Annotated in this window: 101 protein-coding genes, 1 tRNA gene and 1 pseudogene (1 of these 103 running past the window's edge); 46 read left to right on the top strand and 57 right to left on the bottom strand. The window is 73.1% G+C overall.

The genetic code is table 11. The features are described from left to right. From icmA to IE326_RS05375, 4 genes are all read right to left on the bottom strand, one after another. Positions 1-742, bottom strand: partial view of a coenzyme B12-dependent isobutyryl-CoA mutase large subunit gene (gene icmA, locus IE326_RS05360; RefSeq protein WP_150231787.1) — the beginning only. Its footprint begins 959 nt before the window's first position; 742 of the gene's 1701 nt are visible here — the first part of the coding sequence; it begins with the start codon at positions 740-742; its stop codon lies off the left edge, out of view. Between the two features lie 71 nt (positions 743-813). Further along, entirely contained in the window at positions 814-1146 is a 333-nt protein-coding gene (locus tag IE326_RS05365) for a DUF3817 domain-containing protein (RefSeq protein WP_150231785.1), read from the bottom strand. A gap of 44 nt (positions 1147-1190) precedes the next feature. Then, positions 1191-1700, bottom strand: a complete 510-nt coding sequence (locus tag IE326_RS05370; RefSeq protein WP_150231783.1) for a MarR family winged helix-turn-helix transcriptional regulator — start codon at positions 1698-1700, stop codon at positions 1191-1193. A gap of 9 nt (positions 1701-1709) precedes the next feature. After that, the gene (locus IE326_RS05375) at positions 1710-3176 is read right to left on the bottom strand and encodes an MFS transporter (RefSeq protein WP_190040952.1); all 1467 of its coding nucleotides are present in this window, start codon (positions 3174-3176) and stop codon (positions 1710-1712) included. A 79-nt stretch (positions 3177-3255) separates the two neighbouring features. Here IE326_RS05375 and IE326_RS05380 point away from each other — a divergent pair, with 79 nt between their 5' ends. After that, on the top strand, positions 3256-4251 hold the full coding sequence (locus IE326_RS05380) for an ArsR/SmtB family transcription factor (protein WP_150231780.1): 996 nt from the start codon (positions 3256-3258) through the stop codon (positions 4249-4251). 87 nt (positions 4252-4338) lie between these two features. Next, positions 4339-5451 (top strand): glycoside hydrolase family 6 protein, encoded by a 1113-nt coding sequence (locus tag IE326_RS05385; RefSeq protein ID WP_190040953.1) that lies wholly within the window; start codon positions 4339-4341, stop codon positions 5449-5451. Between the two features lie 7 nt (positions 5452-5458). Here the strand turns inward: IE326_RS05385 and glxA are convergent, their stop codons facing one another. From glxA to IE326_RS05410, 5 genes are all read right to left on the bottom strand, one after another. Beyond that, on the bottom strand, positions 5459-7426 hold the full coding sequence (gene glxA / locus IE326_RS05390; protein ID WP_190040954.1) for a radical copper oxidase GlxA: 1968 nt from the start codon (positions 7424-7426) through the stop codon (positions 5459-5461). A gap of 3 nt (positions 7427-7429) precedes the next feature. Then, positions 7430-9268, bottom strand: coding sequence for a glycosyltransferase family 2 protein (locus tag IE326_RS05395; RefSeq protein ID WP_150231776.1), 1839 nt, complete (start codon positions 9266-9268; stop codon positions 7430-7432). Between the two features lie 91 nt (positions 9269-9359). Further along, positions 9360-10037, bottom strand: a complete 678-nt coding sequence (locus IE326_RS05400) for a TetR/AcrR family transcriptional regulator (RefSeq protein WP_150231774.1) — start codon at positions 10035-10037, stop codon at positions 9360-9362. Positions 10038-10268: 231 nt separating this feature from the next. Next, a complete protein-coding gene (locus IE326_RS05405; protein WP_043219759.1) occupies positions 10269-10562 on the bottom strand; it encodes an MTH1187 family thiamine-binding protein in 294 nt (97 codons plus the stop codon). Next, positions 10559-10903 carry a DUF3817 domain-containing protein gene (locus IE326_RS05410; RefSeq protein ID WP_150231772.1) on the bottom strand — a complete coding sequence of 115 codons (345 nt, stop codon included), beginning with the start codon at positions 10901-10903 and terminating at the stop codon, positions 10559-10561. The genes IE326_RS05405 and IE326_RS05410 overlap by 4 nt, the downstream gene beginning before the upstream one ends. Before the next feature lie 135 nt (positions 10904-11038). Between IE326_RS05410 and IE326_RS05415 the strand changes: the two genes are divergently transcribed. The 4 genes from IE326_RS05415 (at position 11039) to IE326_RS05430 (ending at position 13706) form a co-directional block, all read left to right on the top strand. After that, positions 11039-11677 carry an AIM24 family protein gene (locus tag IE326_RS05415; RefSeq protein WP_190040955.1) on the top strand — a complete coding sequence of 213 codons (639 nt, stop codon included), beginning with the start codon at positions 11039-11041 and terminating at the stop codon, positions 11675-11677. Next, positions 11677-12327 (top strand): AIM24 family protein, encoded by a 651-nt coding sequence (locus tag IE326_RS05420; protein ID WP_150231768.1) that lies wholly within the window; start codon positions 11677-11679, stop codon positions 12325-12327. The genes IE326_RS05415 and IE326_RS05420 overlap by 1 nt, the downstream gene beginning before the upstream one ends. Beyond that, the gene (locus tag IE326_RS05425) at positions 12324-13106 is read left to right on the top strand and encodes an AIM24 family protein (protein WP_190040956.1); all 783 of its coding nucleotides are present in this window, start codon (positions 12324-12326) and stop codon (positions 13104-13106) included. The genes IE326_RS05420 and IE326_RS05425 overlap by 4 nt, the downstream gene beginning before the upstream one ends. Positions 13107-13229: 123 nt before the next feature. Further along, the gene (locus tag IE326_RS05430; RefSeq protein WP_150231764.1) at positions 13230-13706 is read left to right on the top strand and encodes a MarR family winged helix-turn-helix transcriptional regulator; all 477 of its coding nucleotides are present in this window, start codon (positions 13230-13232) and stop codon (positions 13704-13706) included. Positions 13707-13771: 65 nt separating this feature from the next. Here IE326_RS05430 and meaB read toward each other — a convergent pair whose 3' ends face one another. Both meaB and IE326_RS05440 read right to left on the bottom strand, forming a co-directional pair. Beyond that, positions 13772-14728, bottom strand: a complete 957-nt coding sequence (meaB, locus tag IE326_RS05435) for a methylmalonyl Co-A mutase-associated GTPase MeaB (protein ID WP_150231761.1) — start codon at positions 14726-14728, stop codon at positions 13772-13774. A 26-nt stretch (positions 14729-14754) separates the two neighbouring features. Further along, positions 14755-15957 (bottom strand): acetyl-CoA C-acetyltransferase, encoded by a 1203-nt coding sequence (locus IE326_RS05440; protein WP_150231759.1) that lies wholly within the window; start codon positions 15955-15957, stop codon positions 14755-14757. A 137-nt stretch (positions 15958-16094) separates the two neighbouring features. Between IE326_RS05440 and mce the strand changes: the two genes are divergently transcribed. From mce to IE326_RS05475, 7 genes are all read left to right on the top strand, one after another. Then, positions 16095-16547, top strand: coding sequence for a methylmalonyl-CoA epimerase (mce, locus tag IE326_RS05445; RefSeq protein WP_150231757.1), 453 nt, complete (start codon positions 16095-16097; stop codon positions 16545-16547). A gap of 213 nt (positions 16548-16760) precedes the next feature. Beyond that, on the top strand, positions 16761-21194 hold the full coding sequence (gene scy / locus IE326_RS05450; protein WP_373310220.1) for a polarized growth protein Scy: 4434 nt from the start codon (positions 16761-16763) through the stop codon (positions 21192-21194). A gap of 114 nt (positions 21195-21308) precedes the next feature. After that, positions 21309-22244, top strand: coding sequence for a coiled-coil domain-containing protein (locus IE326_RS05455; RefSeq protein WP_030759809.1), 936 nt, complete (start codon positions 21309-21311; stop codon positions 22242-22244). Positions 22245-22328: 84 nt separating this feature from the next. Then, positions 22329-23333 (top strand): ABC transporter ATP-binding protein, encoded by a 1005-nt coding sequence (locus IE326_RS05460; protein WP_150231755.1) that lies wholly within the window; start codon positions 22329-22331, stop codon positions 23331-23333. 3 nt (positions 23334-23336) lie between these two features. Then, a complete protein-coding gene (locus tag IE326_RS05465; RefSeq protein ID WP_150231753.1) occupies positions 23337-24116 on the top strand; it encodes an ABC transporter permease in 780 nt (259 codons plus the stop codon). Between the two features lie 202 nt (positions 24117-24318). Beyond that, positions 24319-25482 (top strand): ABC transporter ATP-binding protein, encoded by a 1164-nt coding sequence (locus IE326_RS05470; RefSeq protein WP_190040958.1) that lies wholly within the window; start codon positions 24319-24321, stop codon positions 25480-25482. After that, on the top strand, positions 25479-26315 hold the full coding sequence (locus IE326_RS05475) for an ABC transporter permease (RefSeq protein ID WP_150231750.1): 837 nt from the start codon (positions 25479-25481) through the stop codon (positions 26313-26315). Before IE326_RS05470 ends, IE326_RS05475 begins: the two co-directional genes overlap by 4 nt. Before the next feature lie 12 nt (positions 26316-26327). Here IE326_RS05475 and IE326_RS05480 read toward each other — a convergent pair whose 3' ends face one another. After that, on the bottom strand, positions 26328-26654 hold the full coding sequence (locus IE326_RS05480; protein ID WP_150231748.1) for an Rv1322 family protein: 327 nt from the start codon (positions 26652-26654) through the stop codon (positions 26328-26330). A gap of 199 nt (positions 26655-26853) precedes the next feature. Between IE326_RS05480 and IE326_RS05485 the strand changes: the two genes are divergently transcribed. Next, on the top strand, positions 26854-27888 hold the full coding sequence (locus IE326_RS05485) for an LLM class flavin-dependent oxidoreductase (RefSeq protein ID WP_150231746.1): 1035 nt from the start codon (positions 26854-26856) through the stop codon (positions 27886-27888). A 134-nt stretch (positions 27889-28022) separates the two neighbouring features. On the opposite strand, the gene IE326_RS05490 is transcribed toward IE326_RS05485, so the two are convergent. Continuing rightward, positions 28023-28415, bottom strand: coding sequence for an SCO5389 family protein (locus IE326_RS05490; RefSeq protein ID WP_031006219.1), 393 nt, complete (start codon positions 28413-28415; stop codon positions 28023-28025). A 227-nt stretch (positions 28416-28642) separates the two neighbouring features. Here IE326_RS05490 and nucS point away from each other — a divergent pair, with 227 nt between their 5' ends. Continuing rightward, complete coding sequence (nucS, locus tag IE326_RS05495) at positions 28643-29314, top strand: endonuclease NucS (protein WP_190040959.1); 672 nt, start codon at positions 28643-28645, stop codon at positions 29312-29314. Between the two features lie 77 nt (positions 29315-29391). Here nucS and IE326_RS05500 read toward each other — a convergent pair whose 3' ends face one another. The 3 genes from IE326_RS05500 to IE326_RS05510 form a co-directional block, all read right to left on the bottom strand. Beyond that, on the bottom strand, positions 29392-32049 hold the full coding sequence (locus IE326_RS05500) for an ATP-binding protein (protein ID WP_190040960.1): 2658 nt from the start codon (positions 32047-32049) through the stop codon (positions 29392-29394). 227 nt (positions 32050-32276) lie between these two features. After that, entirely contained in the window at positions 32277-32600 is a 324-nt protein-coding gene (locus tag IE326_RS05505; RefSeq protein WP_150231740.1) for an STAS domain-containing protein, read from the bottom strand. 127 nt (positions 32601-32727) lie between these two features. After that, complete coding sequence (locus tag IE326_RS05510; protein ID WP_150233127.1) at positions 32728-33576, bottom strand: 3-hydroxyacyl-CoA dehydrogenase family protein; 849 nt, start codon at positions 33574-33576, stop codon at positions 32728-32730. A gap of 160 nt (positions 33577-33736) precedes the next feature. Here IE326_RS05510 and IE326_RS05515 point away from each other — a divergent pair, with 160 nt between their 5' ends. Continuing rightward, entirely contained in the window at positions 33737-34309 is a 573-nt protein-coding gene (locus tag IE326_RS05515; RefSeq protein WP_150231739.1) for a cob(I)yrinic acid a,c-diamide adenosyltransferase, read from the top strand. Positions 34310-34351: 42 nt separating this feature from the next. Here IE326_RS05515 and IE326_RS05520 read toward each other — a convergent pair whose 3' ends face one another. Beyond that, a complete protein-coding gene (locus IE326_RS05520; protein ID WP_229915209.1) occupies positions 34352-35032 on the bottom strand; it encodes a hypothetical protein in 681 nt (226 codons plus the stop codon). Between the two features lie 173 nt (positions 35033-35205). Here IE326_RS05520 and IE326_RS05525 point away from each other — a divergent pair, with 173 nt between their 5' ends. The 5 genes from IE326_RS05525 (at position 35206) to IE326_RS05540 (ending at position 40440) form a co-directional block, all read left to right on the top strand. Further along, positions 35206-36447, top strand: coding sequence for a sensor histidine kinase (locus IE326_RS05525; protein ID WP_190040961.1), 1242 nt, complete (start codon positions 35206-35208; stop codon positions 36445-36447). Beyond that, positions 36444-37088, top strand: coding sequence for a response regulator (locus IE326_RS05530; protein WP_150231735.1), 645 nt, complete (start codon positions 36444-36446; stop codon positions 37086-37088). The genes IE326_RS05525 and IE326_RS05530 overlap by 4 nt, the downstream gene beginning before the upstream one ends. A gap of 119 nt (positions 37089-37207) precedes the next feature. Continuing rightward, positions 37208-39055: a glycoside hydrolase family 18 chitinase gene (locus IE326_RS05535; RefSeq protein ID WP_373310161.1), complete on the top strand. Its 1848-nt coding sequence runs from the start codon at positions 37208-37210 to the stop codon at positions 39053-39055. A gap of 183 nt (positions 39056-39238) precedes the next feature. Beyond that, positions 39239-39319, top strand: a complete 81-nt coding sequence (locus IE326_RS41815; RefSeq protein WP_350971518.1) for a tryptorubin family RiPP precursor — start codon at positions 39239-39241, stop codon at positions 39317-39319. Positions 39320-39390: 71 nt separating this feature from the next. Then, on the top strand, positions 39391-40440 hold the full coding sequence (locus IE326_RS05540) for a cytochrome P450 (RefSeq protein ID WP_190040962.1): 1050 nt from the start codon (positions 39391-39393) through the stop codon (positions 40438-40440). Here the strand turns inward: IE326_RS05540 and IE326_RS05545 are convergent. The 25 genes from IE326_RS05545 to IE326_RS05665 form a co-directional block, all read right to left on the bottom strand. Beyond that, positions 40419-40865: a DUF2550 domain-containing protein gene (locus tag IE326_RS05545; RefSeq protein ID WP_150233122.1), complete on the bottom strand. Its 447-nt coding sequence runs from the start codon at positions 40863-40865 to the stop codon at positions 40419-40421. The two genes, IE326_RS05540 and IE326_RS05545, sit on opposite strands and share 22 nt — an antisense overlap. A gap of 147 nt (positions 40866-41012) precedes the next feature. Next, positions 41013-41387: a F0F1 ATP synthase subunit epsilon gene (locus IE326_RS05550; protein WP_030762228.1), complete on the bottom strand. Its 375-nt coding sequence runs from the start codon at positions 41385-41387 to the stop codon at positions 41013-41015. A 115-nt stretch (positions 41388-41502) separates the two neighbouring features. Beyond that, positions 41503-42945, bottom strand: a complete 1443-nt coding sequence (gene atpD / locus IE326_RS05555; RefSeq protein ID WP_030762231.1) for a F0F1 ATP synthase subunit beta — start codon at positions 42943-42945, stop codon at positions 41503-41505. Next, entirely contained in the window at positions 42945-43862 is a 918-nt protein-coding gene (locus IE326_RS05560; RefSeq protein ID WP_150231731.1) for a F0F1 ATP synthase subunit gamma, read from the bottom strand. The genes atpD and IE326_RS05560 overlap by 1 nt, the downstream gene beginning before the upstream one ends. A gap of 20 nt (positions 43863-43882) precedes the next feature. Continuing rightward, positions 43883-45481, bottom strand: coding sequence for a F0F1 ATP synthase subunit alpha (atpA, locus tag IE326_RS05565; RefSeq protein WP_150231729.1), 1599 nt, complete (start codon positions 45479-45481; stop codon positions 43883-43885). Positions 45482-45618: 137 nt separating this feature from the next. Continuing rightward, positions 45619-46434: a F0F1 ATP synthase subunit delta gene (locus tag IE326_RS05570; protein WP_150231727.1), complete on the bottom strand. Its 816-nt coding sequence runs from the start codon at positions 46432-46434 to the stop codon at positions 45619-45621. Beyond that, positions 46431-46976, bottom strand: a complete 546-nt coding sequence (locus IE326_RS05575; protein ID WP_150231725.1) for a F0F1 ATP synthase subunit B — start codon at positions 46974-46976, stop codon at positions 46431-46433. Before IE326_RS05575 ends, IE326_RS05570 begins: the two co-directional genes overlap by 4 nt. Before the next feature lie 44 nt (positions 46977-47020). Continuing rightward, positions 47021-47251 (bottom strand): ATP synthase F0 subunit C, encoded by a 231-nt coding sequence (atpE, locus tag IE326_RS05580; protein ID WP_006346597.1) that lies wholly within the window; start codon positions 47249-47251, stop codon positions 47021-47023. Between the two features lie 90 nt (positions 47252-47341). Continuing rightward, positions 47342-48151: a F0F1 ATP synthase subunit A gene (gene atpB / locus IE326_RS05585; RefSeq protein WP_150231723.1), complete on the bottom strand. Its 810-nt coding sequence runs from the start codon at positions 48149-48151 to the stop codon at positions 47342-47344. A 225-nt stretch (positions 48152-48376) separates the two neighbouring features. Then, positions 48377-48790 (bottom strand): Cg1360 family ATP-synthase-associated protein, encoded by a 414-nt coding sequence (locus IE326_RS05590; protein WP_030762251.1) that lies wholly within the window; start codon positions 48788-48790, stop codon positions 48377-48379. A gap of 262 nt (positions 48791-49052) precedes the next feature. Next, positions 49053-50366: an MraY family glycosyltransferase gene (locus IE326_RS05595; protein ID WP_150231721.1), complete on the bottom strand. Its 1314-nt coding sequence runs from the start codon at positions 50364-50366 to the stop codon at positions 49053-49055. A 119-nt stretch (positions 50367-50485) separates the two neighbouring features. Next, positions 50486-51733 carry a serine hydroxymethyltransferase gene (gene glyA / locus IE326_RS05600; RefSeq protein WP_190040963.1) on the bottom strand — a complete coding sequence of 416 codons (1248 nt, stop codon included), beginning with the start codon at positions 51731-51733 and terminating at the stop codon, positions 50486-50488. A 114-nt stretch (positions 51734-51847) separates the two neighbouring features. Continuing rightward, positions 51848-52492: an arsenate reductase/protein-tyrosine-phosphatase family protein gene (locus tag IE326_RS05605; protein ID WP_190040964.1), complete on the bottom strand. Its 645-nt coding sequence runs from the start codon at positions 52490-52492 to the stop codon at positions 51848-51850. Next, complete coding sequence (locus IE326_RS05610; RefSeq protein WP_190040965.1) at positions 52489-53136, bottom strand: L-threonylcarbamoyladenylate synthase; 648 nt, start codon at positions 53134-53136, stop codon at positions 52489-52491. The genes IE326_RS05605 and IE326_RS05610 overlap by 4 nt, the downstream gene beginning before the upstream one ends. Positions 53137-53176: 40 nt before the next feature. After that, entirely contained in the window at positions 53177-54022 is an 846-nt protein-coding gene (gene prmC, locus IE326_RS05615) for a peptide chain release factor N(5)-glutamine methyltransferase (RefSeq protein WP_030761590.1), read from the bottom strand. 50 nt (positions 54023-54072) lie between these two features. Next, positions 54073-55149: a peptide chain release factor 1 gene (prfA, locus tag IE326_RS05620; protein WP_030761594.1), complete on the bottom strand. Its 1077-nt coding sequence runs from the start codon at positions 55147-55149 to the stop codon at positions 54073-54075. 96 nt (positions 55150-55245) lie between these two features. After that, positions 55246-55470: a 50S ribosomal protein L31 gene (gene rpmE / locus IE326_RS05625; protein ID WP_150231713.1), complete on the bottom strand. Its 225-nt coding sequence runs from the start codon at positions 55468-55470 to the stop codon at positions 55246-55248. A gap of 146 nt (positions 55471-55616) precedes the next feature. Then, positions 55617-56714 (bottom strand): LCP family protein, encoded by a 1098-nt coding sequence (locus IE326_RS05630; protein ID WP_190040966.1) that lies wholly within the window; start codon positions 56712-56714, stop codon positions 55617-55619. A gap of 220 nt (positions 56715-56934) precedes the next feature. Further along, on the bottom strand, positions 56935-58947 hold the full coding sequence (gene rho, locus IE326_RS05635) for a transcription termination factor Rho (RefSeq protein WP_190040967.1): 2013 nt from the start codon (positions 58945-58947) through the stop codon (positions 56935-56937). 428 nt (positions 58948-59375) lie between these two features. Next, entirely contained in the window at positions 59376-60293 is a 918-nt protein-coding gene (gene thrB / locus IE326_RS05640) for a homoserine kinase (RefSeq protein ID WP_150231706.1), read from the bottom strand. Between the two features lie 321 nt (positions 60294-60614). Further along, positions 60615-61685, bottom strand: a complete 1071-nt coding sequence (gene thrC, locus IE326_RS05645; RefSeq protein ID WP_150231704.1) for a threonine synthase — start codon at positions 61683-61685, stop codon at positions 60615-60617. Positions 61686-61691: 6 nt separating this feature from the next. Beyond that, on the bottom strand, positions 61692-62981 hold the full coding sequence (locus tag IE326_RS05650) for a homoserine dehydrogenase (protein ID WP_030761608.1): 1290 nt from the start codon (positions 62979-62981) through the stop codon (positions 61692-61694). 138 nt (positions 62982-63119) lie between these two features. Beyond that, the gene (lysA, locus tag IE326_RS05655; protein WP_150231702.1) at positions 63120-64511 is read right to left on the bottom strand and encodes a diaminopimelate decarboxylase; all 1392 of its coding nucleotides are present in this window, start codon (positions 64509-64511) and stop codon (positions 63120-63122) included. 16 nt (positions 64512-64527) lie between these two features. Further along, positions 64528-65490: an ArgS-related anticodon-binding protein NrtL gene (gene nrtL / locus IE326_RS05660; protein ID WP_190040968.1), complete on the bottom strand. Its 963-nt coding sequence runs from the start codon at positions 65488-65490 to the stop codon at positions 64528-64530. Between the two features lie 207 nt (positions 65491-65697). After that, on the bottom strand, positions 65698-66174 hold the full coding sequence (locus IE326_RS05665; protein ID WP_150231698.1) for a response regulator: 477 nt from the start codon (positions 66172-66174) through the stop codon (positions 65698-65700). 160 nt (positions 66175-66334) lie between these two features. Here IE326_RS05665 and IE326_RS05670 point away from each other — a divergent pair. Both IE326_RS05670 and IE326_RS05675 read left to right on the top strand, forming a co-directional pair. Beyond that, a tRNA-Arg gene (locus IE326_RS05670) sits at positions 66335-66406 on the top strand. A gap of 740 nt (positions 66407-67146) precedes the next feature. Then, the gene (locus IE326_RS05675) at positions 67147-67326 is read left to right on the top strand and encodes a hypothetical protein (RefSeq protein ID WP_190040969.1); all 180 of its coding nucleotides are present in this window, start codon (positions 67147-67149) and stop codon (positions 67324-67326) included. Positions 67327-67383: 57 nt separating this feature from the next. Here IE326_RS05675 and IE326_RS05680 read toward each other — a convergent pair whose 3' ends face one another. Then, positions 67384-68778 carry a Mucin-2 gene (locus tag IE326_RS05680; RefSeq protein WP_190040970.1) on the bottom strand — a complete coding sequence of 465 codons (1395 nt, stop codon included), beginning with the start codon at positions 68776-68778 and terminating at the stop codon, positions 67384-67386. A gap of 249 nt (positions 68779-69027) precedes the next feature. Next, entirely contained in the window at positions 69028-70593 is a 1566-nt protein-coding gene (locus IE326_RS05685; protein WP_373310221.1) for a M4 family metallopeptidase, read from the bottom strand. 502 nt (positions 70594-71095) lie between these two features. Here IE326_RS05685 and IE326_RS05690 point away from each other — a divergent pair. The 5 genes and pseudogenes from IE326_RS05690 to IE326_RS05710 form a co-directional block, all read left to right on the top strand. Further along, positions 71096-73336 (top strand): HEAT repeat domain-containing protein, encoded by a 2241-nt coding sequence (locus IE326_RS05690; protein ID WP_190040972.1) that lies wholly within the window; start codon positions 71096-71098, stop codon positions 73334-73336. A gap of 212 nt (positions 73337-73548) precedes the next feature. Beyond that, positions 73549-74289 (top strand): hypothetical protein, encoded by a 741-nt coding sequence (locus IE326_RS05695; RefSeq protein ID WP_150231671.1) that lies wholly within the window; start codon positions 73549-73551, stop codon positions 74287-74289. Next, on the top strand, positions 74286-75590 hold the full coding sequence (locus IE326_RS05700) for an ATP-binding protein (protein WP_190040973.1): 1305 nt from the start codon (positions 74286-74288) through the stop codon (positions 75588-75590). Before IE326_RS05695 ends, IE326_RS05700 begins: the two co-directional genes overlap by 4 nt. A gap of 160 nt (positions 75591-75750) precedes the next feature. Then, positions 75751-77142, top strand: a complete 1392-nt coding sequence (locus tag IE326_RS05705; protein WP_150231668.1) for an FtsW/RodA/SpoVE family cell cycle protein — start codon at positions 75751-75753, stop codon at positions 77140-77142. Then, positions 77139-78590: pseudogene (locus IE326_RS05710) on the top strand (penicillin-binding transpeptidase domain-containing protein); the annotation flags it as partial. The gene IE326_RS05705 and the pseudogene IE326_RS05710, both read left to right, overlap by 4 nt. Positions 78591-78879: 289 nt before the next feature. Here the strand turns inward: IE326_RS05710 and IE326_RS05715 are convergent. Further along, entirely contained in the window at positions 78880-79998 is a 1119-nt protein-coding gene (locus IE326_RS05715) for a ferritin-like domain-containing protein (RefSeq protein ID WP_190040974.1), read from the bottom strand. Positions 79999-80156: 158 nt separating this feature from the next. Here IE326_RS05715 and IE326_RS05720 point away from each other — a divergent pair, with 158 nt between their 5' ends. The 4 genes from IE326_RS05720 (at position 80157) to IE326_RS05735 (ending at position 83733) form a co-directional block, all read left to right on the top strand. Continuing rightward, a complete protein-coding gene (locus IE326_RS05720) occupies positions 80157-81092 on the top strand; it encodes an AurF N-oxygenase family protein (RefSeq protein WP_150231665.1) in 936 nt (311 codons plus the stop codon). 53 nt (positions 81093-81145) lie between these two features. Continuing rightward, positions 81146-81868 carry a TetR/AcrR family transcriptional regulator gene (locus IE326_RS05725; protein WP_150231663.1) on the top strand — a complete coding sequence of 241 codons (723 nt, stop codon included), beginning with the start codon at positions 81146-81148 and terminating at the stop codon, positions 81866-81868. 36 nt (positions 81869-81904) lie between these two features. Then, complete coding sequence (locus tag IE326_RS05730) at positions 81905-82174, top strand: DUF8847 domain-containing protein (protein ID WP_150231661.1); 270 nt, start codon at positions 81905-81907, stop codon at positions 82172-82174. 89 nt (positions 82175-82263) lie between these two features. Continuing rightward, on the top strand, positions 82264-83733 hold the full coding sequence (locus IE326_RS05735; protein WP_190040975.1) for a C40 family peptidase: 1470 nt from the start codon (positions 82264-82266) through the stop codon (positions 83731-83733). On the opposite strand, the gene IE326_RS05740 is transcribed toward IE326_RS05735, so the two are convergent. From IE326_RS05740 to IE326_RS05760, 5 genes are read right to left on the bottom strand one after another with little or no spacing between them, the layout of a single operon-like run. Further along, positions 83703-84941 carry a styrene monooxygenase/indole monooxygenase family protein gene (locus tag IE326_RS05740; RefSeq protein ID WP_150231657.1) on the bottom strand — a complete coding sequence of 413 codons (1239 nt, stop codon included), beginning with the start codon at positions 84939-84941 and terminating at the stop codon, positions 83703-83705. The genes IE326_RS05735 and IE326_RS05740 overlap by 31 nt on opposite strands. A gap of 45 nt (positions 84942-84986) precedes the next feature. After that, positions 84987-85706, bottom strand: a complete 720-nt coding sequence (locus tag IE326_RS05745; RefSeq protein ID WP_190040976.1) for a GTP-binding protein — start codon at positions 85704-85706, stop codon at positions 84987-84989. Then, the gene (locus tag IE326_RS05750; protein ID WP_030756954.1) at positions 85687-86100 is read right to left on the bottom strand and encodes a DUF742 domain-containing protein; all 414 of its coding nucleotides are present in this window, start codon (positions 86098-86100) and stop codon (positions 85687-85689) included. Before IE326_RS05750 ends, IE326_RS05745 begins: the two co-directional genes overlap by 20 nt. Beyond that, entirely contained in the window at positions 86097-86573 is a 477-nt protein-coding gene (locus IE326_RS05755) for a roadblock/LC7 domain-containing protein (RefSeq protein ID WP_030756957.1), read from the bottom strand. The genes IE326_RS05750 and IE326_RS05755 overlap by 4 nt, the downstream gene beginning before the upstream one ends. A gap of 56 nt (positions 86574-86629) precedes the next feature. Then, a complete protein-coding gene (locus tag IE326_RS05760) occupies positions 86630-89692 on the bottom strand; it encodes a sensor histidine kinase (RefSeq protein ID WP_190040977.1) in 3063 nt (1020 codons plus the stop codon). 360 nt (positions 89693-90052) lie between these two features. Between IE326_RS05760 and IE326_RS05765 the strand changes: the two genes are divergently transcribed. Next, complete coding sequence (locus IE326_RS05765; protein WP_190040978.1) at positions 90053-90838, top strand: hypothetical protein; 786 nt, start codon at positions 90053-90055, stop codon at positions 90836-90838. Between the two features lie 260 nt (positions 90839-91098). On the opposite strand, the gene IE326_RS05770 is transcribed toward IE326_RS05765, so the two are convergent. Beyond that, positions 91099-91584 carry a MarR family winged helix-turn-helix transcriptional regulator gene (locus IE326_RS05770; RefSeq protein WP_150231652.1) on the bottom strand — a complete coding sequence of 162 codons (486 nt, stop codon included), beginning with the start codon at positions 91582-91584 and terminating at the stop codon, positions 91099-91101. 204 nt (positions 91585-91788) lie between these two features. On the opposite strand from IE326_RS05770, the gene IE326_RS05775 reads away from it, so the two are divergent. The 3 genes from IE326_RS05775 (at position 91789) to IE326_RS05785 (ending at position 95112) form a co-directional block, all read left to right on the top strand. Then, positions 91789-92631, top strand: coding sequence for a lysozyme (locus tag IE326_RS05775; RefSeq protein WP_150231649.1), 843 nt, complete (start codon positions 91789-91791; stop codon positions 92629-92631). Positions 92632-92838: 207 nt separating this feature from the next. Further along, positions 92839-93723, top strand: coding sequence for a lytic polysaccharide monooxygenase auxiliary activity family 9 protein (locus IE326_RS05780; RefSeq protein WP_190040979.1), 885 nt, complete (start codon positions 92839-92841; stop codon positions 93721-93723). A gap of 237 nt (positions 93724-93960) precedes the next feature. Further along, positions 93961-95112, top strand: coding sequence for a carboxylate-amine ligase (locus IE326_RS05785; protein ID WP_190040980.1), 1152 nt, complete (start codon positions 93961-93963; stop codon positions 95110-95112). A 178-nt stretch (positions 95113-95290) separates the two neighbouring features. On the opposite strand, the gene lon is transcribed toward IE326_RS05785, so the two are convergent. Continuing rightward, a complete protein-coding gene (lon, locus tag IE326_RS05790; protein WP_150231643.1) occupies positions 95291-97702 on the bottom strand; it encodes an endopeptidase La in 2412 nt (803 codons plus the stop codon). A 550-nt stretch (positions 97703-98252) separates the two neighbouring features. Between lon and IE326_RS05795 the strand changes: the two genes are divergently transcribed. Then, the gene (locus IE326_RS05795) at positions 98253-98570 is read left to right on the top strand and encodes a hypothetical protein (RefSeq protein WP_190040981.1); all 318 of its coding nucleotides are present in this window, start codon (positions 98253-98255) and stop codon (positions 98568-98570) included. Between the two features lie 19 nt (positions 98571-98589). Here the strand turns inward: IE326_RS05795 and IE326_RS05800 are convergent, their stop codons facing one another. Beyond that, positions 98590-99231: a TetR/AcrR family transcriptional regulator gene (locus tag IE326_RS05800; RefSeq protein WP_190040982.1), complete on the bottom strand. Its 642-nt coding sequence runs from the start codon at positions 99229-99231 to the stop codon at positions 98590-98592. A gap of 169 nt (positions 99232-99400) precedes the next feature. On the opposite strand from IE326_RS05800, the gene IE326_RS05805 reads away from it, so the two are divergent. The 7 genes from IE326_RS05805 to IE326_RS05835 all read left to right on the top strand — a co-directional run bounded on the left by IE326_RS05805 (position 99401) and on the right by IE326_RS05835 (position 107915). After that, positions 99401-99541: a hypothetical protein gene (locus IE326_RS05805; RefSeq protein ID WP_190042293.1), complete on the top strand. Its 141-nt coding sequence runs from the start codon at positions 99401-99403 to the stop codon at positions 99539-99541. Between the two features lie 276 nt (positions 99542-99817). After that, positions 99818-100912 carry a 5'/3'-nucleotidase SurE gene (gene surE / locus IE326_RS05810; protein ID WP_229915212.1) on the top strand — a complete coding sequence of 365 codons (1095 nt, stop codon included), beginning with the start codon at positions 99818-99820 and terminating at the stop codon, positions 100910-100912. Between the two features lie 121 nt (positions 100913-101033). Beyond that, positions 101034-101705 carry a spermidine synthase family protein gene (locus IE326_RS05815; protein WP_150231637.1) on the top strand — a complete coding sequence of 224 codons (672 nt, stop codon included), beginning with the start codon at positions 101034-101036 and terminating at the stop codon, positions 101703-101705. A gap of 60 nt (positions 101706-101765) precedes the next feature. Then, a complete protein-coding gene (locus IE326_RS05820) occupies positions 101766-102500 on the top strand; it encodes a response regulator transcription factor (RefSeq protein WP_030756986.1) in 735 nt (244 codons plus the stop codon). Then, the gene (locus IE326_RS05825) at positions 102497-103591 is read left to right on the top strand and encodes a HAMP domain-containing sensor histidine kinase (RefSeq protein WP_190040984.1); all 1095 of its coding nucleotides are present in this window, start codon (positions 102497-102499) and stop codon (positions 103589-103591) included. Before IE326_RS05820 ends, IE326_RS05825 begins: the two co-directional genes overlap by 4 nt. A gap of 269 nt (positions 103592-103860) precedes the next feature. Next, positions 103861-107646 (top strand): multifunctional oxoglutarate decarboxylase/oxoglutarate dehydrogenase thiamine pyrophosphate-binding subunit/dihydrolipoyllysine-residue succinyltransferase subunit, encoded by a 3786-nt coding sequence (locus IE326_RS05830; protein WP_150231635.1) that lies wholly within the window; start codon positions 103861-103863, stop codon positions 107644-107646. A gap of 83 nt (positions 107647-107729) precedes the next feature. Then, positions 107730-107915, top strand: coding sequence for a DUF6104 family protein (locus IE326_RS05835; protein ID WP_007266501.1), 186 nt, complete (start codon positions 107730-107732; stop codon positions 107913-107915). 81 nt (positions 107916-107996) lie between these two features. On the opposite strand, the gene IE326_RS05840 is transcribed toward IE326_RS05835, so the two are convergent. Next, positions 107997-108812 (bottom strand): hypothetical protein, encoded by an 816-nt coding sequence (locus IE326_RS05840; RefSeq protein ID WP_150231633.1) that lies wholly within the window; start codon positions 108810-108812, stop codon positions 107997-107999. Between the two features lie 193 nt (positions 108813-109005). Between IE326_RS05840 and IE326_RS05845 the strand changes: the two genes are divergently transcribed. Together IE326_RS05845 and IE326_RS05850 are read left to right on the top strand one after the other, a co-directional pair. Further along, positions 109006-109965, top strand: coding sequence for a DUF4097 family beta strand repeat-containing protein (locus tag IE326_RS05845; protein ID WP_190040985.1), 960 nt, complete (start codon positions 109006-109008; stop codon positions 109963-109965). Position 109966: 1 nt separating this feature from the next. Continuing rightward, positions 109967-110881 (top strand): PadR family transcriptional regulator, encoded by a 915-nt coding sequence (locus IE326_RS05850; RefSeq protein ID WP_190040986.1) that lies wholly within the window; start codon positions 109967-109969, stop codon positions 110879-110881. Between the two features lie 58 nt (positions 110882-110939). Here IE326_RS05850 and IE326_RS05855 read toward each other — a convergent pair whose 3' ends face one another. From IE326_RS05855 to IE326_RS05865, 3 genes are all read right to left on the bottom strand, one after another. Further along, complete coding sequence (locus IE326_RS05855; RefSeq protein ID WP_373310222.1) at positions 110940-112379, bottom strand: cellulase family glycosylhydrolase; 1440 nt, start codon at positions 112377-112379, stop codon at positions 110940-110942. Between the two features lie 86 nt (positions 112380-112465). Then, positions 112466-113431: a zinc-binding dehydrogenase gene (locus IE326_RS05860; protein WP_150231627.1), complete on the bottom strand. Its 966-nt coding sequence runs from the start codon at positions 113429-113431 to the stop codon at positions 112466-112468. A 365-nt stretch (positions 113432-113796) separates the two neighbouring features. After that, positions 113797-115005, bottom strand: a complete 1209-nt coding sequence (locus IE326_RS05865; RefSeq protein WP_150231624.1) for an NAD(P)-dependent malic enzyme — start codon at positions 115003-115005, stop codon at positions 113797-113799. Positions 115006-115343 lie beyond the last annotated feature (338 nt).

Below are 115343 nucleotides of genomic sequence, written 5' to 3' on the forward strand. Positions count from 1 at the left end.
CCAGCTCCTGCGCGGCCGTCGCCCCGGCCTCGCGGATGTGGTAGCCGGAGACGGAGAGCGGCTTGTAGGCGGGGATGCCGGCGGCGCAGTGCTCCATCAGGTCGCCGATGAGGCGCAGGTGCGGCTCGGGCGGGAAGAGCCACTCCTTCTGCGCGATGTACTCCTTGAAGATGTCGGTCTGGAGCGTGCCGTTGAGGACGGCGGGGTCGACGCCCTGGCGCTCGGCGGCGACGAGGTACATGCAGAAGACCGGGACGGCGGGCCCGGAGATCGTCATGGAGGTGGTGACGTCGCCGAGCGGGATGTCCTTGAAGAGGACCTCCATGTCGGCGGCGGAGTCGATGGCGACGCCGCAGTGGCCGACCTCGCCGAGCGAGCGGGGGTCGTCGGAGTCGCGGCCCATGAGGGTGGGCATGTCGAAGGCGACCGAGAGCCCGCCGCCGCCGGCGGCGAGGATCATCTTGTACCGCTCGTTGGTCTGCTCGGCGTTGCCGAAGCCGGCGAACTGGCGGATGGTCCAGGTGCGGCCGCGGTAGCCGGTGGGGTGGAGTCCCCGGGTGAAGGGGTACTCGCCGGGCCAGCCGATGCGCTCGAACCCCTCGTACGCGTCCCCGGGCCGGGGCCCGTAGACCGGCTCGACCGGGTCCCCGGAGAGCGTGGTGAAGTCCGCGTCCCGCTTGCGGGCCTTGTCGTAACGGGCCTGCCAGCGACGGCGGCCTTCCTCGATGGCGTCAGCGTCCATGCTTCGAATTTACTAGGACGTCCTAGTAAATGTCGATGAGAAACCCCCGCACAGTTGTGCGGGGGTGGGTCTCAGGCGTTGACCGGAACCGACTGCGCGCCGCTGACCAGCGGCTTCACCTCGGCGACGACCTTGCGCTCGACGAAGAAGGCGGCGAAGGGGATCGTGCCGGAGAGCAGCAGCCACACGATCTTGCCGAACGGCCAGCGGGCCTTGGAGCCCAGGTCGAAGGCGAAGACCAGGTAGACGATGTACAGGACGCCGTGGGCCTGGGAGACCGCGAAGGTCAGGTCCTCGCCGGTGTCGAAGCCGTACTTGGCGACCATGCAGCCGCAGAGGATCAGGAGCATGACGGCGGTCACGTACGCCATGACGCGGTAGCGGGTCAGCACGCTGGATTTCATGCCGTCGAGCGTAACCGCCCGTTCCGGGGCGATCTTCGCGGGGGTCAGCCCTCGTCGAAGTCGTGCGCGGCGACCCGCAGCGGGCGGAGCATCGCGAAGATCTCGGCGCACTCCTCGGCGTCGTACGCCCCGAGTCCGAACTCCATCTCCATCAGGTCCCGGGTGGCCGCCTCGACGACCTCGCGGCCCTTCTCCGTGATGGAGGCGAGCGTGCCGCGGCCGTCGTTGGGGTTGGGCCGCTTGTCGACGAGGCCGGACCGCACGAGCCGGTCCACCGTGTTCGTCACCGAGGTCGGGTGGACCTGGAGCCGCTCGCCGATCTTCGACATGGGGAGCTCGCCCGCCTTGGAGAAGGTCAGCAGCACCAGCGCCTCGTACCGGGCGAAGGTCAGCCCGTACGGCTTGACCACGGCGTCCACCTCGGCCAGGAGGATCTGGTGGGCGCGCATGATCGAGGTGATCGCGGCCATCGAGGGGACCGGGCCCCAGCGCTTCTGCCAGAGCTCGTCGGCTCGGGCGATGGGGTCGAAGGGGAGACTGAGCGGCTTCGGCACGCGACGACCTTACCGACTGGTCACATGCCGGTCAGCCCCGTCTCGCCTTTCGGTCGCCAGCAGGACGGCCACGAGGACGGCGACGGCGGCGGTCGCCACGACGCCGGTCCCGGTCACGACGAGGTGCACGGGGGCGAACTCCGCCACCAGGCCCGCACCGGCCATGCCGAGGCCCTGGACGGTCATCATGCCCGCCGTCATCAGGGTCATGGCCCTCCCCCGCCGCTCTTCGGGGACGGCCTCGACGAAGCGGGCGTCGAGCCCGAGGGTGTACGCGCCGGCGGCGCCGGCCAGCGCGAGGGCGAGGGCCGCGAGGGCGGGGCCGGGGCGGAGCGCGTAGAGGAGGAAGGGCGGGAAGGAGACGAGGAGCAGCGGGACGAGGAGCCGGGCGCGGGCGGCGGGACCGAGGAGCGCGCCGGCGAGGAGCTCGCCCGCGATGGTGCCGACGGGCATCGCGCACATGAGGAGGCCGAGGGCGGCGCGGGAGACGCCGAGCTGGTCCACGTAGGGGGCGGTGAGCGCCTCGGGGACGACGATGAAGAACGGCGGCACCCAGAACAGCAGCATCAGGGTGCGGATCCGGCGGTCGCGCAGCAGGGACCAGGTGGCGCCGAGCCCCTCGCGCCGCTCGGCGGCGCGGGCGGGGCGGCGGGCGGTGCCGAGGCGCAGGAGCAGGGCGGAGAGCAGGAAGGTCCCGGCGGTGAGGGCGATGGCGCCGCGGGCGGGGATGACGGTGAGCAGGACGCCGCCGACGCCGAAGCCGGCGAGGAGGGCGGTCTGGGAGACGATCCGGAGCAGGGAGCGGCCGAGGACGAAGAGGTCGCCCTCGCCGAGGATGTCGGCGAGGGTCGCCATCCGGGTGCCCTGGAAGACCGGGGCGACGAGGGCGACGGCGCAGCGCAGCGCGAGCAGCCCGGCGACGGGGGTGGCGGGCAGCACCATGAGCGCCACGGCGCCGGCGCAGACCAGGTCGCAGGCGACGAGCACCCGGCGCGGCGGGAAGCGGTCGGCGAGTCCGGCGAGGAGGGTGCCGCCGACGAGGTAGGGGGCGAGGCCGATGGCGAAGGTGAGGGAGGAGAGGAGCGGGGAGCCGGTGAGGTCGTAGACGAGGACGGTGAGGGCGATCTCGCTGACCATGAGCCCGAGCAGCGAGAGCAGGTGGGCCGTGAACACCCACCGGAACTCCCGCACCCGGAAGACGGCGCCGTAGCCGGGGGTCCCGGCGGCCTCGGGGGCGGCCCCGTCCCCCGAAGTGCGGGGTCCCCCGGGGACGGGGGTGCCGGCCGCCCCGGAGGAGAGGGGGCCGGGTCCCCGGGGGACGGGCGGGTGGGGCTCCCCGGGAGCGGGGGCGCCGGGGGCGGAGGGGACAGGGGTGGCGGGGACAGGGATGGCGGGCTCCCCGAGGGCGGTGGCGGGCGTCCCCGGGACGGGGACGGGGCCGGGGGCGTGCGGGGCAGGGGTGTCGGTCGGGGGCATGGACGCAGCCTGCGGGCGGGGAGGGGGCCGGTCCTAGACTTTCGGCTCCAGCCGAATGTTCCGCGTCCGAGGGGGCCGTGTGCCGTACCACCTGGTCTTCGGCGAGACCGATCCGCTGCGGATCCGCTTCGCCGTGTCGCCGCTGTGGGAGGCCCAGTCGGCCGTACGGGTCCTGGCGCGGCCCCGGCAGCAGGGCTACCACCTGCCGTGGCTGCGGCGGATCGCCGGGGCCGCGCGGGAGCTGGACCTGGCGCCGCTCCACCTGCTGATGCCGGAGCGGGGGCATTCGCCGGACTTCCTGTATCCGCCGCCGCTGGGGCCCGCCGCCTCCTTCGAGGAGGAGCTGGCGGCGGTGCGGGCGGTGGATCCCGCGCTGGCGGGGCCGGACCTGGCGCGGGCGCTGGCGGGCACACCGGGGGCGGCCGAGAGCGCGGAGGGGCGGGCGATGGTGGCGGATCCGGCGCGGGCGGTGGCGCGCCTGGCGGATCTGCTGGAGGCCGCCTGGGAGGCGCTGGTCGCGCCGGAGTGGCCCCGGCTGCGGGCGCTCCTGGAGGCGGACGTGGCGTACCACTCGCGGCGGCTCGCGGAGGGGGGTCTGGAGCGGCTGCTCGGCGAGCTGCACCCGTCCTTCTCCTGGGACCCGGCGACGGCGGTCCTGGCGGTGGGTGCCTACCGGGGACGGCACGTGCGGGCGCTGGGCGGGCGGGGGCTCGTGCTGATGCCCTCGGTGTTCATCTGGCCGGAGGTGGTGAGCGGTTTCGAGGAGCCGTGGCAGCCGACGGTGGTGTATCCGGCGCGGGGGATCGGCGGGCTGTGGTCGGGTCCCCGGGAGCGGACGCCGGAGGCGCTGGCGCGGCTGCTCGGTCCGGTGCGGGCGGACGTGTTGTGCGCGCTGGACGAGCCGATGGGGACGACGGCGCTGGCGCACCGGCTCGGGCGGGCGCCGTCGTCGGTCTCGGCGCACCTGGCGGTGCTGCGGGACGCGGGGCTGCTGACCTCGCGGCGTTACGGCCACCAGGTGCTGTACGAGCGGACGCCGCTGGGGATCGCGGTGTCGCAGCCGGACGCCGGGTGACCGTCATGTCACGATGAGCCCCGTTCGTCCCGATCTCGTGGACGGATCCACGCCCGTCCTCCCCGTGTGCCGACCCTGGGGGCCCGGATGTCCCGCCGTACCGCCCTGTCCCTCCGTTCCGCCGCCCGCCTCCGCACCGCCCCGTCCCCCCGCGCCGCCGTACCCCTCCGCTCCCCTGCCCCCGTTCCCCGCCGCGCCGCCGTCGCCGCCCTCGCGGCCGTCCTGCTGCTGGCCGGCAGCGGGTGCTCCTCCGACGGGCCCGCACCCTCCCCCGTGGGGCCGCCGGCCGCGACGGGCGGGGAGGCTCCCGCGCCGACCGGCGGCTCGCCGTTCTGGGTGGACCCGGAGAGCGACGCGGCGAAGCAGGTGCGGCGGTACGAGGCGGAGGGCCGCGCGGACGACGCGCGGGTCCTGAAGCGGATCGCGGAGCAGCCGGTCGCCGAGTGGCCGGCCGGGGACGACCCGGCGCCGGAGATCCGGCGGGCGGTGCGCGGGGCGACGGCCGAGGACCGGACGGCGGTCTTCGTGGCGTACAACATCCCGCACCGGGACTGCGGCATGTACTCGGCGGGCGGGGCGCACGACGGGCAGGCGTACCGCGCGTGGGTGGACTCCTTCGCCTCGGCGATCGGGGACGCCTCGGCGGTGGTGGTGCTCGAACCGGACGCGGTGCCGCACATGGTGGACGGCTGCACGCCGGCCGAGTACCACGAGGAGCGGTCCGCGCTGCTGGCGGAGGCGATCGAGCGGCTGAAGCGGCAGCCGCGGACCCGGGTCTACCTGGACGCGGGGAACCCGGAGTGGATCGACGACCCGGGAAAGCTGGTGGAGCCGCTGCGGCGGGCCGGCGTCGGCCGCGCGGACGGCTTCTCGCTGAACGTGTCGAACTTCCAGACGAACGCGACGGTGCGGGACTTCGGGGCGACCCTGTCGGGGCTGCTCGGCGGGATGCACTTCACGATCGACACGAGCCGGAACGGCGCGGGCCCCCTCCCGGGGAACCGGGCGGAGGCCTGGTGCAATCCCCCGGGCCGGTCGCTCGGCGTGCCGCCGACGGACCGGACCGGGGACGCGCTGGTGGACGCCTATTTGTGGATCAAGCGTCCCGGGGACTCGGACGGGCAGTGCCGGGGCGGCCCGGCCGCCGGGACCTGGTGGCCGGAGTACGCGCTGGGGCTCGCCCGCCGCGCGGACTCCTGACGCTTCCTCACTCGCCCTTCACCTGGACCCACTTCGCCTCGGACGGGATGCCTGCCTCGTCGGTGACGAAGAGCATGTACCAGCCGGGCGGGACGAGGGTGGGGTCCTCGGGGGCGTCCACGGTGACGGTGCGGCCGTCCTTGCCCTTCGTCAGGCCCAGTTCCACCGAGCGCTGCTCGACGTCGGTGGTGTGGGTGACGGCGCTGGGCCGCATCAGCCGGGCCTTGGCGATGCGCCCGGCGTCCTCGGTCTCGAAGGTGGCGCGGCCGTCGGCGTCGAGCTCCCGCGGGCCCTCGCCCAGGGCCGGGCGGTCGGCGCCGGCCTTGTGGAGGTAGGGCGGGGTGAAGACCTCGATGCGCTGCTCGAAGGTGCCGAGCTTGGTGTTGTCCTTGTCGTCGAAGAGCGGGTCGGAACCGAAGGTGGCGACCCGTCCGTCGGGCAGCAGCAGCGCCTCGGAGTGGTAGTTGCGGCCGACCATGGGGTCGGCGGCCGCGGCGAAGGCGTTGGTGGCGGGGTCGTAGAACTGCGCCTTGAGGATGTCGCTGCCGCCGCGGCCGCGGTAGTCGCGGGAGCCGCCGGTGGTGAAGACGGTGTCGTCGGGGAGGAGGACGCTGCTGAGGTAGCGGGTGCCCTGCGGGAGCGGGGGCCCGTCCCGGAAGGCGGGGTTCTCGCCGCCCACGTCGACGATGGAGGTGCGGGCGGTGGACTTGGCGGACTCGCCGACCCCGCCGCCGCCGAGGACCATGACCTTCTGGGCCTGCGCGGGGGGCAGGATCAGGGAGGAGGAGGTCTCCAGCTGGTCGGGGTCGGTGAGGCCGGGCAGCTTGGTGAACGTGTTGGTCTCCAGGTCCCACAGGCCGGGCGCGCGGCCCTTGTCCGCGGGGCCGTAGCCGGCGTTGGAGCCGGTGTAGAGGAGCTTGCCGCCCTTGGTGAGGAAGAGCGAGGGGTAGGTGGGGAAGTAGCGGAAGGGGCCCTTGGTCCACTTCTTGGTCTTCGGGTCGTAGATCTCGTTGTCGCCGGGGACGACGTCGCCGACGTCGTTGAGCCCGGAGACGGCGAGGACCCTGCCGTCCTGGAGGCCGACCAGGGTGGGGTACCAGCGGGCGTCCTTCATGGGGGCGACCGGGACGTACTTCTCCGCCACGGGGTCGAACTCGTAGGCGGCCTTGATGCCCTGGAAGTCCTGCTTCTCGGTGGTGAGCTTCTGGGCGAGGCCGTAGACGTTGTCGGCGTCCTCACCCTTGAGCCCGACGACCTCGTACTGGGCGGCCTCGGTGGTGAGGGCCCGGGGGCCCTCCTCCACGGCCTCGACGAAGACGCGGGACTCGGCCGCGGTGACCTTGGTCTTCCACGGCCGCATCTGGCCGCTCTTGAAGTAGGAGATCTCGAACTCGCGCTTCGCCTTGGGCACGGTGACGTCGGTGGTGGTGACGTACTCGACGCCGGACGGGGAGCGGAAGCGGGTGCCCTTCTTCAGGGTGACGGCCTTGTCGGGGCTCTCGTTCTTGACCCGCATGCCGCCGCCGGCCTTCTTCACCCCGCCGTCGAGGACCTCGTAGCGGGCGGTGCCGCCGGCCACCAGGAGCCGCCCGTCGGGGAGTTGGCTGTGTCCGGCGCAGAAGAAGTCCTCGGGGGTGGGGATCTTCTTGAAGGTGTTCTTCACCGGGTCCCACAGGACGGTGTCGAAGGTGCCGGCGTCGAAGTTCTTCTGGTTGTTGCCGGAGCCGGCGATCAGCAGCACCTTGCCGGTGTGCAGGAGGGCGGCGTGGATGGCGTTGATCCGGGCGCCGTCGGGGACGGAGACCCCGCCCCAGGAGCCGTACTTCTTCTTGTAGTCGGGCTGGGCGATCCGGTAGGCGTGGTACTTCTCCGAGGCGAAGGAGACGGCGGCGGGCGCGTTGAGCGCCGCGAGGACGAGGACGGCGCCGCTGCCGAGCAGGGTCTTCTTGAACTTCTTCGACGGCCGGTAGGCCATGGCTCAGTTCCCTCCGGTCGTCGTGGGGGCGGTGGTCGCGGGCGGGTGCGGGGGCAGCGGCGGGAAGGCCGGGAGCGGCGGTACGGTCCGCAGCTCGATGCCCTCCCGGGCGCGGGCCACGCGGCGGCCCCTGATCCGGTCGCGGGCGTGGGCGCGGGCCGTGCGGGCCCGCCGGTCGCGCAGGGTGGTGAAGGCCCAGACGCCGACCGGGGCCAGCGAGATGACGAGGGCGAGCACCGCCCAGGTCCGCATGGCGGCGTGGGTGTGGTCGAAGTGGACCGAGGCCGCCAGGGAGGCGACGAGGACGACCGCCCAGTAGAGGTGGATGCGGAAGGTGAGGACGCGGTCGGGGCTGGCGGCGCCGCCCTTGGGGGTGACGACGAAGCGGCCTCGGGTGCGCAGCAGCGCGGAGCCCAGGGACTTGAGGTAGATGGGCGCGGAGAGCGCGGACATCACCATGCCGGCGAGGCCGCCGGAGCCCTCGGGTTCGTGCGGGGAGACGTTGTGGCGGCGGTTCCAGAGGTAGAGGCCGATCTGGAGGGCGACGGCGTCGCTGTAGATCATGAGCCAGACCTGGGAGGAGACCTGGGTGCCGGAGGCGCCCAGCCACAGGTAGAGGACGCAACTGAGGATGCCGAGCAGCCAGTTGACGGCCGTCATGGGGTAGTAGACGAGCATCAGCGTGTAGTTGAGGAGGCGGCCGGGCGGCATGCTGAACGGCGCCTTCCAGTACTGCTTGATGATCGTCTCGTAGGTGCCCCGGGACCAGCGGAGCTGCTGGGTGAAGAAGTCGGTCCAGGACTCGGGGCCCTCGCCGACGGCGAGCACGTCGGGGGTGTAGACGGAGCGCCAGCGGCGGCCGGTGACCGGGTTCTTGCGGCGGTGCAGCTCGAAGCCGGTGGCCATGTCCTCGGTGATGGAGTCGTACAGGCCGCCGATCTGCTTGAGGGCGGCGATCCGGACGACGTTGTTGGTGCCGACGAACATGGGGGCCCGGTAGCGGTTGCCCGCGCGCTGGATGAGGGCGTGGAAGAGGAACTGCTGGGACTCCGCGGCCTTGGTGACGGCGCCGGTGTAGTTGCCGTAGACCTGCGGGCCGACGACGAAGGCGGTGTCGGGGTCGCGGAAGTAACCGAGCATCCGCTCCAGGAAGTTGGGGAGCGGGACGTGGTCGGTGTCGACCGAGGCGAAGAAGTCGTAGGCGTCGCCGTGCATGGCGAGCCAGGCGTTGTAGTTGCCGTGCTTGGTCCGCGCCTTGTGCGGGCCCTTCTTCCGGTTCCACTCGGGCACGCCGGACCGGGTGAAGTGGTGGACGCCGAGCTCGGCGCAGAGGGCCTTGGCCTCGTCGCTGTCGCCCTCGTCGAGGAGCCAGACGTGGAGGGTGCCGTCGTGCCGCAGGCGGACGGCGGCCTCCAGGGTGCCCCGCACCATGGCGAGGGGTTCCTTGCCGGGCACGTAGGTGGTGAGGAAGGCGACCCGGGTGCCCTTCTCGGGGTACACCGGGACGGGGTCGCGGGCGACCATGGTCGCGTGGGCGATCGAGGAGACGTTCACCAGCATGAAGAGGCAGATGAGGCCGATCGACACGAGCATCACCGTGTCGTACGGCACCCGCCAGGTGTCGTCTCCCTCACGGACGGTCCAGTGGCTGGGCCAGACCAGGTAGGCCAGCAGCACCGCGGAGAGCAGCGGCGCGAGGGCCATGAGGAGGACGGCTCGTATTCGGTGCGGTTCCTTCGAGAGCAGACTCGTGTACTGCACCTGATAGGCCGTCGGGTCCGGTTCCGTGAGGGGACCGGCGAGTCGGCTGTAGGTGTCGTAGTCGTAGCCTCCCGGCCGCACGGTGCCTCCAGCTGGTGTCGATCGGGTCGATATCCCCACAAAAAGGGAGATCGACCGGTGTGTCGACTGGAGTGCTCCGAGTGAGGGCGTTCTACCGTCCGCGTCCACCCGATCGACGCAGTGTGTACGCGACGGCCCGCCGCGCCACCGGGTTCAGCTCCTCCACGGCGGCGAGCAGCGCGCCGAGCTGCTCCAGGGCGGCGAGGGCCGTCTCGGCTCCCTCGGGATCGACGCCCTCGTAGAGTTCGAGCCCGACGAAGGAGGCGGCGACGGCGCGGGCGAGTCCGGCGGGGTCGGTGACGCCGTCGAGCGGGGTGCCGGCGAGGACCCGGCGCAGCACCCGCTCGATCTCCTCGATCCACAGGTCGAGCCCGGCGGCGGTGGCGGGGGCGAGCCGGGGGTGGGTCTGGGCGCCGGCGAGGAGCTGGGCGAGGACGGCGACGTGCCCGGCGTCCCGCTCCTCGTCGTGCATGGCGCGGCCGAAGGCGAGCAGCTCGGAGAGGCTGGTGACGGCGCGGAGCCGGTCGCGGTGGCGGGCCACCCGCTGTTCGGCGCCGCGCCGGCAGGCGGCGGCGAGGAGTTCGTCGACGGAGCCGAAGTGGTAGAAGACGAGGGCCTGGTTGACCCCGGCGGCGGCGGCGACGGACCGGGCGGAGGCGCCGGCGATGCCGTGCTCCACGAGGGTCCGCAGGGCGCCGTCGAGCAGTTTCTCCCGGGTCTCGCGCCCCTTGGCGTCCCGTGCCCCCGAGGGCTTGGCCTCCCCGCTCACACCCGCCCCCTTCGCCCGCGCGGCGCGCCGCGGGCCCGGTGGCGCTCCCCCGCGGAGACACCGGGCCGGCGGCGGCCGGGACGGGAACACGCCGTGGCTTCCCACGGCCACTCCCCCGTTTTGAGCGATCGCTCAAGGAGGACGTTAACCGATGTTGAGCACTCGCTCAAAGCCCTCCGGCCAGCGAAAAGCCCCCGGCGGCGGACCGGGGGCTTCGGGGGGCGCGGGGGCTCAGGCGCCCAGGTGGCGCTCGACCGTCTCGACCTTGGCGGTGAGGCCGTCGGTGACGCCGGGCCGGATGTCGGCCTTGAGGACGACGGAGACCCGCGGGGCGCGGGCCTCGACGGCGGCGACCGCCCGCTTCACGACGTCCATGACCTCGTCCCACTCCCCCTCGATGGACGTGAACATGGCGTCGGTGCGGTTCGGCAGCCCGGACTCCCGGACGACGCGGACGGCGTCGGCGACGTACTCGCCGACCTCCTCGCCGACGCCGAGCGGGGTGACGGAGAAGGCGACGATCACGCGTTCACCGTGCCCTCGCGGCGGGCGCGGGAGGCGATGACGGCGGCCTCGGCCTCGCGACGCAGCTTGCGGTCGGCGTAGAAGCCGCCGAAGGGCACGACCGAGAGGAGGAAGTAGACGGCGGCGGTGCCGAAGCCCCACTTGGTGCGGTTCCAGGCGTCCAGCCAGAAGAGCACGTAGAGGACGAAAAGAAGGCCGTGGACGGCGCCCATCACCGGGACCGCGTTGAAGTCCGTGGTCCGCTTGAGCACCGAGCAGACCAGCAGGAGCAGGAACGACACGGCCTCGGGCGCGGAGACGAGCCGGAGGCGGTGGAGCGAGGAAGCGGTCTTGAGGTCCACGGAGGGGTCACCTTCGTTCGAGCCGATGGGCGAGCCGCCCAGCGCGATCTTGTGAACGGATGCACAAGGGGGGCGGATCCATTGTGCACACCGACTTTGCTGTCTCTTTATCCGGGTCCCCGCTACCTTCGGGCCGTGGCTACGTTCCGACTCCAGGGCAGCAAGGTGCTCGCCGTGACGATGACCGGCGACGCCGTCAAGGCGAAGAACGGCTCGATGGTCGCCTACGACGGGCAGATGGCGTTCAAGAAGATGAGCGGCGGCGGGGAGGGCCTGCGCGGCATGGTCACCCGGCGGCTGACGGGTGAGCAGATGGAGGTGATGGAGGTCAGGGGGCAGGGGACCTGCTGGTTCGCCGACCGGGCCTCCGAGATCAACCTCGTGCGGCTGCACGGCGAGAAGCTGTGGGTGGAGGCGAGCAATCTGCTCTGCACCGACGCGGGGCTGCGCACCGGCACGACCTTCACGGGACTGCGCGGCGGCGCGACCGGCAACGGCCTCTTCACCACCACGGTGGAGGGCACCGGGCAGGCGGCGATCATGTCGGACGGCCCGGCGACGGTGCTCCGGGTGACCCCGCAGTACCCGCTGTCGGTCGACCCGGGGGCGTACGTCGCCCACCAGGGGAACCTCCAGCAGCACTTCCAGTCGGGTGTGACCTTCCGCACCCTGCTCGGCGAGGGCGGCGGCGAGGCGTTCCAGATCCGTTTCGAAGGTGACGGACTCGTCTACGTCCAGCCCAGCGAGCGGAACACGATCGGAGGCGACGTCTGATGCCCTTCCGCGAGGTGAACTCGAAGATGGTCGAGGCGACCGTCGTCCCGGGGCAGCGGCTCTTCAGCCAGCGCGGCGCGATGCTCGCGTACCGGGGGGACGTCACGTTCACGCCGAACATGGCGGGCGGCCAGGGCGGCCTGGCGTCGATGATCGGCCGCCGGGTGGCCGGCGAGGCGACGCCGCTGATGACGGTGGAGGGCAGCGGCACGGTGATGTTCGGGCACGGCGGCCACCACATCCAGGTGATCGCGCTGACCGGGGACACCCTCTACGTGGAGGCGGACCGGCTGCTCGCCTTCGACGGGACCCTGGAGCAGGGCACGATGTTCATGGGCTCGCAGGGCGGCGTGATGGGCCTGGTGCGCGGGCAGGTGACCGGCCAGGGCCTCTTCACGACGACCCTGAAGGGGCACGGTTCGGTGGCGGTGATGGCGCACGGCGGGGTGATCGAGCTGCCGATCGCGCCGGGCCGTCCGGTGCACGTCGACCCGCAGGCGTACGTGGCCCACCACGGCGACGTGCGCAACAAGCTCTCGACGGCGCTGGGCTGGCGGGACATGGTGGGCCGCGGTTCGGGCGAGGCGTTCCAGCTGGAGCTGAGCGGCAGCGGCGCGGTGTACGTCCAGGCGTCGGAGGAGAAGCTGTGAGCACCCCTGTCATCCACGATCCGCACACCCTGCCCTCGGACGACAACGTCAACGCGTACACCTTCTGCGTCGAGCTGAAGGGCGCCCCCTGGTTCCTCCAGAAGGGGAAGATGATCGCCTACTACGGGCGGATCGAGTTCAACGGGATCGGGCACGGCCGGCTGGACCGGCTGGTGCGGACCGCCTTCCACTCGCCGCTGCACGCGAGCGACTGGGTGGTGGCGGAGGGCTCGGGCAAGATGCTGCTCGCGGACCGGGCCTTCGACGTGAACTCGTACGACCTGGACGAGGGCAATCTGACGATCCGGTCGGGGAACCTGCTGGCCTACCAGCCGACGCTGGCGCTGAAGCAGTCGATCGTGCCGGGGTTCGTGACGCTGATCGGCACGGGCAAGTTCGTGGCGGCGTCGAACGGTCCGGTGGTGTTCATGGAGCCGCCGCTGCGGGTGGACCCGCAGGCGCTGGTGGGCTGGGCGGACTGCCCCTCGCCCTGTCACCATTACGACCACGCGTACCTGACGGGCGTGATGGGCGGGGTGCGGGCCCTGACGGGCATCGGGGGCTCCTCGGGCGAGGAGCACCAGTTCGAGTTCGTGGGGGCGGGTACGGTACTGCTCCAGTCGACGGAGCTGCTGATGGCCGAGCGGAACATCGGCGGGCCGCCGGCCCAGGCCGGGGTGCCGGGCGGGCAGCCGCACGGTTCCGGCCAGGCGGTGCAGGGTGCGGTGCCGCGCCTTCCCGGCCAGCTCGGTGACCTCCAGAGGCGCTTCGGTCTGTGAGCGGTAGTCTGCGGAGCGTGACGCTTCGAACGGCCGCGCGGGGACCGCGGCCGGTCCGGCGGGTGCCGCGCGTCACCTTCCAGATTTCGTCAAGTATTCAACTTCTTAGGTAGAATCCACATCATGGAGACCGAGACGGCCACCCCCTGGCTCACCGACGCCGAGCAGTGCGCCTGGCGCACCTTCCTCGACGTCCAGAGAATGCTGACGCACCAGCTGGAGCGCGACCTCCAGCCCTTCGGCCTGACGATGAACGACTACGAGATCCTGGTCAACCTCTCGGAGTCCGCCGAGCGCAGGCTGCGCATGAGCGACCTCGCGGCCGCCACCCTCCAGTCCAAGAGCCGCCTGTCGCACCAGATCACCCGGATGGAGAACGCGGGCCTGGTCGAGCGGATGAACTGCGAGTCCGACCGGCGCGGCCTCTACGCCGTCCTCACCGACCGCGGCATGGAGACCATGCGCAAGGTCGCCCCGCACCACGTGGAGTCGGTCCGCGACCACTTCATCGACCGGCTCACCCCGGAGGCGCTGGGCGACCTCCACGAGTCGCTGAAGCCGGTCGCCGAGCAGCTGCGCGGCAAGCGCGGCAAGCCGTGACCTGACGGATGTGACGAGAGGGGCCTCCCCGCCCGGCGGGGAGGCCCCTCTCGTCACGTACCGGGTCAGTTGCCGGTCAGGCTCGCCAGGAGCTCGTCGGAGGCCGCGTACGGGTCGAGGGCGCCGCCCGCGATCCGCTCGGCCAGCGCGTCGAGCCGCCGGTCCCCGTGCAGGTCGCCGATCCGCTCGCGCAGCGCCGTGATGGTGATGGTCTCCACCTCGCGGGCCGCCCGGGCCTTCCGGCGCTCCGCCAGGACCCCGTGCTCCTCCATCCAGGCCCGGTGCTTCTCCAGGGCCTCCACGACCTCGTCCACGCCCTCGCCGCGCGCCGCGACCGTCTTCACGATCGGCGGCCGCCAGTCGCCCGGACCGCGGGCCTCGCCGAGGCCCAACATGTGGTTGAGCTCACGGGCGGTGGCGTCGGCGCCGTCCCGGTCGGCCTTGTTGACCACGTACACGTCGCCGATCTCCAGGATGCCCGCCTTCGCGGCCTGGATCCCGTCGCCCATGCCCGGGGCGAGCAGCACCACCGAGGTGTCGGCCTGCCCGGCGATCTCCACCTCGGACTGGCCGACGCCGACGGTCTCCACCAGGACCACGTCGCAGCCGGCCGCGTCGAGGACCCGGATGGCCTGCGGGGCGGACCAGGCGAGGCCGCCCAGGTGGCCGCGGGTGGCCATCGAGCGGATGTAGACGCCGGGGTCGGAGGCGTGCTCCGACATGCGCACCCGGTCGCCGAGGAGCGCGCCGCCGCTGAACGGCGAGGACGGGTCGACGGCGAGCACGCCGACCCGCTTGCCGGCCCTGCGGTACGCGGTCACCAGCGCCGAGGTCGACGTGGACTTGCCGACGCCGGGCGAGCCGGTCAGGCCCACCACGTAGGCGTTGCCGGTCAACGGGGCCAGCGCCGCCATCACCTCGCGCAGCTGCGGGGACGCCCCCTCCACGAGCGAGATCAGCCGGGCCACGGCCCGCGGCCTGCCCTCCCGTGCCTGGGCGACCAGTGCGGGGACGTCCACCATGCTGCGTTCTCCTGTCAGAGGTGCTCTTACTTGCCGGTGACCTTGATGATCAGGGCGTCGCCCTGACCGCCGCCGCCGCACAGCGCGGCCGCGCCGACGCCGCCGCCGCGCCGCTTCAGCTCCAGCGCGAGGTGGAGCACCACGCGGGCGCCGGACATGCCGATCGGGTGGCCGAGCGCGATGGCGCCGCCGTTGACGTTCACCTTTTCCGGGGACACGCCGAGGTCCTTCATGGACTGTACGGCGACCGCCGCGAAGGCCTCGTTGATCTCGATCAGGTCGAGGTCGCCGACGGTCAGGCCCTCCTTCTCCAGGGCGTGGCGGATGGCGTTCGACGGCTGCGACTGGAGGGAGTTGTCCGGGCCGGCCACGTTGCCGTGGGCGCCGATCTCGGCGATCCACTCCAGGCCCAGCTCCTGGGCCTTGGCCTTGCTCATCACGACCACGGCGGCGGCGCCGTCGGAGATCTGCGAGGAGGTGCCGGCGGTGATCGTGCCGTCCTTGGCGAAGGCCGGGCGGAGCTTGCCGAGGGACTCGACGGTGGTCTCGGCGCGGACGCCCTCGTCCTTGGCGAAGATCACCGGGTCGCCCTTGCGCTGCGGGATCTCGACCGGGGTGATCTCGGCCTCGAAGACGCCGTTCTTCTGGGCGGCGGCGGCGCGCTGGTGCGACAGGGCGGCGATCTCGTCCTGGGAGGCGCGGTCGATGCCCAGGCGGGTGTTGTGCTTCTCGGTGGACTCGCCCATCGCGATGTTCTCGAAGGCGTCGGTCAGGCCGTCGTGCGCCATCGCGTCGAGCATCTCGATCGCGCCGTACTTGTAGCCCTCGCGGGACTTCGGCAGCAGGTGCGGGGCGTTGGTCATCGACTCCTGGCCGCCGGCGACGACGACGTCGAACTCGCCGGCGCGGATCAGCTGGTCGGCGAGCGCGATGGCGTCCAGGCCCGACAGGCACACCTTGTTGATGGTGAGGGCGGGGACGTTCATCGGGATGCCGGCCTTGACGGCGGCCTGGCGGGCGGGGATCTGCCCGGCGCCCGCCTGGAGCACCTGGCCCATGATCACGTACTGCACCTGGTCGCCGCCGATGCCGGCCCGGTCCAGGGCGGCCTTGATGGCGAAGCCGCCGAGGTCCGCGCCGGAGAAGGACTTGAGCGAGCCGAGCAGGCGACCCATGGGCGTGCGGGCGCCCGCGACGATCACTGAGGTGGTACCGGTCGTTCCAGACATGAGGCACGGCCCCTTGGGATGAGGAGTGAACGAGGGTTTACCGCCAATGTACTGAGGGGTGCGGCGCGAGGTCACCGGCCCGCCGGTGTGACGGCGCGCACGTTGCGTAACCATCCCGGCGGGGGTGCACTGGAGCCATGCTGACGCGTATCGACCACATCGGGATCGCCTGCTTCGACCTGGACAGGACCGTCGAGTTCTACCGTGCCACGTACGGCTTCGAGGTCTACCACTCCGAGGTCAACGAGGAGCAGGGCGTCCGCGAGGCCATGCTGAGGATCAACGCCACGGACGACGGCGGCGCCTCCTACCTCCAGCTCCTGGAGCCCACCCGCGAGGACTCCGCGGTCGGCAAGTGGCTGGCCAAGAACGGCGAGGGCGTCCACCACATCGCCTTCGGCACCGCCGACGTCGACGGGGACGCCGAGGCCATCCGCGGCAAGGGCGTCCGGGTGCTCTACGACGAGCCCAGGACCGGCTCCATGGGCTCCCGGATCACCTTCCTCCACCCCAAGGACTGCCACGGCGTGCTGACCGAACTCGTCACCTCGGCACCGCCTTCCGCCGACCGCTCCTCAGTGGAGCACTGACCTCCGTATTCCCGGCCCGGTAGAGTGGGCGGCTCCGGGCCGGGGCCGGTCGGGGCCGCTTCGCGCGGCGTCGTAGTCGGGTTGTCGGGGTCGTCCGATCTGCCACGATTCCCGGGGGGCCGTTCTGTCCGGTGAACGGTGCTCGTCGGAACGTGTGCGACCAGGGTTGGGGTCTCTCCTGCTCGCAGAGCTCGGGGAAGGATGGACCGCGCAGTGCGGGGCTACGAACGCCAGGAGAGCCACCGAGCTGAGGACGACCATCTCTCGCGGTTCGAGGCCGAGATGGACCGGCTGAAGAAGGAACGCGAGAAGGCCGTCCAGCACGCCGAGGACCTGGGCTACCAGGTCGAGGTCTTGCGTGCCAAGCTCCACGAGGCGCGTCGCACCATCGCGTCCCGGCCCGCCTACGACAGTGCGGACATCGGCTACCAGGCCGAGCAGTTGCTGCGCAACGCGCAGGCGCAGGCCGAGCAGCTCCGCCAGGACGCCGAGCGGGAGCTCCGGGAGGCGCGGGCGCAGACCCAGCGGATCCTCCAGGAGCACGCCGAGCACCAGGCGCGGCTCCAGGCCGAGCTGCACACCGAGGCCGTGCAGCGCCGCCAGCAGCTCGACCAGGAGCTGAACGAGCGCCGGCAGACCGTCGAGGCGCACGTCAACGAGAACGTGGCCTGGGCCGAGCAGCTGCGCGCCCGCACCGAGTCCCAGGCCCGCCGCCTGATGGACGAGGCCCGCGCCGAGGCCGAGCAGTCGCTCGCCGCCGCCCGCGCCGAGGCCACCCGGCTCACCGAGGAGACCGGCCGCCGGGTCGGTGCCGAGGCCGAGGCCGCCCGCGCCGAGGCCGAAGCGATTCTGCTGCGCGCCCGCAAGGACGCCGAGCGGCTGATGACCACCGCCTCCACCCAGGCCCAGGAGGCCACCGGGCACGCCGAGCAGCTGCGGACCGCCGCCGTCGCCGAGACCGACCAGGCCCGCCGGCAGGCCACCGAGCTGTCCCGCGCCGCCGAGGAGCGGCTCCAGGAGGCCGACGAGCGGCTGCGGCAGGCCCGTGCGGAGGCCGACAAGGCCCTCACGGAGGCCAAGGAGTCCGCCGCGAAGACGCTGGCCTCCGCCGACTCCGTCAACGAGCAGCGGACCCGCACCGCCAAGTCCGAGATCGCCCGGCTGGTCGGCGAGGCCACCGAGAAGGCCGAGGCCCTCAAGGCCGAGGCGGAGGAGAAGCTGCGCGAGGCGACCGCGCACGCCGAGAAGCTGGTCGCCGAGGCCACCGAGAAGGCCCGCACCGCCGCGGCCGAGGACTCGGCGGCGGCGCTCGCCAAGGCCGCCCGCAGCGCCGAGGAGATCCTCAGCAAGGCGTCCGAGGACGCCGCCGAGACCACCCGCAAGGCCGCCGAGGAGGTCGAGCGGATCCGCCGCGAGGCCGAGACCGAGGCCGACCGGCTGCGCGCCCGCGCCGAGGAGCAGGCCGACGAGCTGCTCGGCTCGGCGAAGGACGACACCAAGGAGTACCGGGCCAAGACCGTCGAGCTCCAGGAGGAGGCCCGGCGGCTGCGCGGCGAGGCCGAGCAGCTGCGCGCCGAGGCCGTCGCCGAGGGCGAGCGGATCCGCGGCGAGGCCCGCCGCGAGGCCGTGCAGCAGATCGAGGAGGCGGCGAAGACCGCCGAGGAGCTGCTGGCCAAGGCGAAGGCCGACGCCGACGAGCTGCGGACCAACGCGGGCGCGGAGAGCGAGAAGGTCCGGTCAGAGGCCATGGAGCGCGCCCGGACGCTCCGGACCCAGGCCGAGGAGACCCTGGAGCGGACCCGCGCCGAGGCCGAGCGGCTGCGCGCCGAGTCCGAGGAGCAGGCCGAGGCCGTACGGGAGTCCGCCGAGAAGGCCGCGGCCGAGCTGCGGGCCGACGCCGAGCGGGCCGCCGAGGCCCGCCGGGCCGAGGCCGCCGAGGAGCTGGCCCGGCTGCACGCCGAAGCCGGGGCGAAGGTGGCCGCGGCGGGGCAGGAGCTGACCGACGCCCGGGCCGAGGGCGAGCGGATCCGGCGCGAGGCCGCCGAGGAGACCGAGCGGCTGCGGGCCGAGGGCGCCGAGCGGATCCGGGTGCTGCGGGAGCAGGCCGAGACCGAGGCCGAGCGGCTGCGGGCCGAGGCCGCGGCGGACGCGCAGACCGCGCGTACCGAGGCGGAGGCGACCGCGCAGCGGCTCACCGGCGAGGCCGAGACCGAGGCCGAGCGGCTGCGGTCGGAGGCGCAGGAGACCGCCGACCGGGTGCGGGCCGAGGCCGCCGCCGCGGCGGAGCGGGTGGCCGCCGAGGCCGCCGAGGCGCTGTCCGCCGCCCGTGAGGAGGCGAACCGGCGCCGCCGGGAGGCCGAGGAGACGCTGGAGTCGGCCCGTTCCGAGGCCGGCCGGGAGCGCGAGCTCGCCCGCGAGCAGTCCGAGGAGCTGCTGGCCGCCGCCCGCAAGCGGGTGGAGGAGGCGCAGGCCGAGGCGCAGCGCCTGGTCGAGGAGGCGGACGCGCGGGCGACCGAGATGGTCTCCGCGGCCGAGCAGACGGCGCAGGAGGTCCGGGACTCGGTCGCGGGGCTGCGCGAGCAGGCCGAGGAGGAGATCGCCGGGCTGCGCTCGGCCGCGGAGCACGCGGCGGAGCGGACCCGTACCGAGGCGCAGGAGGAGGCGGACCGGGTCCGCGCCGACGCGCACGGGGAGCGGGAGCGGGCGGCCGAGGACGCGGCCCGCACGCGGGCGCGCGCCCAGGAGGAGTCCGAGGCGGCGAAGGCGCTGGCCGAGCGGACCGTCGGGGACGCGATCGCGGAGGCGGAGAAGCTCCGCGCGGACACCGCCGAGTACGCGCAGCGGGTGCGGACCGAGGTGACGGACGCGCTGGCGTCGGCCGAGCAGGACGCGGCCCGCACCCGGGCGGACGCCCGGGACGACGCCAACCGGATCCGTTCGGAGGCGGCCGAGAAGGCCGAGGGCGTGGTCGGCGAGGCGACCGCCGAGGCGGAGCGCATCGCCGCCGAGGCCGAGCAGGTCCTCGACGAGGCCCGCCAGGCCGCCGACAAGCGCCGCCAGGACGCGGCCGAGCAGGCCGACAGCCTGGTCGGCGAGGCGACCGCCGAGGCGGAGCGCATCGCCGCCGAGGCCGAGCAGGTCCTCGACGAGGCCCGCCAGGCCGCTGACAAGCGCCGCCAGGACGCGGCCGAGCAGGCCGACAGCCTGGTCGGCGAGGCGACGGCGGAGGCCGAGCGGATCGCGGCGGAGGCCGGGCAGGTCCTGGACGAGGCCCGGAAGGACGCGGACAAGCGCCGGCAGGACGCGGCCGAGCAGGCCGACGCCCTGGTCGGCGGGGCGACGGCGGAGGCCGAGCGGATCGCGGCGGAGTCCGCCGAGCTGCGGGAGACCACCGAGCGGGACGCGGCCCGGCTGCGGACCGAGGCCGAGCAGGTCAAGACGGACGGCGAGGCGCACGCGCAGGCGCTGCGGACGGCGGCCCTGGCCGACGCCGAGCAGATCCTGGACGAGGCCCGCCAGGCCGCCGACAAGCGCCGCCAGGACGCCGCCGAGCAGGCCGACGCCCTGGTCGGCGAGGCGACGGCGGAGGCCGGCCGGATCACGGACGAGGCGGTCGAGCTGGCCGACTCGGTGACCGCCGACGCCCGGACCGAGGCCGAGCGGACCCTCGCGGACGCGGCCGGCGAGGCGGAGCGGCTGCGGGCCGAGGGCGCCGAGGCGCTGGAGTCGGCCCGTCAGGACGCCGAGCGGATCCGTACGGAGTCGGCGCGGGTCGAGGAGGACGCCGAGGTGGCGGCCGAGCAGATGCGCTCCGAGGCGCGCGCGGAGGCCGACCGGATCCTGGACGAGGCCCGCGAGGCGGGTGCGAGGAAGCGCGCGGACGCGGCCGAGCAGGCCGACCAGCTCATCGCCAAGGCCCGGGAGGAGGCGCTGCGCGCCACCGCCGAGGCGGAGACGCAGGCCGACACGATGGTCGGCGCGGCCCGCAAGGAGGCCGACCGGATCGTCGCCGAGGCGACCGTGGAGGGCAACGCGCTGGTGGAGAAGGCGCGGACCGACGCGGACGAGCTGCTCGTCGGGGCGCGGAAGGACGCGACCGCGATAAGGGAGCGGGCCGAGGAGCTGCGGGGCCGGGTCGAGGGCGAGATCGAGGAGCTGCACGAGCGGGCGCGGCGCGAGTCGGCCGAGCAGATGCGGACGGCCGGCGAGCGGGTCGACAAGCTGGTGAAGGCCGCGGAGGAGCAGCGGGCCGAGGCCGCCGAGAAGGCCAAGGAGATGGTCTCGGAGGCGAGTTCGGAGGCGAGCAAGGTCCGGATCGCGGCCGTGCGGAAGGCGGACACCCTCCTGAAGGAGGCGGAGCAGAAGAAGAGTTCGCTGGTGGCCGAGGGCGAGAAGATCAAGGCGGAGGCGGAGCGGATCAGGGCGGAGGCCGAGGCGGAGGCGGAGCGGCTGGTCGAGGAGGGCCGGCGCGAGCTGGAGGTCCTGACCCGTCGGCGTACCGACATCAATGCCGAGATCTCCCGTGTCCAGGACGTGCTGGAGGCGTTGGAGTCTTTCGAGACTCCGTCGGCGGGGGCGAAGGACGGACTCAAGGCGGGCGCTTCCTCGGGTTCCACTCGTTCGAGTGGCAAGTCGCAGGACGGGTAGCCACTCAAAAGGCTGGACATTCTCCAGATCAAACGGGCATACGCTCGATGACACGCCGCTCCGGCCCCTAGGATTCCCTCTAACACCTCACCGGTCTCATTCGACAGGAACCCCATGAGCGACACTTCCTCCCCCTTCGGCTTCGAGCTCGTGCGGCGTGGTTACGACCGCGGTCAGGTGGACGACCGCATTACCAAGCTCGTCGCCGACCGTGACAGCGCACTGGGCCGCATCACCTCCCTGGAGAAGCGCATCGAGGAACTCCACCTCGAAACGCAGAACGCCCAGGCGCAGGTGAGCGACGCGGAGCCGTCGTACGCCGGTCTCGGCGCGCGCGTCGAGAAGATCCTCCGTCTCGCCGAGGAGGAGGCGAAGGACCTGCGCGAGGAGGCCCGTCGCGCCGCCGAGCAGCACCGCGAGCTGGCCGAGTCGGCCGCCCAGCAGGTGCGCAACGACGCGGAGTCCTTCGCGGCCGAGCGCAAGGCGAAGGCCGAGGACGAGGGCGTCCGGATCGTCGAGAAGGCGCAGGGCGAGGCGAACTCGCTGCGCGCCGAGGCGCAGAAGGACGCGCAGTCGAAGCGGGAGGAGGCGGACGCCCTCTTCGAGGAGACCCGCGCCAAGGCCGCCCAGGCCGCCGCGGACTTCGAGACCAACCTGGCCAAGCGCCGCGAGCAGTCCGAGCGCGACCTGGCCTCCCGTCAGGCCAAGGCCGAGAAGCGCCTCGCCGAGATCGAGCACCGCGCCGAGCAGCTCCGCCTGGAGGCCGAGAAGCTCCGCACGGATGCCGAGCGCCGGGCCCGCCAGACGGTGGAGACCGCGCAGCGCCAGGCCGAGGACATCGTGGCCGACGCGAACGCCAAGGCCGACCGGATCCGTTCGGAATCGGAGCGCGAGCTGGCGGCGCTGACGAACCGCCGCGACTCGATCAACGCGCAGCTGACCAACGTCCGCGAGATGCTGGCGACGCTGACCGGTGCCGCGGTGGCCGCGGCCGGCTCCCCGCTGGACGAGGACCGCTCCGCCGGTGTCCCGGCCCAGCAGACCCGGTAAGGCCCCGGCCTTCCGGAGCGACCCCGTGGAAGCCCCCCGTCACTCCGGTGGCGGGGGGTTTCGCGCGCCCTTAGCTTGGTGTGCATGATCGAGCTTGACGGGCTGACGAAGCGGTACGGGACGAAGACGGCGGTCGATCATCTCTCCTTCCGGGTGCGGCCGGGCATGATCACCGGCTTCCTGGGCCCCAACGGGGCCGGGAAGTCGACCACGATGCGGATGATGCTCGATCTGGACAACCCGACGAGCGGGACCGTGCGGATCGACGGCCGGCACTACCGCGAGCTGGACGAGCCGCTGAAGTACATCGGGGCGCTGCTCGACGCGAAGGCGATGCACGGGGGCCGGTCGGCGTACAACAACCTGCTGTGTCTGGCGCAGTCGAACCGGATCCCCCGGCAGCGGGTGGACGAGGTGCTGGACCTGGTGGGTCTGACGGCGGTGGCGCGGAAGAAGTCGAAGGGTTTCTCGCTGGGCATGGGGCAGCGGCTCGGCATCGCGTCGGCGCTGCTGGGGGACCCCGAGATCCTGATGTTCGACGAACCCGTCAATGGTCTGGACCCCGAGGGAATTCACTGGATCCGCAATCTGATGAAGTCGCTGGCGGCGGAAGGCCGGACGATCTTCGTCTCCAGTCATCTGATGAGTGAAATGGCGCTGACGGCAGATCATCTGATCGTCATCGGGCAGGGAAAGCTGCTGGCCGACACGTCGATGGCCGATTTCATCCAGCAGAATTCCCGGAGTTTCGTCCGGCTGCGTTCTCCGCAGCAGGAACGGCTGCGGGACGTGCTGCACGGCGCCGGGTTCGTGGTGGTCGAGGCGGGCAACGGGACGCTGGAGGTCGACGGGGCCACGACCGAGCGGCTGGGCGAGCTGGCGGCGGAGCACCAGCTGACGCTGCACGAGCTGAGCGCCCAGCGCGCCTCCCTGGAGGAGGCGTTCATGCAGATGACGGCGGGTGCGGTGGAGTACCACGCGCACGGCACCGATGTGCACGGCGGCGGCCCCGCCGCCCCGTCCGGGCCCGTGTGGGGCGCGGACTCCGGCTGGGGCCCGCGGGCCGGCTCGACGACCGAGGGGGTCTGATCCATGGCAGCGGTACCGGCGGTGCTCCAGTCCGAGTGGACGAAGATCCGGACGGTCTCCTCGACGGTCTGGACGCTGGCGGCCGCGCTGATCGTCACGGTGGCGATGGGCGCGGCGCTCTCGGCCGTCCTGAAGTCGAGCTTCGACGACCTCTCCGAGGTGGAGCGGGCGACCTTCGACCCGACCTTCGTCAGCTTCTCCGGGATGGTCCTCGGGCAGCTGGCGATGGTGGTCTTCGGCGTGCTGGTGGTGGGGACCGAGTACTCCTCGGGCATGATCCGCACCTCGCTGGCGGCCGTCCCCCAGCGGGCCACCTTCCTCTTCTCCAAGGTCGCGGTGGCCGGGGCGCTCGCCCTGGTCGTCGGGCTGGTGACGAGCTTCCTGTCGTTCTTCCTCGGGCAGGCGCTGCTGGGCGAGCACCGGACGACGCTCGGCGCGGACAACGTGCTGCGGGCGGTGGTCGGCGGCGGGCTCTACATGGGGCTGATCGCGCTCTTCTCGATGGGCGTGGCGACGATGCTGCGCTCCTCGATGCTGTCGCTCGGCATCCTGGTGCCGTTCTTCTTCCTGATCTCGCAGATCCTGTCGGCGGTGCCGAAGGCGAAGGAGGTCGCGAAGTACTTCCCCGACCAGGCGGGTTCCAAGATCATGCAGGTGGTGCCGGACGCCCTGGGCTCGGAGAAGGCGCCGTACGGGCCGTGGGGCGGGCTCGGGATCATGCTGCTCTGGGTGGCGGCCTCGCTGCTCGGCGGCTATCTGGTGCTGAAGCGGCGGGACGCCTGAGGCTCCCCCGGTCCAGGCGCCCCGGACCCCGGCACGGGATCCGGGGCGTCCCGGATTTTCCCCGGAGGTTTCGCTTCGGTCTCGCTTCCCCGGCGCGGGAACCGTCAACGGCTGGATAAGCTCCTGACTCGTACGGGGGCCTTCCGGCCGCGCGCCGTCATGCCCCGATCGCACACCACCGACCTGTCGATGGGGCTGGAGAATGATCGAGGCAGTCGGCCTGACCAAGCGCTACGGCGCGAAGACGGCCGTGTACAACCTTTCCTTCCAGGTGAGGCCGGGCGTCGTCACCGGCTTCCTGGGCCCGAACGGCTCCGGCAAGTCGACCACCATGCGCATGATCCTCGGCCTGGACCGGCCGACGGCCGGGCACGTGACGATCGGCGGCCACCCCTTCCGGCAGCTGCCGAACGCGCCCCGGCAGGTCGGCGCCCTGCTCGACGCCAAGGCCGTGCACGGCGGCCGCAGCGCCCGCAGCCACCTCCTGTCGCTGGCCCAGCTGGCCGGCATCCCGGCCCGCCGGGTGGACGAGGTGCTGGGCGTGGTCGGCCTCCAGGACGTGGCGCGGCGGCGGTCCAAGGGCTTCTCCCTCGGCATGGGCCAGCGGCTCGGCATCGCGGCGGCGCTGCTCGGCGACCCGCAGGTGCTGCTCTTCGACGAGCCGGTCAACGGCCTGGACCCGGAGGGCATCCTCTGGGTGCGGAACCTGATGAAGAAGCTGGCCTCCGAGGGCCGCACCGTCTTCGTCTCCAGCCACCTGATGAGCGAGATGGCGCTGACGGCGGACCACCTGATCGTGATCGGCCGGGGCCAGCTGCTCTCCGACATGCCGGTGAAGCAGTTCATCTCGGCGAACTCGGCGGACTTCGCCCGGGTCCGCACCCCGGAGGGCGATCCCGCGCAGCGGGAGAAGCTGTCGGCCGCGCTCGCCGGCGCTGGCGGGCAGGTGCTCTCCGAGCCGGACGGCGCGCTGCGGGTCACCGGCCTGCCGCTGCCGAGGATCAGCGACCTGGCGCACGGGGCGGACGTACGGCTCTGGGAGCTGTCCCCGCACCAGGCGTCGCTGGAGGAGGCGTACATGCGGCTGACGCAGGGCGCGGTGGACTACCGCTCGACCGACGACCGGCTGGCCCACCTCCAGGCCCCGCCGCAGCCCGGGCAGCCGGGGTACGGGGCGCCGCAGCCGCAGGCCCCCTCGGACGTGCCGCAGCAGGGCTGGTACGCCCCGCCGCCGCCCGGACAGAATCCGTACGCCACCGCCCCGCAGGCCCCCGCGCCCGGCGCCCCGCAGCCTCCCGCGGCCGCGCCGGACGCCGCGCGGCCGAGCTTCCAGAAGCAGAGCGACACCACCGAGGACGCCCGATGACCGCCCCGACGCCGACCCCGACCCCTCCCCCGCCGTACGGCTACGTCTCCCCCATCCCGGTCCGCCGGGCGCACCTCGGGGACGCGCTCGCCTCGGAGTGGACGAAGATCCGCTCGGTGCGGTCGACGGTGTGGACGCTGGGCACCATGGTCCTGCTGATGCTGGCGATCGGTCTGGGCGTGGCCGCGATCGCCTCCGGCGAGGGCGGGAACATGGGCGAGGAGTCGGCGCTGCCGCTGGGCTTCTTCGGGATGCTGCCGGCGTCGATCTGCGTGATCACGCTGGGCGTCCTGACCATCTCGTCCGAGTACGGCACGGGGATGATCCGGACGACGCTGACCGCGTGCCCGAGCCGGGCCCGGGTGCTGACGGCGAAGGCGATCGTCTTCTTCCTGCTGGTCTTCACGGTGACCCTGGTGGTCGCGTTCGTGGTGGCGACCGCGCAGGTGGCGATGGTGGAGGCGGCGGAGCCGACGGGCGCGGAGTGGGCGCGGGCCACGGTCGGCGCGGCCGGGTTCCTGGCGCTGCTGGGCCTGCTGTCGATGGCGGTGGGCGCGCTGGTGCGGCACTCGGCCGGGGCGATCACGGTGATGATCGGCGTGCTGCTGCTGCCGCTGGTGGCGGGCATGTTCATGTTCGCGTCGGCGCTGAGCGGGCTCCGGGAGGCGCTGTTCACCTACGCGGTGCCCTCGCAGATGATCGCGCTGTACAGCGCGGAGCCGCCGTTCTCGGACAGCGGTCCGGCGGGCTGGGAGGCGCTGTTCATCCTGATGGGGATCACGGCGGTGGCACTGGGCGGCGCGTACGCGCTGCTGAACAGCCGGGACGTCTGACCCCGCCGGGCCCTAGTGCTTCGGCGCGTTGCGGGACCGCTGCACCCCGGGGGTGCGGCGGTCCTTCGCGTTCCAGCAGGCCTTGTGCCAGTGGCGGCGGTCGTCGACGCCGCCGTACTCGGGCCAGGCGACGACGTGCGGGGCGCCGGGCGGGATCTCCTGGTCGCAGCCGGGGCAGCGGTAGCGCTTCCCGGGGGAGCTGGCGCCGGCGACGAGGCGGACGTACCACTCCTCGCCCTGCCAGGTCTCGGTGCGCTGCGAGCCGCCGTACCGGTCGTCGCGGTCCTCCTGCGCCGCCGGCCTGGCGCCGCGGCGGGAACGGTGGTGACGCGGGGACACAGCACACCTCACGGAGTCGGGGAACACGGACCGTTCCCTCCAGCGTACGGGCCGCGACCTGGTGCCCGGGGCCCTCGTCCGGGCACCCGGACCGAAAATCGCAAGAACTTCATGAAAGGCCGTTGCCTTTGGCACGTGTCAGGCGTTGTTGCCGGTACGGGGGGAAGTCGACGCGCCGGCCGCGAGGAGGCAGAAGGCGATGCGCGTAGGAACGTTCGTGCTGGCGGCCCAGTTCCCGGGCCAGGGGCAGGGAGAGGCGCTGCACCGGGCGGTGCGGACCGCCGAGGTCGCCGAGGAGGCGGGCCTGGACGCGGTCTGGCTGGCCGAGCACCACTTCGTGCCGTACGGCGTGTGCCCGTCGGCGGTGACGCTGGCCGCCCTGCTCCTCGGCCGCACCCGGCGGCTGCGGGTGGGGACGGCGGTGAGCGTGCTGCCGACCGTCCACCCGGTCGCCCTGGGCGAGCAGGCGGCACTGCTGCACGTCGTCTCGGGCGGCAGATTCACCCTCGGGGTGGGGCGCGGCGGGCCGTGGGTGGACCTGGAGGTGTTCGGCGCGGGCCTGGAGGCGTACGAGCACGGCTTCCCCGAGGCCCTCGACCTGCTGCTGCGGTGGCTCACGGAACCCCGCGTGGGCGCCTCGGGTGAACGGTTCTCCTTCCGGGAGGTGCCGGTGGTGCCCCGGCCCGGCGAGCTGATCGGCGGCGCCGCCTCGCCGGAGGTGGTCGTGGCCTGCACCTCGCAGAAGAGCGTGCGCCTGGCGGCCGAGCGCGGCCTTCCGATGCTGCTCGGCATGCACTGCGGCGACGAGGACAAGGCGGAGATGGTCGCGGCCTGGGCCCGCTGGGCGCGGGAGGCGGGCCGGGATCCGGACGAGGTGGCGCGGATCGGCGCCGAGCACGTCTCGGCGGGCGTGGTGCAGCTCGCGGACGGGCCCCGGGAGGCCGCGGAGACCCTGGTGAAGGCGATGCCGGGCTGGCTGAAGCAGGGGCTGGACGCGCACGTGACGGTGGACGGCCGGCACCGCGCGATGCGGGACCCGGTGGCGTACACCGAACTGCTCTGCTCCCTGCACCCGGTGGGCACCCCCGCCCTGGCGGCGGACCGGCTGGCGGCGACCGCCGAGCGCACCGGCATCACCCGCTTCGCGCTGCTCGCCGAGGGTTCGGGCGACCTCGCCGGTACGGAGGAGAACCTGCGGCGCCTCGGCACCGAGGTGCTCCCCCGACTGGCCTGAGACGGGCCGGTCCGGGGGCGGGGCGTGCCGCCGCTCCGGCGTTCCCGCGGGGCGGTGCGCGTCGACACGCACCGATCGCGGTGCCGGAGCGGCGGCACCAGGTCCCGAGAGCACCCGGTGACGACGGCCGGGCCTCAGCAGTCGCGGAGTTCCGGCGACTGGTTGAGCAGCTGGCCCCGTATCGACGTGAAGCGGGCGAGCCGCTCGTCCACCGCCGGGTCCAGCGGGAAGACCGCCACACGGTGGCAGTTCTGGAAGGCCAGACGCACTCCGAAGTGACGCTGGAGCGCACCGCGGATCGCGTCGCTCGCCAGCGCGCGCAGCAGCTGACCACGTGCCTGCTCGTTCGGCGGCGGCGTCTGGTTGTCGGCGAACTCTCCGCCTTCGACCTCCAGCTGTGCCACCAGAGAACTGATCATCTCCCACGCGAAGGGCAGGGAGGTCCGGACGCAGTCGACGAAGGCGGCTTCGTCGACCTCGCCTCGCTCGGCCTGTTCCAACAGTGCCGGTGAGACGTCGAGCGACATGGGTTCTCCTCTCGCGACCCCGCGGACGGGGTCTGTGCGGGCAGGGCCGAAGACCGCCGGGCGCCACGCAGCGTGCACGGACGACGACCTCCAGCATCCACGGTAAGCGCGCGGTCCTGCGGGCACCAGGCGATTGGGCACACAACAGGCCGATAACCGACGGGTGTTCGGCTCAGGAAGGTGCCCGAATCGCGTAGAAGGGCGCTCCTCTTGTAGCGTTGCCGACCATGCGTCTCGTCATTGCCCGTTGCTCCGTGGACTACGCGGGCCGGCTCACGGCCCACCTGCCCTCCGCACCCCGTCTGATCCTGATCAAGGCAGACGGCAGCGTCTCGATCCACGCGGACGACCGGGCGTACAAACCGCTCAACTGGATGTCCCCGCCGTGCACCCTGAAGGAGGGTGCCGACGGTGAGGCGGGCATCTGGACGGTGATCAACAAAGCGGGCGAGAAACTGATCATCACGATGGAGGAGATCCTCCACGACTCGTCCCACGAACTGGGCGTGGACCCGGGCCTCATCAAGGACGGCGTGGAGGCCCACCTCCAGGAGCTGCTCGCCGACCGCATCGAGACCCTGGGCGAGGGCTGGACGCTGGTGCGCCGCGAGTACCCGACCGCCATCGGCCCGGTCGACATCCTCTGCCGGACCGCGGACGGCGCCACGGTCGCGGTCGAGATCAAGCGGCGCGGCGAGATCGACGGCGTCGAGCAGCTGACCCGCTACCTGGAGCTGCTCAACCGCGACCCGCACCTCGCCCCGGTGAAGGGCATCTTCGCGGCGCAGGAGATCAAGCCGCAGGCGCGGGTCCTCGCGACGGACCGCGGGATCGACTGCGTGGTGCTCGACTACGACGCCCTGCGCGGCATCGAGGACGACAAGCTGCGGCTGTTCTGAGCCGGGCGGTACGGAGAAGGGGACGGCCCCGGACGCGCGAAGCGTCCGGGGCCGTCCCCTTTCCCGGTGTCCGGCCCTCAGCCCGCGGTGGGGGGCTCGGGGGCGATGTCGGAGGTGGAGGAGCCCTCGGCGACGGGGGACTCGCTGGTGGCGGTGTCGGACGGGGTCGGGGACTCGGGCGTCGGGGTCGCCGAGCTCGTGCTCGGTTCGGGGTCGGGGCTGTTCGACGTCGGCGTCGAGGTGGGCGACGACGAGGTGGGGTCCGGTCCAGGGTCCGACGTCGTCGTGGTCCGGGTGGGCGTCGGGCGGCCCGGTGTCGTCGGCTCGTCCGTCGCCCCCGGCGCGCTCGTCGTGGACGGGTCGGTCCCGTCCGGCGCGGTGGTCGACGGGGAGCCGGTCGCCGTGGGGTCCGTGGCGGTCGGTGACGCGGTCGTGCCGTCGGAGGGGGTGGTGGTGGGGCCGGGCGTGCCGGAGGAGGACGAGGGGGGCGTGCCGGTGCCCGCGGGGGTGTCGGTGCCGTCCTCGGCGGGGGTCCCGTCGCCGGTGCCGGGGAGGTCGTCGCCGCCCTGGCCGGCGGTGCTGTCGGTGGTGACGGTGCCGGAGGTGGGCGCGTCGTCGTCGCCGGAGCCGCCGCCGAGGGCGACGACGGTGCCGAGCACGGCGACGAGGAGGAGGCCCGCGCCGACCGCGGCGAGGTTGCGCCGGGCGCCGGTGAGGATCCCCGCCGCGAGGCTCCGCCGCCCGCCGTCCGCCGGGGCGGGACCGGCCGGGGCGAGGAGCGCGGGGCCCTGGCCCGCGGGCTCGGGGAAGTCGGGGAAGTCCGGGAAGGCGGGCGGCGCGGCGGCGACCGGCGGCAGGAGTTCGGTGGGCGGTTCGGCGGGGGCCGCGGCGGCGCGGACGGCGGGCAGGCCGCGGGGCGGGGAGTCGGCGCGGGGCGGCACGGCGGCGGCCGGGGCGGGTTCCCCCCGGCGGGTGAGGTCGGTGACGAGGGCGAGGGCCCGGCGGCCCGCGACGGTGCCGCGCTTGTCGGCGAGGACGCCGCGCAGCCCGATGGACGCCTCCAGTTCGGCGCGGGCGCGGGCGAGGTTCCCGGCGCAGAGGGCGAGGACGCCGAGCTCGTGGTGGAAGTACGCCTCCTCGGCGACGTCCCCGGTGAGCCGGGCGGCCTCCTGGCCGGAGCGCAGGGCCCGTTCCCAGGCGCCCCAGTGGAGTCCGGCGGCGAAGGCGGGGGCGGCGGCCCGGGCGAGGACGACGGCGGTGGCGCGGTGCTCGGCGGCGGTCTCGGGCCCGGCACCGGTCTCGCCGCCGACGAGGGCGCCGAGGGCGGCGAGGAGGGCGTCGGCCTCGGCGGCGGCCCGCTCGGGGCCGACCGAGGGGTGTCCGGCCCACCAGGCGTAGTGCTGGGCGGCGGTGTGGACGCGGTCGGCGGCGTCGTGGCCGTAGCCGTGGGCGAGGAGCTGGGTGAGGACGCCGCCGGCGAGCCGGTGGCGGGGGCCGACGGGGGTGATCAGGCCGCAGGCGCGGAGTTCGCCGAGGGCGGCGTCGGCGTGGGTGTCGCCGACGAGCGCCGGGAGGTGGGCGTGGTGGGGCAGCTCGCCGCCGAGGGCGACGGCGAAGCGGAGGGTGGCCTGGGCGGAGCGGCTGAGCCGGGAGGCGAGGAGCGCGGCGGGGGCGGCGCCCTCGCCGAGGCTGGGCAGCGGCACCTCGTGGAGCTCGACGTCGGGGTCCTCGTACGGGTCGGGGACGGGCCCGGCGGCGGAGCCGGTCCCGCCGGTGCCCGCGCCGGGGCCGAACGCCTCCTCCAGGGCTCCGAAGGCGTCGAACTCGGCGGGGGTGACGCGCAGCCGGTCGCGCTGCCGGAGCAGGGCGCCGGCCTGGACGAAGCGGAGCGGCAGGCCCTCGGACTCGAACCAGAGGTCGCCCGCCCAGTTGGCCTCCTCGTCGGTGAGGCGGCGGCCCACGGCGGCCTCCAGGAGGGCCAGGGAGGCGGCGCGGCCGAGGCCGGGGAGGGCGACCTCCTCGATCCGGGCCTCGGCGGAGGGCGCGGGGGCGCCGGGGGCGGCGGCGAGGAGGAAGGCGCACTCGGGGGCGGCGGCGAGGAGTTCGTCGAGGGCGGCGCCGCCGAACTCCAGGTCGTCCACGACGACGACGGCGCCGACGGAGCCGAGGGCGGCGCTCAGGCCGTCGCGGTCGGGCCGGTGGAGGGGGGCGTGCAGGACGGCGGCGCGGAGTTCCTGGAGGAGTTCGTGCGCGGTGCGGTGGTGGCCGGAGAGGCGGACGACGCCGTCCGGGGCGAGACCGGCGCAGTCGGCGGCGACGGCGTCGAGGAGGGCGGTGCGGCCGGAGCCGTCCGGGCCGGTGAGGCGGGCGCTGCGGCCGCGGGTCAGGGTCTCGGCGAGCCGGGCCCGCTGCTCGTCGCGTTCCAGGAGGGGGAGTTCGGGGGCGGTGGGGCCGGGCGGCGCGGGGACGGTGGTGGCGCGGGCGGCCTCGGCGCGTTCCTCGGGGGTGCGGCGGCGGGCGGGCGGGGGCTCCTCGCCGGGCGGGCAGGGCTCGATCTCGCTGCCGTCGACGGGGTTGACGGTGAGCAGCAGCCCGCCGGAGACGATCCGGGTGACGCGGGCGCGGGCGGGCGCCTGGGCGGCGCGCTCGGGCAGGGCGGCGGGCTGGGCGGGGCGGGCGTCCTCGGCCGCGGTGTCGTGACCGGACTCGTCCGGCCCCCGGTGTATCGGGTCCATGGTCAAAGCCCCCAAGAGCGGTGGTGCGGAGCCCGCCGGGTGGGTCCGTCGTCGGGTGCGGGCGACCGAACCCTAGACGGTCGCCGGGCGCCCGGGAACAGGCGGGGGGCCACCGAGCCCAAGACGTCACGGTCTTGTGAGGATTGAGCGGGACGCCTGGTTCGCACAGGGGCTTCACAGACGGCGGGCCCGGCGTTCACCCCGGGGGCCGTCCGCGCACCGTGCGTTCAGACCCGGGGCAGGGACTCCAGGGCCAGGCCGCCCTCGATGGCGAGGATGCGGTGGAGGCGGGTGGCCACGAGGAGCCGCTGCATCTGCGGCGGCACCCCCCGCAGGACGAGCCGGCGGCCGCAGCGGCCGGCCCGCCGGTGCGCGCCCATGATGACGCCGAGGCCCGTCGCGTCCCAGGAGTCGAGTCCGGTCAGGTCGAGCACCAGGTCGCCGGCGCCGCGGTCGACGGCCGAGTGCAGGACCGTACGGGCGTCCGCCGCGCTGCGGACGTCGAGGCGGCCCCCGACGACCAGCTGGGCATGGTCGCCCCTGATGTGCATATTCGCTCCCCGGGAAATGCTCCGTCTTCGCAACAACTGACTGCTGCCTCGGCAGATACGTTGCGCCTTGTCGTCGAACCGATACCTGAATTCACTCCATGGAGTGAGAAGGCGTGGCGGGCCGGGCTCAGTACGTGTAGAAACCCTGCCCGCTCTTGCGGCCGAGGTCACCCGCGTCCACCATCCGGCGCATCAGCTCCGGCGGGGCGAACTTCTCGTCCTGGGTCTCGGCGTAGATGTTGCTCGTGGCGTTGACGAGGATGTCGACGCCGGTGAGGTCGGCGGTGGCGAGGGGGCCCATGGCGTGGCCGAAGCCCAGCTTGCAGGCGAGGTCGATGTCCTCGGCGGTGGCGACGCCCGACTCGTGGAGCTTGGCGGCCTCGACGACGAGGGCGGAGATCAGGCGGGTGGTGACGAAGCCGGCGACGTCGCGGTTGACGACGATGCAGGTCTTGCCGACGGACTCGGCGAAGGAACGGGCGGCGGCGAGGGTCCCGTCGCCGGTCTTGTGGCCGCGGACCAGCTCGACGAGCTGCATCATCGGGACCGGCGAGAAGAAGTGGACGCCGACGACGGCCTCGGGGCGCTCCGTGACCGCGGCGATCTTGGTGATCGGGAGGGCGGAGGTGTTGGAGGCGAGGACCGCGCCGTCCTTGACGATCTTGTCGAGGGAGCGGAAGATCTCGTGCTTGATCTCGATCTTCTCGAAGACGGCCTCGACGACGATGTCGGCGTCGGCGACGGCGTCGAGGTCGGTGGTGGTGGTGATGCGGCCGAGGGCGGCCTCCGCGTCGGCGGCCTCCATCCGGCCCTTCGCGACGAACTTCTCGTACGAGGCCCGGATGCCGTCGGTGCCGCGGGTCAGGGCCGCGTCCGTGACGTCCCGCAGGACGACGTCCCAGCCGGCCTGAGCGGAGACCTGAGCGATGCCGGACCCCATGAGTCCGGCCCCGATGACGGCGAGCTTCCCAGCCACGAATTCCACCCCTCAACACCTGTTCACTTCTGGCTCTCCGGCGGAGATTAGCGGCCCGGGGGCGCCATGTGACCGTGAAGTAATGCGCGTCACGCTCTCTTTGACGGACGTCACACTCGCGACAGGCGCGGGGGGCGGCGGCGTCACTAGTCTGGGGTCCATGGTCAATCTGACGCGCATCTACACCCGCACCGGCGACCAGGGCACGACGGCCCTGGGGGACATGAGCCGCACCGCCAAGACCGACCTCCGGATCGCGGCCTACGCGGACGCCAACGAGGCCAACGCCGTCATCGGCACCGCGCTCGCGCTCGGCCGGCTGGAGGAGGAGGTCGTCACGGTCCTGACCCGTGTCCAGAACGACCTCTTCGACGTGGGCGCCGACCTCGCCACCCCGGTGGTCGAGAACCCGGAGTACCCGCCGCTGCGGGTGGAGCAGTACTACGTGGACAAGCTGGAGGCGGACTGCGACCGCTTCCTGGAGGACCTGGAGAAGCTGCGCTCCTTCATCCTGCCCGGCGGCACGCCCGGCGCGGCGCTGCTGCACCAGGCGTGCACGGTGGTCCGCCGGGCCGAGCGCTCGACCTGGGCGGCCCTGGAGGTCCACGGCGAGACGATGAACCCGCTCACCGCGACCTACCTCAACCGCCTCTCGGATCTCCTCTTCATCCTTGCGCGGGTCGCCAACAAGGCGGTCGGGGACGTGCTCTGGGTTCCGGGCGGGGAGCGCTAGACCTCCGGTCGGGGACGTGCCCCGGACCCCTGCCGGATGGCGCTAGGAGGACCGGCCCGCGGACCCCTGCCGGGGGTCCGGGCGTTCTCCCCCGGGAGCCGTGGCGTCCTCGCGCGGGTGGCCGGCCAGGGGGCCGGGGACGCGCTCCGGGTTCCGGGCGGGGGGCGCCGGGGTCTTCTCCGGCTCGCCCTCCGGGGCCTTCTTCGGCCAGACCGAGTAGCTGAGGGCGATCAGACCGTGGATGCCGACGGCGCGCCAGACGCCGGCGATCGCGGCCTCCAGCTTCGACGTGTCGCCGGCGTCGCCGACGTACCAGACCGCGGCGAGGAGCAGCGCGGAGGCGACGGAGCCGGCGACCAGCGAGCCGAGCCAGATCGCGCCCTCGTGGCGGGCGCGGGCCATGCCGTAGCGGGGCGGCTTCGCGGGCGGCGGGGCGCCGCCGAAGCGGTGGGCGGCGTGGCCGTCGAGCCACTTCACGGTGCGGTGCCCGTGCCCGACGGTGTAGCCGATGTAGATCGCGGCGAGGCCGTGCCGCCAGCTGGGCTCGGCGCCGTTCTTCAGGTCGATCGCGGAGACGACCAGGAGCAGGACCTCCAGGAGCGGCTCGCACAGCAGCAGTCCCGCGCCCAGCCTCGGCATGCGCAGCAGGTAGCGGGCGCCGAGCCCGGCGGCCAGCAGGACCCAGAACCCCACCTCGCAGACGACGATCATCGTGACGATCACGGGCTTTCCCCTTTCGTTCCCCCGTCGGGTCCTTCCCAGCGTCCCGTCCGGGAGGGCCCGGTTCGTCGTCGCCGGTGAGGAAACGCGCCTACATCCTTCGACGGAGGCGGGCACGGCGGCGGATCGGCCCGGCAGCCGAGGTCCGGGGGCCGCGGGGCGTGTTGGATGGGTACGTGACCCACCCCCGCCCGTCCCTCCCCCGTCCTCCCCTCTCCCGCCGGCCCCTCCCCCGCCCGCACCGCCACGACGTGCTGATCGCCTGCGCCGGGTTCTCCGTCGGCGTCCTGCTCTGGTCCTACGGGCTGTACACCACCGGCGACCGCGTCTTCGACCAGCGCTGGGCGGCGCTCGTCCCGCTGGCGGTGATGTCCGGCGCGGAGGCGCTGCGCCGGGCCGCCCCGCGGACCGCGCTGGTGCTGGGCACGCTGGCCGTCGTGGCCGACCAGTTCACCGACGGGAACCTGGCCACCGTGCTGATGTTCACGGACGTGGTCTACGCGGCGGTCGTCTACGGCACCCCGGCGCAGGCCCGCCGGATCCCGTACACCACCGCGCTGGTCACGGTCGCCGCCACGGTGGGGTTCCTGATCTGGTGGCAGAACGCGATCGCCCTGCTCGTCGGCGTCATCACCGGCATGGTCTCCTTCCTGCCCGCCGTCACCGGCTCGATCGTGCGCAACCACCGGGAGGCGGCGGAGGCGGCCCGGCTGCGCGCCGAGCAGATCGCGCTGCTCTCCGAGATGGACCGGGCGCAGGCGGTGGCGGCGGAGCGGGCCAGGATGGCGCGGGAGCTGCACGACGTGGTGGCCAACCACCTCTCGGCGATCGCGATCCACTCGACGGCGGCGCTCTCCCTCGACGATCCCGGCACCACCCGGCAGGCGCTCACGGTGATCCGGGAGAACAGCGTGGCGGGCCTGGCGGAGATGCGACGGCTGATCGGGCTGCTGCGGGACAGCGGCGCGGAGACCGCGCCGGCCGCGACGGCCTCGCTGGCGGGGCTGGACGCCCTGGTGGCGCAGGCGGGGACCAACGGGGCGGCGAGCGGGCTGCGCTTCACCCTGGACGACGCCCGGCAGGACGGTCCCGGTCTGCCGGCGCCGGTGGAGCTGGCCGCGTACCGGATCGTCCAGGAGGCGCTGACGAACGCGCTGAAGCACGCGGCGCCCGGCGAGGTGCGGGTGGCGCTGGCGCGGGCGGACGGGGCGCTGCGGGTGACGGTGACGAGCCCGTACGGGGAGCGGCCGGGGCCGCGCGCGCCGGGGTCGGGGGCGGGCCTGGTGGGCATGCGGGAGCGGGTGGCGCTGCTCGGCGGGGAGCTGGCGGCCGGTCCGGTTTCGGCGGACGGGGGCGGCAGGGTGTGGCGGGTGCGGGCGGAGCTGCCCGTGGACGCGAGCGAGGAGGAGCGGGCATGACGGTGCGGGTGGTGGTGGCCGAGGACCAGAGCGCGGTACGGGCCGGGCTGGTGCTGATCCTGGGCAGTGCGCCGGACGTCGAGGTGGTCGGGGAGGCGGAGGACGGCGAGCGGGCGGTGGAGCTGGCCCGGGAGCTGCGGCCGGACCTGGTGCTGATGGACGTGCAGATGCCCCGGATGGACGGGGTGACGGCGACCCGGATCGTGGTGGCGGAGGGGCTCGCGGACGTGCTGGTGCTGACCACCTTCGATCTGGACGAGTACGTCTTCGGGGCGCTGCGCGCGGGGGCGGCGGGCTTCCTGCTGAAGAACGCGGACGCGCGGGAGCTGATCGAGGCGGTGCGGACGGTGGCGCGGGGCGAGGGGATGATCGCGCCGGCGGTGACCCGGCGGCTGATCGCGGAGTTCGCCTCCCCGGCCCCGCCGGTGCGGCGGGATCCGGCGGTCGTGGCGGGGCTGACGCCCCGGGAGCGGGAGGTGCTCTCGGCGTTGGGGGCGGGGCTGTCGAACGCGGAGATCGCGGTGCGTCTGGAGATGGCGGAGGCGACGGTGAAGACGCACGTCAGCAAGGTGCTGGGGAAGCTGGGACTGCGCAGCAGGGTCCAAGCGGCGGTGCTCGCGCAGGAGTTGGGGATCCGGTGAAACGGAACCGACGTTGGTCTGGACCTCTTGACGATTGGTCCAGACCTTCCTACGCTCGCGGGGCGCGCAACTCCCACGGACCACCCCCACCCCGAACGTCCGCAACTTGAGGAGCACCGTTGAGCACTCAAGCACCGACGCGCCGAAGAGGACTCAAGGCGAAGGCCGCCGCCGGCCTCACCGCCCTGACCCTCCCGCTCGCCGCCCTGGTCGGTCTCGCCTCCCCCGCGGAGGCCGCCACCTCGGTCACCGCGACCTACACCAAGACCCAGGACTGGGGCTCCGGCTTCGGCGCCAACTGGACCATCAAGAACACCGGCACCACCTCCATCTCCTCCTGGAACCTGGAGTGGGACTACCCCTCCGGCACCCGGGTCACCTCCGCGTGGGACGCCACCGTCACCAACAGCGGCGACCACTGGACCGCCAAGAGCGTCTCCTGGAACGGCACCCTGGCCCCCGGCGCCTCGGTCTCCTTCGGCTACAACGGCTCCGGATCCGGCGCCCCCAGCGGCTGTAAGATCAACGGCGCCTCCTGCGACGGCACCCAGCAGCCCGGCGACAACCCGCCCTCCGCCCCCGGCACCCCGGCGGCCTCCGACGTCACCGACACCTCGGTGAAGCTGAGCTGGGGCGCCGCCACCGACGACAAGGGCGTCAAGAACTACGACGTGCTGCGCGACGGCACCAAGGTCACCACGACCACCGCCCTGAACTACACCGACCAGGGCCTCACCGCCGGCACCGACTACAGCTACACCGTCGTGGCCCGCGACACCATCGACCAGACCGGCCCCGCCGCCGGCCCGGTCTCGGTGCGCACCACGGGAGGCGGCACCACCCCGCCGCCGCCGAAGGCCGTCAAGCTGGGCTACTTCACCAACTGGGGCGTCTACGGGCGCAACTACCACGTGAAGAACATCGTGACCTCGGGCTCCGCGTCCAAGATCACGCACATCAACTACGCCTTCGGCAACGTCCAGGGCGGCAAGTGCACCATCGGCGACGCCTACGCCGACTACGACAAGGCGTACACCGCCGACCAGTCCGTCGACGGCGTCGCCGACACCTGGGACCAGCCGCTGCGCGGCAACTTCAACCAGCTGCGCAAGCTGAAGAAGGCGTACCCGAACATCAAGGTCCTCTGGTCCTTCGGCGGCTGGACCTGGTCCGGCGGCTTCGGCCAGGCCGTCCAGAACCCGGCCGCGTTCGCGCAGTCCTGCTACGACCTGGTCGAGGACCCGCGCTGGGCCGACGTCTTCGACGGCATCGACCTGGACTGGGAGTACCCGAACGCCTGCGGTCTCACCTGTGACACCAGCGGCGCCGCGTCCTTCAAGAACATGATGCAGGCCATGCGCGCCAAGTTCGGCGCCAACAACCTGGTCACCGCGGCCGTCACGGCCGACGCCTCCGCCGGCGGCAAGATCGACGCCGCCGACTACGGCGGCGCCGCCCCGTACTACGACTGGCTGAACGTCATGACGTACGACTTCTTCGGCGCCTGGGCGGCCAAGGGCCCGACCGCCCCGCACTCCCCGCTGACCTCGTACGCCGGCATCCCGCAGGCGGGCTTCAACTCTGCCGAGGCGATCGCCAAGTTCAAGGCCAAGGGCGTCCCGGCCAACAAGCTGCTGCTCGGCATCGGCTTCTACGGCCGCGGCTGGACCGGCGTCACCCAGTCCGCCCCCGGCGGCACGGCGACCGGCCCGGCGCAGGGCACCTACGAGCAGGGCATCGAGGACTACAAGGTCCTCAAGACGTCCTGCCCGTCCAACGGAACCGTCGCCGGCACCGCCTACGCCCACTGCGGCACCAACTGGTGGAGCTACGACACCCCCGCCACCGTCAACTCCAAGATGAGCTGGGCCAAGAACCAGGGCCTCGGCGGAGCCTTCTTCTGGGAGTTCAGCGGTGACACCACCAACGGCGAGCTCGTGACCGCGATCAACTCCGGTCTGAACTAGCCGGCTTGCGCTCCACGGAGCCCCGCACCGCTCCCCCGCGAGGGGGGCGGTGCGGGGCTCCTCGCGTCCCCCGTCGGCAAGGAGATCGCAAAGAACCTCAACTCACGGCCCCGCGGCGGGCGTTCATCCTATATTCCTCTCTAGGACCGAACCTTTCCCGCCGCCCTGAAAGGGGGTGCAGTGATGAAGCTCCTCTTCGCCATCCGCAACAAGGTGTCCGCCCAGAAGAGCCTGAAGGCCAGCTCCTGGTACATCTGGTACTGAGCCGCACGGCCGTCCCCGCCGCACGGCGGGGACGGCCCCGCCCTCCGACGCCCGCCCTCCCGGAGACCCCCATGCGCGCCACGGTGTTCCACCCCCGACTCGCCGCCCTGTTCCGGGACCACCTCGGACAGGACGTCTTCCGGCTCGAACCCGACACCGTCGGCGTCGCCGGACACGAGGCCGCCGACCGGATCCTCGCCGCCCGCCGCGCCACCGAGGACGAGCGCCCCACCTTCAAACCGCTCCAGGGCCGCTCGATCCCCAGGGCCGAGGGCGCCGCCGTGATGCGGACCGTCGGCGCCGACGTCCGCGCGGCCCTCAAGGGGGAACGGATCCGGCCCGGGGACGTCGACCTGACCGGGGTGTGGCCGCACCGGGGCCACGTCTTCCTCCGGGACCTGGTCCTCGGCAAGGACCCCTACCGGCTGCGGATCCTCATGAGCCGCAACCTCGAACTGACCCCCAAGCTCACCTGGGCCGTCATCGCCGCGGGCGCCGCCCTCCCCGGCCGGCCCGGCCGCCGCGGCGAACCCCTCACCGGCCTCGCCCGGCTCACCGCCGACGCCACCGGCTACCAGGACCGCCGCTACGCCATGGGGCTGTACCGGCGCGCGGCCGCCCCCGTCTGCTTCACCGTCTCCGCCCTCGTCGCCAACGCGCTCTGGCTCGGCTCGCCCTTCGACCCCGCGACGCCGAACCGGCACCTGCTGTACGAGGCCATGCGGCTGCTGCCGCCCTCCTGGAACATCCTGCGCAACGCCTCCCCCGAGTACCCCGGCGTCGACCCGCGCATCGGCCCCGCCGACGACGTCCTCCTGCTGCCCCTGCTCACCCACCGGGACCCGGAGCTCTGGAAGGACCCCGACGCCTTCCGCCCGGAGCGCTGGGAAGACCTCGACCCCGACGACACCCCCGGCTACCTGCCCTTCGGCCACGTCTCCGAGCGCTGCTGGGGCCGCCACATGGTGATGCCCCTCGCCGAACTGCTCCTGGACCTCGTCCGCGGCGCGGGCCTGGAGGTGGACCCCGGACAGACGAAAGCCGAGGTGCCCCTCGCGGGACTCCTCGGCGTGTCGGAGATACGGATCCGGCGCGGCCCTCAGGCCACATTGACCCGTTGACCCGGCGGCGCCGCCTCCAGCCAGGCCATGAACCCGGTCCGGGCGTCCTCGCTCATCGCGAGCTCCAGCCGGACCCCGTTGTACATGCAGGGCTGGATCACCGAGTCCGACAGGAGCGCCAGCTCCTCCTCGCCCTCCGGCATCCGGCGCTCCAGGGCCACGATGGCCGAGCGCTCCAGGAAGCGGCGCGGGCGGGGCGCGTACGAGAAGACCCGGAACCAGGCGATCTCGTCACCGCTGTACCGGGCGACCCCGTACACCCAGCCCTTGCCGCTGAGGTCCGGCTCCTCCGGCACGTCCCAGCGCAGGGAACAGTCGAAGGTGCCGCCGGCCCGCTGGATCAGCCTGCGGCGCAAGCCGAAGACGAAGAGCCCGATCACCACCAGTGCGACGACCAGGCCGCACACGAGCAGCGCGAGGAACATCTTCACCGACCTCCTCGCTGCGTCCCGTGACCGGCGCCGCCGGCCGAACCGAATACAACCTGCATCTGCATCGCCTCAGCCGCGGCACGGTCCGGAACGTTCCGGACCGTGCCGCGGCTGAGGGCACTACTCTTCGGTGCGGGTCCGCTAGCGGACCGCTACCGCACGCAGCCGGACCTCGGCGCGCCGCTCGGCGGCGGCGTCCTCGTCCGACTTGGCGCGCTCCAGCGCGCGCTCGGCGCGCCGGGCGTCGATCTCGTCCGCCAGCTCGGCGATCTCCGCGAGCAGAGACAGCTTGTCGTCGGCGAAGGAGATGAACCCGCCGTGGACGGCGGCGACGACCGTGCCGCCCTCGCTCGTGCGGATGGTCACCGGGCCCGACTCCAGCACACCGAGCAGCGGCTGGTGACCGGGCATGACGCCGATGTCGCCGGAGGTGGTACGCGCGATGACCAGGGTGGCCTCGCCGGACCAGACACTCCGGTCCGCGGCGACCAGCTCGACGTGCAGCTCAGCAGCCAAGGGTGGGCTCCTCGGTTCACCACCCGGCGGTGCTGCCGGGTGTTGGGATCAATTCTAAGGGGCGTGGAGAGGGGGACGGGAACGGCTCCCGCCCCCTCTCGGGCGAGCACGGGGCTCAGGAGACGCCGAGCTCCTTGGCGTTGTTCTTGAGGTCCTCAAGACCACCGCACATGAAGAACGCCTGCTCCGGGAAGTGGTCGAACTCGCCGTCGCAGATCGCGTTGAACGCGGCGATCGACTCGTCCAGCGGAACGTCCGAACCGTCCACACCGGTGAACTGCTTGGCGGCGTGGGTGTTCTGCGACAGGAAGCGCTCGACACGACGCGCACGGTGCACGACGAGCTTGTCCTCCTCGCTGAGCTCGTCGATACCGAGGATCGCGATGATGTCCTGGAGGTCCTTGTACTTCTGCAGGATGCCCTTGACGCGCATGGCGGCGTCGTAGTGGTCCTGCGCGATGTAGCGCGGGTCCAGGATCCGGGACGTGGAGTCCAGCGGGTCCACGGCCGGGTAGATGCCCTTCTCGGAGATCGGACGGGAGAGAACCGTCGTCGCGTCGAGGTGGGCGAAGGTGGTGGCCGGGGCCGGGTCGGTCAGGTCGTCCGCGGGGACGTAGATCGCCTGCATCGAGGTGATCGAGTGACCACGGGTCGAGGTGATGCGCTCCTGGAGGAGACCCATCTCGTCGGCCAGGTTCGGCTGGTAACCCACCGCGGAGGGCATGCGGCCGAGCAGGGTCGAGACCTCGGAACCGGCCTGCGTGAAGCGGAAGATGTTGTCGATGAAGAACAGCACGTCCTGCTTCTGCACATCGCGGAAGTACTCCGCCATGGTCAGACCGGCGAGGGCGACGCGGAGACGGGTGCCCGGGGGCTCGTCCATCTGGCCGAAGACCAGGGCGGTCTTGTCCAGAACGCCGGACTCTTCCATTTCCGCGATGAGGTCGTTGCCCTCACGGGTGCGCTCGCCGACGCCGGCGAAGACGGAAACGCCCTCGTGCAGCTTGGCCACACGCATGATCATTTCCTGGATCAGAACGGTCTTGCCGACACCGGCACCACCGAACAGACCGATCTTTCCACCCTTGACGTACGGGGTGAGGAGGTCGACGACCTTGAGGCCGGTCTCGAACATCTCGGTCTTCGACTCGAGGTCCGCGAACGCCGGGGCCTTGCGGTGGATGGACCAGCGCTCGCCGACCTCCGACTCCGCCTCGGGCTCGTTCAGGATCTGGCCCAGCGTGTTGAACACGCGGCCCTTGGTGACGTCGCCGACGGGCACGGTGATGCCGTCGCCGGTGTCGACCACGGGGGCCTGGCGGACCAGGCCGTCGGTGGGCTGCATCGAGATGGTGCGGACGACGCCGTCACCCAGGTGCTGCGCGACCTCGAGGGTCAGCGTCTTGAGCGCGCCCTCCTCGGCCGGGTCGGCGACCTGGACGTGCAGGGCGTTGTAGATCTCCGGCATCGCGTCGACGGGGAACTCCACGTCGACGACCGGGCCGATGACCCGGGCGACGCGGCCCGTGGCGGCGGCCGTCTCAACAGTGGTCGTCATTACTTGTCACTCCCCGCGGTCGCGTCGGCCAGGGCTGCGGTGCCACCGACGATCTCGCTGATTTCCTGGGTGATTTCGGCCTGGCGGGCCGCGTTGGCAAGTCGGGAGAGGTTGTTGATCAGCTCTCCCGCGTTGTCGGTCGCCGACTTCATCGCGCGCCGCGTCGCGGCGTGCTTCGACGCCGACGACTGGAGCAGCGCGTTGTAGATCCGGCTCTCGACGTAGCGCGGCAGAAGGGCGTCCAGGACGTCCTCCGCCGACGGCTCGAAGTCGTACAGCGGACGGAGCGTGTCCGACTCGCCGGCCTCCTTCGCGACCTCGTCGAGGCTGAGGGGCAGCAGCCGGGCCTCGACCGCCGTCTGCGTCATCATCGAGACGAACTCGGTGTAGACGATGTGGAGCTCGTCCACGCCGCCCTCCGCCGTCGCCTTCTCGATCGCCTCGATCAGCGGCTCGCCGATCTTCTTGGCGTCCGCGTAGGTCGGCTCGTCCGTGAAGCCGGCCCACGAGCCGGCCAGCTTGCGCTCACGGAAGTTGAAGTGCGCGATGCCGCGGCGGCCGACGGCGTAGACGTCGACCTCCCTGCCCGCGCCCTCCAGGCGCTTGATGAGCTGCTCCGCCGCCTTGATGGCGTTGGAGTTGAAGGCGCCGGCCAGGCCGCGGTCGCTCGCGAGGAGCAGCACCGCGGCGCGGGTCGGGTTCTCGGCCTCGGTGGTCAGCGGGTGCTTGTCGTTGGCCCCCGTGGCCACCGCGGTCACCGCGCGGGTGAGCTCGGTGGCGTACGGGGTGGACGACTGCACCTTGCGCTGCGCCTTGACGACGCGCGAGGCGGCGATCATCTCCATCGCCTTGGTGATCTTCTTCGTCGCGGTGACGGATTTGATGCGACGCTTGTAGACCCGGAGCTGCGCTCCCATGAGTCAGGTCCCTTCCGTCGTCACTTCGAGACGTTGACGGCGGCAGGGGCGTCTTCGCCGAGCAGCTTGCCGTCAGAGGTCTCGAACTGCTTCTTGAACTCCGCGATGGCGTCGGCGACGGCCGTCAGGGTGTCGTCCGACATCTTCTTGCCCTCACGGATGGAGGTCATGAGACCGGAGTGGTTCTGGCGGAGGTACGCCAGGAGCTCGGCCTCGAAGCGACGGATGTCGGCGACCGGGACGTCGTCCATCTTGCCGGTGGTGCCGGCCCAGACGGAGACGACCTGGTTCTCGGTCGGCATCGGCTGGTACTGAGCCTGCTTGAGCAGCTCGACCATCCGCTGACCGCGCTCCAGCTGCGCCTTCGAGGCCGCGTCCAGGTCGGAACCGAAGGCCGCGAAGGCCTCCAGCTCACGGAACTGGGCGAGGTCCACGCGGAGGCGACCGGCGATCTGCTTCATGGCCGGGTGCTGGGCGGAGCCACCGACACGGGAGACCGAGATACCGACGTTCAGGGCCGGGCGCTGGCCGGCGTTGAACAGGTCGGACTCCAGGAAGCACTGGCCGTCGGTGATGGAGATGACGTTGGTCGGGATGAACGCCGAGACGTCGTTCGCCTTGGTCTCGACGATCGGCAGACCGGTCATCGAACCGGCACCCAGCTCGTCCGAGAGCTTGGCGCAACGCTCCAGGAGACGCGAGTGCAGGTAGAAGACGTCACCCGGGTAGGCCTCGCGGCCCGGCGGGCGGCGCAGCAGCAGCGACACGGCGCGGTAGGCGTCGGCCTGCTTCGACAGGTCGTCGAAGATGATCAGGACGTGCTTGCCGTCGTACATCCAGTGCTGGCCGATGGCCGAGCCGGTGTACGGGGCGAGGTACTTGAAGCCGGCCGGGTCGGACGCCGGGGCGGCGACGATCGTCGTGTACTCGAGCGCACCGGCCTCCTCCAGCGCGCCGCGCACGGACGCGATGGTGGAGCCCTTCTGGCCGATGGCGACGTAGATGCAGCGGACCTGCTTGTTCACGTCGCCCGAGCGCCAGTTGTCGCGCTGGTTGATGATCGTGTCGACGGCCAGGGCGGTCTTGCCCGTCTGGCGGTCGCCGATGATCAGCTGACGCTGGCCGCGGCCGACCGGCGTCATGGCGTCGACGGCCTTGTAGCCGGTCTCCATCGGCTCGTGCACCGACTTACGGGCCATGACGCCCGGGGCCTGCAGCTCGAGGGCGCGGCGGCCCTCGGTCGCGATCTCGCCGAGACCGTCGATCGGGTTGCCGAGCGGGTCGACGACGCGACCCAGGTATCCCTCGCCGACGCCGACGGAGAGGACCTCGCCGGTGCGCTGCACCGACTGGCCCTCCTCGATGCCGCTGAACTCGCCGAGGACGATCGCGCCGATCTCGCGCTCTTCGAGGTTCAGCGCGAGACCGAGGGTGCCGTCCTCGAACTTCAGCAGCTCGTTCGCCATGGCCGAGGGAAGACCCTCGACCTTCGCGATGCCGTCACCGGCCAGGCTGACCGTGCCGACCTCCTCGCGCGAGGCCGCGTCCGGCTGGTACGACTGGACGAAGGTCTCCAGCGCGTCCCGGATCTCCTCCGGCCGGATCGTGAGCTCCGCCATCTGGGTTCCCTGCTCTCCTTGTTGGGCCCGAAGTTTCTTAAGGGGTCTGGGGGCCGACCCCCAGGAATCTTCTGCAATCTCTGCACGGCCCAACCGGGCCGCTGTGATGCGTGTTGTGTTGCCGGCGGCCGGAGCCGTCAGCCGGCCAGCCGCCGCTTCGCCTCGCCGAGGCGCTCGGAGACCGTGCCGTCGATGACCTCGTCACCGACCCGCACCGAGATCCCGCCGAGGACCGAGGGGTCCACGTCCAGGTTCAGGTGCATCTCGCGGCCGTACAGCTTCGCCAGTACGGCTCCGAGCCGCTGCTTCTGCTGGTCGGTGAGCGGCACCGCCGAGGTGACGACCGCGACCATCCGGTCCCGGCGCGCCGCGGCGAGCTTGGACAGGGACTCGAGTCCCGCTTCCAGGCTACGTCCCCGGGGCTGGGTCACCAGACGGACGACCAGGCGCTCGGTGGTGCGGTTGGCCCTGCCGCCGAGCAGGCTGCGGAGCAGCTCGCCCTTGGCCGTGGCCGTGGCGGTCTTGTCCGTGAGCGCCGAGCGCAGCTCGGTGCTGGAGGACACGATCCGGCCGAAGCGGAACAGCTCGTCCTCGACGTCGTCGAGGGCGCCCGCCTTCTGGGCCGCGGTGAGGTCGGCGGTGTTCGCCAGTTCCTCGGTCGCGTCGACCAGGTCGCGCGAGCGCGACCAGCGGGACCGGACCATTCCGGAGACCAGATCGACGGTCTCCCCGCCCACCTGGCCGCTCAGGAGTCGCTGCGCGAGTGCGGCCTTGGCCTCACCCGCCTGCGCGGGGTCGGTCAGGACCCGGCGCAGCGACACCTCGCGGTCGAGCAGGACGGTGACTGCGGCCAGCTCGTCCGCCAGCTTCGCCGCGTCGACCGGGGTGTTGTCGGTCAGCGCGTCGAGGGACTCGCGGGCGGTGGCCAGTGCCTCACGGCTCGCTCCGTTCATCGGACGGCCTCCGCCTTCTCTTCGAGCTCGTCGAGGAAGCGGTCGATCGTGCGGCTCTGGCGCGCGGCGTCCGTGAGGGACTCCCCGACCAGCTTGCCGGCCAGGTCCGTGGCGAGCTTGCCGACGTCCTGGCGCAGCGAGGCGGCCGCGGACTTGCGGTCGGCCTCGATCTGCGAGTGACCGGCGGCGATGATCTCCTCGCGCTGGCGCTGGCCCTCCGCCTTCATCTCCTGGATGATCGCGGTGCCCTGCTCCGTCGCCTCCTGGCGGAGACGCGCGGCCTCGTGGCGGGCCTCGGCAAGCTGTGCCTTGTACTGCTCCAGCACACTCTGAGCCTCGATCTGGGCCGACTCGGCCTTCTCGATGCCACCCTCGATGGCCTCGCGGCGCTCGACCAGAACCTTGTTGATGTTCGGGAGGAGCTTCTTGGCGAGGAAGCCGAAGACGATGACGAAGGCGATCAGGCCGATGACGAGCTCGTCAAGATGCGGGAGGAGGGGGGGCTGGGGCTCCCCCTCGGCCGCAAGAAGCAGAGCGTTCACATCAGTGCCTTCCGTGAAAATGGGGCTGTCGTCGAGGGGCAGGCTTAGTAGACGAAGCCCATGACGATGCCGATGAGGGCGAGCGCCTCACAGAAGGCGAAACCCATGATCTGGTTGGTGCGGATCAGGCCGGCCGCCTCGGGCTGGCGGGCGAGGGCCTGGGTGCCGTTACCGAAGATGATGCCGACGCCGACGCCGGGGCCGATCGCGGCGAGGCCGTAACCGATGGCGGCGACGTTGCCTTCGACAGCAGCAAGGGTCTGGAGAGCGGACATGCCGGTTCTTCCTTCTCTTTCAAGGACCCGGTGGGGGTTGGCCACCGGAGACTGCGGGGTGGGTGGTGGAGCTGGTCCGTGGCAGGGGGCTCAGTGGTGCTCGGAGAGCGCGCCCTGGACGTAGCTGCAGGCCAGGAGGACGAAGACGTACGCCTGGACGGCCTGGATGAAGAGCTCGAAGGCGGTCATCACGAGGACCATCACGAAGGACGTGCCGGCGTAGACGATGCCGATGCCGTTGAGCAGGTACCAGGAGGCCAGCGAGAACATCACGATCAGCAGGTGACCGGCGAACATGTTCGCGAACAGTCGGACCGCGTGCGTGAAGGGGCGGATGATCAGGTTCGAGAAGAACTCGAGGACGACCACCAGCGGGAGGATCGGGCCGAGGGACTTGTCCCAGCCGACGATGTTCTTCCAGCCGCCGACGAAGCCGTGCTTCTTGAAGGTCAGCGAGACCCAGACGACGTACACGATCAGCGCGAGGGCCGCCGGGAAGGCGATCAGCGAGGTGACCGGGAACTGGGCCAGCGGGATGATCGACCAGAGGTTCATCATCCAGACGAGGAAGAACATCGAGACCATGAAGGGGACGTACTTCTCGCCGTCCTTCTTGCCGATGATCTCGTAGACGATGCCGCGGCGCACGAAGTCGTAGCCGGCCTCGCCCACCATCTGCAGCTTGCCGGGGACCAGCTTCGGCTTGCGGAAGGCCGCCCAGAAGAAACCGACCACCACGACGGAGCTCAGGACCGCGAGCAGCATGGGCTTGGTCAGCTCGAAGCTGCCCCATGTGGCGATCGGCTCGTAGATGAACGTGTGCAGGCCCGGAGCCGGGAAGCCGCATCCGGTGAAGATGTGGCAATCCGGGTCGAAGGCAAGCGTCTGGTCAGCACTCACCGCGGGCTCCTTCAGCGTGGCGCATAGGTACGGCAACCTCGTTGTGTCGGCGCGGCACGCAGCCGCGGGTCGGCACTGGACTGGTCTTACGGATAGGGGGGCGGCGGGTCGGCTTCGAGCCTCGCGCTGGGACAGGCGCCGCTTCGGATGCCCGCGCCCGCAATGCCGCAGTTGGCACCGGACGATAGCAGGAAGCCGAATGCGTCTTTATCCCGGCCCTACCCTTCACGACTTTGAACCCGTTTTCTCGGGCTCGACGTACGCGATCTTGGCCTTCATGTAGGCACGGGCCTGGGCCGCGACCCACACCACGGTCGCCGCGAGCAGCGTGAAGGCGAAGGCCTTGAAGTCGAACACCGTGGTGCCCTTCAGCAAGGCCAGGAACACGAAGAGAACCAGCAGCTGGGTCGTGTAGAGCAAGAGCCCCATCGCCTGGAACAGCTGCGGAAGTTTCTTTGCCGTCCGCTGGAGCACCAGCATCCCGATGCCCATGAAGAGGAGCACGACCAGGGTGCCGAGCACGGCGCCGATAGCCCCCTTCCCGCCGGCGACGATGCCGCTGATCACCGTGGCGATGGCGCCGACGGCGGCAGTGGGTACGACGGCCGAGAGAAGAAGGCGTGCGTCGGTGGAAGGCATGGCGGTGTCTCCGCTTGCTGGAGGGGGCGATGGTGTCGTCAGGGACGAGCGTAAGCCCGGTCCGAGGTGGGTCTCGGGGCCAACAGACCGTCGCACTACGGTCTTTCGGCACTGGCGCCGGGTCTCGTGAACGATATCACAAACTATTTGAATAGGTCTTTACCCGGGTGGTGTGCCAACTGTCACACATGAGGGTGACGATGCGCGATTGCGCGAGACAGCGAGGGGTCTTGTCTGGTATTGCCCCTCGCTGCGGCTTTCGTCAACTCGGCGTTCCGGCCTTCCTCCGGTCGGAGAAGCGCGAACGGTGACCGATGGCCGTGGAGCCGTTCAGTCCGGCCGGCACCGGCGGCCGCTCCTCGGCGGACGCCTCCCGCGCGGGTCCGGGCTCGGGCTCCGGAGCCGGCTTGCGGCGCCGGTAGCGCGGCGGGACGACGGCCTCCGCCCAGCGCGGGGCCCGCGGCGAGAAGCGCGGCAGCAGGAGCAGCACCAGGCCGAGGGCGCTCAGCACGGTGATGGCCAGGACGATCCACATCGAGGTCGAGTGGACCGAGTACGCGAGCGTGCCGAAGGCGATCAGCGCGGACCAGAAGTACATGATCAGCACCGCGCGGCTGTGCGAGTGACCGATCTCCAGGAGCCGGTGGTGCAGGTGGCCGCGGTCGGCGGCGAAGGGCGACTGGCCCTTCCAGGTGCGCCGCACGATCGCCAGGACCAGGTCGGTCATCGGGATCGCGATGATGGTCAGCGGCAGGATCAGCGGGATGAAGACGGGCAGGGCGGCGTGGGTCGCCTGCCGGGTCGAACCCTCGAAGATCTTCAGGGTGTCCGGGTCCACCTGGCCGGTGATCGAGATGGCGGACGCGGCCAGGATCAGGCCGATCAGCATCGAGCCCGAGTCGCCCATGAAGATCCGCGCCGGGTGCATGTTGTGCGGCAGGAAGCCCAGGCACATGCCCATGAGGATGGCGGCGAAGAGGGTCGCGGGGGCCGCCGCCTCGATCGTGTAGCCGTACCAGAGCCGGTACGCGTACAGGAAGAAGGCGCCGGTGGCGATGCAGACCATGCCGGCGGCGAGGCCGTCGAGACCGTCGACGAAGTTGACCGCGTTGATCGTCAGGACGACCAGGGCGACCGTGAGCAGCGTGCCCTGACCCTGGGTCAGGGCGACCGTGCCGACGCCGGGGATCGGCAGCCACAGGATCGTCAGGCCCTGCGCCACCATCACGCCGGCCGAGATCATCTGGGCGCCCAGCTTGATCAGCGCGTCCAGCTCGAACTTGTCGTCCAGGACGCCGATCAGCCAGATCAGCGCGGCGCCGGAGAGCAGCGCGCGCGGTTCGTTCGACTGGTCGAAGACGCTGTTGAGGTTCTGGAGGTGGTCGGCGACGAGCAGTCCCGCGCACAGCCCGAAGAACATGGCGATGCCACCGAGCCGCGGAGTCGGTTCTCGGTGCACGTCGCGCGCGCGGATCTCCGGCATCGCGCCGGTCGCGATGGCGAACTTCCGCACCGGACCGGTCAGCAGATAGGTCACCGCGGCCGTGACACAGAGCGTCAGCAGGTAATCACGCACGGGCTGTCCCCACAGGAATCGCTGGCCATCTCAGCCCCACACCCTAGCCGTGCCGTCCATGTGGTTGGAGACAACCGGGGTCCCGGAACGGTTGCAGTGCGCCCCGGCCCGTCCCCCGCTCACCGTCCATACGGGGGAAAACTCCTGGTCAGCTCCCGTACCTCGGCCCGTACCCGAGCCGTCTCCTCCGGTTCGCCGCGCAACGCGGAGGTGAACAGCGCGGCGATCCTGGCCATCTCCGGGGCGCCCATCCCCTGCGTGGTGACCGCGGCGGTGCCCAGGCGGATCCCCCGCCCGTCCCCGTGGGGCAGCGCGCAGGTGTCGAGGACCATCCCGGCCGCGGAGAGCCGGGCCCGCGCGGTACGGCCGTCGACGCCCAGCGGCGCGGGGTCGGCGGTGATCAGGTGGGTGTCGGTGCCGCCGGTGGTCAGCGCGAAGCCCTCCGCGGCGAGCGCCGCCGCGAGCACGCGCGCGTGTTCCACCACCCGATGGGCGTACGCGGTGAAGGCCGGGGTGGACGCCTCCCCCAGCGCCACCGCCTTCGCCGCGATGGTGTGCATCTGGGCGCCGCCCTGGGTGAACGGGAAGACCGCGCGGTCGATCCGTTCCGCCAGCTCCGCCGTGCACAGCACCATCCCGCCGCGCGGTCCGCGCAGCACCTTGTGGGTGGTGGCGCAGACGACGTCGGCGTACGGGACGGGGTTCGGCGCCGCGCCCCCGGCGACGAGCCCGATGGGGTGGGCGGCATCGGCGACGAGGTACGCCCCGACCTCGTCGGCGACGGCCCGGAAGAGCGCGTAGTCGGGGTGGCGGGGGTAGGAGATCGAGCCGCAGACGATCGCCGTGGGGCGGTGGTGGCGGGCGAGCGCGGCGACCTGCTCGTAGTCGACGAGACCGGTCTCGGGGTCCACCCCGTACGGGACGAAGTCGAACCAGCGGCCGGAGAAGTTCGCCGGCGAACCGTGCGTGAGGTGGCCGCCGTGCTCCAGGCCCATCGCGAGGACCGTGTCACCGGGCCTGAGAAGGGCCGCGTACGCCGCCAGGACGGCCGAGGAGCCCGAGTGGGGCTGGAGGTTCGCGTGATCCGCTCCGAAGAGCGCGGTGGCCCGTTCCACGGCGATCCGCTCGGCGGCGTCGGCGTACTCGCAGCCGCCGTGGTACCGGGCGCCCGGATACCCCTCGGCGTACTTGTTCGCGAGCGGCGAGCCCAGCGCGGCGAGCACCGCCGGCGAGGTGAAGTTCTCCGCCGCGATCAGCTGGAGCGTCTCCGCCTGCCGCCGCGCCTCCCCGGACAGCACGTCGGCGACCTCCGGATCCTGCCGCCGCAGGACGTCGAGGACCTCTTCGGGGGGCGCGCTGACCGACATGGCTGACTCCGGGCCTGGGGGACGTAGCACCAATGTAGGCGCGCCCTCCCCCGCCCGCCCCCCGAAGCCGGGCCGCACGCCCGCACGTCCGCCGGCGCCGCGCCGGGACGCCCGTCAGTCCCGCGTCGGGAAGCCCGTCAGGGCCGTGACCACCGGGTCCAGGGCCTCCTGGATCTCGTCGCCGATGGAGCGGAAGACGGTGATGGGGGCGCCGTAGGGGTCGTTGACCTCGTCGGCTTCGGCGGAGGGGGCCAGGAGCCACCCGCGTAGAGCGGCGGCGGCGCGGACCAGGGCGCGGGCGCGTTCGACCACGCCGTCGCGGGGGTCCGGGAGGGTGGTGGGGTCGATGGCGCGGACCAGCCGGGTGAACTCCTTCAGGGTGAAGGTGCGCAGGCCGGCCGAGTGGCCCATCGAGATGACCTGCGCGCGGTGGTCGCGGGTCGCGGTGAGGACGAGGTCGGCGCGGATGACGTGCTCGTCGAGGAGCTCGCGGCCGACGAAGCCGCTGTGGTCGGCGCCGAAGTCGGCGAGGACCAGCTCCGCGTTGGTCTCCATGGGGGCGCCCTCGTGGCCCCAGGTGCCGGCGCTCTCCACGATGAGGCCCCGGCCGAGCCCGTCGCCGAGCCGCTGGCCCAGGGCGTGGCGGGTCAGCCGCTCGGTGATGGGCGAGCGGCAGACGTTGCCGGTGCTGACGTGGAGGATGCGGAAGGTGGTGTCGTGCTCGTACCCCGCTATGCCACGCCCCTCAGGGGCGGTCAACTGGCCACCTCGAGGTCGGGTACGACCTTGCGGAGCTCCTCCGGTGACAGCGCGCCCTCGCGCAGCAGCACCGGGACCCTGCCCGTGACGTCGACGATGGAGGAGGGGACGATGCCGGGCGTCGGGCCGCCGTCGAGGTAGACGGAGACGGCGTCGCCGAGCATCCGCTGGGCCGCGTCGCAGTCCTCCGGCGCCGGGTGCCCGAGGACGTTCGCCGAGGTGACGGCCATCGGGCCGACCTCGGTGAGGAGCTCGATGGCGACCGGGTGCAGCGGCATCCGGATGGCGACGGTGCCGCGGGTGTCGCCGAGGTCCCACTGGAGGGACGGCTGGTGCCGGGCGACGAGGGTGAGGGCACCGGGCCAGAAGGCGTCGACGAGCTCCCAGGCGTGCTCGGAGAAGTCGGTGACGAGGCCGTGCAGGGTGTTCGGGGAGCCGATGAGCACGGGCACGGGCACGCCGCGCCCGCTGCCCCGGGCGGCGAGCAGGTCCGCGACGGCCTCGCTGCCGAAGGCGTCCGCGCCGATGCCGTACACGGTGTCGGTGGGGAGCACGACGAGTTCGCCGCGGCGGACGGCCGACGCGGCTTCGCGCAGGCCGGTCGCGCGGTCGGTCGCCTCGTTGCAGTCGTATCGGCGTGCCATCAGTCGCGCTCCTCCTTCAGGGTGGTGGTGCGGTGCCGGCTCACGGCATCGCCTTGCGGGCGGTCGCGAAGCGCGGCCGGTTGTTCAGGTCGGGGTGGTCGGCGGCGTCCGCCCAGCCGGCCTCCTCGTTGAAGATCCACGGGACCTGGCCGCCCTGCGTGTCGGCGTGCTCGATGACGACGAGGCCGCCGGGGCGCAGCAGGCGGTGGGCGGTGCGCTCGATGCCGCGGATGGTGTCGAGGCCGTCCTCGCCGGAGAAGAGCGCCATCTCGGGGTCGTGGTCGCGGGCCTCGGGCGCCACGTACTCCCACTCGGTGAGGGGGATGTACGGCGGGTTGGAGATGACCAGGTCGACCTGGCCGTCGAGCTCCGGGAGCGCGGTGAGCGCGTCGCCCTGGTGGACGGTGACGCGGGAGCCCTCGGCGTTCTTCCGGGTCCACACGAGGGCGTCGTCGGAGAGTTCGACGGCGTGCACGCGCGAGCGCGGCACCTCCTGGGCCATGGCGAGGGCGATGGCGCCGGAGCCGGTGCACAGGTCGACGATGAGCGGTTCGACGACGTCCATGGCGCGCACGGCGTCTATGGCCCAGCCGACCACGGACTCGGTCTCCGGCCGGGGCACGAAGACGCCGGGGCCGACCTGGAGCTCCAGGTAGCGGAAGAACGCCCGGCCGGTGATGTGCTGGAGGGGTTCGCGCGCCTCGCGGCGGGCGATGGCCTCCCAGTAGCGGGCGTCGAAGTCGGCGTCCTTGACGTTGTGCAGCTCCCCCCGCTTGACGCCGTGCACGAACGCGGCGAGCTCCTCGGCGTCGAAACGCGGTGAGGGAACGCCGGCGTCGGCCAGCCGCTGGGTGGCCTGGGCCACCTCGGCAAGCAGCAGGTTCACGCTGGTCCTCCGTGGTGCGGGGTGGGGCGGGGAGAGGTGCCTCGGACGTCTCAGGTGGCGGCGAGCTTGGCCGCGGAGTCGGCGTCGACGCAGGCCTGGATGACGGCGTCGAGCTCGCCGTCGAGGACCTGGTCGAGGTTGTACGCCTTGAAGCCGACGCGGTGGTCGGAGAGGCGGTTCTCCGGGAAGTTGTACGTGCGGATCTTCTCGGAGCGGTCGACCGTGCGGACCTGGCTGCGGCGGGCGTCGGCGGCCTCGGCCTCGGCCTTCTCCTGGGCGGCGGCGAGGAGCCGGGAGCGCAGGATGCGCATCGCCTGCTCCTTGTTCTGGAGCTGGCTCTTCTCGTTCTGGCAGGAGGCGACGATGCCGGTCGGCAGGTGGGTGATGCGGACCGCGGAGTCGGTGGTGTTGACCGACTGGCCGCCGGGGCCGGACGAGCGGTAGACGTCGATGCGCAGGTCGTTGGCGTGGATCTCGACGTCGACCTCCTCGGCCTCGGGCGTGACGAGCACGCCGGCGGCGGAGGTGTGGATGCGGCCGGCGGACTCGGTGGCGGGCACGCGCTGGACGCGGTGGACGCCGCCCTCGTACTTGAGCCGGGCCCAGACGCCCTGGCCGGGCTCGGTGGCGCCCTGGCCGCCCTTGGTCTTCACGGCGACCTGGACGTCCTTGTAGCCGCCGAGCTCGGACTCGGTGGCGTCGATGATCTCGGTCTTCCAGCCGACGCGCTCGGCGTAGCGGAGGTACATCCGGAGCAGGTCGCCGGCGAAGAGGGCGGACTCGTCGCCGCCGGCGCCGGCCTTGATCTCCAGGATGACGTCCTTGTCGTCGCTGGGGTCGCGCGGGACCAGCAGGAGGCGGAGCTTCTCGGTGAGCTCCTCGCGCTGCTTCTCCAGCTCCTTGACCTCGGCGGCGAAGTCGGGATCGTCGTGCGCGAACTCGCGCGCGGTCTCGATGTCGTCCCCGGTCTGCTTCCAGGAGCGGTACGTGCCGACGATCGGGGTCAGCTCGGCGTAGCGCTTGTTCAGCTTGCGCGCGTTGGCCTGGTCGGCGTGGACCGACGGGTCCGCGAGCTTCTTCTCGAGGTCGGCGTGTTCGCCGACCAGTTCCTCGACGGCCTCGAACATCTCGGGCTCCTGGTTTCGTCAGTTGCTACGGGGACGCCAAAGCGCCGGTCCCGGCCGCCCCGCTCGGGGGCGGCCGGTGACCGGCGCGGGGGCTCGCTACTTCTGGGCGGAGCCGGCGGCCTTGCCGAAGCGGGCCTCGAAGCGGGCGACGCGGCCGCCGGTGTCGAGGATCTTCTGCTTGCCCGTGTAGAACGGGTGGCACTCGGAGCAGACCTCGGCACGGATGGTGCCCTCGGTGAGGGTGCTGCGGGTGGTGAACGACGCGCCACAGGTGCAGCTGACCTGGGTCTCGACGTACTCGGGGTGGATCTCGCGCTTCAAGGTGTCTCCTAGTTCCGGGAGGGCTCCGGGTCGTCGCCGCGGGTTGCGGCGGACGTGAACCGGGGCCGACGTACCAGTCTGCCAGGACCGGCCGCATCTCCCCAAACCGGGGTGGGGCCGGTCCTATTCCCCGGCGGCCCCCGGGGCTACTTCACGACGCCCTCGGCCTGGCCGGTGGCGTTGCCCTCGGTGGCCGCGGCGGGGATCGGGCGGTCGGCCTTGAGGGCCTTCCAGACCTGCTCCGCCTTGGCCTCGACGGGGACGACCCGGTTGGGGTTCAGGGGGTCGTACCGGACGGGGAGGGTCACCATGCGGACGTTCTGGGCGGAGAGGCCCGTGAGTCCCTGGGCGAAGCCCATGAGCTCCTGGACGGAGTCGAGCTCGGAGTCCGGGGTGATGGCCTTGGTGGCGGCGTCGGCGAGGTCGAGGAGCTTCTTGGGGTTGGTGCCGGCGCCGACGCCCTTGAGCTGGTCGATGAAGGCCTTCATGAAGGCCTGCTGGAGCTGGATGCGGCCGAGGTCGCTGCCGTCGCCGACGCCCTTGCGGGTGCGGACGAGGCCGAGGGACTGCTCGCCGTCGAGGGTGTGGGTGCCGGGTTCGAGGTCCAGGTGGCTCTTGGGGTCCTCGATGGCCCGGGTGGTGGTGATCTCGACGCCGCCGAGGGTGTCGATGAGCTTCTTGAAGCCGGTGAAGTCGACCTCGATGTAGTGGTCCATGCGGATGCCGGACATGGCCTCGACGGTCTTGACGGCGCAGGCGGGGCCGCCGACCTCGTAGGCGGTGTTGAACATGGCGCGGCTCTGCCCGGGGGTCTCGGTGCCCCGGTCGTCGGTGCAGGCGGGGCGGTCGACGAGGGTGTCGCGGGGGATGGAGACGACGCTCGCCTTCTTGTGGCCCTCGTAGACGTGCAGGACCATCGCGGTGTCGGAGCGGGCGCCGCCCTCGTCCTTGCCGTAGGCGCGGTTGTCGCCGGAGCGGGAGTCGGAGCCGAGGACGAGGACGTCCAGCGAGCCGTCGTCGACGTTCTTGGGCCGGTCGGTGCCCAGGCGGGCGTTGATGTCGACGCCCTGGATGTTGCCGTCGAGCTTGAGGAGGACGTAGCCGAGTCCGGAGCCGGCCAGCACGAGCACGGCGGCGGCGCCGGACACGGCTATGCCGACGCGGCGGCGGCGCTTGGCGGGCGGTTTGCGGCGGCGGCCGGTGGCGCCTCCGCGTGCGCGCCCGTTCCTGGTCTGCTCGGTCATCGTCTTCCCTCGGGCCTCTGGTTCACCTGCTGTGACGGCGAAGCGGCCGAAAGGGTTGCATACGGACCTGTGAGGTTTCGGTGAGCGACCCCCCGAGAACGCGCTGTGCCCACCGCTCCAGGAGCGGTGGGCACAGTGTTCCCGCAGGTCACGAAGGGGTTACGACTCCGAGGGTCGTCCTTCGTGATGTGACGCGGGTCTCCCCGCGTCACCGACGGCGTCAGTCGTTGTTGCTTCCGCCCGGCGTCGTCTTCTGGATCTGCAGCAGGAACTCGGCGTTCGACTTCGTCTGCTTGAGCTTGTCCAGGAGCAGCTCGATGGCCTGCTGCTGGTCGAGCGCGTGCAGGACGCGGCGGAGCTTCCAGGTGATGGCGAGCTCGTCGCTGCCGAGGAGGATCTCCTCCTTGCGGGTGCCCGAGGCGTCGACGTCGACGGCCGGGAAGATCCGCTTGTCGGCGAGCTTCCGGTCGAGCTTGAGCTCCATGTTGCCGGTGCCCTTGAACTCCTCGAAGATCACCTCGTCCATGCGCGAGCCGGTGTCGACCAGCGCGGTGGCCAGGATGGTCAGCGAGCCGCCGTCCTCGATGTTGCGCGCGGCACCGAAGAAGCGCTTCGGCGGGTAGAGCGCGGTCGAGTCGACACCACCGGACAGGATGCGGCCGGAGGCGGGCGCCGCGAGGTTGTACGCGCGGCCCAGGCGGGTGATGGAGTCCAGCAGGACGACCACGTCGTGGCCCAGCTCGACGAGGCGCTTGGCGCGCTCGATGGCCAGCTCGGCGACGGTGGTGTGGTCCTCGGCCGGGCGGTCGAAGGTCGAGGAGATGACCTCGCCCTTCACCGACCGCTGCATGTCGGTGACCTCTTCCGGACGCTCGTCGACCAGGACGACCATCAGGTGGCACTCGGGGTTGTTGTGGGTGATCGCGTTGGCGATCGCCTGCATGATCATGGTCTTGCCGGTCTTCGGCGGGGCCACGATCAGACCGCGCTGGCCCTTGCCGATCGGCGACACGAGGTCGATGATCCGCGTGGTCAGCACGCCCGGGTCGGTCTCCAGGCGGAGCCGGTCCTGGGGGTACAGCGGGGTCAGCTTGTTGAACTCGGGGCGGCCGCGGCCGGAGTCCGGCGCCATGCCGTTGGTCGAGTCGAGGCGGACCAGCGCGTTGAACTTCTCGCGGCGCTCGCCCTCCTTCGGCTGGCGGACCGCGCCGGTGAGGTGGTCGCCCTTGCGCAGGCCGCTCTTGCGGACCTGGGCGAGGGAGACGTACACGTCGTTCGGGCCGGGCAGGTAGCCGGAGGTCCGGATGAACGCGTAGTTGTCGAGGATGTCGAGGATGCCCGCGACGGGGATCAGGACGTCGTCGTCGGAGACCTGCGGCTCGCCGGCGGCGAACTCGTCACGGCCACGACGGCCCCGGCGGTCGCGGTAGCGGCCGCGACGGCCGCGACGGCCGCCCTCGAAGTCGTCGTCGTCGTCCTGCGGGGCGCCGCCCTGCGGCCGCTGGCCCTGGCCCTGGCCCTGCTGCTGGCCCTGGCCCTGGCGCTGCTGGTCCTTGCGCTGGCCGCCCTGCTGCTGGTCGTCGCCCTTGCCGCGCTCGCCGCGCTCGCGCTGGCGGTCCCGGCGGTCCCGGCGGCCCTGGCGGCTGCGGCCCTCGGCGCCGTCCACGGCGGCCTCGGCCCTGTCGCCCTGCTGCTCGGCCTTGGCCTCGGCGCGGACCTCGGTCTTGACGGCCTGCGCGGTCTCGGCACCCTCCGGCGAACCGGCGGGGGCGGTGGCACGGCGACGGCGGCGCTCGCCGGCCGGCTGCTCGTCGGCCTGCTCGGCGGCGGGCGACTTCGAGGGCTGGCCCGGGATGTCGATCTGCTGCTGGGCGGGGGCCTGCTCGGCCTTCTCCGCCTTCGGCTCGGCGGCCTCGGCGGACTCGCCCGTACGGGCCTTGGAGGTGGCGCGGCGCTTCGGCTTGGTCTCGGCGGCGGCCTCGGCCTTGGCGGGGGCGGGGGAGCCTCCGCCGGCCTGCGCCTCCTTGATGACCTCGATCAGCTGGCTCTTGCGCATCCGCGCGGTGCCCCGGATGCCGAGGCCGGACGCGACCTGCTGGAGCTCGGCCAGGACCATGCCCTCGAGGCCGGTGCCGGAGCGGCGGCGCCGTGCGGTGCCGCTGCTGGCGGCGGGCGCGGCGGCGTCGACAGTGCTGTCGGCAGTCACGCCCATCAGATCGGTGGTGTCGCTCACGAAGGGTCCTTCCCTGGAGCGGACGTCGGCCCTGTGGCTCGGCGACCGGTTGTGCTGTCCGGCGGCGGTCCTGGTTGGTGGACCGTGTCCGGGGCGGTGGTCCCGCCGGGATGCGGCGAGAGGGAGAAACGTGCTGTGGGTCCGGCCCGAGCGCCCCCTGCTCGGCCCTCGCATGAGAAGAGCGAGGGGTGTCGTGCCGGTTCCGGAGCGTGCTCGAAACTGCTCAGGCAGGCTGCTCAGGCAGTTGGGGAGGCTCCCGGAAGAATGGGTGGTCCCTGAGGGGACACTCCGCACCGCTCCACAAAGAGGTCGGGTGCAGACTTGAGATTAACACTACCGGCTCCAACAAACATTCCCCCTCTCTCACACCGGCAATCGCGTGTTCAGGACGCTGCCCGGCGTCCCGTACGGCGTGCGCCGCCGCGCGGCTAGGGCGCCAGCGGCAGCACGCTCGCTCCGGACGCGTCGAGGTCGAGCCGGTTGGCGGCCCAGCCCTCGCCCGCGAGCAGGGCGACCTTGTCGGCCGCCTTGGCGTCGGCCAGCGCGAGCACGGTGGGGCCCGCGCCGGAGATGACCGCGGGCACCCCGTCGGCCCGCAGCCGGTTCACCAGGGCGACGCTCTCCGGCATGGCGGGGGCGCGGTACTCCTGGTGCAGCCGGTCCTCGGTGGCCGCGAGCAGCAGCTCGGGGCGGCGGGTCAGGGCCTCGACGAGGAGGGCGGCGCGGCCGGCGTTGGCGGCGGCGTCCACGTGCGGGACGGTGCGCGGCAGCAGGCCCCGGGCGGTCTCGGTCAGCACCGGCTTCCCGGGGACGAAGACCACCGGAACGATGGAGTCCGAGGGCTCCATCCTGATCGCCCGGGCGGCGCCGGACTCGGTCCAGGCGAGGGTGAAGCCGCCGAGGAGACAGGCGGCGACGTTGTCGGGGTGGCCCTCGATCTCGGTGGCCAGCTCCAGCAGGGCGGCCTCGTCGAGCTTGGCGTCCCCGCCTATGGTCACGGCGCGGGCGGCGACGATGCCGGCGCAGATGGCGGCGGAGGAGGAGCCGAGGCCGCGGCCGTGCGGGATGCGGTTGGCACAGACGACCTCCAGGCCGCGCGGCTGCCCGCCGAGCAGGTCGAAGGCCGTGCGCAGGGAGCGTACGAGCAGGTGGCTCTCGTCGCGCGGGAGCGTCTCGGCGCCCTCTCCGGCGATGTCGACGTGCAGCCCGGAGTCGGCGACCCGGACGACCACGTCGTCGTAGAGGCCCAGCGACAGGCCGAAGGCGTCGAAGCCCGGGCCGAGATTGGCGCTGGTGGCGGGGACGCGCACCCGTACGGCGGCGGCGCGGAACGCGGGACCGGCCATCGCTCGATGACTCTCCTTGACTGCGGCAACGGGGTGTTCAAGAGAAGTGCTGGAGAACCCGGGGCACCGTTTCGGCCGTTTCGGTCGCGAGGGGCGACAACGGCAACGACACCGCGCATATGCGCCGGGGCGGGTTCGGTACAGCCTATCGAAGGAAGGTTCTGTGGCGACATAGGGCGCACGGGAGGCGCACGATGCGTGTCGCACGCCAACCTGTGCGCCTATGTACGTTCCTGATCGGGTTTCGACCAGGGCCTTCGCCCGGCCGGGGGAGCCTCCGCTCGTTCCCGAGCGTCCGCTCCCCCGTCCGGGGCATCGGGATCAGGCCAGTCCGAGCCGGGCGGCGGCGGCCACGGCGTCCACCGGGACGGTGACGGGCTGGGGGGCGCCGGCGACGGCCCAGTCGGGGTCCTTCAGGCCGTTGCCGGTGACGGTGCAGACGATCCGCTGGCCCGGGTCGACCTTGCCCTGCTCGGCGGCCTTCAGCAGACCGGCGACCGAGGCGGCCGAGGCGGGCTCCACGAAGACGCCCTCCTGCGCGGCCAACAGGCGGTAGGCGCGCAGGATCTCACGGTCCGTCACCTCGTCGATGAAGCCGCCCGACTCGTCGCGCGCGGCGATCGCGTAGTCCCAGGAGGCCGGGTTGCCGATGCGGATCGCGGTGGCGATGGTCGACGGGTCCTTGACGACCTCGCCGCGCACCAGCGGGGCCGAACCGGACGCCTGGAAGCCCCACATGCGCGGGCGGTGGGTGGCGAGGCCGTCCTCGGCGTACTCGCGGTACCCCTTCCAGTACGCGGTGATGTTGCCCGCGTTGCCGACCGGGAGCACGTGGATGTCGGGCGCGTCGCCCAGCATGTCCACGATCTCGAACGCGGCGGTCTTCTGGCCCTCGATGCGGACCGGGTTGACCGAATTGACCAGCGCCACCGGGTAGTTCTCGGAGAGCGAGCGGGCCAGCGTCAGGCAGTCGTCGAAGTTGCCGTCGACCTGGAGGATCTTCGCGCCGTGCACGAGGGCCTGGCCCATCTTGCCCAGCGCGATCTTGCCCTGCGGCACCAGGACCGCGGAGACCATCCCGGCCCGCACCGCGTACGCGGCGGCGGAGGCGGAGGTGTTGCCGGTGGAGGCGCAGATGACCGCCTTGGCGCCCTCCTCCTTGGCCTTGGTGATGGCCATGGTCATGCCCCGGTCCTTGAAGGAGCCGGTGGGGTTGGCGCCCTCGACCTTGAGGTGCACCTCGCAGCCCGTGCGCTCGGAGAGGACCTGAGCGGGGACGAGCGGCGTACCGCCCTCACGGAGCGTGACGACCGGCGTCGTGTCCGTGACCGGAAGGCGGTCCCGGTACTCCTCGATGATGCCGCGCCACTGGTGGGTGCCCTGGTTGGTCATGGGTCCTTACTCCCCTTCAACACGCATGATGCTGGCGACACCGCGCACGGTGTCGAGCTTGCGCAGCGCCTCGACGGTCCCGGAGAGGGCGGCGTCGGGCGCGCGGTGGGTGACGACGACGAGGCTCGCCTCGCCGTCCTTGCCCTGCTGGCGCACCGTGTCGATCGATACGCCGTGCTCGGCGAAGACCGTCGCGACCTGGGCGAGGACGCCCGGCTTGTCGGCCACGTCGAGACTGATGTGGTACCGCGTGACGACCTCGCCCATGGAGCTCACGGGCAGCTGCGTGTACGCGGACTCGCCGGGGCCCGTCGCCTCGTTGAGACGGTTGCGGCAGACGGCGACGACGTCGCCGAGAACGGCCGAGGCGGTCGGCGAGCCGCCCGCCCCGGGGCCGTAGAACATGAGCCGCCCGGCGGCCTCCGCCTCGACGAAGACCGCGTTGTACGCCTCGCGGACCGAGGCCAGCGGATGGCTCAGCGGGATCATCGCGGGGTGCACGCGCGCGGTGACGGAGCCGCCGTCGGCGGCCCGCTCGCAGATGGCGAGCAGCTTGATGGTGCAGCCCATCTGCTTGGCGGAGGCGAAGTCGGCGGCGGTGACCTCGGTCATGCCCTCGCGGTAGACGTCGTCCAGGCGCACGCGCGTGTGGAAGGCGATCCCGGCGAGGATGGCGGCCTTGGCGGCGGCGTCGAAGCCCTCGACGTCGGCGGTCGGGTCGGCCTCGGCGTAACCGAGCGCGGTGGCCTCGTCCAGGGCCTCCTGGTAGCCGGCGCCGGTCGAGTCCATCTTGTCGAGGATGAAGTTCGTGGTGCCGTTGACGATGCCCATCACGCGGTTGATCTTGTCGCCGGCGAGGGACTCGCGCAGCGGACGGATCAGCGGGATGGCGCCGGCGACGGCGGCCTCGTAGTACAGGTCCTGCCCGTGCTGCTGGGCGGAGGCGTACAGGGTCGCGCCGTCCTGGGCGAGCAGCGCCTTGTTGGCGGAGACCACGGAGGCGCCGTGCTCGAAGGCGGTGGTGATGAGGGTGCGGGCCGGCTCGATCCCGCCGATGACCTCGACGACGACGTCGATGTCCCCGCGTTTGACCAGGGCGGTCGCGTCGGTGGTGATCAGCGAGGGGTCGATGCCGCCGCGGACCTTGTCGGGCCGGCGGACGGCCACGCCGGCGAGCTCCACCGGCGCGCCGATGCGCGCGGCGAGGTCGTCGGCGTGCGTCGTCATGATGCGCGCCACCTCGGAGCCGACAACTCCACAGCCCAGCAGCGCCACCTTCAGCGGACGCGTACGCATCATCCGACCTCGTTTCTCGTACTTCTGATTCGTATCTCTACGGTTCTGACGGGGGTGGAACAAGTCTCACTCACCGGACGGAGTATTCAGCCCTCCGTCCGGATCCTGAGACATCGATTCCACCACCCGACTATTTCATCAGCCGACGTCGAGACGCAGGAGATCTTCCTCCGTCTCGCGGCGGACGATGACCCTTGCTTCGCCGTCCCGGACCGCCACCACGGGCGGCCGGAGGGCGTGGTTGTAGTTGCTCGCCATCGAGCGGCAGTAGGCGCCGGTGGCGGGCACGGCGATCAGGTCGCCGGGCGCGAGGTCGGCGGGGAGGAAGGCGTCCCGCACGACGATGTCGCCGCTCTCGCAGTGCTTGCCGACGACCCGGGAGAGCATCGGCTCGGCGTCGCTGACGCGGGAGACCAGGCTGACGCTGTACTCGGCGTCGTAGAGCGCGGTGCGGATGTTGTCCGACATGCCGCCGTCCACGCTCACGTACGTGCGCAGCCCGTCGAGCGGCTTGATCGTGCCGACCCGGTAGAGGGTGAACGCGGTCGGGCCGACGATGGCGCGGCCCGGCTCCACGGAGATCCGCGGGGTGCGCAGCCCGGCGGCCTCGCACTCGCGCGTCACGATCTCGCCGAGCGCCTTGGCGATCTCGTGCGGCTCGCGCGGGTCGTCCTCGGAGGTGTACGCGATGCCGAGGCCGCCGCCGAGGTCGATCTCGGGCAGCTCCACGCCGTGCTCGTCGCGGACCTCGGCGAGGAGCTGGACGACGCGGCGGGCGGAGACCTCGAAGCCGGCCATGTCGAAGATCTGCGAGCCGATGTGCGAGTGGATGCCGATGAGCTCCAGGCCGTCGAGCTTCAGCGCCCGGCGCACGGCCTCCGCGGCCTGCCCGCCGGCGAGCGCGATGCCGAACTTCTGGTCCTCGTGGGCGGTGGCGATGAACTCGTGGGTGTGCGCCTCGACGCCGACGGTGACCCGGATCTGCACGCGCTGCCGCTTGCCGAGGGACTGGGCCACGTGGGCGACGCGGACGATCTCCTGGAAGGAGTCGAGGACGATCCGGCCGACGCCGGCCTCGACGGCCCGCCGGATCTCCTCCTCGCTCTTGTTGTTGCCGTGGAAGGCGATCCGCTCGGCGGGCATCCCGGCCGACAGGGCGGTGGCGAGCTCGCCGCCGGAGCAGACGTCGAGGTTGAGCCCCTCCTCGTGCAGCCAGCGGACGATCGCGCGGGAGAGGAAGGCCTTGCCGGCGTAGAAGACGTCGGCGTCCGGACCGAACGCCTCGGCCCAGGCGCGGCAGCGGGCCCGGAAGTCGGTCTCGTCGAGGAAGTAGGCGGGGGTCCCGAACTCCTCGGCGAGGTCGGTGACGCGCAGGCCGCCGAGGGTGGCGACGCCCTGCTCGTCCCGGGCGACGGTCCGCGCCCACACCTTGGGGTCGAGGGTGTTGAGGTCGGCGGGCGGCGCGGTGTAGTGGCCCTCGGGGAGGACGTCGGCGTGGCGGGGGCCTGCGGGGTGGGCGGAACGGCTCATGGTCTGGTCTGCTCTTTCAGATCCGGTCGGGTGCGCTGATGCCGAGCACGGAGAGGCCGCCGGCGAGCACCGTCCCGGCGGCTTCGGCGAGCGCGAGCCGGGAGCGGTGGGCGACCGAGGGTTTCTCGTCGCCGAGCGGCAGGACGGTGTGCTGGAAGCCGAGCAGCGCGTCGGCGACGGCTTCGAGGTGCCGCGCGACCCGGTCGGGGGCGCGGTGGCGGGCGGCGGCGAGGAGGACGTCCGGGTGGTCGCGGAGCAGCCCGACGAGCGGGTGGTCCACGTCGGTCCCGTGGTCGGGGAGGACGCCGAGCTGCGCCCCGTTGACGAGGAGCCGTCGGGCGCGGGAGTGCGCGTACTGGACGCGGAAGAGCGGGTTGCGCTCGTGCCGCACGAGGAGCGGGGGCCCGTCGAGGGGCCGGTCGTGGGGCGCGGCCCGCAGCAGCCGCCAGCGGGCGGCGTCGGTGCCGAGCGCCTCGGCGTCGTACGTCCCCGGGTGCACGTGCGGCCGCTCGCCGCCGGCCCCGACGCCGGCGGTGCCGCCCTGCCCGGCCAGCAGTCCGACGAGACAGCCGACGACGACCTGCGCCCGCGCCTCGGCGGCGGGCTCGAAGAGGAAGCCCTCCCCGGCGAGGGCGTCACCGCGTCCGTACGAGGGCCCGGCGGCGCGCACGGCCGCCACGACGTCGGCCCCGCCGCCGGGGCGCAGGGTGAAGTTGAGGAACCCGGGACCGGTGATGTCCACGGCGAGGATCCCGGCGGCCCCGTCGAGCCGCTCCTTCAGTACGGAGGCGACGTCGAGGGCCGGCCGCCCGGCGGGCCGCGCGAGCGAGAGGGCGACGCTGCTGGCGTACTCCCCCACCCCGCCGGGCCGGGCCTTCTCGACCCGCACGGCCGGAGGCACCTCGACCCGCAGCGCACCGTCGTCGACCGCACGGCGCACGGCGTGCTGCACGGTGAGGGAGAGGTCCGCGGGGGTCACGGTCCCAGCCTAGGGGAGGAGGGGGGTCGGAACGCGAACCGGTTTCGCCATGCGGTCACCCCACCGCACACGGCACGCAACCGGAACGAACCTTCCGGGGGCCTCGGGGTCCCTCCGGACCTCGGGCCCTCCTCCGGACCTCGGGCCCTCCGCGGGTCTTCGGGCCCTCCGCGGGTCCTCCTCCGGACTTCAGGTTCTTCCGGACCTTCAGTTCCTTCCGGCTCTCCCGGCTCTTCCGGCGGCCGGACTGCCCGAGGGGCCGTCCCCTGCGGCCGGCTCCTCTCCGGCGTCGGGCCCGCCGGCCTGCCGCCGCGGCCGGGGCTCGCGGTGCAGCAGCTGCCGGACGACCCGCACGAGGTCCGCCGGTTCGAAGGGCTTCGCGAGGAACGCGTCCGCCGCCGGAGCCCCCTCGCCCTCCCCGCACGCACTGATGATCGCCACGGGCAGATGCCGGGTCCGCGGGTCCTCCCGCAGCCGCTGAGCGGTCTTGATCCCGTCCAGCCTGGGCATCACCACGTCGAGGGTGACGACGTCCGGCCGCACCCGATGCACGACGTCCAGACACTCGGCACCATCGGCCGCGGTCACGACCTCGAACCCCTCTAGTTCGAGATTGACCCTGATCAACTGCCGGATGACCTTGTTGTCGTCGACAACGAGCACCCGCCCGGACACGCCTGACACGTGAACGAGAGTAGGCCGCCCCGAGAGGCTGCGTCCGGGTTTTGCCCACTTCCGACCCGCGCGAGCGAACACCCCCCTGGTGACGCCCCGGAAATACCTGTTCACAGGCACCCCGCCGGAGCTGGTAAGGTTTCACCCGTCGCCGCCGAGCAGCGACGAAGCCCCCGTAGCTCAGGGGATAGAGCAACGGCCTCCGGAGCCGTGTGCGCAGGTTCGAATCCTGCCGGGGGCACTTCGCAGAAGTGCCACACAGACCCCGTGATCAGCGGAAACGCTGAGAGCGGGGTCTTGTTGTATGCGCGGGGAGCGGGGCGGTCCCGGATGATGCGGGGATGGATGATCAGGTTCCCGCTGCCGTTCCTGCGCCGGTGTTCGAGCGGGAGTGCGTACCCGTGCTCGTCGGCGGTTCGGTGGTCCCCGGGCGCTTCGCGGTGGGGGGTGCCGACGTCGTCATGGGGCCGGCGGGAACGGTGGTCATCGTGGAGGCGGGTGACGCGCCGGCCGGAAGCGGGGTGTGGAACGCCGAGGAGGTCCGCTTGGTCGGGCCCGCGCCGGCGCCGGTCACGGAGCGGCTCGTGGGGGCGCCCTGGGGCGTGGGCGGAGGCGAGTTGCCGATCCACATCGCGGTCCGCGCCGGGGGGGGTCCGGTACCTGGGTACCGCCCGGGTGAGCCGGGCCGGCACCTCCGACGGTGTTCTCACCGACTGCGCACTGCGCCTCGAAGCGCCCCTGAACAGAGAGCTCCTCGACCGGGTGCGCCCACCGCTCCCGTCCGGGCGCTTGCCGGACCTGGAGTGGCTGGGGGAAGTGAACGGCGACCGTGCGGCGGCTCTCGAACGGTTCGTCACCGGCTGGTACCCCCTCGCGGACGCCGCCGGATCTCCGGTCTCCGCATCACCCCCCAGCGGCTCCGCGTCGCGTCTTCCCGGTGGGCCGAGGCAGTTGTACCGGCTCACGGAGACGCTGCGCCTCGTGCCCCTGCGTCCCTTCTGGCGCGGGGCACCCACCCGCTTCTACGTGGCTCCCGGCCTCGTCGTGCACGTCACCAGCGAGGACGGCGAAGCGTTCGACGCCTGGGCGGGCGCCGCCCACCGGAGCGCCCTGGCCCCGCCGGCCGACCTCCCCGTCGACTGGAACCGGTTCGACGGCTGAGCGTCCCGAGAGGCCGGCCGGCGGTCCGCCGCGGTGGTCGCCCGGGTCGCCCGGTGGTCATGCGGGAACGCCCGCCCGGTCCAGGACGGCGGCCATCTCGTCCTCGGGGAGCGCCGGGTTGGCGCCCGCGCTGGACGCGAGTTCGGGGACGAGGAGGGCCTCGCGGAGGCGGTGGAGCGGGAGACGCGGGTCGAGGGTCGCCGCCTGGCGTGTCCGGACGACGGGGTCGTGGCTGAGACGTTCGATCAGCTCGGGGGTGGCGGCCGGATCCCGTACGGCCAGCCGGCGGTGGTTCCCGTCGGGGTGGTTCGCGTAGCGGGTGGCGAGGCCCTCGCGGGGGAACCGGGGGTGCGTCTCCGCCATCCAGGCGGAGAACGTCCCGCCCAGCCGCGCGAACACCCGCATCAGGACCTCCTCCGGAGCGTCGGGGTGGTGAATGCCCAGGAGGTTGTCCACCACCGGGTCCTCGACGCGGGCGAGCAGGCGCAGCAGGTCGGACGGCAGATGGGGGATCCGGGCTGCGGCGCGCCGGAGCAGCGGGTGGGCGGAGGTCGCGGCCCGGCGTACCACCTCGGGGTCGGCGAGCCCGTCCCGTACCCACCACACGCCGTTGCCCCTGTCGAGGTCCCCGGCCGTGAAGTCGACGGCCATGCGCCGCGTCTCGTCCAGCTCGGGCCGCAGGGAGACGGCGAGCCGTACGGCCTCGTCGGGGTCCACGGCGAGCCGCTCCACGAGGTCGGCGGGCAGCGACGGGTTCTCGGCGAGGGCCGCCAGGTGCGTCCGCTCGGCGACGCACCGCTCGGCGACGGCACGGTCGAGGAGCCCGCGGCGCAGCGCCCCGGCGGCGGACTTCGGGTCGCGGAGGAGTGCGGCGGTCATGCGGGCGTCCCGCCGGCACTCCTGCAACTCTGCGGCCCGCCGCACCTCGGGGTCGGGGTCGGCCAGCAGTGCCGACCGCTCGCCCGCCGACAGGGCCGGCCAGGCGCGCACCGCTTCCCGGCGTGCTGCCCCACGGTGATGAGTGGCCATCGACGCCACGAACGACGGCGCCAGGTGGGGCGACTCCAGCAGTGCCTCGCGTACGGAGGGATCCGGGTCGTCGAGCAGACGGGCGCACGCGGCGTCCGGGAGCGGCGCGACCTTCGTGCGCGGCTCGTACACCTCGGGTCCGTGGGCGAGGGCGGCCCGCACCTTGGGAGAGGGATCGTCCGCGAGCCGAGCCCGCTGTGCGGGCTCGGCCCTGGCACTCGTGGCGAAGCCGATCCGGGCCCCCGGGTGCGGGTGGGCCAGGATCAGCTCGACGGCCGGCCCGGGGAGTCCGGGCCGGTGGAGGACGTCGCGGGGCGGGCGGTCGCCGTCCGCCCCGGAGGCGAGCAGGCGCAGCAGCAGCGGTGTCGGCAGCGCCGGGTTCCTGGCCACTCCGTCCAGCGCGGACGCGTGGAACGCCACCATGTTTCCGCTCCCTCCGCGCCTTCCCCGATCGGTCCGCGTCCATGATCCCGTACGCCGCGCACGCCGTCCGCCGGCCGCTGCCGCACCGGTCCTCGGGATGTCGACCGGCCCGGATGTCCGCCGGGGGAAGGGCCCGTGGACCGTGCCCCGCATGGTCCGGGAGCGCTTCGCGGGACGTGCCCGAGGGTCCCGGTCACGATCCGGGTCGTGACCGGGGCCCTCCGTTCTCCCGGGCGGCTGCTCGGGCGGCTACTTCACGTTGACGGCCTTCCAGGCGGCGTTGACCGCGTTGTACTCGGGGGAGGTCGGGCCGTAGAGGTCGGAGGCCGCGGAGAGGGTGGCGGTGCGGGCGCCGGCGTAGGTGGTGGAGGAGGTCATGTAGGTGGAGAGGGCCTTGTACCAGATCTTGTAGGCGGCCTGGCGGCCGATGCCGGTGAGGGTGGAGTTGTCGTAGGTCGGGGAGTTGTAGGTGACGCCGTTGAGCGTCTTGGTGCCGCTGCCCTCCGCCAGGAGGTAGAAGAAGTGGTTGGCGGGGCCGGAGGAGTGGTGGACGTCGAGGCGGCCGAGGCTGCTCGACCAGTAGTCGGCGGAGCTGCCGTCCTTGCTGGGCTTGTCCATGTAGCGGAGCGGGGTGCCGTTGCCGCGGATGTCGATCTTCTCGCCGATGAGGTAGTCGCCGGTGTCGGCGGCGTTGTTCGCGTAGAACTCGACGGCGGTGCCGAGGATGTCGGAGGTGGCCTCGTTGAGGCCGCCGGACTCCTTGCTGTAGCGGAGGTTCGCGGTGGAGGCGGTGAGGCCGTGGGACATCTCGTGGCCGGCGACGTCGAGGGAGGTCAGCGGCTTGGCGTTGCCGGCGCCGTCGCCGTACGTCATGCAGAAGCAGGAGTCGGACCAGAAGGCGTTGACGTAGGCGTTGCCGTAGTGGACGCGGGAGTAGGCGGCGACGCCGTCGCCGCGGATGCCGTTGCGGCCGAGCTCGTTCTTGTAGAAGTCCCAGGTGACGGCCGCGCCGTAGTGGGCGTCGGCGGCGGCGGTCTCGCGGTTGCCCGCGAGGCCGTTGCCCCAGGTGTCGGTGGAGTTGGTGAAGAGGGTGCCGGTGCCGCTGGTGCCGCCGTTCAGGTCGTACGTCTTGTGGCCGCCGCGCGCGGTGTCCGTGAGGGTGAAGCCGGGGGCGGTGCCGAGGGTGACCTGGCCGCTGTACTGGGTGTTGCCGACGCCCGTCTCGATCGCCTCGTAGGAGTGGAGCTCCTTGCCGGTGGCGGCGTCGGTGACGACGTGCCGCTCGCTGGGCGTGCCGTCGTGCTGGAGGCCCTTGACCACGGTCTCCCAGGCGAGGACCGGCTTGCCGGTGGCGGCCCAGACCACCTTGCGGGCGGTCTCGCCGGCGGCGGTGGCGCGGGCCGCGGCGGCCGTGGTGGGGACGGATATGCGGGCGGCGGTCGCCTTCGTGGTGGAGCGGGCGCCGTTCTTCCGCTGGTGCACGACCAGGTCGCCGCCGAGGACCGGCAGGCCCTCGTAGGTGCGCTCGTACCGGGTGTGGACGGTGCCGTCGGCGTCCTTGACGACGTCCCGGGCGACCAGGGCCTCGCGGTCGCCGAGGCCGATCGCGCGGGCGGTGCCGGCGGCGGCGGACTGGGCCTCCTGGATCGCGGCGGCCCGCTGCGGGGCGCCGAGGACGAGGGCGGTGGCCCCGGCCTCGCGCTGCGCCTCGGCGCCTGCGGTTCCGGTCTGGAGGCCGAGGACGACCGCGGCGGCGGAGGCGACGAGGGCGGTGGTGCGGACGACGGTCCGGCGGTGCGAGGACTGCTGGCGGATCACGCGGGCTCCTTCGCTGGGAAGCGTGGGGGTTTGTGTGGGGGGGGTGCGTGTGGGGAGCGTGCCACTCCCCTTCCTTCTTTGACAGGTGCGCAACAAGGATTTGACCATCTGTTGTCCGAAGGTCGAACGGATCGGTCCGCTATGCGGCGCACCGTCCCCTCCGTCCGCCGGGGGCGACATCGCGCCACGTCTGCGGCGGCGCGGGGAACGGGCGGGGCGATCGGCCGGGCGCGCACACGCGCGCGCGTGTGCGGACGGGCGGGCGGAACGGACAAGAAGGGGCGGGGAACGACGCCGGAAACGCCTCTCCACGCGCGCGCGTACCGGCCGCCCGGAGGGGCGCACCGTCCGCAACGGACGCGCTGCGGAACGTACATGGCGCAAACCGAGCGCAACGTTCCCCGGTCGTGCGGAGGCTGACGCCGGTTCGGCTGCCACGCCCCGCCTGTGGTGCACACTTGCTGACTGGTACAGCGCTCACGGGGAAGGCGGCCAGGCCATGCTGACGGGGATCGAGGAGGTCGACTGGGCCTCGCTGGGGCACGCCTACGGCCCCGCCGACGACGTGCCGGCACTGCTCCTCGGACTCGCCTCGCCCGACCCCTCCGAGCGGGAGTGCGCCCTCGACGGCATGTACGGCGCGGTCCACCACCAGGGCGACGTCTACGACTCCACGCTCGCCTGCATCCCCTTCCTCCTCGAACTCGTCGCCGACCCCGCCGTCCCGGACCGCGGCGGCATCGTCGAACTGCTCACCAGCATCGGCGGGATCGAGCTCGACGACGAGGACGACGACCTCGACGGCCCGTCCGGACCCGACCAGGACGACGCCGACTTCGTCCCGGCCGCGAACTTCGCGATGGCCTCCGCCGCCATCGCCGCCGGCGCCGACGTCTTCCTCGGCCTCGTCGACGACACCGACCCCGAGGTGCGGCTCGCCGCGCCGGTCGCGCTGGCCTCGCTGCACCCGGACCCCGCGCGCGTGCTGACCCTGCTGCGGGAGCGGCTGACCGTGGAGCCCGACACCGAGGTGCGGCTCGCGCTCGTCGCGGCGGTGGGGCGGATCGCGCTGCGGCACGCCTCGCTGCGCGCCGAGACCGTCGACTGGCTGGCCTGGCTCGCCCGCGCGGCACAGGACCCGGGGCTGCGGCTCGCGTCCCTGGCCCAGCTCGCGCGATGTTCGCCGGGGCGGATCCCCGACGACATCGTGCGCCGGGTGACGGAACTGCTCGAAGAGATCCGGACGGCTCCCCGCGCGGTCCCGGACGCGGTTCCCGGCGCGGCGGGCGAGACGGGCGACGGGGCCGAGGGGACCGGTCCGGGCCGGGCGCCGGTGACGCTCGTGGGGCAGGTCCGCGAGCTCCTGGAGGAGCACGTGGCGGGGCGGCACACCCCCTGGACGGAGGAGCTGCTGCGGACCCTGCACGGGGCGCTCGACGACCGCGTGGACGACCGGATCGCGCTGGTCCTCGCCCAGCTGCGCTGCCCCGACCCGGGACAGCGCTCGGACGCGATCTGGCTGTGCGGTGGGCTGATACGGCTCTGGCGGGGGCGGTACGAGGAGGTCGTGGGGCTCGTCGGCGCGCAGCTCACCGACCCCGACACCCGGCTCAGGGAAGCGGCCGGCTCCTTCCTGGAGCGCCTCTTCGAACTGGGCGCCCCGGCGGCCGACGCGCTCGCCGGCGTCCTGACCGCCGGATCGGACGGGCCGGACGGGCCGGGGAGACCGGGTGGAGCGGGTGGGCCCGCCGGGGTGGGTGGACCCACCGGGCCGGGTGGACGCACCGGGTTCGCCGGGCCCGGCGGGCTGGCGGAGCTCACCGGACGGACCTGGCGCGACGGGGCGCTGCTGGCGCTCGCGCGGTCGGGCGACGCGCGGGCCGTGCCGCTGCTCGCGCGGGCCCTGGAGGGACCGGGCGAGGTGCGGCGCGAACTGCTGTACGCCGTCGACGGGCTCGGCCCGGCCGCGGCGGGGCTCGCCCCGCTGCTGCGGCGCAGGCTGGCCGCGGTGGAGCTCGACGAGGAGCTGTACGAGCGGGCGGCGCCGCTGCTGCACGCGCTCGCGTCCGTACGGGGCGCCCAGGCGCTGCCGGAGGTGCTGCGGGTGCTGCGCGGCGCGCCGGAGCACCGCCGCGCGTGGGTGCGGGAGGCCGCCGCCCGTACCCTCGCCGCCTTCGGGCCCTCGGCCCGGGAGGCCGTACCGGAGCTGCGGGAGCTGCTGGACTCGGGGACGGCGGCGGTCGCCACGGCGGCGGCGCGCGCCCTGTGGGCGGTCGAGGGCGACGCGGACACGGTGGTGCCGGTCCTGGAGCGGTGGCTGCGGCCCGGCTCCGCCACCGCCGACCGGTGCGCGGCGGCCCAGGCCCTCGGGGCGATCGGCCCCTCGGCCGCCGGGGCGGCCCGGGCGCTGCGGCCCGGCCTGACCTCGCGGGACCTGTGGGAGAGGGTGCGCTGCGCGGCGGCCCTGTGGCGGGTGGCCGGCGAGACCGAGCGCACCCTGCCGGTCCTGCTGGCGGCCTGGGAGGAGAACCGCCACGCGCGCGTGGACATCGCCGAGTGCCTCGCCGAGATGGGCCCCGCGGCGGCGGCCGCCCAGCTCCCGATCCTCACGGAGCTGACCCGCCGGCGCCGCCACAACACCCGCGAGGGCGCCTCCGGCAGCCACGACGTCCACCAGGACGAGAAGCTGCTGACCCTGTGCCGGGCCGCACTGGCGCGGATGGAGCGGCGGGGGGCGTAAGGGGCCGGAGAGGAGCCCGCGCCGAGAACGGACCCCCACCGAGGACCGGTCCCCCACCGGCGACCGGACCCGCACCGAGAGCCGGGTCCACCCTCGGCACCAGACCCGCCCTCGGCACCAGCCCACCCCCGGCACCGGTCCCGCACTCGGTACGAGGCGGCAAGTCGACATATGGTCTTCTTCAGACCGTCGACGTCCGATCGAGGAGCCGTGTGAGAGCGAACCGGGCCGGCCTCCTCGCCGCCGTCGCCGTCACCGGCGGGGTGCTCGCGGCGACGGCCGGGTGCGGGGCCGGGGACGGGCTGAAGAGCGAGGGCCCGGTGCCGGCCGCCGTGGGGCCGGTGCGGCTGTGGCCCGAGCTGCCGCCCGCTTCGGATCCGCCGGTGGACTACGGCGAGACCGACACCGAGCGGGTGCCGGGGATCACGGTGCGGGGCGGGGACGTGCGGACCGTGGATCCGGTGGCGGTGGTGCGGGCCGAGGTGGAGGCGCACCCCGACACGTACACCGGCGGCGACGGGATGTACGAGGAGACCGCGCGGGCGGTGCTGGCCTGCGACTCCGCGCCCGCGAAGTGCCCGGTGCTGTCGCCGTACTACCGGGACCTCACGGGGAACGGCCGGGACGAGCTGATCGTCGGGATCCGGATGCCGGAGCAGCAGGTCTCCGTCCGCGTGTACATGGCCGAGGACGGCGGGCTCACCCGGGTGATGTCCACCGTCGACCAGGTGGTCAGCGTGGAGCTGGCGGGGCGGAACCTGATCGTGCGGGCCGCCTCCGCGGGGATCCCGGGGTACGAGTACCGCACAGCCTGGGTCTGGGACGCGCGCCAGCACAGCATGCTGCCGACCCGGGACGAGATCGTGCCCGTGCGCGACGGCACCGCGCCCTCCCCCCGTACGACCCCCCGCCGCACGGCTCCCGCGCCCGTCTCCCCGGAGCCCGCCGCGTGACGCCGCGCCGGACCCGCCGGCCGCGGGCGCCCGCCTGGACCGCGACGCTCACCTGGAAGGCGGCGGTCTTCATCGCGGTGATGTGCTGCGCGCTGGCCGCCCTGCTCGGCACGCTGGTGCACGTCTCCGTGACCGGGCAGACCGTGCGGGACGCGCGGGAGAAGGCCCTGGCCCGGCTGGTGGACGCGACCCGGCTGTACGAGGCGGGCGAGCCGCTGCCGCCGTTCGCCGGGCTCGATCCGGCGGGGCTGCCGGATCCGCTGCGGCGGCTGACGGCGCGCGGCGAGCGCGGCACGATGGTCGCCGACCACCGGGGGCGCCCCACCATGTGGGCGGCGGCCCCGGCGGACGGGCACGCACTGGCGGTGCGGGTGGACCACAGCCTGGGCGCGGGGACCATCGACGCCCTGGACCGGTCGATCGTCGGGTCCTCGATCCTCGCGATCGGGGCGACGCTGGCCGTCGGCGCCTTCGCCGTGACCCGGGTGACCCGCCGGCTCCACGCGACCGCGCAGGTGGCCCGCCGGATCACCGCGGGGGACCTGGACGCGCGCGTGGACGACCCCCGGACCCGGGACCCGCGGCGTCCGCAGGACGAGGTGGCGACGGTCTCCGGGGCGCTGGACACCATGGCCGCCTCGCTCCAGCGCAAGCTCCAGAGCGAGCAGCGGTTCACGGCGGACGTGGCGCACGAGCTGCGGACCCCGCTGACCGGCCTCTCGGCCGCCGCCGAGCTCCTGCCGGAGGGGCGGCCCGCGGAGCTGGTGCGGGACCGGGTGCGGGCCATGCGGGGGCTGACCGAGGACCTGCTGGAGATCTCCCGGCTCGACGCCCGCAACGAGACCGTGGACCTGGCCGTGCACGAGCTGGGACCGCTGGTCGAGCGGGTGGCGCGCGCCTCGGGCACGGGACCGGGGGCGGGGACGGGGACGGAGGTGCGGGTCGTCCGGGACGCGGAGGTGGAGACGGACCGCCGCCGCCTCGAACGGGTGCTGGGGAACCTGATCGCCAACGCCCACCGGCACGGCGGACCGCCGGTGGTGGTGACCGTGGACGGGGCCACGGTGACCGTGCGGGACCACGGGCCGGGTTATCCGGCGTACCTGCTCGCCTCCGGTCCGCAGCGCTTCCGCACCGAGAGCGGCGGCAAGGGGCACGGCCTCGGCCTGACCATCGCCGTGGGGCAGGCCGAGGTGATCGGCGCGGAGCTGGAGTTCGGCGGCGCGGAGGGCGGCGGCGCCGAGGCCCGCATCCGGCTGCCCGAGTACGTACGGTTCGAGGACGACCCCCGGGAACCGTGACCGCCCGCCCGGCCCCCCGCCCCGTACGGCGGAGTCCCCCGCCCCGGCACATCCGACCCGTCCGACCCGGACGCACCCGATCCGTCCGGCCCCGACACACCGCGCAACCCATCGTCACACAAAAGGGACATACGGCATACGGCTTGCTACGTTGCCGACCATGACCGCACCTCGGAGCACGGACGCGCCCGCGGACGCGCCGCCACCCGGCGTCCGGGGCCCGAAGCGGCGCGGGGTGGAGCTGGTGCTGCTGCTCGGCGCCGTCCTCATCTCCGTCTGCGGCTACGCCGAGGTGGGCCTCGCCCACGACGGGGCGGTGCCGCCGGACGCCGCGCGGTACGGGGCGGGCCTGGGACTCCTCGCGCTGCTCGCGCACCTCGCCGTACGGCTGCGGGCCCCGTACGCCGATCCGCTGCTGCTGCCCATCGCCGTCCTGCTCAACGGCCTCGGCCTGGTCCTGATCTACCGGCTGGACCTGGAGACCCCCCGCGACCAGGCGGCGACCCCCCAGCTCGTCTGGTCGACGCTCGGGGTGGCGCTCTTCATCGTGGTCGTGCTGCTGCTGCGCGACCACCGCGCCCTCCAGGGGTACGCGTACGTGTCCGTCGCCGCCGCGCTCGCCCTGATGATCCTGCCGATCTTCTTCCCGGCGGTGAACGGGGCCCGGATCTGGATCCGGATCGGCGGGCTGTCCTTCCAGCCGGGCGAGTTCGCGAAGATCCTGCTGGCGGTGTTCTTCGCCGCGTACCTCTCCGCCAACCTGAGCGCCCTCGCCTACGCCGGCCGCCGGATCTGGAGGTTCCAGTTCCCGACCTGGCGGGTGCTCGGGCCGATCGTGGCGATCTGGCTGGTGAGCGTCGGCGTCCTCGTCCTGGAGCGGGACCTCGGCACCTCGCTGCTCTTCTTCGGCCTCTTCGTGATCATGCTGTACGTGGCGACCGGCCGCACCGGCTGGATCGCCATCGGGCTGCTGCTCGCCGCCGCCGGGGCCTTCCTCATCGGCTCGGTCGAACCGCACGTGCACAGCCGGGTGGAGGACTGGCTGGATCCGTACGCCTCGATCCGGGCCGGCGACGGTCCCGGGCAGCTCGCGCAGTCGCTCTTCGCCTTCGCCGCGGGCGGGATGCTCGGCACCGGCCTCGGCCTCGGCCACTCGGTCCTCATCGGCTTCGCCGCCAAGTCCGACTTCATCCTGGCGACGGCCGGGGAGGAGCTGGGGCTCGCCGGGCTGTGCGCGCTCTTCCTGCTGTACGCGCTCTTCGTGGCGCGCGGCTACCGCGCCGGGCTCGCGCTGCGGGACCCCTTCGGGCGGCTGCTCGCGGTCGGGCTCGCGTCGATCGTGGCCCTCCAGGTCTTCGTCATCGCGGGCGGGGTGATGGGGCTGATCCCGCTCACCGGCATGGCGATGCCCTTCCTCGCGCAGGGCGGCTCGTCGGTGGTGACCAACTGGGTGATCGTCGCGCTCCTCGTCCGGATCAGCGACTCGGCGCGGGCGCCCCGGCCGGAGAGCGCGGACACCGGCGAGCTCGCGCGGGTGGAGGCGGGCCGGTGATCCGCTACATCCGGCGGGCCGCCGCGCTCTGTCTGCTGCTGCTGGCCGCGCTGCTGGTCAACGCGGTCCGGGTGATGCTGGTCGAGGCGGCCGAGCTGGACGCGAATCCGGCCAACCGGCGGACCGCCATCGCCCGCTGGGCCGAGCCGCGCGGCGAGATCGTCGTCGACGGCCGGCCGGTGACCGGCTCCCGGGACAGCGGGCAGCAGCTGCGCTGGGAGCGGACCTACCGGCGGGGGCCGCTGTACGCGCCGGTGACCGGCCACGCCTCCCAGACGTACGGCACCACGATGGTCGAGCACGCCGAGGACGAGCTCCTGTCCGGCGCCGACCCGATGCTGGCGCCGCTGCCGCTGTGGAACGACCTCACCCGGGGCCGCTCCCCCGGCGGCGACGTGGTGACGACGATCCGCGCGTCGATGCAGGAGGCGGCCTACTGGGGGCTCGACGGCAAGCGGGGCGCGGTCGTGGCGCTCGAACCGTCGAGCGGCCGGATCCTGGCGCTCGTCTCCTCCCCCTCGTACGAGCCCGGCGTGCTCTCCGGCACCGGCGCGGACGTGAAGGACGCCTGGGCCCGGCTGACGACCTCGCCTAACCAGCCGATGCTCAACCGCGCGCTGCGGCAGACGTACCCGCCCGGCTCCACCTTCAAGATCGTGACGGCGGCGGCGGCGCTGGACTCCGGGGTCGTGCGGGACGTGGACGCGCCGACGGACACCCCGGACCCCTTCGTGCTGCCCGGGACCCGGCAGGTGCTGCCGAACGAGGCCCGGGGCTGCGCGGACGCCTCGCTGGCGTACGCCCTCCAGTGGTCGTGCAACACGGTGATGGCCGGGCTCGGCGTGGACGTCGGCCTGGAGGGGATGGTGGAGGCGGCGGAACGCTTCGGCTTCGACGACACGACGCTGCGGGTGCCGTCCTGGGTGGCGAAGTCCAACTTCGACCGCGTGATGAGCCCGGACCAGCTGGCGCTGTCGTCGATCGGGCAGTTCGACACGACGGCCACCCCGCTCCAGATGGCGATGGTGGCCGCCGCCGTCGCCAACACCGGGGAGATCGCGCAGCCGTACCTGGTCGACCGGACGACCACCTCCGGCGGGGCGACGGTGGACCGCACCCCGCGCCGCACCTACCGGCAGGCGATGAGCGCGGCGACCGCCTTCCGGCTCCAGCGGCTGATGGTGCGGGCGGTGGAGGAGGGCACGGGCACCAACGCGGCGATCCCCGGCGCCCGGGTCGGCGGCAAGACGGGCACCGCGCAGCACGGCTTCGGCAACACGGGGACCCCGTACGCCTGGTTCATCGCCTGGGCCCAGGCCGAGGACTCGGCCCGCCCGGCGGTCGCGGTGGCCGTGGTCGTCGAGGACGCGGAGGCCGCCCGCGCGGACATCAGCGGCGGCGGCAGCGCGGCGCCGATCGCCAGGGACGTGATGCGGGAGGCGCTGCGCCTGGAGGCGGAGTCCCGGGGCGCGCCGGGCGCCCGGGGCACCCGTGCCACGGAGCCGCCGGCCCCGGCCCGGCCGCGCGGGGCGCCGGGCGCGCGGCGGGCCCCGGAGACGACGCGCCCGGCCGCCCCGGCCAGCCCTGCCCCGGCCGCCCCGGCCGCACCCGCCCGCCCCGCTCCGGACCGGACCGTCCCGGCCGCACCGCGCGGAGCGCCCGGCGAGCGGCCTTCCGCCCCCGCGCGGAAGCCGTCCGCCGTCCCGCGCGGAGCGCCCGGCTCCGGAGGCTGACGCCCTACCCCTCCGCCGCCCCGTCCGCGACCATCTCGGCCACCTCGGCGACCCGGGCCCGCTCCTCCGCCGCGAAGCGTTCGGCGTCGAGCCGCTCGGCGACCTCCTCGTCCCGGGTCATGAGGAGGTCGAGGCTGGAGTCGCCCATGTCGAAGACGCCCATGTCGAGGTAGGCCCTCTGGAGGCGTTCGCCCCACAGGCCGATGTCCTTGACGCAGGGGACGATCCGGCTGAAGAGGAGCTTGCGGAAGAGGTGCAGGAACTCGCTCCGCTCGCTGAACTCCTCCGCCTCCTTCCTCGGGACGCCGAAGTTCTCCAGGACCTCGACCCCGCGCAGCCGGTCGCGCATCAGGTGGCAGCCCTCGATGACGAACTCCTCGCGCTCGCGGAGCTCGGCGTCGGTGAGCTGCTTGTAGTGGTCGCGCAGGGCCATCCGGCCGAAGGCGACGTGCCGGGCCTCGTCCTGCATGACGTAGGCGAGGATCTGCTTCGGCAGCGGCTTGTCGGTGGTGTCGCGGATCATGCCGAAGGCGGCGAGGGCCAGGCCCTCGATGAGCACCTGCATGCCGAGGTAGGGCATGTCCCAGCGGGAGTCGCGGAGCGTGTCGTCGAGGAGGGCCTGGAGGTCGTCGTTGATCGGGTAGAGCATCCCGATCTTCTCGTGGAGGAAGCGGCCGTAGACCTCGGCGTGCCGGGCCTCGTCCATGGTCTGGGTGGCGGAGTAGAACTTGGCGTCGAGGTCGGGCGCGGACTCGACGATCCGGGCGGCGCAGACCATGGCGCCCTGTTCGCCGTGGAGGAACTGGCTGAAGTTCCAGGCGGCGTAGTGGCGGCGGAGGTCGCCCTTGTCCTTCTCGGTGAGCTTGGCCCAGTACCGGGTGCCGTGGAGGGCGAGCGCCTCGTCGGGGGTGCCGAGCGGGTCGTACGGGTCGACCTCCAGGTCCCAGTCGATGCGGCGGGCGCCGTCCCACTGCTTGTCCTTGCCCTTCTGGTAGAGGGCGAGGAGCCGGTCGCGGCCGGCGCCGGCCATGTCGTACTCCCAGGAGAAGCGGGCGTCGCCGGAGGCGGGGATCTCCCGGCCGGGTCCGGACGGGGGGTTCACGTAGAGCTCGTGCGTCGACATCGACCACTCCTTCCAAGCACCGGCCCTCGGCCGCCGGAAGCAGGCTCACACGCTGCTGGACGGAGCGTCAACAAGTCGCGCAGGAGGGATTGACGGGCTTGCTGACGGGCAGTCTGATAACGAGTGACCGCCGGTAACCCAGTGAGGTGTCCCCCGCCATGAGTCCCTTCACCGAGCCCGACCTCACCCTCCTGAGCGACGCCCTGGGCCCGCTCCGCGACCGCGAACGGCTCGCCGAGCGGCTCCTGGACGCCTCCCGCAAGCACTCCCACGACCCCGACGCGGAGCTCGACTGGGACGCCCCCTTCGAGGAGGGGAAGTGGTACTGGCCGCCGGAGCTGGTCTCGCTCTACGGCACCCCCCTGTGGCGCCGGATGTCCGAGGAGCAGCGGATCGACCTCTCCCGCCACGAGGCCGCCTCGCTCGCCTCGCTCGGGATCTGGTTCGAGGTCATCCTGATGCAGCTGCTGGTCCGGCACATCTACGACAAGTCGCTGACCAGCCGGCACGTGCGCTACGCCCTCACCGAGATCGCGGACGAGTGCCGGCACTCGATGATGTTCGCCCGGCTGATCACCAAGAGCGGGACCGGGGAGTACCCGGTGCCCCGGATCCACCACAACCTCGCCCGGATCCTGAAGTCCGTCTCCACCACCCCCGGTTCCTTCGCCGCCACCCTCCTCGGCGAGGAGATCCTCGACTGGATGCAGCGGCTGACCTTCCCGGACGAGCGGATCCAGCCGCTGGTGCGCGGGGTCACCCGGATCCACGTGGTGGAGGAGGCCAGGCACGTGCGGTACGCCCGCGAGGAGCTGCGCCGCCAGATGGTGACGGCCCCGCGCTGGGAGCGCGAGTTCACCCGGCTGAGCTGCGGCGAGGCCGCCCGGGTCTTCTCCTCCTGCTTCGTCAACCCCGGGGTGTACGACGCGGTGGGCCTGGACCGGCGCGAGGCGGTGGCCCAGGTGCGGGCGAGCGGCCACCGGCGGGAGGTCATGCAGGCCGGCGCGAAGCGGCTGACGGACTTCCTCGACGACATCGGCGTGCTGCGGGGCCCGGGACGGCGGCTGTGGCGGTCGTCCGGCCTGCTGGCCTGATCCCCTCCGGGACGGGGGGCCGGAGGCCCTCGTACCGGGGTTACCCTGCGGGCATGACGAGCGCCGCCTCCCCCGCGTACCGCCGGCTCAGTGTCGAGGAGCGGCGCGGCCAGCTCCTGGAGGCGGCCCTCGGGCTCTTCGCCCACCGGGCGCCCGAGGACGTGTCGCTCGACGACGTCGCCGAGGCGGCCGGGGTCTCGCGCCCGCTGGTCTACCGCTACTTCCCCGGCGGCAAGCAGCAGCTGTACGAGGCCGCCCTGCGCTCCTCCGCCGACGCCCTGAACCGCTGCTTCGACGAGCCCGCCGAGGGCCCGCCCACCGAGCGGCTCGGCCGGGTCCTCGACCGCTACCTCGCCTTCGTGGAGGGCCACGACGCCGGTTTCAGCGCCCTGCTGCGCGGCGGCAGCGTCGTGGCGACCTCCCGCACCGCGACGATCGTGGACGAGGTGCGGCGGGCCGCCGCCGAGCAGATCTTCCTGCACCTGGGGGCGCGGCGGCCGGGCGGCCGGCTCGCGATGGCGGTCCGCACCTGGATCGCCGCCGTCGAGGCCGCCTCCCTCATCTGGCTCGACGAGGACGGGCGGCCGCCGGCCGGCGAGCTGCGCGCCTGGATGGTCGACCACCTCGTGGCGCTGCTGGCGGCGAGCGCCGCGAGCGACCCGGAGACCGCCGGGGTGGTGCGGCGGCTGCTCGCCCAGGAGCGCCCCGGCGGGCCCGCCGCCGACCTGGCCCGGCGGCTGCTGCCGCTGGCCGACGAGGCGGCCCGGCTGCTGTGACCCCCGCGACGGGAGCGGCCGGGGGAGACTGGTGGGGTGAGAAGCGAGAACACCCCCTTCCGCGGCGGCCCCCTCGACGGACGGGTGCTGCCCGTCCTGCTCGGCCCGACCGGCCACCCGCCGAAGTGGTACGAGGTGCCGGTCCCGGCCCACGACGGCAAGCCGCCCGCGCTGTACGCGTACCGGCGCGAGCCCGCCGGGCACACGAAGCGGCTCGGGCTCCAGCGCGGCTGGGTCTACACGTACGCCCCCGAGGGCCGCGAGCGGCGCGAGCTGAAGTGGCCGTGGTCGAAGCCGAACGGGTGACGTCGGAAGCCACGCCCCGATCCGTACGGTAATCGGATGAATTGACGCGCCATGATGCCTCCGGAGCCCGCTCTGGAGGTGGTGGTGACGTGTCGCGAAGGCTGTTGCGCACGGTCTGTACGGGAGCCCTGGCCGCACTGACGGCCCTGGCCGGCACGGCGGCGGCACCCCCGCCACCGGCACCCCCCGCCCCGCTCGCCCCCCTCGCCCGAGCGGACCCGGCGGCGGAACCGGTGGGACCGGTGGACCCGGACGGAACTGCGGGGCTGGACGCGGGGGCGGGGCTGGATCCAAGGGCGGACTCAGGGGCGGACTCAGGGGCGGATCCCGGCTCGGACCGGGGTCCGGCCCCGGATCCGGCGACCGCCGAAGACGACGGGACCGCAGAGGACCCCGGCGCCACCGAAACCGCCGGGACCACCGAAACCCCCGAGCCCCCCGGTTCCGCCGACGCGCCGCCCGACGACGCCGCCGCGCTGCCGCCCGCCGGGGGCGACTCCGCGGCCGCGCTCCTGACCCGGCTCCGGACCCTCTACCGGCAGACGGAGGAGGCAGCGGAGCGCTTCAACGCCACCGAGGAGGCGCTGAAGCTCAAGACCGCCGAAGCCCGGCGGGTCGCCGCCTCCCTGGAGGCCGCCCGCGCCGCCCTGGCGCGCGGCCGGGCCGAGGCGGGACGGCTCGCCCGGGAGCAGTACCAGGGCCGCACCGGCTACGCCTCGCCGCTGCGGCTGCTCTTCGCCGACGACCCCCAGTCGGCCCTGGACGCCCGGCACCTGATGGACCGCACGGCCAGGGAGCGGGCCGCCGCCCTCCCCCGGCTGCGGGCGGCCGAGCGCCGGGCGGCCGGCCTCGCCGCCGCCTCCCGCACCGCCCTCGACCGGCAGCGGACGCTCGCCGCGCAGCAGCGGACCCGGCGCGACCAGGTGCGGAAGAAGCTCGCCGAGGTCGAGGCGCTCATCGCCTCGCTCTCCCCCGGGCAGCTCACCCGGCTCGCCGCGCTCGAACGCGCCGAGACCGCGGGCGCCCAGCGCGAACTCCTCGGCTCCGGTGCCCTCGGCCCCGCCCGCGCCCCCTCCCGGGCGGGCGCCGAGGCCCTGCGCTTCGCGGTGGACCAGCTCGGGAAGCCGTACGAGTGGGGGGCGGAGGGCCCGGAGGCGTACGACTGCTCGGGGCTCACGCAGCGGGCGTGGGCGGCGGCCGGCCGAGAGGTCCCGCGCACCAGCCAGGAGCAGTGGGCACGGCTGCCCCGGGTGGGCCTGGACGAGCTGCGGCCCGGTGACCTGGTGGTGTACTTCCCCGGCGCCACCCACGTGGCCCTCTATCTGGGCGACGGCCTCGTCGTGCAGGCCCCGCGTCCCGGCGGCCGGGTCAAGGTCTCGCCCCTCGCGGCCAACCCGCTGCTCGGGGCGGTGCGGCCGGACCCGGGCGCCGCGTCCCTGGAGTCGTACACCCCGCCCGTCCTCCCCGAGGGCGCCCGCGAGGGCTCGGACGAGGGGTACGACACGGACGGGGGGCACGACCGGGAGGGTCAGGCTCCGGCGGTCAGCGAGGCCAGGTAGGCGGCGGCCTTCTCCGGGTCGAAGAAGAAGTTCTCGAAGTCGGCCGGGTCGTCGAAGCCGTTGGCGAAGCGGTCCGCGATCGGCTGGAGCTGTCCGGCCGCGCCGAGCAGGTTCAGGACGTGCTCCGGCGGCGGGGCCAGCATCGCGTTGGTCCACTTGGTGACCGGCTCGGCGGTCTGCCAGTAGCGGTCGAAGGCGCTCTGCATCCACGCCTCGTCGAAGGGCTTGTCGCCGTGCTCGACGATCGCCGCGAGGTAGGCGGCCGCGCACTTGGCCGCGGAGTTGGAACCCTGGCCGGTGATCGGGTCGTTGGCGACGACGACGTCCGCCACGCCGAGGACCAGGCCGCCGCCGGGGAGCCGGCCGATCGGCTTGCGGACGGTCGGCGCGTACCGGCCCGCGAGGGTGCCGCCGGCGTCGGTCAGCTCGACCCGGGTGGCGCGCGCGTACTCCCAGGGCAGGAACTTCTCCATGAGCTCCAGCGTCAGGGCGAGGTGCTCGGAGGGGTCCTTGACGCCCTGGAAGGCGTCGACGGGGCCGCCGGGGACGCCCTCCCAGAAGAGGATGTCGGCGCGGCCGGAGAGGGTGAGGGTCGGCATGACGAAGAGCTCGCCGACGCCGGGCACGAGGTTGCAGCGGACCGCGTCGAAGTCGGGGTGCTCGGGGCGCGGGCCGAGGCCGTGGACGTACGCGACGGCGAGGGCGCGCTGCGGCTCGGCGTACACGGAACGCTCGGCGTCCCGGCCGAACATGGAGACCAGCTCGCCCTTGCCGGCGGCGACGAGCACCAGGTCGTAGCGGCGGGCGAAGAAGTCGAGGTCGCCGACGGCCGCGCCGTGGATGACGAGCTGTCCGCCGCGCTGGGCGAAGGTCTCCATCCAGCCAGCCATCTTCAGGCGCTGGTCGACGGACTGGGCGAAGCCGTCGAGCTTCCCGACCCAGTCGATGAGGCGGGCGGAGTCCGGGCCGGCGACGGAGACGCCGAGGCCCTCGATCCTCGGGGCCTGCGACTCCCAGAAGTTCAGGCCGAGGTCGCGCTCGTGCCGGAGCGCGGTGGGGAACATGCACTGCGTGGACATGACGCGGCCGGAACGGATCTCGTCCGCCGTCCGGTTGGACATGAGGGTGACCTCGTACCCCTGGGACTGGAGACCGAGGGCGAGCTGGAGGCCGGACTGTCCGGCGCCGACTATGAGTATCTTCCGCATGGGCGGGGGCTCCTGGCGAAGACGGGGGAAGGGCTGGGGGAGGGACTATTCGGGCGTGGCGGAGAGCGCGTGCTCGACCATGGCGAGCAGCGTCTCGACCACGCTGTAGCGCTTGCGCGCGTCCATGATCACCACGGGGACCCCGGGGGCGATCGTCAGGGCCTCCCTGACGTCCTCCGGCTCGAACCGCGCGGTGCCCTCGAAGTGGTTGACCGCCACCACGTACGGCAGTCCGCAGCTCTCGAAGTAGTCGAGGGCGGGGAAGCAGTCGGTGAGGCGGCGGGTGTCGGCGAGCACGATCGCGCCGATCGCCCCGCGCACGAGGTCGTCCCACATGAACCAGAAGCGCTGCTGTCCCGGGGTGCCGAAGACGTACAGGACCAGGTCGTTGTCGAGGGTGATCCGGCCGAAGTCCATCGCCACGGTGGTGGTGAGCTTGTCCGGGGTGGCGGTGAGGTCGTCGGTCCCCTCGCTGGCCCGGGTCATCAGCGCCTCGGTCTGGAGCGGGGTGATCTCCGAGACCGCGCGGACGAAGGTGGTCTTGCCGACGCCGAAGCCGCCCGCGACCACGATCTTCGTGGCGATCGGGGCGCGGGAGTGGTCGAGCTGCCAGTCCTGGGCGCCGTCCTCGGGGTCGGGCTCCGCGGGGGCCTGCCCCGGTCCCGGCTGTACGGGGATCGCCGGGGCGGCCGGCGCGGCGGCGGGGACGGCGGCGGCGTCGGCGGTGGCGGCGTCGGCGGTGGCGTCAGAGACGGCGGAGTCCACTCAGCACCCTTTCGAGCAGTGCGCGGTCGGGCTGGCCGGTATCGTGACCGGTTCCGTACACGCGGATCTTTCCCTGGTCGGCCAGGTCGCTGAGCAGCACCCGGACGACACCCAGCGGCATCTTGAGGAGGGCCGAGATCTCCGCCACCGTCCGCATCCGGCGGCAGATCTCGACGATGGCCCGCATCTCGGGCATGAGCCCGCGGGCGGCGGGGCCGCCGTCGGTGAGGACCTTGCGGGCGAGGGGCGCCTCCAGGGCGGCCACGAAGGTCTCGACGAGCAGCACGTGCCCGAAGCGGGTGCGGCCCCCGGTGAGCGAGTACGGGCGCACGCGCGCGGGGCGCCGTCCCTCGCCCCGGACCGGCAGCCGGTGGGCGGCGGAGAGCGAGGTCACCGGAAGCTCTCCATCGACTTGCGCAGCTCGCTGCGGACCTCGGGGGTGAGGACGTGTCCGGCACGGCCCACGAAGAGCGCCATGTGGTAGGCGATGACGCTCATGTCGCAGTCGGGGGTGGCGTGCACGCCGAGCAGCGAGCCGTCGCTGATCGACATCACGAAGACGCTGCCCTCCTCCATGGCGACCATGGTCTGCTTCACGCCGCCGCCGTCCATGAGCCGCGCGGCGCCCACGGTGAGGCTGCCGATCCCGGAGACGATGGTGGCGAGGTCGGCGCTGGAGCCGCGCGGGCCCCGGGCGCGGGCGGTCCCGTCGGGGACGGCGTCGGGGCGCTGCTCCTCGGGGTCGGAGGAGAGCAGCATCAGCCCGTCGGAGGAGACGACGGCGACCGAGCGGACCCCGGGCACCTCCTCCACGAGGTTGCCCAGCAGCCATTGCAGGTTGCGGGCCTCCGTGCTCGGTCCCTGGATCCCGGTGGTGCCGGTCGGTGCGGTCGTACTCGTGGTGCCGGTCGTTCCCGTGGCGGTCAACTGCGTGCCTCCTCGACTGTGTCCCCCGTCATCTCCTCTGTACGCGCGGTGCTCTCGGCGGCTATCTCCGCCTCGACGTGCAGGCGCCCGGCCACGGCGCCCTGGTGGAAGCCGCCCAGACGGCGGCGGAGTGCCTCGGCGTCGACCGCGCCCCGGCGGGGGGCGGCGGGCTCGGCGGGCGTGCGGACCACCTGGGGGGTCCGCTTCGGGAGCCCCTTGTCCGTCACGCGCTCCCACTGCGCGGGACGCGGTCCGGGGACCTGCGCCGGGTCGGCCGGGTCCACCGGGTCGGCCGGTCCGCCCTGCTCCGGGACGGCCGCGGTGGCCGGTTCGGCGGCCCGCTCGTGGCTGTCCGGCTCGGGCGGCGGGTCGGGCAGCCGCACCTGGAGGGTGGTCTCGGAGACGGACTCGGCGGGCGGCACGCGGGACGGTTCCGGCTCGACGCGGGCGGCGGGCTCGGAGCCGTACGCCTCCTCGGACGCGGTCTCCGCCACGACGGGCTCGAACGCGGGCTCGTAGGCGGTCGGTCCGGGCTCGTACGCGGGCGGCTCGGGCTCGTAGGCGGGCTCCTGCGGTGCGGCTTCGTACGTGGCCTGCTCGGCTTCGTACGCGGCCTGCTCGGGCTCGTACGCGACCGGCCCGGCTTCGTACGCGGGCTCCTGCGGTGCGGGCTCGTGCCCGGGCTCCGTCACCGGGGCGGGGGCGGGCCGCTCCGCGTCGCGGAAGGCTCGTTCCGCCGCTTCGACGAGCGGGTCGCGGCTGCGGGAGGGGAGGGCGTTGGAGTTGGCCTCGGCCTCGGAGCCGGGGAGGTGGACGACGGGGCCGGCGCCGGTGCCCCCGAGCCGCACCTGCTCGGAGGCGGCGGGCGGCGCGGTCGGCAGCAGCGGCAGCGGGAGCACCACGACGGCGGCCGTGCCGCCGGGCTTCTGCTCGCGCAGCTCGACGCCGACGCCGTGGCGGGCGGCCAGCAGCGAGACGACGCGCATGCCCAGCCCCTCGCCCTCGAACGCCTCCGGGTCGGCGGCGGCGAGGCGGGTGTTGAGGTCGGCGCGCCGGTCCGCGGGGATCCCTATCCCGGAGTCCTGCACGGAGAGCATGACCTCGCCGGTCTCCAGGAGCCAGCCGGAGAGCTGGACCTCGGTGTCCGGCGGGGAGAACGAGGTGGCGTTCTCCAGGAGCTCGGCGACGAGGTGACTCAGGTCGTCGGCGGCGAAGCCGGCCACCTGGGCGTGCGGGGGCAGCGACTGGATGGTGACCCGCTCGTACCGCTCGATCTCGCTGACGGCGGCGCGCAGCACGTCGACGAGCGGGACGGCCCCGTTGTGTCCGTGGACGTGCTCGTGGCCGGCGAGGACCAGCAGGTTCTCGCTGTGGCGGCGCATGACGGTCGCCATGTGGTCGAGCTTGAAGAGGGTGGCGAGGCGGTCGGGGTCCTGCTCGCGCTCCTCCAGCTTCTCGATGACGCCGAGCTGGCGGTCGACGAGGCCGAGGCTGCGCAGCGAGAGGTTGACGAAGCTGTGCCGGACGGTGTCGCGGAGCCGTTCGAGGTCGGCGGTGAGGACGGCGATCCGGCCCTGGAGCTCGGCGCTCTGGGCGGCCAGCTCGGCCTCGGCGGTCTCCCGGGCGGCGGTGAGGCCGGTCCGCTCCTCGGCGAGGCGCCCGGTGCGGGCGGCCAGCGCGGCGAGCTGCCCCTGGAGGGCGTTGAGGGAGCGGACGACCTGGGCGAACTCGTCGTTGCGGCCGGTGAAGCGGACGGCTTCCTCGGCGGCCGGGTCGGGCGCGGCGGCGAGCCGGGCCGCGCCGCGGCGCAGGACGGAGAGCGGCCGGGTGAGGCTGCGGGCCACGTAGGTGGAGACGCCGACGGCGAGCAGCAGGCAGCCGCCGAGGAGGGCGAGGCGCAGTTCGAGGGCGGTGACGTCGTCGTCGCGCAGGGCGGTGAGCCGCTCGACCCGCTTGGCGGCGAGCGCGGACTCGACGCCGCGCATCTGCTCGATGCGGGCGGAGAGCGCGGCCTCCAGGGCGGACGGGGAGGTGCGGGTCTCGGCCTCGGTGAGGGTCGGCTGGTCGGTGAGCCGGCCGAGGGCCTGCTCGGCGGTCTTGACCTCGGGGCCGGTGACGGTCTGGGCGAGGGAGTCGCGGGCGGCGGCGCCGGCGGACCGGTCGAAGTCGCCGAGGGCGGCGAGTTCGCGGACGCGGGCCTGCTGGGCGGCGGCGCTCAGCAGGTCGCGGGCGCGGGCGGCCTCCTCGGCGCCCTCGGGCTCGTCGGCGACGTAGGTGCCGGTGGTGGCGTCGTAGCGGATCTCGCCGGTGGGCTCGGGCTGCGGGACGACGAGCGCGGCGAGGATCAGGCCGCGGGTGGCGGACGCCTGCTCGACGGCGCGGCCGAGGTCGGCGGGGGCCCGGCCGCCGGCGCCGGTGCCGGGCTCGGCGGCCCGGGGCGGGGTCCGCTCGGCGAGCTGCTCCGCGAGGTCCTGGAGCTTGGCGATGACGTCGCTGTACGCCCTGTGGGCCTCCAGGGCCGTGCCCTTGCCGGTGACGGCGGTGCGGCGGACGGAGGCGACGCCGGCGAGTTCGCGGCGCAGCGCGTCGGGGGCGGCGGCCCGGATCTCGTCGATCTGCCGGTCGACGCGGGCCGACTTGGCGGGAGTGACGGCCCGTCGTTCCTTCTTGGGGCCGCTCTGGTCCTCGCGGCCGGCGGCGATGAAGGCGACGACCTCGTCGCGCTCGTCGGCGAGGGAGTGCGCGAGGGTGACGGCCTGCCGGTCGAGTTCGGCGAGGGTGACCAGGCGCCGGGACTCGTTCAGTTCGGCGGAGGCGGTGAGGACGGCGGGCGCGCCCGCGCCGAGGACGATGGCGCCGACGAGGGCGACACCGGCGACGAGGCGGGTGCGGACGCGCTTGGGGCGACCGCCGGGGGCCGGCACGGGCGCGCCGGCGGGAGCCGCGCTTCCGGTGGCCGGGGGGGCCTGGGGGGTTCCCGGGTTCGACGGCTCACCGGGGGTCTGGCTCCGCGCGCCGCTCATGCTCCGAGGCCGCTTCTTCTGCACCGGTGCTCGCATTCTTGACTCGTCCGCCCACACAGCAGAGGTGACGGCCGGTCACGAGGGTCCGCCCCCACCCCTGGTACGGCTTCCGACCATTCCAGCGCTTCCGGGTAGGAGACGGGCATCGGCCGCTCCGCCACCCGAACGAGTGAACAACACTCCTGAGTTGGCGAACAACTTCCGCCGGGGCCCGCCGGGGGCCCCGGACGGGCCCCGGCTGGATCTTCGGGGCGGGCTTTGGCAGGATGCCCGCCCGCAGCTTCCCGGAGCTGGCGGTTCCGCCTCCGTGACCGGCAAGGGCCGGTTGGTACAGGCCATTTTCGGCCCTTTGCAGGTGTTGTGAAGGCGCCCTGTGGACCGGGCACACTGGACATCATGCGCAGCGAGGTCGCCACCCTGCCCGGGAGCCCCGAACGCCCCAACGAGGACTGGGCGGCCACGGCCCTGCCCGCGTCGGGCGGCGGGGGGACGCTCGTCGTCCTCGACGGGGTCACGCCCCCGGCGGGTGATGACGGTTGTGTGCACACGGTGCCGTGGTTCACCACCCGCCTCGGCGGCGCTTTGACCGAACTGTCCGCTTCCCGCCCCGATCTGACGCTGTCCGAGATCCTGTCGCGGGCAATCCGGCGCACCGCGGGACTCCACGCAGACACCTGTGACCTTTCTCACGTACGTACTCCACAGGCGACGGTGGCCCTCGCGCGCTGGGACGCGGCCTCGGTCGAGCACCTGGTCCTGTCCGACGCGGTGCTGCTGCTCCAGGCGCCGGACGGCGCGGTCCGGACGGTGCGGGACGACCGGCTGGACCGGGTCCCCCGCGAGGTGCTGCGCTCGCACGAGGCCACCGACCGGCTGCGGAACAGCGAGGGCGGCTTCTTCACGGCCGCCGCCGATCCCTCGGTGGCGGAGCGGGCGGTGACCGGTACGACCCCGAGGGCGGAGGTGCGGGCGCTCGCGGGGCTCACCGACGGGGCGAGCCGCTGGGTGGAGCTGTTCGGCGCGGGCGACTGGGCGGAGTGCGCCGGCGTCCTGGCGAAGGAGGGGGCGGCCGGGCTGCTGCGGCGGGTCCGGGAGCTGGAGACGGCCGACGCGGCGGCGGGCGGCGCGCACCGCTGGAAGCTCCACGACGACGCGACGGCCGTGTACGTGGCGTTCTCCTGAACGGCGGGCCCGTAGGGGGGACTCCCGGACGGCTGCCCGCAGGGACTTCCGGAGAGCGGTCCGTAGGGGGACTTCCGGACGGTGGCCCGCGGAGGGCGGTCCGCGGAGGGCGATCCGCAGGGGGCCGCAGGGGGCGCTCCCGGACGGCGACCCGCAGGGGCCCGGACGCCGGCCCGCTGGGAGCTCTCCCCGGGCGGTGGCCGGGTGCGGGGCGTTCTTCTGGGGTCCGGGGGCGGGCCGGCGGCCTCCCCCGGCGGCGCTCAGCCCTCGGAGCGCCGGTTGAAGTGGTTGAGGAGCCGGGCCAGTTCGGCGACCTCGGCGCGGTCCCAGTCGGCGAGCTTGCGGACGTAGCGCTCGCGGCGGGCGTCGCGGACGTGCCGGAAGCGGTCGCGACCCTCGTCGGTGAGCCGGACCAGGGAGGCGCGGCCGTCCGCCGGGTCGGGGTCGCGGGCGACCAGGCCGAGCTGTTCGAGGGCGCGCAGCTGGCGGCTCATGGTGGCCTTGCCGACGCCGAAGTAGGCGGAGAGCTCGGTGGCGCGCTGGGGCCCGGCGTCGTCCAGCCGGACGAAGAGGCCGTACGCGGAGGACTCCAGCTCCGGGTGGACCTCGCGGGCCATCTCGCCGGACTGGGCGCGGGCCCGGCGCAGGAAGACGGCGAGTTCGCGCTCCAGGGCCAGGAACTCCCGCTCGGCGGGGGTTTCCCCCGGCGTGGCGCCGTCTTCACCGGTCGTACCGCCTGCGCGCACGCCCGCACCTCCCACGCGTGTTTCGTCGGCTGAAAGTTTCCCGCCGCGGCGGGCATCTCCGCAGCTCCTTCAGTATTTCGCAGGAGTAGACCAACGGCGGAACCCGGACCCTCTTCCACGGCGCGGTTCTACGTGCGTAGAGTCACCGCCGAGCACGTGACTGACATGTCCACACCACCCCCACGACCCCCCGGGAGTCACCCCATGCGTGTGCACAGATCCGTCCCCACCACCCTGCTCGCCGGCCTCGCCGCCACCGCCCTCGCCCTCCCCCTCGCCCTCGCCGGCCCGGCCTCCGCCGCCGACCCCGGCGCCCGCGCCTCCGCCGTCCCCGCCCGCGGCACCGCCCACATGGGGATGGGCGTCCTGGAGCACGACGGACGGGGACCGGTCGCCCCCGGCGGGGTCTCGGCCCTCGCCGGCTGGACCGAGGGCGTCGACGTCGCCAGCCACCAGGGCAACGTCGCCTGGTCCACGCTGTGGAACAGCGGCGTCAAGTGGGCCTACGTCAAGGCGACCGAGGGCACGTACTACAAGAACACCTACTTCAACCAGCAGTACACCGGCTCCTACAACGTCGGCATGATCCGGGGCACGTACCACTTCGCCACCCCGGACACGACGACCGGCACCGCCCAGGCCGACTACTTCGTCAACAACGGCGGCGGCTGGTCCAAGGACGGGAAGACCCTGCCGGGCGTGCTCGACATCGAGTGGAACCCGTACGGCGCCACCTGCTACGGCAAGACCCAGGCCGGGATGGTCGCCTGGATCCGCGACTTCGTGACCCGCTACAAGGCCCGCACCGGCCGCGACGCCGTCATCTACACCGCGACCAGCTGGTGGAAGCAGTGCACCGGCAACTACTCCGGCTTCGGCACCACCAACCCGCTGTGGGTCGCGCGCTACGCCTCCGAGGTCGGCGAACTCCCGGCCGGCTGGCCGTACTACACGATCTGGCAGTACACCTCGTCCGGTCCGACGGTCGGCGACCACAACCACTTCAACGGCGACCTCTCGCGGGTCCAGGCGCTCGCGAACGGCTGACGTCCGCGGCGAGAACGGCGGTTCCAGGGGTGCGGCGGCACCCCGGGACCGCCGTTCCGCGTGCTCAGGGGCTTTTTCCGCACACCCCCTTGCCCATTGGTATGGACCAATGCGAGTCTCTACCCGGTCGCCCGGAATTCAACTTCCGTGTGCCCCGCGCGCGTTGCTCGTTCCGTACTCCCCCCACGCACGAGAGAGAGCCCTCGCATGCCGTCCACCCGCCGTACCGCCGCCGGCGTCGCAGCCCTGTCCGCCGCGGCCGCCCTCGTCGGCCTCACCCCCACCACCGCCGCCGCCCACGGAGCCGTCTTCAACCCCGTGAGCCGGATCGCCGCGTGTTACGCCGAGGGCCCCGAGAGCCCCGACTCGCAGGTGTGCAAGGACCTCGTCGCCGACTCCGGCACCCAGCCGCTCTACGACTGGAACGAGGTCAACATCGCCAACGCCGACGGCAACCACAAGGCCCTCATCCCGGACGGCAAGCTCTGCTCGGCGAACCGCGCGAAGTACCGGGCCCTGGACTGGGCGCGCACCGACTGGCCCGCCACCGCCGTCTCCGCCGGCTCCTTCGGCTTCAAGATCCGCGCCACCGCCGCCCACTCCGGCACCATGACGATGTACATCACCAAGGCCGGTTTCGACCCGACGCAGCCGCTGAAGTGGGCCGACCTCGACACCACCCCGGTCGCGGTGTACAACACCACCCGCACCGCCACCGACGGCTACTACGCCTTCACCGGCAACCTCCCGGCCCGCTCCGGCCGCCACGTCGTCTACATGGTGTGGCAGCGCAACGACAGCCCCGAGGCGTTCTACAGCTGCTCGGACGTCACCTTCGGCACCGCCGCCGCGGCCCCCGCCGCGCTGAAGGCGGAGGCCCCGACCGAGGCCGAACTGGCCGCCGGAGCCCAGCTGTCCACGGTGAGCCACGCCGGTCACGGCGGCGACGAGCAGCCGCCGGCGCTCTCCGCGGAGGCGGCCGAGGTCCCGGCCTCCCCGCTGCCGCTGGCCCTGGCCGGCGCCGGCGCCCTCGCCGTCTTCGGCGCGGGCAGCCTGCTCCTGGGCCGCCGCCGCGACTCCTCCGCCTCCTAGGAGGCGGAGGCCGGCGGGAGGGGAGGGCGGGACGGGGGTCCGCCCACCCCTCCGGCGACCCCGGGGAAACCCGCCCCCCTCCCGCCGCCTCGCCCCCCGGAATCCGTTCCGGGGGGCGACTTCGCGCCATCTGTGCGGAGACGGGTGGAAGCCGGTCGGTTCGTGGACAGCCTTGCTGAAAAGTCTGTTCGAACGACCGTCAGCGCACCACCGTCCGCCCGTGAAGGAGAGCGCTCCATGCGGAACCAGCAGCGGTGGATCTACCACCGCGGGGAAGGGCTGCGCACGTTCGGAGTGGAGGAGGAGCTCCTCCTGGTCGATCCCCAGACCGGACTCCCCCAGCCCCTCGCCGGCACCGTCACCGAGATCGCCGCCTGGCACGCCGACGCCGGGCCGCGGACCGAGGGCCCGGAGCCCGCGAAACCCGAGTTGTACTCCGAGCAGCTGGAGATCGGCACCGCCCCCTGCACCACCACCTCCCAGCTCGCCGACCAGCTGCGGCGGGCGAGGCTCGCCGCCGCCGCGGCGGCCGGGGAGGCCGGAGTGGCCGTCGCGGCGCTCGCGACCGCCCCCGTGGACTTCGGTCCGCTGCTCACCCCCGACGACCGCTACCGGCGGATCCACGACCGCTACGCCCACCTGGTGGACGAGGAGTTCGCCTGCGCCTGCCACGTCCACGTCCACCTCTCCTCGCCCGAGGAGGGGGTGGGCGTCCTCGACCGGATCCGGCCGTGGCTCGCCCCGCTCCTCGCGCTCAGCGCCAACTCCCCCTACTGCCAGGGCGTCGACACCGGCTACGCCAGCTGGCGCCACCAGCTGTGGCAGCGCTGGCCGATGTCCGGTCCGAGCGAGCTGTACGGGGACGTGGAGGCGTACGAGCGGACCACGCGGGAGATGCTCGCCAGCGACGTGCTGATCGACGACCACATGGTCTACTTCGACGCCCGGCTCTCCCGCCGCTACCCCACGGTGGAGATCCGGGTCGGCGACGTCTGCCTGGACGTCGAGGACACGGTCGTCCTGGCCGTGCTGAGCCGCGCCCTGGTGGAGACCGCGGCGCGGGAGTGGCGGCAGGGCCGGCTCCCCGACCCCGTGTCCACGGTGGTGCTGCGCCTCGCGGCCTGGCGGGCCAGCCGGTACGGGCTCGGCGGCGAGCTCCTCGACCCCCGGAGCTGGCGCCCGGCCCCGGCCGGCGAGGTGCTGCGCGCCCTCCTCGACCACGTGCGCCCGGCCCTGGAGGACGCGGGCGACCGCGAGCGCGCCGAGGCCGGGGTGGAACGGCTGCTGGCCCGCGGCACCGGCGCGGACCTCCAGCGCGCCGCCCACGCCGGCGACCCCTCCCTGACCTCGGTGATCGTCGAGGCGGTACGGCGCACGACTCCGGCCTGAGGGGGCGCACGGCTTCCGACGTGACGGCGCGTACGGCTCCGGCGTGACGGAGAGTACGGCTCCGGGGCAAGGGGGTACGGCTCCGGGCAAGGGGTGTGCGGCTTCCGGCGCGCATGACGCGAGGGGCCCTCGGTACGCGCGCGTGCGCGTACCGAGGGCCCCTCGTGTGCCACCGGGCTCAGGCGGCCACCGCGACCGGGACCTCCGCCGGGGCCAGGGCGATCTCCAGGACCTGGCGGACGTCCGTCACCGGGTGGACCTCCAGCTTCTCCAGGACCTCGGCCGGGACGTCGTCCAGGTCGGCCTCGTTCCGCTTGGGGATGACCACCGTGGTGATGCCGGCCCGGTGCGCGGCGAGCAGCTTCTGCTTCAGGCCGCCGATGGGCAGCACCCGGCCGGTGAGGGAGACCTCGCCGGTCATGGCCACGTCGGTGCGGACCAGCCGGCCGCTGAGCAGCGAGGCCAGCGCGGTCGTCATGGTGATGCCCGCGCTCGGACCGTCCTTCGGGACCGCGCCCGCCGGGAAGTGGACGTGCACGCCGCGGTCCTTCAGACCGGTGACGGGCAGTTCCAGCTCCGCGCCGTGCGAGCGGAGGAAGGAGAGCGCGATCTGCGCGGACTCCTTCATCACGTCGCCCAGCTGGCCGGTGAGGGTCAGCCCGGCGCCGCCGGTCTCCGGGTCGGCGAGGGACGCCTCCACGAAGAGGACGTCGCCGCCCGCGCCGGTCACGGCCAGGCCGGTGGCGACACCGGGCACGGCCGTGCGCCGCTCCGCCGGGTCCTGGGCGGACTCGGGCACGTGGTGCGGCCTGCCGATGAGGTCCCGCAGGTCCTCGGGCGTGACCGTGAACGGCAGCTCCCGGTCGCCCAGTTCGTGCTGGGCCGCGACCTTGCGGAGCAGCCGGGCGACGGCCCGCTCCAGGGTGCGGACGCCGGCTTCCCGGGTGTACTCGCCGGCCAGCTTGCGCAGCGCGGCCTCGTCGAGGGTCACCTCGCCGGTCTCCAGACCGGCCCGCTCCAGCTGCCGGGGCAGCAGGTGGTCACGGGCGATGACGACCTTCTCGTCCTCGGTGTAGCCGTCGAGGCGGACCAGCTCCATGCGGTCGAGCAGGGCCTCCGGGATGGCTTCGAGGACGTTGGCCGTGGCCAGGAACACCACGTCGCTGAGGTCGAGCTCGACCTCCAGGTAGTGGTCGCGGAAGGTGTGGTTCTGCGCCGGGTCGAGGACTTCGAGCAGGGCGGCGGCGGGGTCGCCCCGGAAGTCGGAGCCGACCTTGTCGATCTCGTCCAGGAGGACCACCGGGTTCATGGACCCGGCCTCCTTGATCGCGCGGACGATCCGGCCGGGCAGGGCGCCCACGTACGTCCTCCGGTGGCCGCGGATCTCGGCCTCGTCCCGTACGCCGCCGAGGGCGACGCGGACGAACTTCCGTCCCATGGCGTGGGCGACGGACTCGCCGAGCGAGGTCTTGCCGACGCCGGGCGGGCCGACCAGGGCGAGCACGGCACCGCCGCGCCGGCCGCCGACGACGCCGAGCCCGCGCTCGGAGCGCCGCTTGCGCACGGCCAGGTACTCGGTGATGCGCTCCTTCACGTCCTCCAGGCCGAAGTGCTCGGCGTCCAGGACGGCCCGGGCGCCCCGGATGTCGTACCGGTCCTCGGTCCGCTCGTTCCACGGCAGTTCGAGGACGGTGTCGAGCCAGGTCCTGATCCAGGAGCCCTCGGGCGACTGGTCGCTGGACCGCTCCAGCTTCTCGACCTCCTTGAGCGCGGCCTCGCGGACCTGCTCGGGCAGGTCTGCGGCCTCCACGCGTGCGCGGTAGTCGTCGGACCCCTCGCCGTCCTTCTCCCCGCTCAGCTCGCGCAGCTCCTTGCGGACGGCTTCGAGCTGGCGGCGGAGCAGGAACTCGCGCTGCTGCTTGTCGACGCCCTCCTGGACGTCCTTGGCGATGGTCTCGGCGACGTCCTGCTCGGCGAGGTGCTCGCGGAGCTGGGCGGTGGCGAGCTTGAGGCGGGCGACCGGGTCGGCGGTCTCCAGGAGCGCGACCTTCTGCTCGACGGTGAGGAAGGGCGAGTAACCGGAGTTGTCGGCGAGGGCGCCGACGCCGTCGATCTGCTGGACGCGGTCGACGACCTGCCAGGCGCCGCGCTTCTTCAGCCAGGTGGTGGCGAGCGCCTTGTACTCCGTGACCAGCTCGGTCACGGCGCCGGGCAGCGGGTCGGGCACGGTCTCCTCGACGACCGTCCCCTCGACCCACAGGGCGCCGCCGGGCCCGGTCGTGCCGGCCCCGATGCGCACCCGCCCGATGCCCCGGATGAGGGCGCCCGGATCGCCGTCGGACAGCCGCCCGACCTGTTCCACGATCCCGAGCACGCCCGTCGCGGCGTACGTCCCGTCCACCCGCGGCACCAGAAGCACCCGCGGCTTCCCCGCGCCCTCCCGGGCAGCGGCCTGCGCGGCCTCGACCGCGGCCCGCACGTCGTTGTCGGACAGGTCCAGCGGCACCACCATGCCGGGCAGCACGACCTCGTCGTCGAGCGGCAGCACAGGCAGCGTCAGCGGCACGGACGGCTTGGACTCAGAAGCCATGATCTCCCCTTCGGCAGTCAAGTTGAGCTATGCCGACTCAATGCATGTGAGCCCGTGAATGTTCCCCACCACCTGTTCGCTCTGAGCGATCAAGCGGGGAGGGGCGGCGAATCGATCGAACCGCGGCCCCGTCCGCGCGTTCCGGCTGCGCCGGAACCCGGGGACGGGCATGCTCGGGCGCATGGACGACGTGGACACGGAACGCGCGGCGGAGCGCGGGCGGGTACGAGCGCGGGGGCGGGCCTGGGCGGCGGTGCCGGGACTGGTGACGGCGCTGGTCCTCGGCGCGACGGGATGCGCGGACGCGGACGGGCCTCCGGCGGACGGGGGCGGGAGCACGGCGAGTGCCTCGACGCCCGCGTCGACGTCGGCTTCTGCTTCTACTTCCGCTTCTGCTTCTGCTTCTGCTTCTGCTTCTTCATCGGCTTCTGCTTCTGCTTCTTCATCCGCTTCGGGGTCGGCGTCGGCATCGGCATCCGCCTCGGGTTCCCCTTCGGCTTCCGCTTCCGCGACGGATCCCCGGTCCGGGGCCGTTCTGGTGGAGGTCGGGGTGACGGGCGGGTTCGCGGGGGTCGACAACCGGCTCGTGGTGCACGAGGACGGGGGGTGGAGCGTCCGGTCCCGGTCGGGGAGCACGCGCACCGGGCGGATGGGCGCCGCCGAGCTGGCCGAACTCCGCGCCGCCCTCCAGGACCCCGCCTACGCGCGCGTGCCCGACCGGCCGGAGGGGACGCCCGTCCACGACGGGTTCGAGTACGCCGTGACCTACGACGACCGGCTCGTCGTGGCGGGCGACCGCGACCGGCCCGCCGCGCTCCAGCGCGTCTTCGACGCCCTTCCCGAGGGCGGTCCGCCGACGTCGCCCTGACCGCGGGGCCGCGCGGGGGTCACTCCCCCGTGGCGCGGATCGCCGCGTACTGGCGGCGGAGGTAGTCCCTTACCCGGGCGGGCATGTCGAGGGAGCCCGGGTCCAGGGCCCACTGGATCTGGAGGCCGTCCATGACGGCCAGGCACTCGCGGGCGACGCCCGCGCAGTCGGTGTCGGGGCGGAGCTCGCCGCTCCGGACGGCCGCCTCCAGGCGCTCGACGCCGTGCGCGAGCACGCGCGCGTACCGCTCCTTGAAGTGCGCGTGGGCGGGGTGCCCGGCGTTCCCGGACTCGCCGACGAGGACGTTGAACATGCGGACGATGCCGGGGCGCCGGGTGTTCTCCTCGACCAGGTCGACCAGCGCGTCGAGATAGGCCGCGTACGACTCCGGTTCCGCGCCGGAGAGCCGCGCGACGTCGTACTCCTCGCTCTGCGCGAGGACCGAGAGGAGCAGGTCCTCCTTGCTGCGGAAGTGGTGCAGCAGGCCGCCCTGGGTGATGCCGCAGTCGTGGGCGATGCGGGCGAGGGAGGAGGCGTGGAAGCCCCACTTCCCGAAGTGGTCGACGGCGGTGTCCAGGATCAGCCGACGGCGCGCGTCCCCCACGGCATAACTGCCACGACCTGCGCTTTTGGCGGTCACTGCGACCTTCTTCTCCGGCATGGGGCCACCCTAGACCCCGCCCCCTCCACCCCCTCCGACCTGTGATCCAGCTCACAGATAACAAACCTAGTGCCCACTCGGTTTTCGCGCTTAGCCTGAGCCCGCCGCAGCCGGCGCCACCCCCGGCTCCACCGCCGGCACCCCGTCAGGAAAGGCAGGTACGGAAGCGGTGCACCCCCATCAGGACGCCACCCGCCCCGAAGGCCGCCTCCCCTTCGAACTCCCGCGCTCGATGGACGCCGTCCGCGCCTCCCGCCCCGACGGCACGGCGGACCCGGTCTTCCCGCACGGGCACGGCCTGGAACTCTGACCGGCGAACCAACCGCACAAAAGCTGGACATCGAACACTGGACATCGGACATCGGACATCGGACATCGGATGTCGGATGTCGGATGTCGGATGTCGGATCCGAGATCCAGGATCTTGGATCTTGGATCTTGGATCTTGGATCTTGGATCTTGGATCCGAATCTTGGATCCGAATCCTGGATCCGACCACAGACCGCGGGGACCTGACGCCCCGCGCGATCCGGGGCCCGCCCGTGGGGGGCCGGGCCCCGGGTCCCCTCCTCAACCTGTCATGCCCATGAAAGGACGCACCGCCATGCGCCGCTCCCTCGTGCTGACCGCAGCAGCCGCCGTACTCGCCGGCCTGGGCGCCACCGCCGTCGCCACCGCCTCGGCGACGACGCCCGGCGTGGAGCGGGGCACGCCCCGGCCGCTCGCCGGGATGCGGATCCTCCTCTCCAACGACGACTCCATGCGGGCCGCCAAGGCGAGCAACTCCGACGGCATGGGCCTGTACGAGCTCCGCCGGGCGATGTGCGCCGCCGGGGCGGACGTCGTGGTGATGGCCCCCTGGCAGGTGCAGTCCGGCAAGGGCACGGCCGTGACCAACGGCGGGGCCCTCACCGTGCAGCGCCGCACCGCCCTGCCCGCCGGGTACGGCGGCGACTGCGCGGGCGCGCCCTCCGGGGGCGCGGTCTTCGGCGTCTGCCTCGGCGAGGACGGCTGCGCGCCCGACTCTCCCGGCGCGACCCCGGCGGACACGGTGAAGCTGGCCCTGCGCGGCGGTCTGGCGGCGAAGGCCGGCTGGAAGGACGGCCCCGACCTGGTGCTCACCGGCATCAACTCGGGCCCGAACGTCGCCGCGAGCGTCAACGACTCGGGCACCGTCGGGGCGGCCGTCGCCGCGATCGACCAGGGCGTCCCAGCCCTCGCCTTCTCCTCCTCCGGCGACGAGAGCCAGCTGTACTTCCCGCGCGAGAACTACCGGGCGCACGCCGAGTTCGGGGCCCGGTTCGTCGCGGGGCTCAAGGAACGCGGGCTGCTGACCCCGGCCTTCGCGCTCAAGGTCGACTACCCGGACGTGAGCGCCGGGCGGAAGGCGGGGGCGCCGGTGTGGACCCGGGTCGGCGACGGGGCCGTGGCGTACCACGCGTACGAGCGGCGCGGAACGGGCGACACCTTCGACATCGCCCTGGGCCTGTGCGAGGGGGGCGGGAGCGGGGGCGAGTGCGCCGAGAGCCGCGCGGACGCCGACTCCACCTGGCTGCTGGGCGAGGGGCACGTCACCGTCGCCCCGATCACCTGGGACCGCACCTACGGCACCCCCGTGGACGCCCGCCGGGAGCTGACGGCGGTGCGGCGGTACGTGGAGCGCGAGGCGCCCCGCCCGTAGCCGCCCGGCGGGACCACAGCGTCACCCCGCGACCGCGAAACGTGTTTGTCCCGGCCGTCCGCGCTCGGCGAGGATGGCCGGGACGACGCGTATCGCACGACGAGACACGGAGTGACCGCACATGAACAGTCCCGTCACCCTCGACCGCCGGGTGGGCCCGTACGGCGAAGTGGTCCTGCGCCGCCGGGACGAGGACTTCGAGATCATCGCCAACGGCACCTTCCTGATGGACACCTCCGACGGGCGCTCCGAGCGGCTGCTCGTGGACGCGGCGATGGACGCGCTGCCCGAGCCGGCCAGGGCCGGCGCCGCCGTGCTGATCGGCGGCCTCGGCGTCGGCTTCTCCCTCGCGCACGCCGCCGCCGACCCCCGCTGGGGGCGCATCGCGGTCGTCGAGCGCGAGGAGGCGATCATCGACTGGCACCGCGGCGGACCGCTCGCGTCGATCTCCGGGCGCGCCCTCGCCGACGAGCGGACCGTGATCCTGCACACGGACCTGGTGGCGTACCTGGAGACCACCACCGACCGGTACGACGCGCTCTGCCTGGACATCGACAACGGCCCGGACTGGACCGTCACCGAGGACAACGAATCCCTTTACGGGACAAGGGGATTGGCGTCCTGCGCGGACCGGCTGAATCCCGGCGGGGTGCTCGCCGTGTGGTCGGCCCGGCCGTCCGTCGATTTCGAAGAGTCCTTGCGGAATGCCGGATTCAGCGGGGTACGGACCGAAGAGATCCCGGTTGCCCGGGGCGTCCCCGACGTGGTCCACCTCGGCGTCCGGCCTGCGTAGCCTGGACGCCGCCGGTACCTCTAGGCTGCTGCACCGACATCGGCGACGCGAGGCGGGGCAATGGAGCAGACACACACCACTCACCAGGGTGCGGCGACTCCGGGGGCCCAGCGGCGCGTCCTGGTCGTCGAGGACGACGCGACGATCGTGGAGGCGATCTCGGCCCGGCTGCGGGCCGAGGGCTTCCTCGTCCAGACGGCCACGGACGGCCCCGCGGCCGTCGAGGCGGCCGAGGCGTGGCAGCCGGACCTGATGGTCCTCGACGTGATGCTGCCCGGCTTCGACGGCCTGGAGGTCTGCCGCCGGGTCCAGGCGCAGCGCCCGGTGCCGGTGCTGATGCTGACCGCCCGGGACGACGAGACCGACATGCTGGTCGGGCTCGGCGTCGGCGCCGACGACTACATGACGAAGCCCTTCTCCATGCGCGAGCTGGCCGCCCGGGTGCACGTGCTGCTGCGCCGGGTGGAGCGGGCCGCGCTCGCCGCCGCCACCCCGCGCAGCGGGATCCTGCGCCTGGGCGAGCTGGAGATCGACCACGCGCAGCGCCGGGTCCGGGTGCGGTCCGAGGACGTGCACCTGACGCCGACCGAGTTCGACCTGCTGGTCTGTCTGGCCGGCACGCCGCGCGCGGTGCTCTCCCGGGAGCAGCTGCTGGCCGAGGTGTGGGACTGGGCGGACGCCTCGGGCACCCGGACCGTGGACAGCCACATCAAGGCGCTGCGCCGGAAGATCGGCGCGGAGCGGATCCGTACGGTGCACGGGGTCGGGTACGCCCTGGAGACCCCGGCGTCGTGAACCGGCCGGCGCGGCGCCCGGGGGGGTCCAGGCGCCGGATCGCGATCTCGATCAAGACGAAGCTGGGGGCGCTGGTCGTCGGCGCGGTGCTGCTGACGTCCGGACTGGCTCTGGTGGCGATCCGCACGTCCACCGAGTTCCGGTACATCACGATCTTCGCGATGATCGCGACGCTGCTGATCACGCAGTTCGTGGCGCAGTCGCTGACGGCGCCGCTGGACGAGATGAACACGGTGGCGGGGTCGATCTCGCGCGGGGACCTGTCGCGGCGGGTGCGGGGCGCGGACCGGCGCGACGAGCTGGGCGACCTGGCCTCGACGATCAACCGCATGGCGGACGACCTGGAGGCGGTGGACCGGCACCGCAAGGAGCTGGTCGCCAACGTCTCGCACGAGCTGCGCACGCCGATCGCGGCGCTGCGGGCGGTGCTGGAGAACGTGGTCGACGGGGTCTCGGAGGCCGATCCGGAGACGATGCGCTCGGCGCTGAAGCAGACCGAGCGGCTGGGCCGCCTGGTGGAGACGCTGCTCGACCTGTCACGGCTCGACAACGGTGTCGTACAGCTCCGGGCGCGGCGTTTCGAGGTGTGGCCCTATCTGTCCGGGGTGCTGCGGGAGGCGAACCTGGCCGCCGCGCAGCGCGGGCTCCCGTCGACGTCCGGTCTGCACCGGCGCACGGACGTCCACCTGCACCTGGAGGTGCAGCCGTCCGACCTGACGGCGTACGCGGACGTGGAGCGGCTGCACCAGGTGATGGCGAACCTGATCGACAACGCGGTGAAGCACTCGCCGCCGCACGGGCGCGTGACGGTGCGGGCCCGGCGCGGCCCGTACCCGGACTCCCTGGAGCTGGTGGTCGAGGACGAGGGCCCGGGCATCCCCGAGGCGGAGCGGCACAAGGTCTTCCAGCGCTTCAACCGGGGGACGTCCCCGGACCGGCAGGGGCCGGGGAGCGACGGGGGCACCGGGCTCGGTCTGGCGATCGCCCGCTGGGCGGTGGATCTGCACGGTGGCGGGATCGGCGTGGCCGAATCCTCACGCGGATGCCGCATCCGCGTCACCCTTCCGGGCAGCCTTCCCCCGCGCGATTGACGTAGGGTTCGAACCGGAAGCGAACGTTCTCCGTGTACACGGGCAGGACGTGGTCAGGGGTGCGGCCGAAGAGGGCCGTAGCCGTGCTTTTCTGTACCCTCACACATCCGGAACCCCGCTTGTTTCCCGCCATTCACGGTGCCGAAACACCCCGTCAAGTGTGACTTGCGCGACGTTGGAGTGCCCGGCCTGCGCGTCCCGCCGAGACAGGCGTAGCCTTTATTTCCGCTGTCCATCACCTTGCGAAGCGGAAGAGGGCGGTTGCCGCCGTGTCGTCTCAGTCCCCCAGTACCCCGAGCTCCCCGGCCGACCAAGACGGGCGTGGCGTGAGCCCCGCAGCCGCCTTCGGCGCCAATGAGTGGCTCGTCGACGAGATCTACCAGCAGTACCTCCAGGACCCGAATTCAGTCGATCGTGCCTGGTGGGACTTCTTCGCCGACTACAAGCCGGGTGCGGCGGAGACCCCGTCCGCCCCGGTCGCCACCACTCCGGCCGCGCCCGCGGCGCAGCAGGCGGGCCCCGCACAGGCCGCACCTGCCGCCCCGGCCGCCGTGCCCGCCCCGGCCGCCCCGGCCGCGGCCCCCGCCGCCCCGGCGAAGCCCGCCGCGGCCGCTCCGGCCGCCGTGAAGCCGGCCCCGGCCGCCGCTCCGGCGCCCGCCAAGGCCGCTCCGGCCGCCGAGGCGCCCGCCGGTCCCGAGCTGGTCACGCTCCGCGGCCCGGCCGCCGCCGTCGCGAAGAACATGAACGCCTCGCTGGAGGTGCCGACGGCCACGTCCGTCCGCGCCGTCCCGGTGAAGCTGCTCTTCGACAACCGGATCGTCATCAACAACCACCTGAAGCGCGCCCGGGGCGGGAAGATCTCCTTCACCCACCTCATCGGCTACGCCATGGTGCAGGCGATCAAGGCCATGCCGTCGATGAACTACTCCTTCGCGGAGAAGGACGGCAAGCCGACCCTGGTCAAGCCGGAGCACGTGAACTTCGGCCTCGCCATCGACCTGGTGAAGCCGAACGGCGACCGCCAGCTCGTCGTCGCGGGCATCAAGAAGGCCGAGACGCTCAACTTCTTCGAGTTCTGGCAGGCGTACGAGGACATCGTCAAGCGCGCCCGCGTGGGCAAGCTGACGATGGAGGACTTCTCCGGCGTCACCGTCTCCCTGACCAACCCCGGCGGCCTCGGCACGGTCCACTCCGTGCCGCGTCTGATGCCCGGGCAGTCGGTCATCATGGGCGTCGGCTCGATGGACTACCCCGCCGAGTTCCAGGGCACGTCGCAGGACACCCTGAACAAGCTGGGCATCTCCAAGGTCATGACCCTGACGTCGACCTACGACCACCGGGTCATCCAGGGCGCCGCCTCCGGCGAGTTCCTGCGGATCGTCGCCAACCTCCTCCTCGGCGAGGGCGGCTTCTATGACGACATCTTCAAGTCGCTGCGCATCCCCTACGAGCCGGTCCGCTGGCTCAAGGACATCGACGCCTCGCACGACGACGACGTCACCAAGGCCGCGCGCGTCTTCGAGCTCATCCACTCCTACCGGGTCCGCGGCCACGTCATGGCCGACACCGACCCGCTGGAGTACAAGCAGCGCAAGCACCCCGACCTGGACATCACCGAGCACGGCCTCACCCTGTGGGACCTGGAGCGGGAGTTCGCGGTCGGCGGCTTCGCCGGCAAGTCGATGATGAAGCTCCGCGACATCCTCGGCGTCCTGCGCGACTCGTACTGCCGCACCACCGGCATCGAGTTCATGCACATCCAGGACCCGAAGCAGCGCAAGTGGATCCAGGACCGCGTCGAGCGTCCCCACGCGCGCGTGGAGCGCGAGGAGCAGCTCCGCATCCTCCGCCGCCTGAACGCGGCCGAGGCGTTCGAGACCTTCCTGCAGACGAAGTACGTCGGCCAGAAGCGCTTCTCCCTGGAGGGCGGCGAGTCCGTCATCCCGCTGCTCGACGCGGTCATCGACTCCGCCGCCGAGTCCCGCCTGGACGAGGTCGTCATCGGCATGGCCCACCGCGGCCGCCTCAACGTCCTCGCGAACATCGTGGGCAAGTCGTACGCGCAGATCTTCCGCGAGTTCGAGGGCAACCTCGACCCGAAGTCGATGCACGGCTCCGGCGACGTCAAGTACCACCTGGGCGCCGAGGGCACCTTCACCGGTCTCGACGGCGAGGAGATCAGGGTCTCCCTGGTCGCCAACCCCTCCCACCTGGAGGCGGTCGACCCGGTCCTGGAGGGCGTCGTCCGCGCCAAGCAGGACGTCATCAACAAGGGCGGCACGGACTTCACCGTCCTGCCCGTCGCCCTGCACGGCGACGCGGCCTTCGCGGGCCAGGGCGTGGTGGCCGAGACCCTGAACATGTCGCAGCTGCGCGGCTACCGCACCGGCGGCACGGTCCACATCGTCATCAACAACCAGGTCGGCTTCACGGCGGCTCCCGAGTCGTCCCGCTCCTCCATGTACGCCACCGACGTGGCCCGCATGATCGAGGCGCCGATCTTCCACGTGAACGGCGACGACCCGGAGGCCGTGGTCCGCGTGGCGCGGCTCGCCTTCGAGTTCCGCCAGACGTTCAACAAGGACGTCGTGATCGACCTCATCTGCTACCGCCGCCGCGGTCACAACGAGGGCGACAACCCGTCGTTCACCAACCCACAGATGTACAACCTGATCGACAAGAAGCGCTCGGTGCGCAAGCTGTACACCGAGTCCCTCATCGGTCGCGGCGACATCACCCTCGAAGAGGCGGAGCAGTCGCTCCAGGACTTCCAGGGACAGCTGGAGAAGGTGTTCGCGGAGGTCCGCGAGGCCACCGCCGCCCCGGCGGCGACGACGGTCCCGGACGCGCAGGCCGAGTTCCCGGTCGCCGTCACCACCGCGGTCTCCCAGGAGGTCGTGAAGCGGATCGCCGAGTCGCAGGTCAGCATCCCGGAGCGGATCACGGTCCACTCCCGCCTGCTGCCGCAGATGCAGCGCCGCGCGGCCTCCATCGACGACGGCACCATCGACTGGGGCTTCGGCGAGACCCTCGCCATCGGCTCCCTGCTGATGGAGGGCACCCCGGTCCGCCTCTCGGGCCAGGACTCCCGCCGCGGCACCTTCGGCCAGCGCCACGCGGTCCTGGTCGACCAGGAGACCGGCGAGGACTACACCCCGCTGCTCTACCTGACCGAGGACCAGGCCCACTTCAACGTCTACGACTCGCTGCTCAGCGAGTACGCGGCGATGGGCTTCGAGTACGGCTACTCGCTGGCCCGCCCGGACTCCCTGGTCGTCTGGGAGGCCCAGTTCGGCGACTTCGTCAACGGCGCGCAGACCGTCGTCGACGAGTTCATCTCCTCGGCCGAGCAGAAGTGGGGCCAGACCTCCGGCGTCACCCTGCTCCTGCCGCACGGCTACGAGGGCCAGGGCCCGGACCACTCGTCCGCCCGCCCGGAGCGCTTCCTCCAGATGTGCGCCCAGGACAACATGACGGTCGCCATGCCGACGCTGCCGTCGAACTACTTCCACCTGCTGCGCTGGCAGGTCCACAACCCGCACCACAAGCCGCTCATCGTCTTCACCCCGAAGTCGATGCTGCGCCTGAAGGCCGCGGCGTCCAAGGTGGAGGAGTTCACCACCGGCGGCTTCCGCCCGGTGATCGGCGACTCGACGGTCGACCCGGCCGACGTCCGCAAGGTCGTCTTCTGCGCCGGCAAGGTCTACTACGACCTGGAGGCCGAGCGGCAGAAGCGCGGCGACACGGAGACCGCGATCATCCGTCTGGAGCGCCTGTACCCGCTGCCGGGTGCCGAGCTCCAGGCCGAGATCGCCAAGTACCCGAACGCGGCGAAGTACATCTGGGCGCAGGAGGAGCCGGCGAACCAGGGTGCGTGGCCGTTCATCGCGCTCAACCTGATCGACCACCTGGACCTGGCGGTCGGCGCGGACATCCCGGCGGGCGAGCGCCTGCGCCGGATCTCCCGCCCGCACTCCTCGTCCCCGGCGGTCGGCTCGGCCAAGCGCCACCAGGCCGAGCAGCAGCAGCTGGTCAGCGAGGTCTTCGACGCCTGACGTCGGCACCTCCTGCGGAGGCCCGGCACCCCACCAGGGGTGCCGGGCCTCCGGCGTGTCCGGGCGGGCCTATCCTGGACCGCATGTACTTCACCGACCGTGGCATCGAGGAACTGGAGAAGCGGCGCGGCGAGGAGGAGGTCACCTTCGAGTGGCTCGCCGAGCAGCTGCGGACCTTCGTCGATCTCAACCCCGACTTCGAGGTGCCGGTCGAGCGCCTCGCGACCTGGCTGGCCCGCCTCGACGACGAGGACGAGGACGACGAGTAGCCGTGACGTGACGGTGCCCCCTTCCCGCGCGGGAAGGGGGCACCGTCGTGTCCGGGGGCGTCCGGGGGCGCCCCCGTGGCGTCAGTGGTCGCGCAGGCGGTCGTAGGCGAGGCCGGCGGCGCCGTGGGCGACGAGGAGGGCGCCCGCGGCGGCCCAGCCGCCGCTGCGGCGGCCGAGGCCCCAGAGGAGCAGCGGGACGCCCGCGGCGAGCTGCGCGCCGCCCAGGACGCGCGCCCGGGGGCCGCGCAGGTACGGGCCGAGGGGGCCCTCCTCCACGACGTCGAGCTCGGCGCGGACGGCGTCGCGCCAGCCGGGCCACGCGAGCTGCTCGGCACCTGCCGCGAGGGCCGCCCCGCGGAGCCGGGCGGGGGTCTCGCCGGGGTCGAGGCCGGGCGGCAGGCCGAGGCCGGTGCGGGCGAGGACGGCGACGAGTCCGAGCAGCCGGGTGCGGGAGTCGGCCTCCGGGTCGGGGAGGGTGAGCGGCTCCAGGGCCTGGACGTCGAGCACGGGGTCGAGGGCGAGACGGTCGGCGAGGGTCCGCATGGCCTCGTCCTCGCCGACCGGGGTGCCGTCCGCGAGCCAGGTGTAGCCGACGGTGCGGCGGAAGCCGGCGGCGAGGGTGACCCCGGCGCGGTCGGCGTCCCACCAGAGGGCGAGGACGGGCCAGGAGGCGGCGGAGACGGCGAGGGCGGTGGCCCAGCCGGTGACGACCCGCTCGACCGGCTCCTCGCCGTCCTGCCAGGGCTTCCCCTCCGGTACGAGGACGCTCCAGTCGGCTCCGGCGGGGGCGAGGAGCAGCTCCTCCCGCAGGAGCTGGGCGGGCGGGCGGACCGCGGGGGGATCGGCTCGGCACAGCAGCAGCGCCCCCGCGGGGCTCGGTCCGGTGGTGGCGTTCATGAGCCCTACGCTAGTCAGTTTGTCCGTGTACGGCGGTGATTGCTCCACCCCTGTCAGGGATGAGTCAGGGATGAGTCGGGGTTGACTCGGTCACGCCGCGATATATCGTGAATGGGAAGTCGCGACATGTCGTGTCGCGATCCGGCGCTCGCCGAGCGCGACGAGAGCTTCGAGGAAACGGGAGGTCACCACCATGACCGAGTGGTCCGTCACCGAACCGGTGAAACTCGCGCCCGCCGACCCCGTGACACGGCTGCGCGTCCGCGTCGTGGGCGGCGCGGTGAACGTGGTGGGCACCGACGAGAGCACGGCGCGCGTGGAGGTCTCGGAGATCGAGGGCCCGCCCCTGATCGTCACCCAGGAGGGCTCCACGCTGACCGTCACCTACGAGGACCTGCATTGGAAGGGCATCCTCAAGTGGCTCGACAGCAAGGCCCACCGGCGGCGGGCGGTGGTCTCGGTGGCCGTCCCGGCCGGAGCCGAGGTCGAGGTGGGGGCGGTCACGGCGGAGTCGGTGATCTCCGGCGTCCGGGGCCGCACCGAGGTGCGCGGGGTGACCGGCTCCACCACCCTCGTGGGGCTCTCCGGCCCGGTCCGCGCCGAGAGCGTCTCGGGCGCCCTGGAGGCCCAGTCGGTGACGGGCGCGCTGCGGGTCTCCACCGTGACCGGTGACGTGACGGTGATCGAGGGCTCCGGCTCGGCGGTACGGGCGGAGACCGTCAGCGGGGACATGGTCCTGGACCTGGAACCGGCACCGAGCGGGGCCCCGCCGGCCGACATCCGGCTCAGCAGCGTCTCCGGCGAGGTCGCGATCCGGCTGCCGCACCCGGCGGACGCCCGGGTCGAGGCGAGCACCACCAGCGGCGCGGTGTCGAACGCCTTCGAGGACCTGCGGGTGGGCGGCGAGTGGGGCACCAAGTCCATCACCGGGACGCTCGGCGCGGGCAGCGGCACGCTCCGGGCGACCACGGTCTCCGGCTCCATCGCCCTCCTGCGCCGCCCGGAGTCCGCCGAGGACCCGACGCCCTCCACCACCGGCCCCTCCACCACCGGCTCCGACTCCGGCCCCGATTCCGACTCCGGCCCCGGCTCCGGCTCCGGCTCCGGCTCCGGCTCCGACCCCGCTTCCCCCGCGTCCGGAAAGGTGCTCTGACATGTCCCCCGTCTTCGCGCACGGCCGACTCCGCCTCTACCTGCTCAAGCTGCTCGACGAGGCCCCCCGGCACGGCTACGAGGTGATCAGGCTCCTGGAGGAGCGTTTCCAGGGGCTGTACGCCCCCTCCGCCGGCACGGTCTACCCGCGGCTGGCCAAGCTGGAGGCCGAGGGGCTGGTCACCCACACCACCGAGGGGGGCCGCAAGGTCTACGCGCTCACCGACGCGGGTCGCACCGAGCTGGCCGGCCGGGAGGCCGAACTCGACGCCCTGGAGCGGGAGATCCGGGACTCCGTCTCGGAGCTGGCCGCCGAGATCCGGGAGGACGTGCGGGGCGCGGCGGGCCGGGTGCGCAGCGAGATGCGCGCGGCGGCGAGCCGGACCCGGACGGCGGAGGGCGTCTCCTTCGCCGACGCCAAGGAGGAGCTGCGCAAGGCCAAGCGGGAGTGGAAGGAGCAGGCCAGGAAGGCGAAGGAGGAGGCCCGCTCGGCGAGACTCCAGGCGAAGGAGTTCCAGCGGGTCGCCCAGCAGGTGCAGGAGGAGGTCCAGCACCGCTTCGCCCAGGGCGAGTGGCCGCAGAACGTCTGGGAGGGCCTGTCGGGGATCACCGCCCAGCTGGGCGACCTCGTCTCGGGCCACCCCCGGGGCCGTGCGGGGGCGGAGGCGCCCCTGGTGGACGTGACCCTGCCGGACCCGGCCGGGGAGGCCGTGGTGCCGGAGTGGGCGCGCGAGGGGACGGGCTCCGGCGATCCTGCCCGCGACCTGGACCGGCTGCTCGACCGGTTCCGGGACGAGGTCCGGGACGCGGCCCGGGACCACGGGGTGACGGACGCTCAGCTCGCCGAGGCCCGTCACCACCTGTCCACGGCGGCCGTCCGCATCACGGGCCTGCTGCGCCCCCGCACCGAGCCCTGACCCGGGGGCGCCTCACCGGCCCGGCGGCCGACCGGTCAACGGCCCGCCGGTCAGCGGCTCACCGGGCCGTCCGGCTCACCGTCACGGTGACCCGGGCGTTCGGGGCGGCGAGGACGCGGGGCCCGCCGCGGTCGCGGTCGCGGAGGACGCGGGCTCCGTGGGCGGTGACCTTCCAGTCGCCGGGCGGCAGCACCAGTTCGGTGGACCGGGAGCCGCGGGGGCCCGCCGCGTCGTACTCCAGGCGGTAGACGCCGGTCGCCGCGTCGTACGCGGCGGAGCGGACCCGGCCGGCGACGGCCTCCGCGTACGGTTCGGCGGTCAGTTCCTTGTTGGTGCGGAAGGCGCCGGTGGAGTCGACGGCGCAGTAGCCGCCGCCGTAGCACCAGACGTAACCGGCCCAGCCGGAGGTGTAGCGGCCGAGGGAGACCATGGCCTCGCGGTAGAAGCGGTTCATGTTCGGCAGGGAGTTGTTGAGCGGGCCCCACTCCCCCACCACCACGGGGACCTTGTACTCCTCGGGGTAGAGGGTGACGGCCTGCTCGTAGCTCTCGATCCAGCCGGCGGCGGGGTCGTAGTCGGCGCCGGCCTCCATGCCGGTGTTGTAGAAGTGCGGGGCGTAGACGATCTTCGGGTCGTCGATCCGGCCGAGGCCGGTGGGCACGCCCTCGCCGACGATCGGGGTGGGCTCCACGAAGATCCAGGTGTCCCGGTCGACCCTGCGGATGGCGTCGGCGATCCGGTTGTACATGGGGGTGAGCTGTTCGCGCTCGATCCGGCGGGCGGCGGTGGGCAGGTCCTCGCCCTCGTGGAGTTCGCCCATGGGCTCGTTGATGGGGTCGTAGCCGAGGACGGCCGGGTGGTCGTCGAAGCGGTCGGCGAGCACCTGCCACATGCGGGCCTGGGCCCTGCGCAGGTCCTCGTCCTCGTAGAGGTGGGTGAAGGCGCGCTGGACGGCGGGCTCGAAGTACTCGGAGAACCAGTCGTCGGGGTGCGGGGTGAAGGGCAGCCCGTCGGTCCTGGTGGCCCAGGCGGGGATGCCCCGGTGGCCGAAGGCGGGGCCGAAGACGTCCTGGTGGGCGTCGAGCAGGACCTTGACGTCGTGTTTCCGGGCCCAGTCGAGGACCCGTTCGATCTTCCGCAGGTAGCTTTGGCTGTACTGGCCGGGGCGGGGCTCCAGGTCGTCCCAGAAGACGAGGAGGCGGGCGAAGTTGAAGCCCTTGGCCCGCATGTCGCGGAAGTGCTTCTCGGTCACGGCGGAGAGGGCGGCGTCGCCGCGGTTGGCCTTGTCCTCCACGTTCCAGCCCCGCAGGGTCAGGACGCGGCCCCGGGAGTCGGTGAGGGCGGGGATCCCGTCACCCCTGGCGCCCGCCTCGGCGCGGGTGCCCGCCTCGGCGGGGGTGCGGGCCGCGGTGGCGGTGGGGGCCGCGGTGGCGGTGGGGGCGAGGGTGGCGAGGAGGGAGGCGGCGACGGCGGTCGCCACGAGGGTGGTGCGCGACAAGCGGGACACGAGGGCCTCCGGCACGAGGAAGTGAGCGTTGTTCACGTTTCACGTGCCGGAGATCCCATCAGGTCGACCGACCCGTATCAAGAGGTCGTCAGCACGATCTTTCCGAAGAGCTCGCCCGAGGCCATCTTCTCGAAGCCCTCGCGGGCCCGGTCCAGCGGCAGCACCTCGTCGATCACCGGGCGGACGCCGGTGGCCGCGCAGAAGGAGAGGAGGTCCTCCAGTTCGTCCTTGGAGCCCATGGTGGAGCCGACCACCTTCAGCTCCAGGAAGAAGATGCGGGTCAGTTCGGCGTGCGCGGGACGGTCGCCGCTGGTGGCGCCGGAGATCACCAGGGTGCCGCCGGGCCGCAGCGACTTGACCGAGTGGGACCAGGTGGCGGCGCCGACGGTCTCGATGACGGCGTCCACCCGGTACGGCAGCCGGGCCCCGGGCTCGTACGCCTCGACGGCACCGAGCTCCACGGCCCGCTTCCGCTTGGCCTCGTCGCGGCTGGTGGCGAAGACCCGCAGGCCGGCCGCCTTGCCGAGGACGATCGCGGCGGTGGCGACGCCGCCGCCGGCGCCCTGGACGAGGATCGAGTCGCCGGGGCGGACCCCGGCGTTGGTGAAGAGCATCCGGTAGGCGGTCAGCCAGGCGGTGGGGAGACAGGCGGCCTCGGCGAAGGAGAGCTCCTTCGGCTTGGGCAGGACGTTCCAGCGGGGGACGGTGACGCGCTCGGCGAAGGTGCCCTGGTAGTGCTCGGTGAGGATGGAGCGGGGCTCGTCCGGGCCGACGCCGTGGCCGGTCTGGCCGATCACGGAGTGCAGGACGACCTCGTTGCCGTCCTCGTCGACGCCTGCGGCGTCGCAGCCGAGGATCATCGGCAGCTTCCCCTCGGGCAGTCCGACCCCGCGCAGCGACCACAGGTCGTGGTGGTTGAGCGAGGCGGCCCTGACGGTGACGGTGGTCCAGCCGGGACGCTTCTCCGGCTCGGGGCGTTCGCCCAACTCGAGGCCGTTCAGAGGCTGGTCGCGGTCGATTCGGGCGGCGTAGGCAGCGAACATGGCCCCGACCCTAGGCGGCGACGCCGACCGCGCGTAACCACACGCCGGTGTGACGCGCGTCCCCTCCCCCACCGGCCCCGGCGCCCCGCCGGACCCCCCCTGGACGGCGACGCCGGAGCGCCTCCGGAGGTCTCCTGACGGCTGCGCCGCAGCACCCCGAAAGCCCCCGCCCGCCGAAAGCCCCTGCCTCCCGAAGGCCCCCACTCCCGAAAGCCCCTACCTCCCGAAAGCCTCCCGAAGGCCCACACCCCCCGAAAGCCCGCTCCCGGCCGCCTCCCACGGAAGGCCCGCGCAAAGGGGCCCCGCCCCTGTCCGTTGCGGCGGACCGGGCGGGGCCCCTGCGGGAGCCTTCCGCGGACGTGGCGTCAGCGGCGGGCGACGCCCTCGGCGCGCGCGGCGGCGGCGACCGCGGCCGCGACGGCCGGGGCGACCCGCTCGTCGAACGGCGACGGGATCACGCAGTCGGCGGCGAGCGCGTCACCGACGACACCGGCGATGGCGTCGGCGGCGGCGATCTTCATGCCCTCGGTGATCCGGGAGGCCCGGACCTGGAGCGCGCCGGCGAAGATGCCGGGGAACGCGAGGACGTTGTTGATCTGGTTCGGGTAGTCCGAACGGCCGGTGGCCACGACGGCGGCGTACTTGTGCGCGACGTCGGGGTGGACCTCGGGGTTCGGGTTGGCCATGGCGAAGACGAAGGCGTCCTCGGCCATGGAGGCGACGGCCTCCTCGGGGACCGTGCCGCCGGAGACGCCGATGAAGACGTCGGCGCCGGCGAGGGCGCTCTCCAGCGAGCCGGCGAGGCCCGCCCTGTTGGTGAGCTCCGCGATCTCGCGCTTCGCGTCGGTGAGGTCCTCGCGGTCGCGGCTCACGACGCCCTTGCGGTCGGCGACGCAGACGTCGCCGATGCCGGCCTCCAGGAGGAACTTGGCGATGGCCACGCCGGCCGCGCCCGCGCCGGAGATGACGGCGCGCAGGTCGCCGAGGGTCCGGCCGGTCAGCTTCGCGGCGTTGCGCAGGGCGGCGAGGGTGACGATCGCGGTGCCGTGCTGGTCGTCGTGGAAGACCGGGATGTCGAGGCGCTCCTGGAGCTTGCGCTCGATCTCGAAGCACCGCGGCGCCGAGATGTCCTCCAGGTTCACGCCGCCGAAGGACGGGGCGAGCCGGACGACGGTCTCGACGATCTCGTCGGTGTCGGTGGTCGCGAGGGCGATCGGGACGGCGTCCACGCCGCCGAACTGCTTGAAGAGGATCGCCTTGCCCTCCATGACCGGGAGGGATGCCTCCGGGCCGATGTCACCGAGGCCGAGCACGGCGGTGCCGTCGGTGACGACGGCGACGACCTGGGACTTCCACGTGTAGTCGTGGACCAGGTCGGGGTTCTCGGCGATGGCGGTGCACACCTTGGCGACGCCGGGCGTGTACGCGAGGGACAGGTCGTCCTTGTCGCGGACGGGGACGGTGGCCTGAATGGCCATCTTGCCGCCGCGGTGGAGGGCGAAGGCCGGGTCGAAGGGCTCCTCGGGAGCCTCCGTACCGGTCTCGCTCGGGGAATTGACGATCTCCGCTGCCATGTGGGTTAGACCCCTTATGTCTGATGTCGAGGGTTGGCCGCTCCTGGTGTGGAGCGGTGGGCGGGTCCCGCGGCCGCCGTGTCTGGCAGCCGCGCGGGCGCGCCGCACAACGCGCCCTGAGCCCCGGATGAGGGGTGTAAGGATCCTTCTTACCGGACAGACGGCACCGCAGACGAGTCCGTATCCACTCGGTGACGCGACTCATACCGACCGCTTCCGGACGCGGACGGAGAGCGACTCGTCGCGGCATGTCCGGAAAGATGCGCTCACCGGACGTTTGACGGCCTTCACGTCGTCCGAATGGCGAGATCCACCGCAGATTCTTCGGCGAAGCGGGA

Origin of the sequence: Streptomyces filamentosus, from assembly GCF_014654895.1 — a bacterium.
GTDB lineage: Bacteria > Actinomycetota > Actinomycetes > Streptomycetales > Streptomycetaceae > Streptomyces > Streptomyces filamentosus.

Coding starts and splice junctions, on each gene's coding strand:
- IE326_RS05365 (WP_150231785.1), bottom strand. CDS start 1,146: ATGAAATCCAGCGTGCTGACCCGCTACCGCGTCATGGCGTACGTGACC.
- IE326_RS05375 (WP_190040952.1), bottom strand. CDS start 3,176: ATGCCCCCGACCGACACCCCTGCCCCGCACGCCCCCGGCCCCGTCCCC.
- IE326_RS05385 (WP_190040953.1), top strand. CDS start 4,339: ATGTCCCGCCGTACCGCCCTGTCCCTCCGTTCCGCCGCCCGCCTCCGC.
- glxA (WP_190040954.1), bottom strand. CDS start 7,426: ATGGCCTACCGGCCGTCGAAGAAGTTCAAGAAGACCCTGCTCGGCAGC.
- IE326_RS05420 (WP_150231768.1), top strand. CDS start 11,677: ATGCCCTTCCGCGAGGTGAACTCGAAGATGGTCGAGGCGACCGTCGTC.
- IE326_RS05430 (WP_150231764.1), top strand. CDS start 13,230: ATGGAGACCGAGACGGCCACCCCCTGGCTCACCGACGCCGAGCAGTGC.
- meaB (WP_150231761.1), bottom strand. CDS start 14,728: ATGGTGGACGTCCCCGCACTGGTCGCCCAGGCACGGGAGGGCAGGCCG.
- IE326_RS05440 (WP_150231759.1), bottom strand. CDS start 15,957: ATGTCTGGAACGACCGGTACCACCTCAGTGATCGTCGCGGGCGCCCGC.
- mce (WP_150231757.1), top strand. CDS start 16,095: ATGCTGACGCGTATCGACCACATCGGGATCGCCTGCTTCGACCTGGAC.
- IE326_RS05455 (WP_030759809.1), top strand. CDS start 21,309: ATGAGCGACACTTCCTCCCCCTTCGGCTTCGAGCTCGTGCGGCGTGGT.
- IE326_RS05460 (WP_150231755.1), top strand. CDS start 22,329: ATGATCGAGCTTGACGGGCTGACGAAGCGGTACGGGACGAAGACGGCG.
- IE326_RS05465 (WP_150231753.1), top strand. CDS start 23,337: ATGGCAGCGGTACCGGCGGTGCTCCAGTCCGAGTGGACGAAGATCCGG.
- IE326_RS05470 (WP_190040958.1), top strand. CDS start 24,319: ATGATCGAGGCAGTCGGCCTGACCAAGCGCTACGGCGCGAAGACGGCC.
- IE326_RS05475 (WP_150231750.1), top strand. CDS start 25,479: ATGACCGCCCCGACGCCGACCCCGACCCCTCCCCCGCCGTACGGCTAC.
- IE326_RS05485 (WP_150231746.1), top strand. CDS start 26,854: ATGCGCGTAGGAACGTTCGTGCTGGCGGCCCAGTTCCCGGGCCAGGGG.
- IE326_RS05490 (WP_031006219.1), bottom strand. CDS start 28,415: ATGTCGCTCGACGTCTCACCGGCACTGTTGGAACAGGCCGAGCGAGGC.
- nucS (WP_190040959.1), top strand. CDS start 28,643: ATGCGTCTCGTCATTGCCCGTTGCTCCGTGGACTACGCGGGCCGGCTC.
- IE326_RS05500 (WP_190040960.1), bottom strand. CDS start 32,049: ATGGACCCGATACACCGGGGGCCGGACGAGTCCGGTCACGACACCGCG.
- IE326_RS05505 (WP_150231740.1), bottom strand. CDS start 32,600: ATGCACATCAGGGGCGACCATGCCCAGCTGGTCGTCGGGGGCCGCCTC.
- IE326_RS05515 (WP_150231739.1), top strand. CDS start 33,737: ATGGTCAATCTGACGCGCATCTACACCCGCACCGGCGACCAGGGCACG.
- IE326_RS05530 (WP_150231735.1), top strand. CDS start 36,444: ATGACGGTGCGGGTGGTGGTGGCCGAGGACCAGAGCGCGGTACGGGCC.
- IE326_RS41815 (WP_350971518.1), top strand. CDS start 39,239: ATGAAGCTCCTCTTCGCCATCCGCAACAAGGTGTCCGCCCAGAAGAGC.
- IE326_RS05540 (WP_190040962.1), top strand. CDS start 39,391: ATGCGCGCCACGGTGTTCCACCCCCGACTCGCCGCCCTGTTCCGGGAC.
- IE326_RS05545 (WP_150233122.1), bottom strand. CDS start 40,865: ATGTTCCTCGCGCTGCTCGTGTGCGGCCTGGTCGTCGCACTGGTGGTG.
- atpD (WP_030762231.1), bottom strand. CDS start 42,945: ATGACGACCACTGTTGAGACGGCCGCCGCCACGGGCCGCGTCGCCCGG.
- IE326_RS05560 (WP_150231731.1), bottom strand. CDS start 43,862: ATGGGAGCGCAGCTCCGGGTCTACAAGCGTCGCATCAAATCCGTCACC.
- atpA (WP_150231729.1), bottom strand. CDS start 45,481: ATGGCGGAGCTCACGATCCGGCCGGAGGAGATCCGGGACGCGCTGGAG.
- IE326_RS05570 (WP_150231727.1), bottom strand. CDS start 46,434: ATGAACGGAGCGAGCCGTGAGGCACTGGCCACCGCCCGCGAGTCCCTC.
- atpE (WP_006346597.1), bottom strand. CDS start 47,251: ATGTCCGCTCTCCAGACCCTTGCTGCTGTCGAAGGCAACGTCGCCGCC.
- IE326_RS05590 (WP_030762251.1), bottom strand. CDS start 48,790: ATGCCTTCCACCGACGCACGCCTTCTTCTCTCGGCCGTCGTACCCACT.
- glyA (WP_190040963.1), bottom strand. CDS start 51,733: ATGTCGGTCAGCGCGCCCCCCGAAGAGGTCCTCGACGTCCTGCGGCGG.
- IE326_RS05610 (WP_190040965.1), bottom strand. CDS start 53,136: ATGGCACGCCGATACGACTGCAACGAGGCGACCGACCGCGCGACCGGC.
- prfA (WP_030761594.1), bottom strand. CDS start 55,149: ATGTTCGAGGCCGTCGAGGAACTGGTCGGCGAACACGCCGACCTCGAG.
- IE326_RS05630 (WP_190040966.1), bottom strand. CDS start 56,714: ATGACCGAGCAGACCAGGAACGGGCGCGCACGCGGAGGCGCCACCGGC.
- thrB (WP_150231706.1), bottom strand. CDS start 60,293: ATGGCCGGTCCCGCGTTCCGCGCCGCCGCCGTACGGGTGCGCGTCCCC.
- thrC (WP_150231704.1), bottom strand. CDS start 61,685: ATGACCAACCAGGGCACCCACCAGTGGCGCGGCATCATCGAGGAGTAC.
- IE326_RS05650 (WP_030761608.1), bottom strand. CDS start 62,981: ATGCGTACGCGTCCGCTGAAGGTGGCGCTGCTGGGCTGTGGAGTTGTC.
- lysA (WP_150231702.1), bottom strand. CDS start 64,511: ATGAGCCGTTCCGCCCACCCCGCAGGCCCCCGCCACGCCGACGTCCTC.
- IE326_RS05680 (WP_190040970.1), bottom strand. CDS start 68,778: ATGGTGGCGTTCCACGCGTCCGCGCTGGACGGAGTGGCCAGGAACCCG.
- IE326_RS05690 (WP_190040972.1), top strand. CDS start 71,096: ATGCTGACGGGGATCGAGGAGGTCGACTGGGCCTCGCTGGGGCACGCC.
- IE326_RS05705 (WP_150231668.1), top strand. CDS start 75,751: ATGACCGCACCTCGGAGCACGGACGCGCCCGCGGACGCGCCGCCACCC.
- IE326_RS05715 (WP_190040974.1), bottom strand. CDS start 79,998: ATGTCGACGCACGAGCTCTACGTGAACCCCCCGTCCGGACCCGGCCGG.
- IE326_RS05720 (WP_150231665.1), top strand. CDS start 80,157: ATGAGTCCCTTCACCGAGCCCGACCTCACCCTCCTGAGCGACGCCCTG.
- IE326_RS05725 (WP_150231663.1), top strand. CDS start 81,146: ATGACGAGCGCCGCCTCCCCCGCGTACCGCCGGCTCAGTGTCGAGGAG.
- IE326_RS05740 (WP_150231657.1), bottom strand. CDS start 84,941: ATGCGGAAGATACTCATAGTCGGCGCCGGACAGTCCGGCCTCCAGCTC.
- IE326_RS05760 (WP_190040977.1), bottom strand. CDS start 89,692: ATGCGAGCACCGGTGCAGAAGAAGCGGCCTCGGAGCATGAGCGGCGCG.
- IE326_RS05765 (WP_190040978.1), top strand. CDS start 90,053: ATGCGCAGCGAGGTCGCCACCCTGCCCGGGAGCCCCGAACGCCCCAAC.
- IE326_RS05775 (WP_150231649.1), top strand. CDS start 91,789: ATGCGTGTGCACAGATCCGTCCCCACCACCCTGCTCGCCGGCCTCGCC.
- IE326_RS05780 (WP_190040979.1), top strand. CDS start 92,839: ATGCCGTCCACCCGCCGTACCGCCGCCGGCGTCGCAGCCCTGTCCGCC.
- IE326_RS05785 (WP_190040980.1), top strand. CDS start 93,961: ATGCGGAACCAGCAGCGGTGGATCTACCACCGCGGGGAAGGGCTGCGC.
- lon (WP_150231643.1), bottom strand. CDS start 97,702: ATGGCTTCTGAGTCCAAGCCGTCCGTGCCGCTGACGCTGCCTGTGCTG.
- IE326_RS05800 (WP_190040982.1), bottom strand. CDS start 99,231: ATGCCGGAGAAGAAGGTCGCAGTGACCGCCAAAAGCGCAGGTCGTGGC.
- surE (WP_229915212.1), top strand. CDS start 99,818: ATGAAAGGACGCACCGCCATGCGCCGCTCCCTCGTGCTGACCGCAGCA.
- IE326_RS05815 (WP_150231637.1), top strand. CDS start 101,034: ATGAACAGTCCCGTCACCCTCGACCGCCGGGTGGGCCCGTACGGCGAA.
- IE326_RS05820 (WP_030756986.1), top strand. CDS start 101,766: ATGGAGCAGACACACACCACTCACCAGGGTGCGGCGACTCCGGGGGCC.
- IE326_RS05835 (WP_007266501.1), top strand. CDS start 107,730: ATGTACTTCACCGACCGTGGCATCGAGGAACTGGAGAAGCGGCGCGGC.
- IE326_RS05840 (WP_150231633.1), bottom strand. CDS start 108,812: ATGAACGCCACCACCGGACCGAGCCCCGCGGGGGCGCTGCTGCTGTGC.
- IE326_RS05845 (WP_190040985.1), top strand. CDS start 109,006: ATGACCGAGTGGTCCGTCACCGAACCGGTGAAACTCGCGCCCGCCGAC.
- IE326_RS05850 (WP_190040986.1), top strand. CDS start 109,967: ATGTCCCCCGTCTTCGCGCACGGCCGACTCCGCCTCTACCTGCTCAAG.
- IE326_RS05860 (WP_150231627.1), bottom strand. CDS start 113,431: ATGTTCGCTGCCTACGCCGCCCGAATCGACCGCGACCAGCCTCTGAAC.
- IE326_RS05865 (WP_150231624.1), bottom strand. CDS start 115,005: ATGGCAGCGGAGATCGTCAATTCCCCGAGCGAGACCGGTACGGAGGCT.